This is a genomic window from Erwinia wuhanensis, from assembly GCF_030484085.1.
Classification (GTDB): domain Bacteria; phylum Pseudomonadota; class Gammaproteobacteria; order Enterobacterales; family Enterobacteriaceae; genus Erwinia; species Erwinia aeris.
The window spans coordinates 468,244-583,586 of sequence record NZ_JAUJUH010000003.1; the positions used below are offsets into that span (position 1 = coordinate 468,244).

Genomic DNA, 115,343 nt, shown 5'->3' on the forward strand with positions numbered 1-115,343 from the left:
CGTGCGGCCTGTGCTATGATGCGCGCCTCTGCGCGGCGCCGCACGCGCGCTTTATTCATTCCGTCACCTGAAATCAGGGACTATTAATAATGGTGAAAGATGACTAACGGCTATCTGGCTTTCCCCCAATTTGATCCGGTAATTTTCTCCGTCGGGCCGATCGCCCTGCACTGGTATGGCCTGATGTATCTGGTCGGCTTTATCTTTGCCATGTGGCTGGCCGTACGCCGCGCCAACAAGCCGGGCAGCGGCTGGAAAAAAGAAGAGGTTGAGAATCTGCTCTATGCGGGGTTCCTCGGCGTCTTCCTGGGCGGCCGCATCGGCTACGTGCTGTTTTATAATATGCCGCTGTTTCTGGATAATCCGCTCTATCTGTTCAAGGTCTGGGATGGCGGCATGTCGTTCCACGGCGGCCTGCTGGGCGTTATCTGCGTGATGCTGTGGTTCGCCCACCGTACCAAACGCAACTTTTTCCAGGTGGCGGATTTTATCGCGCCGCTGATCCCTTTCGGGCTGGGCGCCGGCCGTCTGGGCAACTTTATCAATGGTGAACTCTGGGGACGCGTAGCGCCCGATCTGCCATGGGCGATGCTGTTTCCCGGCTCGCGCGGCGAAGACGTAGCGCTGGCCGCCACCCATCCTGAATGGCAGTCGCTGCTGGCTACTTACGGCGTGCTGCCGCGCCATCCTTCTCAGCTCTATGAACTGCTGCTGGAAGGCGTGGTGCTGTTTATCATTTTGAACGTTTTTATCCGTAAAAATCGTCCGATGGGCGCGGTATCAGGCTTGTTCCTGATCGGCTACGGCGTATTCCGCTTTATCGTGGAGTATTTCCGTCAGCCAGACGCCCAGCTGGGCCTGTTCGACAATTTTATCAGCATGGGGCAAATCCTTTCGACGCCGATGATTATCGCCGGCGCGATTATGATGATTTGGGCGTATCGCCGCCGTACCGTGCAACACGTTCGTGAGGAAAAATGAAACAGTATCTGGAATTAATGCAGAAAGTGCTCAACGAGGGCACGCCGAAAAATGACCGTACCGGTACCGGCACGCTGTCGATTTTTGGTCATCAGATGCGTTTCAACCTGCAGGAAGGCTTTCCGCTGGTGACCACCAAGAAGTGCCATTTGCGTTCGATTATCCATGAGCTGCTGTGGTTTCTGAAGGGCGACACCAATATCGCCTATCTGAAAGAAAATAAAGTGACCATCTGGGACGAGTGGGCCGATAAAAACGGCGACCTTGGCCCGGTATACGGCAAGCAATGGCGCAGCTGGGGCGCGCCGGACGGCCGCCAGATTGATCAGCTGGCAAAAGTGATGGAGCAGCTGAAAAACGATCCGGACTCGCGCCGCATCATCGTCTCCGCGTGGAACGTGGGCGAGCTTGACGAGATGGCGCTGGCGCCGTGCCATGCCTTCTTCCAGTTCTACGTGGCGGACGGCAAGCTTTCCTGCCAGCTCTATCAGCGCTCTTGCGATGTGTTCCTTGGCCTGCCGTTTAATATCGCCAGCTATGCGCTGCTGGTGCATATGGTGGCGCAGCAGTGCGATCTGGAACCGGGCGACTTTGTCTGGACGGGCGGCGACACGCACCTCTACAGCAACCATCTGGAGCAGGCGAATCTGCAGCTGACCCGCGAGCCGCGTGAGATGCCGAAGCTGGTGATCAAACGTAAACCCGCTTCGCTGTTTGATTATCGTTTTGAAGATTTCGATATCGAAGGTTACGATCCGCATCCTGCCATTAAGGCGCCGGTCGCCATCTGACCGACTAAGGGAGCGAGCTTTCGCTCCCTTTTTTACGACCCGACAAAGCTGCTGCCGTTCTCTCTGCTGTACTAAATTTAAGTATCCCCGTGTTGCCACCGTTATTTCTGCCTTTTTCTTTCCTGCCCAGAGCTTAAGCGCCGCTATCTTGCCGCTGCCGTTCTCTTAACCGCTTTCTTTTCTGCCCGGAGCTTAAGCGCCCACCTGTCTGAACTTTATTTTTGCCGACAGGATGGCGCGGTAAAACCGCAGCGGAAAAGGTTGTTTTTCCAATACAGGCCGCAAAAAAACAGGTAATGAAACATCCAAAGCGTAAACGGCCGGAAAGCCGCTCGCATGATGGCTTTTTGTGGCTGGCAACTTTGCTCGCCAACGGCACAATAGAGCACATGAACAGAGCAGGCTTTACCTTACCGGAATTGCTGATCGTCATGACTATCGCCAGCATGCTGATGGCCGGCGCGGTCGGTGGCTGGCAGCAGTGGCAGCAGACGCAGCGGCTAAACGCGAGCGCGCGGCAAATCCAGCATTTTTTACTGCGGCTGCGCAGCGAGACAAACTGGCATAACCGGCAGGCGCTGCTGTGGAAAACGGATGGCGCTTCGTGGTGCCTGGGCAGCGGCCCGGTGCAGGCGTCCTGCCATGGCCGCCAGCGCCGAACGTTAACTGCGCCCTGGCCTGCGATAAAAATAGCCTCGCTCACGGAGGGGATGGGATTTTATGGCCGCCGCAACGTGGCCAAACCGGGCCGGATCGTGATCGTCGGCGCGGCGGGCGAACGTCATATTATCCTGTCGTCGAGGGCAAGGGTGCGCATTTGTCAGGATGCCTGTCCGTGAAGCGCGGTGGTTTTACCCTGCCGGAAATGTTAGTGGCGTTGGCGATTAGCGGCGTACTGATGCTGGGCGCGGCAAAATTTCTGCCGCTGTTGCAGATCGGCAATCTGCGGATCCTGCTGACCTTTCAGCTTCACGAAGAGCTACAGCTGATGATGAGCACGCTGGAAAAAAGCGTGCGGCGCGCGGGCTACTGTCACGGCAAATGCCAGGGCGAAGGGCTGCAGACGATCGGCGAAAAAAACGCATGCCTGCTGGTGCGCTGGGACGAGAACAGCAACGGCCGCTGGGAAGGGCCGGGCAATGACAACAGCGACTACTATGGCTTCCGGCTGCGCGACGGCAATCTGGAGGCGCAGCGCGGCGTACAGAGCTGCGACAGCGGCGGATGGGAAAAAATGAACGACCCGGACAGCATAGTAATCAGCGATTTTCGCGTGCTTAAGCACGCGAGACAGATCCGACTGCTGCTTGGCGGCTATGCCAGACGTTTTCCGCAGCTGCCGCTAACCGTCGAGCGCTGGATCACGGCGGAAAACTTGTGAATACGCAGCAGGGAAGCGGTGCGCTGCTGATGGCGATCCTGCTGTTGCTGATGTCGACGGCGCTGCTCAACGCCACCCGACAGCAGCTGGATGCATCGTTAAGCCTTGTGGCGGACGAGCGGCTTTATCTGCGGCAGGCCAGCCTGGCCGCTTCGGCGCTGGAGGCGGGGAAAAGGGAAAAATGGGCGTCGACGGTGGTTTGGCGCTGCCTTACGGCACGGCAGCAGCCTGACTGGCGGGCCTGTTTTAAAGTGACAACGAAAGGCGAAGCCTTATTACGTGGTGACGGCGGCAAAGACACTATCGCCTTTTATCAATGGGTAACCCACGATGAACAAAATGGCCGCGTACATCCACAGCCGCACGGCTGGCTTGATTTTTGTCCGTTGGCGCAGGAAGAAGACTGCCTGCCGGACAGGGAAACCGCAGGGCTTTAGCCTGCCGGAAACGCTGGTGGCGCTGCTGCTGTTTAGCCTGAGCTCGCTGGCGCTGGTTCAGTATCAGCTGGCGCTGGGAAGAAGCTTTCAGCTGCAGCTACAGCAGCGGGAAGCGGTCAGGCTGGCCCGGCAGCGGTTCGAAGGCTATCAGGCGCCCGGCTGGCAGACGATGCTGGAACAGCAAACGCTGACCGAAGGCTGCATGCTGTTAACGGCGCGGGTTATCAGTCCTGCCGGGGCTAAAGCTGCATTATCGCAGCTGAGCTGTAAAAGCGAAGACCAACAGGAAAGTGCAGAGCTGCACAGGTAGTTTATGCTGTCGTCGTTTTGAAAAAGCCTGAAAGCAGCCAGCGGCCGATTATCTCTTTATGAGAGATAACAGCCGGAAATCTTTTTTCTGCTGCCACAGAAAAAAACAAGCTGGCAAAATAGCGAAGGTTCGGGACGTAACTATCCATTACTTTCCCTGTCATAATATTTTTGTTTTTATCAAGTGACTTTGCTTTTCAGGCGGTTTTGAAAGTTTTTATAAAAATATCTTTTCCCGTGTCAGTATTAACACAGAACGGCAGCGGCTTTTTGTATTAAGGAGGTATACCAGGACGGTTAACTATCCCGACTGAATCTGCCTGGCAATTAATGCAGTCAGTAACAGGCTCTTTTAATAAACCTTCACGGATGAAACAAGATGAAAATAGCAACGAAACTTTTACTCTCCCTCTCTTTATCCGCGGTATTTCTTCCCCCGGCGGGCGCAGATGCCGTCAAAGATGTGACCGTGGATTATCGACACGGCTACCGCCTGCGCGACCGCACCCACTACGATAAGCTGGCGCTGGGTGCCAGCCTGCCTGATAATTACGTTTTTAGCGTCGAAACCAAATTTAAAACCGGCGGCCCGGACCCGAAAGATAAATATTATAACGACATAGTTTTGAACGTAGTCGAAATGACGCTGATGAAAAACTTTTTTTATGGCGACTGGACTTTTACCCCTTTTATTCAGCCAGAGTTCAGTTCGGTGAGAACGGAATGGAAATTTGGCGTCGTGCCCTGGTATAAAATTAATGACAGCTGGTCTGTTGGCGGCATGTATCGCCTGGAGCTAAGCGACTATGCGCATGACGGCCAGTGTGGTGAAGCCGGTCACGACTATTGCAGCCTGGACAAGCACCGTACCGTTAACCGCTTTGATGCCTATTTCCGCTACCGCTGGAAAGATTTAACCACCACCTATAAATACATTTATATGCACGGTGACGATTTACTGTTCGCCAATAAGAAAAATAACTACGAGCAGGAGCTACAGTTTGATTATGTAGTTGGCGCGAACAGAGAGTGGCGGCCTTATGTCACCTTCGCCGATATCGGCCGCAGCGCTTATTCCAGCGAGCGCCAGCTCCGCTTAAGGCTGGGGGTCGCTTACACCTTTAAATAACTTTCGGCTACATAAACGGTAAACGGCCTGACAGCCGCATTTGCAACAGCCTCCGGACGGGGTAGAGTGTGCACGCAGAGCGCAACACCGTACCAGGAGCAGGCATGTTTACCGTTTATCACTCGAATCAGCTGGATCTTTTAAAAACGCTGGCGGCTTTTCATATTGAAAACCAGCCGCTGCGCGATCCTTTCCAGTCCGAAGTGGTGCTGGTGCAGAGTCCCGGTATGGCGCAGTGGCTGCAAATGTCGCTGGCCGAGCAGTTCGGCATTGCGGCTAATATCGCCTTTCCGCTGCCCGCGTCCTTTATCTGGGATATGTTTGTCCGCGTTCTGCCGGGCATTCCTAAAGAGAGCGCCTTCAGCAAAGCCAGCATGAGCTGGAAGCTGATGACTATCCTGCCAAAGCTGCTGTCGCGGCCGGAATTCGTTATGCTGAGCCACTACCTTTCCGATGATGAAGACAAGCGCAAATTGTTTCAGCTCGCGTCGCGGGTAGCCGATCTTTACGACCAGTATCTGGTTTACCGCTCGGAGTGGCTTAACAGCTGGGAAAAAGGGCAGCAGATCGAAGGGCTGGGCGAAGCGCAGCAGTGGCAGGCGCCGCTGTGGGCGGAGCTGGTTGCCTGGAACCGCGAGCTGGGCCATCCGGAATGGCACCGCGCCAATCTTTACGCGCGGTTTATCGCCACGCTGGAACAAAGCAGTACCCGGCCGCCAAACCTGCCGGATCGCGTATTTATCTGCGGCATCTCCGCGCTGCCGCCGGTGTACCTCCAGGCGCTTCAGGCGCTCGGCAAGCATATCGATATCCACCTGCTGTTTACCAACCCGTGCCGCCATTATTGGGGTGACATTCAGGATTACGCTTTTCTGGCTAAGCTGCAAAGCCGCCGCCGCGAGCACTACAAACAGCAGCGGGAAAGCGCGCTGTTTCGTGAAGAAGACGCCGCCAGCCTGTTTAACGAGGCGGGCGAGCAGCAGCTGAGCAATCCGCTGCTGGCTTCCTGGGGTAAGCTGGGGCGCGACAACCTGTTTTTGCTGGCGCAGATGGAGTGTCGGGAAATCGACGCCTTTGTCGATATTGAACCGACCACGCTGCTGCAAACGCTACAGCACGATCTGCTGGAGCTGGAAGACAATGCCGTGATCGGCCTGAAGCGGGAAGAGTGGGAATCCAGCCTGGGCAAGCGGGTGCTGGATCCCGACGACCAGTCGGTGACTTTTCACCTCTGCCACAGCCCGCAGCGCGAAGTGGAAGTGTTGCAGGACAGGCTATTGGCGATTATGGCGGAAGATCCGCAGCTTTCGCCGCGCGACATTATCGTGATGGTGGCGGATATCGACGCCTACACGCCGTTTATCCAGGCGGTTTTCGGCAATGCGCCTGCGGAACGCTGGCTGCCTTTTTCCATCTCCGACCGTCGCGCCAGCCAGGCGCATCCTGCTTTGCAGGCCTTTATTGCGCTGCTGAGCCTGCCGGACAGCCGCTTTACCTCCGAAAGCGTACTGGCACTGTTGGAAGTGCCGGCGGTTGCCAGCCGTTTCTCTGTTGATGAAGAAGGGCTGCGGCGGCTGCGGCACTGGGTCGGCGAGTGCGGCATTCGTTGGGGGCTGGATGACGACACGGTGCGCGAGCTGGATCTGCCGCCAACCGGACAGCATACCTGGCAGTTCGGCCTGACGAGAATGCTATTGGGCTACGCCATGCACAGCGATATCGGCCACTGGCAGGGCGTGCTGCCCTATGATGAATCCAGCGGCCTGATTGCCGAGCTGGTGGGGCACCTGGCCGAGCTGTTAATGCAGCTGCGTCGCTGGCGCGAGCGGCTGAGCGAGCCAAGAGCACTGGAGGCGTGGCTGCCGCTCTGTCGCGAGCTGCTTGGCGATTTCTTTGAAGGCGATGCCGAGGCGGAAGCGGCGCTGGCGCTGATTGAAGAGCAGTGGCAGCAGGCCATCAGCTACGGTATTCAGGCCGAATATCAGCAGGCTATCCCGCTGTCGCTGCTGCGCGACGAACTGCGCGCCAGGCTGGATCAGGAGCGGATCAGCCAGCGCTTTCTTGCGGGCCCGGTTAACTTCTGTACGCTGATGCCGATGCGATCCATTCCCTTTAAGGTGGTTTGCCTGCTGGGCATGAACGACGGCGTCTACCCGCGCACGCTGCCGCCGCCGGGTTTCGATCTGATGAGCCAGCAGCCGAAAAAAGGCGACCGTAGCCGTCGCGACGACGACCGCTATCTGTTTCTGGAAGCCATTAACTCCGCTCAGCATCAGCTCTATATCAGCTATATCGGCCGCACCATACAGGACAATTCGGAACGATTCCCTTCGGTGCTGGTCAGCGAGCTGGTGGATTATATCGGGCAAAGCTTCTGTCTGCCGGAAGACCGTCAGAGCGATGTGGATACCAGCGCGGCGCGGGTTATCGCGCATCTGCATCACCTACACAGCAGGATGCCGTTTGCGGCGGAAAACTTTCTGCCGCAGGCGCGTTATCAGAGCTATGCGGCGGAGTGGCTACCGGCAGCGAAGGCGAGCGGCGTGCCGCATCCGCCATTTATGCAGCCGCTGCCGGAGGAAAATATTGCCGAGCTTAACTTCGACCAGCTGCTGCGTTTCTGGCGTCATCCGGTACGCGCCTTTTTCAGCCTGCGGTTGGGCGTCAGCTTCAGCGCGGAAGACATGGAACTGCCGGATGCGGAACCTTTTATTCTGGATAACCTTAGCCGTTACCAGCTCAATACCCAGCTGCTGAATACCCTGATTGAAGGCCAGCCGGGCGAACCGCTGTTCGATCGTCATCGCGCGGCGGGCAATCTGCCGTATGGCGCCTGGGGCGAACTGTTCTGGCAGGATCAGCTGGCGGATATGGCCGAACTGGCCGGCGTGGTGCGCGAGCAGCGCAAGGATGCCGTCAGCCAGGAAATCAATCTTCAGGTTGGCGGGCTTCAGCTGAGCGGCTGGCTGCCTGCCGTACAGGACGATGGCCTGCTGCGCTGGCGGCCAGGCCACCTTAACTTTACCGACGGGCTGGCGCTGTGGCTGGAACATCTGGTCTACTGCGTGCTGGGCGGCAGCGGCGCCAGCCGCATGTACGGACGTAAAGAGAGCCGCTGGTGGTTCCCGCCGCTTTCCGCCATTGAGGCCAGCGGCTGGCTTGAACGCTATATCGAAGGCTATAAAGCAGGCATGTGCGCGCCGCTGCTGCTGCTGCCCAAAACCGGCGGTGCCTGGCTGGAGGCCTGCTATGACGAAAAGGCGGCGGCGGTCTCTTACGATGAGGCGACGCAGGCAAAAGCGCGCAATAAGCTGCTGCAGGCCTGGCAGGGCAATATGCAAATAGAAGGCGAGGGCAGCGATCCCTATCTGGCCCGGCTGTTCCGCACGCTGGATGAAGCAACGCTACAGCAAATCACGCACAACGCCGAAGTCTGGCTGCTGCCGCTGCTGCGGATGAATGACATTAACTGAGACATCCTGTAGTGTTACTTTATAACCCCATTTCGCTTTTTTTTCTGTCCGCTCCTGGCCAGCGGAGTCTTTAGGGTCGTCGTTTAGCTGTCGCCGCTTCGGGGGCGCAGAAAGCACGTTAGATTGTCGAGGAGTTTGAATGCGTCGTTATGCAGTCTGGTTCACCACGCTGTTTCTGCTTTTTACCTTCTGGAGTCCGCTGAGCCAGGCACAGTCAGGCTGGCAGCCGATCCCTGAAGCTATCCGCAAAAGTGAAAAAGATCCGCGCCAGTATCAGGCGATCAAACTCGACAACGGCATGACGGTACTGCTGGTTTCCGATCCGCAGGCGACAAAATCCCTGTCGGCGCTGACGCTGCCCATCGGCTCGCTGGACAACCCGCGTAACCAGCAGGGTCTGGCGCACTATCTTGAGCATATGCTGCTGATGGGGTCAAAACGCTATCCGCAGCCGGATAATCTGGCGGAGTTCCTGAAAAAGCACGGCGGCAGCCACAATGCCAGCACGGCGTCCTACCGCACGGCTTTCTACCTGGAAGTGGAAAACGATGCGCTGGCCCCGGCGGTGGATCGGCTGGCGGATGCCATCGCCGAGCCGCTGCTGGATCCGGTTAATGCCGATCGCGAGCGCCACGCGGTGAATGCCGAGCTGACGATGGCGCGCTCGCGCGATGGCTTGCGCATGGCGCAGGTCGGCGCGGAAACGCTGAATCCTGACCATCCCAGCTCGCTTTTTTCCGGCGGCAACCTGGACACGCTGAAAGACAAACCGGACAGCAAGCTGCACGATGCGCTGAAGGATTTTTATCAGCGCTACTATTCGGCCAACCTTATGAAAGCGGTGATTTACAGCAATAAGCCGCTGGCGGAACTGCAAAAAATCGCGGCCACTACCTTTGGCAGAGTGGCGAACCACAATGCCGCAGTGCCTGCGATTACCGTGCCGGTGGTGACGGACCAGCAGAAAGGCATTGTGATCCACTACGTGCCGGCCCAGCCGCGCAAGCAGGTCAGGATCGAGTTTCGCATCGACAATAACAGCGACCAGTTTCGCAGCAAGACCGATACGTTAATCGCCTATCTGATCGGCAATCGCAGCAAAAATACGCTTTCCGACTGGCTGCAAAGCCAGGGCCTGGCCGATTCTATTGATGCCGGCGCCGATCCGGTTATCGATCGCAACGGCGGCGTCTTTTCCATCTCTATTTCGCTGACCGATCGGGGGCAGGCAAACCGCGATCGGGTGGTGGCCGCCGTGTTCAGCTATCTGAACAAGCTGCGTAACGAAGGCATCGACAAACGCTATTTTGATGAAATGGCGCACGTGCTGGATCTGGACTTCCGCTATCCGTCGATCACGCGTGACATGGACTATATCGAATGGCTGGTGGATACCATGCTGCGCGTGCCGGTTACCGACACGCTGGTCGCGTCCTATATCGCCGATCGCTACGATCCGCAGGCGATTAAAGCGCGTCTGGACGGCATGACGCCGCAGAACGCCCGGATCTGGTTTATCAGCCCGAACGAGCCGCACAATAAGACCGCCTATTTCGTTAATGCGCCTTATCAGGTCGATCGCATCACGCCGGAGCGTTTTGCCGCCTGGCAGAAGGAAAGCGCGGCTATTTCGCTGGATTTGCCCGTGCTGAATCCCTATATCCCGTCTGATTTCACGCTGATTAAACCGGCGCAGCAGGTTGACCGTCCGCAGACGCTGGTTAACCAGCCGGGCCTGCGCGTGTTTTATATGCCAAGCCGCTTTTACGCGGACGATCCCAAAGCCAACATCACGCTGGCGCTGCGGAATAAAGAGGCGATGAGCACCGCCAAAAATCAGGTACTGTTCGGCATGAATGACTACCTGGCAGGCCAGGCGCTGGACGAGCTGAACTCGCAGGCTTCGGTTGGCGGCATCAGCTTCTCCACCAGCGAAAACGACGGCGTAACCTTTAACGCCAGCGGCTTTACTCAGCACCTGCCGGAGCTGATGCAGACGCTGCTGAAACAGTACGCCAGCTATCAGCCAACGCAGCAGCAGCTGGATCAGGCGAAGTCCTGGTATCTGGAGCGTCTGGACGCCGCCGAAAAAGGGAAGGCCTTCGAGCTGGCTATTCAGCCCGTGCAAATGCTGTCGCAGCTGCCCTATACCCAACGCAGCGAGCGCCGTAAGCTGGTGGCCGGTATTACGCTGGCCGATCTGAAGAATTACCGCAGTATGCTGTTGGAAAAAGCGACGCCGGAGCTGATGGTGGTCGGCAATATGACGCCGGAAAGCGTCAAGGCGCTGGCGACCACGCTGAAAGCGCAGCTTAACTGCGAAGGGCAGAGCAGCTGGCACAGCGATTATCTGACGGTGGATAAAACGGCAAACGCCAATTTACAACAGGCCGGCAGCAGCACCGATTCCGCGCTGGCCGCGCTGTACGTGCCGCTCGGCTATGAAGAGTTCGACAGCATCGCCAGCAGCGCCATGCTCAGCCAGATTGTGCAGCCGTGGTTCTATAACCAACTGCGTACTGAGGAGCAGCTTGGCTATGCGGTATTCGCCTTCCAGATGCCGGTTGGTCGCCAGTGGGGCATCGGCTTCCTGCTGCAAAGCAACGTTAAGCAGCCCGCTTATCTGCTGCAGCGCTTTGAGGCGTTCTATCCGACGGCGGAAAAGCGCCTGCGCGAGATGAGCAAAGAGGATTTCGCCCAGTATCAGGCGGCAATGATCAACGAGCTGAAGCAGCGTCCGCAAACGCTGGATGAAGAAGCGGGCCGCTACAGTAAAGATTTCAACCGGCAGAACTACCGTTTCGACACCCGTGAAAAAGTGGTTGCCCGTATTCAGGCGCTGACGCCAGAGAAGCTGGCGGCCTTTTTCCACGATGCGGTCAGCAAACCGCAGGGCCTGACGCTGCTGTCGCAGATCTCCGGCAGCCAGCACGACAAGGCCGACTATGCGAAGCTGGCGGGCTTTACCACCTGGCAGGAAGTGTCGAAGCTACAGCAATCTTTTCCGGTGCAAAGCGATAAATGAAGGTCCAGCGTCTCGATCCCCTGACGCTGCCGCTGAAAGGCGAAAGGCTGATAGAAGCCTCGGCGGGCACGGGGAAAACCTTTACCATCGGCCTGCTCTACCTGCGTCTGCTGCTGGGGCTGGGCGGCGAAGCGTCGTTCGGGCGGCCGCTGTCGGTTGAAGAGATCCTGGTGGTGACCTTTACCGAAGCGGCCACCGCAGAGCTGCGCGGCCGCATCCGTGAAAACATCCACCGGCTGCGTATCGCCTGCGTGCGCGGATATACGGCTGACGGCGTGCTGGCCCAGCTGCTGACGGAAATCGACGACCTGCCGCAGGCGGCCGCGCAGCTGCTGGCCGCAGAACGGCAGATGGACGACGCCGGGATTTTTACCATCCACGGCTTCTGCCAGCGCATGCTGAACCTGAACGCCTTTGAGTCAGGCATGCTGTTTGAGCAGCAGCTGATTGAGGATGAGTTTCCGCTGCGCCGTCAGGCCGCCGCCGACTTCTGGCGCCGCTACTGCTATCCGCTGCCGCTGCCGATAGCGCGGGTAATGACCCAGATGTGGCAGGGGCCGGAGCAGCTGCTGACCACGCTGCTGCCCTGGCTGAACGGTGAAGCGCCGGTGCTGAAATATCCGCTTGATTTGCAGGAAACCTTTAGCGAACGTCACGACAAAATTATCGCGCAGATCGACGGCCTGAAAGCGGCCTGGCTGGCGGCCGGTAATTTGCACGATCTGATCGCGCAATCGGGCGTGGATAAGCGAAGCTACAGCAGTAAGCACTTACCTAACTGGCTGGACAAGCTGAACCAGTGGGCGATGGCGGAGACGCTGGACTATCTGTTTCCCAAAGAGCTGGAACGCTTTGGCCAGCGCGTGCTGCATGAAAAAACCAAAAAGGGCGAGCCGCCGCAGCATCCGCTGTTCGAAGAGATCGACCGTTTTCTGGCCGAGCCGCTGTCGCTGCGCGATTTAGTGATCGCCACCGCGCTGGAGGAAATCCGCCAGGCAACCCAGAAAGAGAAGCGCCAGAACGCGCTGCTGGGGTTTGACGATTTGCTACAGCGCCTCGACAGCGCGCTGCGGCAGCCGGGCGGCGAGGCGCTGGCGCAGGCGATCAGAACCCGCTATCCGGTCGCGCTGATTGATGAATTTCAGGATACCGACCCGCAGCAGTACCGTATTTTCCGCGGTATCTACGGCCAGCAGCCCGACAACGCGCTGCTGCTGATTGGCGATCCCAAACAGGCGATTTACGCTTTTCGCGGCGCGGATATTTTTACCTACATGAAAGCGCGTGGGGAAGTCAGCGCTCACTACACGCTGGAAACTAACTGGCGCTCGTCGCCGATGATGGTTAACAGCGTTAACCAGCTCTTTTCCCGCATGCAGGATCCCTTTCTGTTCAGCGAAATTCCCTTTATTCGCGTTGAGCCAGCCGCGCCCAACGCCGCGCTGAGCTTTACCGTTGAGGGCAAGGAGCAGCCCGCGCTGCGCTTCTGGCTACAGCCGGGCGACGGCGTGGGCGTGACGGAATATCAGCAGTTTATGGCGCGCCAGTGCGCGGCGGATATCTGCCGCTGGCTGAGCGCGGGACAGCAAGGCACGGCGCAGATCGGCAAGGGCAACGAGCTGCGGCCGGTGCAGGCTTCGGACGTCACCGTGCTGGTGCGCAGCCGCAGCGAAGCCGCGCTGGTACGGGAAGCGCTCAACGCCCTGAATATTCCCTCGGTCTACCTTTCCAACCGCGACAGCGTGTTCGCCACCCAGGAAGCGCGTGAAATGCTGTGGCTGCTTCAGGCGGTGCTGGCGCCGGAGCAGGAACGTATTCTGCGCAGCGCGCTCGCTACCAGCATCTTCGGGCTGGATGCGCCGACCTTGCAGGATCTGAGCGAGGACGAGCGCAAATGGGATGCGCTGGTGGATGAGTTCGACCACTATCGTCAGCGCTGGCTGAAGCGGGGCGTGCTGCCGATGCTGCGCGAGCTGATGGTCAACCGGCAGATTGCGGAAAACCTGCTGGCTTCGGAAAGCGGCGAGCGCCGCCTGACCGATCTGCTGCATCTGGGCGAGCTGTTGCAGGAAGCTTCCGCGTCGCTCGACAGCGAGCACGCATTGGTGCGCTGGCTGGCGCAGGAAGTGGCGCAGCCCAACGGGCAGTCGGCCAGTCAGCAGCTGCGGCTGGAGAGCGATCGCCACCTGGTGCAGATCGTCACTATCCATAAATCGAAAGGTCTGCAATATCCGCTGGTGTGGCTGCCGTTTGTTGCCAACTATCGCGAAGCGGCCACGGGCATCTATCACGATCGACAGAATTATCAGGCGCTGCTGGATCTGCGCGAGGACGAGGAAAGCCTTGAGCTGGCCGAACAGGAGCGGCTGGCCGAGGATCTGCGCCTGCTCTATGTGGCGCTGACGCGCTCCGTTCATCACTGTAGCGTGGGCGTTGCGCCGCTGATCAAAGGCAACCGTAAAAAAGAAGGCAACAGCGATCTGCACCGCAGCGCGCTGGGCTGGCTGTTGCAGCAGGGCGAACCGGCTGACGCCACCGCGCTACGCGAGCAGCTGCTTACAATGCAAAACGAGGCGGTAGAAACCGTGCTGGCGGAGACGCCGGAAAGCGCTCCCTGGCAGCCGCAGCGGCACGCCTTACACGCGCTCAGCAGCAAAGCGATGGCGCGCAAGCTGCGCGACGAGTGGCGGGTGACCAGCTATTCCGGGCTACAGCAGCACGGCCATTCCGTCACGCTGGATCTGCTGCCGCGCCTGGACGTTGACGCGGCGGGCGAGGCGCAAAGCCAGCAGGCTGCGCAATTGACGCCGCATACTTTTCCTCGCGGCGCGGCGCCGGGCACTTTTCTGCACGGCCTGTTTGAAAACCTCGACTTTACCCAGCCGGTGGATGAAGCCTGGCTGAGCGAACAGCTTGCCGGACAGGGGCACGACCTTGCCTGGCTGCCGGTGATGAAACAGTGGCTGGAAAACGTGCTGACCACGCCGCTGAATGAAACCGGCGTCAGCCTGAGCCAGCTACCGGCGGAAAGCCGTCAGGTGGAGCTGCAATTTTATCTGCCCATCAAACAAATGCTGATGGCGGAAAAGCTGGATCGGCTGGTGCGCCATTACGATCCGCTGTCGGCCGGCTGCCCGCCGCTTAACTTTCAGCAGGTGCAGGGAATGCTGAAAGGTTTTATCGATCTGGTGTTTTGCTGGCAGGGAAAATATTATCTGCTGGATTATAAATCCAACTGGCTGGGCGAGTCGGGCGAGCACTACACGCCGGAAGCGATGGCGGAAGCGATGCGCGCGCACCGTTACGATCTGCAATATCAGCTTTATACGCTGGCGCTGCATCGCTATTTGCGTCATCGTCTGGCTGACTACGATTATCAGCGCCACTTCGGCGGCGTTATCTATCTTTTCCTGCGCGGCGTGGACGGTACGGCGCGTGTAAACGGCATCTTCCGCACCTGCCCGGAAGCGGCTTTTGTGCAGTCGCTCGACGCGCTGTTTGCCGGGGAATTTCAGGAGGAACTATGGCCATAGCGCAACTGCTGCTCTCCGCCTGTGAGGCGCGACTGCTGCGTCCGTTGGACGTGCAGTTCGCCCGCATGGTGGCGGGCGACGATCATCCCGCGCTGATGCTGGCTGCGGCCTGCGTCAGCGCCGAAGCGGGCGAGGGGCACGTGTGCCTGCCGCTGACGCATCTCAGCGAAGCGCTGCTGTTCGGCGGACGCCATCCTGAGCTGGCCGGTCAGCTGTGGCAGGCCGTTGGCGAGCCGGACTGGCATCACCTGCTGTCATCGGCGCAGGCCGTGGGCGACGGCACGACGGCAACGCCGCTGGTACTGCATCAGCAGCGGCTCTATCTGCATCGCATGTGGCAGTCGGAAGGGCAGGTGGCGCAGTTTATCGTGCGTGAAGCCCATACGCCCTTTGACGAACAGCGGCTGCGCAGCGCGCTCGACAGGCATTTTGGCGAGCAGCCGGATAACTGGCAGAAAATCGCCGCAGCGGTGGCGATCACGCGGCAAATTGCGGTGATCTCCGGCGGACCGGGAACGGGCAAAACCACCACGGTAGCCAAACTGCTGGCGACGCTGCTGGAGCTTTCTTCCGGCTCGCTGCGTATTCGCCTGGCCGCCCCGACGGGTAAAGCGGCGGCGCGGCTGACCGAATCCCTGGGCAAAGCGTTGCAGCGGCTTGAAGTCAGCGAAGCGGAAAAACAGCGTTTTCCTGCCGAGGCCACCACGCTGCATCGCCTGCTGGGCGCGGTGCCCGGCAGCCAGCGGATGCGCTATCACGCGGGCAATCCGCTGCATCTGGATCTGTTAGTGGTGGATGAAGCTTCTATGGTGGATTTGCCGATGATGGCGAGCCTGATCGCCGCGCTGCCGCCGCACGCCAGGGTGATCTTTCTGGGCGATCGCGACCAGCTTGCCTCGGTGGAAGCGGGCGCGGTGCTCGGCGATATCTGCCGCTGCGCGGAGTCCGGCTACAGCAGCCAGCGCGCGGAAATGCTGATGCGCCTGACCGGCTGCGAGATTGCAGGCCAGGAGGACAAGCTGGCGCCAGCGGTGCGCGACAGCATTTGCCTGCTGCGTAAAAGCTACCGTTTCGACGCCTCATCGGGCATCGGGCAGCTGGCGCTGGCGGTCAACGCGGGCGATATCCATCAGGTTGAAAAAGTATTTAACGCGGATTTTGCTGATATTACCCGCTTTACGCTGAGCAGCAGCGCAGAGTATCAGCATCTGCTGGACACCAGCGTGGCAGGCTATCGCGACTATCTTGAGCAGATTGCCGACCAGGCGGAACCTCGCCGGGTGATTGAGGCGTTTGGCCGCTTTCAGCTGCTGTGTGCGCTGAGGGAGGGGCCGTTTGGCGTGTTCGGACTTAATGAGCGTATTGAGGCCGCCTTGCACAAAAAACGGCTGATCCAGCGCCAGCCGGGCAGCAAATGGTATATCGGCAGGCCGGTAATGATCGCCCGCAACGACAGCGCGCTGGGGCTGTTTAACGGTGATATCGGCATTGCGATGAACGATGCGGAAGGCGCGCTGAAGGTGTTCTTCCCGCTGCCCGACGGCAGCATTCGGGCCGTGCAGCCCAGCCGCCTGCCGCCGCATGAAACCGCCTATGCGATGACCGTGCATAAATCACAGGGCTCGGAGTTTGATCATACGCTGCTGGTGCTGCCGAATCAGTTCGCGCCGGTACTGACGCGCGAGCTGGTTTACACCGCCATCACCCGCGCCAGAGAACGCCTGACGCTGTATGCGGATAATCAGGTGCTGAACAGCGCGGTGAAGATGCGCACGCGCCGCCGCAGCGGCCTGGTGGAACGGCTGGCGGGGTAAAGTGAGAAAATAGCTGACTTGCTTAATCTGACATTACAACGTTATGCCTGTCAGACATCTTCTTTCTGCAACTAAACAGCTCGGTAATGCTAACCTGATGTTCGGCTAACTTTTTGTAATCGTTCAAACAAAGCCCGGGTTTCACGGGCTTTTTTGCAGAGTTCACGATCGATAAATTTGTCGTCAAGCTCATAATCTTTTCTGTTCGCACTAAGAAATATATAAAGCTGTTCGAGGATTTTATAGAGAGGGATATTCTGACGTGTCTGGATACGTCGCCAGGCACTGTGCTGCGTAAGTTGGATGAAACTGTCTAAAAAGCGTCTGGCGTGACGAAAGTGCTCAAACTCGAACTTATCCAGTAAAAAATAGAATACGGGAAGCATCAGGCTCTTAATCCGAAGGCTTTCAGTTTCTGTATCGGGCTTGATTTTTTCGGCAATATTAGCGAAACGCGATCTCATACAGGCAACAGGATTAAGCACTCTGACCAGATCATGGCTTTCCGGCACGCCGGATTTTATATGACGCGTTATAAATGGTTCTGTGTTTAACAGCAGCTTTTCACCGGTGAACTCGTCATGCTGAAAGCCGGAAGGCCTGTCTATAATATCGATAATATTTTCACGATATTGAATATCAGCATTAGAAAACAGGCGTCCGCCAAACTCTTTTATCTTTGCCGTGTCTCGATCAATCAGTGAAAAAATTGCGATAGACGGAGGGGTAAAAGGTTCCTGAAATTTCGGTTCGATATTAAGCGCTTTACCTATACCGATCACATTTCTTTTTCTGGAAACATAATCGATATCCACAGAGCGAAGTGCGCGTTCGTCTGGTTGCTCGGTTACGGGGTAAAGTTCCTGATAATAAGATGCCCAATAAAAAACAGCCTGACCGCCGACCGTAATTACCGGATCCTGTAGTTCATTCGCATGTGCTATCAGCTCATGATTCAGTAGGTAAACCTGCTCAGAAGTGGGAATGTGTAGTTCTGCCATAGCGTTAACCAACAAAAATTAAAAAAGATGTCGATAGCGGATGGGCTCAGTAAAATAAAGTCAGTGAGGCAAATCAGGCAGTTGAGTTAATCATTATTAATACAAAAATAACCATCCCGAGGAGGGTTTATTTTCACTATGCAAAGCTAACGTTAGCCCGACGAGAAGACTTACGACTGGCGCTATAGCAGGGCTTTTCACTCAAAGGTTGAGGAGCAAGCTGGCCTTTGTTAAGCGCTTTCATACGCTCTGCATAGACCTGATGTTGTTTTTCTTTAAGCTCACGCGGCGACATAGCTAAATCCTGCTCTGGAATATTGACGGGGTCGTCAATGCATAACTGGTTAAATATTACGCCACACCTGCGATGAGTTCAACTGCCTCCACGGCTGATTTAATCGTCCCCTGGAGGCAGGTACATAGCTTTTTCGCTACGCCATCCGCGCATGGCTCAGATCGGCCATCAGCACCTTTGAGCGGCGCTGGTAGTTATACATCTGCTTTTTGCTTTCCGGCAGCTCTTCGATATCGACCGGCGTAAAGCCGCGCTCCTGGAACCAGTGAATGCTGCGTGTGGTCAGCACAAACAGCTTTTTCAGCCCCATCTGCCGCGCCTGCAGCGCCACTCTTTCCAGCAGCGCTTCGCCGCGCGACGAGCTGCGGTAGTCCGGGTGTACCGCGACGCAGGCCATCTCGCCGATTTTCTCTTCCGGGAAAGGGTAGAGCGCCGCGCAGCCGATGGTGAGGTTATCCCGCTCGATAATCGTAAATTTGTCGATTTCGATCTCTAACTGCTCGCGCGAGCGACGCACCAGAATGCCCTGCTGCTCCAGCGGGCGGATCAGCTCAAGGATGCCGCCGATGTCGTTGATGGTGGCGCGGCGGATCTGCTCGGCGCTTTCCATCACAATCTGCGTACCGATACCGTCACGCGAGAACAGTTCCTGCAACAGCGTGCCGTCCTCCTGATAGCTAATCAGGTGGCTGCGGCGCACGCCGCTGCGGCAGGCCTTCACCGCGCCGCGTAAAAAGCGCACAGTCGCAGACAGATAGTCATGGCCTTCTTCCAGCTCGATAATGCGCTGCTGCGCTTCGTTCGGGAACAGCTCGGAGATAATTGCGCCTTCGCTGTCGGTCACGCCCTGTTCCGCGCAGAAGCCGATCATTTTTTCCGCCTTCAGCTTGATCGCCAGCTGGGTGGCGACTTCTTCCGAGGTCAGGTTAAAGCTCTCGCCGGTCACGGAAACGGCAACCGGCCCCAGCAGCACGATAGCGCCGCTGTCGAGCTGGCGGTGAATAGCCTCTTCATCGATGCGGCGGATACGGCCGCTGTGGCAGTAATCCACGCCGTCATCCACGCCCAGCGGCTGCGCGATAATAAAGTTGCCGCTGACGACGTTGATATGCGCGCCCTGGAGCGGCGTGTTGTTCAGGCTCATCGACAGGCGCGCGGTGATATCCAGCTGTAAACGGCCTGCCGCCTGCTTGACCAGCTCCAGCGACTGCGCGTCGGTGACGCGGGTATGCTTGTGATAAACCGGCTCCAGCTGATGCTCCGCCAGATTGGCGTCAATCTGCGGCCTCGCACCGTATACCACCACCAGGCGAATGCCGAGGCTGTGCAGAAGGCCAATATCATTAACGATGCTTGAGAAGTTATCATGCTCAATGGCTTCGCCGCCCAGCATAATGACAAACGTCTTACCACGATGGGCATTGATATAGGGCACGGTATGGCGAAACCCCTGAACCAGCTCGGTACTCCGTTCCTTCACGGCAAACCCTCTATGAATTATTATTCGCTAAAAATGTATTTTTATTCTTTTATCGCGCGGGCGCAAGTGCCAATTTTCAACCTTCTCTTTAACGTAGCTTAACGCTGCGGCCCGTGAAGGGCTTTTGGGGGTGACACCGGCAGCAGGATTCGCTACAGTTTTGCGCCTGGTGGTTTTTTGGTTTTATTTTTCTTTACAAAACAGCAATTTCTTACTGGAGTGGCATGTCTGATTTACCTTCGCCCGGCCGACGTCGCTGGCTACAGGGCGCTGGCGCAGCGCTGCTGCTGAGCGTCAGCAAAGCGGGACTGGCGGCAAGCAGCCATATTGTGGCCGTGCGCATCTGGCCGTCTTCAACCTATTCCCGCGTCACGCTGGAATCCAATACTCCGCTGAAATATAAACAGTTTGCGTTAAGTCATCCTGAACGCATAGTGGTGGATATCTCCGGCGTGCACCTGAATCAGACCCTGCATCAGGTCGGGCATCTGGTGCGCAGCGACGATCCCTATATTAAAAGCGCGCGCGTCGGCCAGTTCGATCGCCATACGGTGCGGCTGGTGCTGGAGCTGAAGCAGAGCGTGACGCCAAAAGTCTTTACTCTCGATCCGGTCGCCGGCATCAAAAACCGCCTGGTGCTGGATCTCTATCCGGCCAGAAACCGCAGCCATAACCATGAAGACGATCCGCTGCTGGCGCTGTTGCAGGATTACAATAAAGGCGAGCTGGAAAGCGGCCAGCCCGCTTCCGCGCCGTTGCCCGGCAAAGCGGGGCGGGATCGTCCGATTATTATCATGATCGATCCCGGTCACGGCGGCGAAGATACCGGTGCTATCGGCAAGCATAAAACCAAAGAAAAGGACGTGGTGCTGAAAATCGCCCGTCGGTTGAAAGCGCTAATCGATAAGCAGCCCAATATGCGCGCGCATATGACACGCAGCGACGACGTATTTATTCCGTTGAAGGTGCGGGTGGCAAAAGCGCGCAGATTACGCGCCGATCTGTTTGTTTCTATTCATGCCGATGCCTTTACCAGCCGGGCGGCGCGAGGCTCTTCCGTGTTCGCGCTGTCGACTAAAGGCGCAACCAGCACCGCCGCGCGCTATCTGGCGCAAACGCAGAACGAATCGGATCTGATCGGCGGCGTCAGCATGAGCGGCGATCGCTACCTTGATCACACTATGTTCGATATGGTACAGAGCCTGACCGTTAACGACAGCCTGAAGTTCGGCAAGGAAGTGCTGGGACATATGGGCAAAATTAATCATCTGCACAAGAAGAAGGTGGAGCAGGCGGCTTTTGCGGTGTTGAAAGCACCGGATATTCCTTCCATTCTGGTGGAAACGGCTTTTATCAGTAATCTGGAGGAGGAGCGCAAACTGCGTACGGCAGCGTTCCAGCGTCAGGTGGCGGAGTCGATTCTGGCAGGGATTAAAGGCTATTTTGCCCACGGCGCACCGTTAGCACCAAGATAGGAAAGCGGGCGGCGACAGGTCGTCCGATAAAATAAGAAAGTTGGAACGCCAGAAACAAAAAAACACCCGAAAGGGTGTTTAGTTGGTTGCGGGAGCCGGATTCGAACCGACGACCTTCGGGTTATGAGCCCGACGAGCTACCAGGCTGCTCCATCCCGCGTCCGATGCTGACGCTTCCATCACGGCAGGCTTTTTTACTACTACATTTTCCTGAGAAAATGGTTGCGGGAGCCGGATTTGAACCGACGACCTTCGGGTTATGAGCCCGACGAGCTACCAGGCTGCTCCATCCCGCGTCCGAACTTCCTGGCGCTTCCATCACGACAGGTTTACTGCTTTTCCCCGGAGGGAATTGGTTGCGGGAGCCGGATTTGAACCGACGACCTTCGGGTTATGAGCCCGACGAGCTACCAGGCTGCTCCATCCCGCGTCCGTGGATGCGCACTATACTCTCCGGCGATTTTGTTGCAACCCCTTTTTGCAAATTAACGCCTGAAATCGCCCTTACTGCTTAATTTGTCAGCCGATTGTTGTATTGTTGTGCAAAACCGACGCTTCTTTTTGGCGAGGACGTTTTAATCTGTGGGGCGCTTTGCTATCTTCGCCTGCAATTGCGTATAAAGGTAGAGAATAATGAAAGGACGTTGGGCAAAGTATATGGTCACCGGGGCGTTAATCGCCCTGCTTGCGGGATGTTCCTCCAAACCTACCGATCGCGGCCAGCAGTATAAGGACGGCAAGCTGCAGCAGCCGCTGGGGCTGGTTAATCAACCTAACGCCAAAGGGCGCCCCGTTAACGGCAAAGATTTTGCCGATCAGCTGCTGGAAATCCAGGCCGCTTCGCCAGCCATGTTTTCCCGCCAGCTCTCCACCTACAGCGCGCTAAAAAGCTGGCTGATGGCGGGCGGTGATACGCGGCAGCTGCGCCAGTACGGCGTGGATGCGTATCAGATGGAAGGCACCGACAATTATGGCAACGTGCAGTTTACCGGTTACTACACGCCGGTTATCCATGCCCGCTACACCCGCCAGGGCGAATTTCAGTATCCTTTATACCGCATGCCGCCGCGCGGCAAGCGCCGTTTGCCAAGCCGAGCGGAAATCTACAGCGGCGGCCTGGATGAACGCTACGTTATCGGTTACAGCAATTCGCTGATGGATAACTTTATTATGGACGTGCAGGGCAGCGGCTACGTTGACTACGGCGACGGCCGTCCTTTGACCTTCTTCGGCTACGGCGGCAAGAACGGCCATGCTTATCGTAGCATCGGTAAGGTGCTGATCGATCGCGGCGAAGTGAAGCGCGAAGATATGTCGATGCAGGCTATCCGCCAATGGGGCGAAAACCACAGCCCGGCCGAGGTGCGCGAGCTGCTGGAGCAGAACCCGTCCTTTGTCTTCTTTAAGCCGGAAGAGTTTGCGCCGGTACGCGGCGCGAGCGCGGTACCGCTGATCGCCAAAGCCTCGGTGGCCGCCGATCGTTCGCTGATCCCGCCGGGCACGGTACTGCTGGCGGAGGTGCCTTTGCTGAACGATAAAGGCAAGTTCAACGGCAAATATGAAATGCGCGTGATGGTGGCGCTCGACGTGGGCGGCGCTATTAAGGGCCAGCACTTTGATATCTATCAGGGTATCGGCGAGCAGGCGGGCCATATGGCAGGCTGGTATAACCACTACGGTCGCGTCTGGGTGCTGAAAGCGGCGCCGGGCGCGGGCGTTTCTCCTTTCTCTATGGCACAAAATGGCAATGCCGGTGCGGCGCTGGTCAGTCGATAATTAAGGTCAACGGGCCGGCGTTTCCGGCCCGTTTCCGACGTTGAGGTAAATCATGAGGGTTCTTTCCGACGCCTGGCTACAGCGCTTTGGCGGCACGGCACGCTTATATGGTCAGTCTGCTCTGCAACTTTTCGCCGACGCGCATATCTGCGTGATCGGCATTGGCGGCGTAGGCTCCTGGGCCGCTGAAGCGCTGGCGCGCACCGGTATCGGCGCCATCACGCTGATCGATATGGACGATGTCTGCGTGACCAATACCAACAGGCAGATCCACGCGCTGAAAGGCACAGTAGGGCAGGCGAAAACCGAGGTAATGGCGCAACGCATCCTGGCCATCAACCCGGAATGCAAAGTGACCTGCGTGGATGACTTTATCACTGCGGAAAATACGGCTGAGCTGATGAGCGGCGGCTTTACCTATGTGATTGACGCCATCGACAGCGTGCGGCCAAAAGCGGCGCTGCTGGCCTGGTGCCGCCGTAATAAAATCCCGCTGGTTACCACCGGCGGCGCAGGCGGTCAGATCGATCCCACGCAGGTCCAGGTGGCGGATCTGGCGAAAACGATTCAGGATCCGCTGGCGGCTAAGTTGCGCGAACGGTTAAAAAGCGATTTCAATATCGTTAAAAACAGCAAGGGCAAGCTGGGTATTGACTGCGTGTTTTCCACCGAGGCGCTGATGTATCCGCAGCCGGACGGTTCCGTTTGCGCTTCACGCAGTACGGCGGAAGGGCCAAAGCGGATGGACTGCGCTTCCGGCTTCGGCGCGGCCACGATGGTCACCGCCACTTTCGGCTTCGTGGCCGTTTCCCACGTGCTGAAAAAAATGATGGCGAAAGCGGCGCGCGGCTGACGCCGCTTCTGATTTGCTTAACCCGCTTCGCTCGCCGCCTTCACTACCGCTGTCGCCAGTGCCGCCAGTCCGGCGCTGCGCGAGGCGCTGAGCTGATCGCGCAGCCCCAGGTCATCAAACAGCGCCAGCGGATCGCTCTGCAATATCTCTTCGGGCAGCTTTCCTTCCACGCTGACCAGCAGCACCGCCAGCAGTCCGCGCACGATGCGGCCTTCGCTGTCGCCGTAAAAGTGCAGGCTGCCGTCGGGCGACTGTCGATGTCCAAGCCAGACGCGGTTTTCACAGCCGCTGAGTTCGATTTCCGCCGTTTTCCACTCCTCCGCCAGTGCGGGCAGCTGTTTTCCCAGCAAAATCAGCTGGCGATAGCGTTCTTCCCACTGCGTAAAGGCGGAAAAAGTCTGTTTTAAGCCGTCGGCGGTAATCAGCGTGCCGAACGGGTGCGGAGCCGGTAAAGTCGTCATAGTTAATCTGCCAAAAGTTCCAGTGCGGTGGTCATGGCGCTGACCAGCGCTTCAACATCGTTAAGCGTATTATAGGGCGCAAAAGAGGCGCGCAGGGTGCCGTTGACGCCAAGTGTCTGTAGCAGCGGCTGGGCGCAGTGCTGGCCGGCGCGCAGCGCGATGCCGCTTTCCGCCAGCAGCGTAACAATATCACTGTGGTGTACGCCCGCGATATCAAAGGCGAGCAGGCTGGAGCCGCTGGCTCGGAAGCTGCGAAAGCCGGGCAGATCCGCCAGCCGCTCTTCCGCCACGTCGGCCAGCCCGCAGCTCCAGCTTTCTGCCGCCGCCATATCCACTGTTTCCAGCCAGCTCAGCGCCGCGCTCAGCCCGATGACGCCCGCTACGTTGGGCGTGCCTGCCTCAAAGCGCCAGGGCACCGCCTGCGGCGTAAAGCCGTCAAAGCTGACGGTGGTCAGCATTTTTCCGCCGCCCTGCCAGGGCTGCATCGCTTCCAGCAGCGCCGTTTTGCTATAGAGCACGCCTGTCCCCATTGGCCCATAAAGCTTATGGGCGGAAAAAGCATAAAAGTCGATATCCAGCGCTGCTACGTCGGGCGGCCGATGCGCCACGCCTTGCGCGCCGTCTATAACCACCTTTGCGCCCGCGCGATGCGCCAGTGCGACGGCCTTGCTTAAATCCGGGCAGCCACCGGTGACGTTGGACATTTGTCCAAGCGCCAGCACCCGCGTACGCGCATTCAGTAAGGTTTCCAGCGTCGCGATGCCGGGCAGCAAATCTTTGCCGATCGGCCACTTCACCACTTTGGCGCCGGTCTGCTCAGCCACCATCAGCCATGGCACCAGATTGGCGTGATGCTCGGCTTCGCTGACGACGATCTCATCGCCTGGCCGCAGGCGTGGTCGAAAATAGCCCTGGGCGATCAGGTTGATCGCTTCCGTGGTGCCTTTGGTCCAGACAATATTGCTGGCGAGCGGGGCATTCAGCAGTCGCGCCACCTGACCACGGGCATTTTCATAGCGGTCGGTTAGCGCACGCGCGGCGGCAAACTGGCTGCGATGCACGGTTCCGGCCCCCTGACTGTAGAACGCCTGGGTGGCTTCAATCACCGCCGCTGGCTTCAGCGTGGTGGCCGCGCTGTCAAGATAGATGCCGGCTTCGTCCAACGCGGGAAACTGCTGGCGAAAATGAACAGGCGAAAATATGCTCATGTTCTCCTCGAATAAGGGTGGATTGATGCGGTTTTTACCGAATCCAACTGAATTACAGGCGCTTTCCTGGCAATGTCTGAAAAGCGAGTTATCCTGATTTATGCAAGGTTTAAACTATTACCCGCAAATAAGCTTTCTCAGGACAGGCAATTTACTCGCTTTTTGCCTCGGGATCGCGCATTGCGGGTGGTTTATCGCATTACTATCTGCAAGGAGATATAAAGATGAAAAAATTTGCTGCTATTATGGCCGCCTGCGCCATGACTTTTGCCCTGGCTGCCTGCTCAAGCAATTATGTTATGCATACCAATGATGGCCGTACCATCGTCGCCGACGGCAAACCCGTAGTAGATGACGATACCGGTATGATCAGCTACAAAGATGCTAACGGCAACAAGCAGCAGATCAACCGTTCAGACGTAAAAGAAATGGTTGAAATGGGCCAGTAAGTTTCAGGCAAAAAAAAGCACCGCAATTTGCGGTGCTATTAAATCTCTATGGACAGACAGGGTAAATCTAAAAGCGGTAGTCGGACTACCCGATCTGCAAAAGGCAGATCAATTGCAAACACAACATCACGACCACAAGCCAAAAGCCTTCTAAAATCCCCGCGCAAGCGCTTCAATTTCAAACTGCTTTTCGTTCCGGCTCAGGAAGTGCGGCAACTATAGGTATTTGCTGGTGCATCCTCAACGGACAAATTATAATGGCTCGGATAAAAAAAACTAATACGTAAAGCTGCGTCAGCGGCCTTATGTCCGAAGCCAACATTCTGTAACCGGTAATCATGTCGAAACGTCTTCCTCCTTTAAATGCCCTGCGCGTATTTGATGCTGCCGCACGTCATCTCAGTTTTACCCGGGCCGCAGAAGAGCTTTTTGTGACCCAGGCGGCGGTAAGCCATCAGATCAAGTCACTGGAGGATTTTCTGGGCCTTAAGCTGTTCCGGCGGCGCAACCGCTCTTTATTGCTTACCGAGGAAGGCCAGAGCTACTACCTGGATATCAAAGAGATTTTCACCGCGCTGAACGACGCTACCCGCAAGCTTCAGGCACGGAGCGCGAAGGGCGCGCTGACCGTCAGCCTGCTGCCCAGCTTTGCGATCCAATGGCTGGTGCCGCGCCTGTCCAGCTTTAACTCAGCTTATCCGGGGATAGACGTGCGTATCCAGGCCGTCGACCGGGAAGAAGAGAAGCTGGCCGATGACGTAGACGTGGCTATTTTCTATGGGCGCGGCAACTGGCCGGGCCTGCGGGTGGAAAAACTTTATGCCGAATATTTGCTGCCTGTCTGTTCACCTTTGCTGCTAACCGGCGATAATCCTCTTAAAACGCCTGCTGATCTGACGCGCTTTACGCTGCTGCATGACGCTTCCCGTCGCGACTGGCAGGCCTATACGCGCCAGCTGGGCGTAAATATCAACGTGCAGCACGGCCCTATTTTCAGCCACAGCGCGATGGTTTTACAGGCGGCTATCCACGGCCAGGGCGTGGCGCTGGCGAACAACGTGATGGCGCAAACGGAGATAGAAGCGGGCAGGCTGGCCTGTCCCTTTAACGACGTGCTGGTAAGTAAAAACGCTTTTTATCTGGTTTGTCATGACAGTCAGGCAGAACTGGGTAAAATAGCCGCCTTTCGTCAGTGGATCCTGGCAAAAGCGGCCAGCGAACAGGAAAAATTCCGCTTCCGCTACGAAAGCTGAACCCTTAATCATGCGTTGCCAGGGCGGCGGCGCGTGCTGTCTCAGAGGATGATAAGAATGTCGAGTCGTGCAATGCTGATTTTTACGGCCATCAGCGGGTTTGTTTTTGTCATGCTGGGCGCATTTGGCGCTCATGTATTAAGCCGGTCACTGGGGCCGGGCGAAATGGCCTGGTTGAAAACCGGCCTGGAGTATCAGGGTTTCCACACGCTGGCGATCCTGGGCCTGGCGGCAGCGATGCGCAGCCGCGCCAATATCTGGTTTTACTGGAGCAGCGCGCTGCTGGCGCTGGGCACCGTACTGTTTAGCGGCAGCCTTTACTGTCTGGCGCTGTCCCATCTTAAGCTTTGGGTTTACGTTACGCCGGTAGGAGGCTTCTGCTTCCTGATTGGCTGGGTTTTAATGTTGATTGGCGCGCTGCGTCTGAAGAAAAGGGCAGAACGCCATGAATAAAGTTTTACTCTATTGCCGTCAGGGCTTTGAAAAAGAGTGCGCGGCGGAGATCACCGCAAAAGCCGCAGCCAGAGAAGTATTTGGCTTTGCGCGCGTAAAGGAAGATTCCGCTTACGTGCTGTTTGAATGCTATCAGCCTGAAGACGCCGAAAAACTGCTGCGCGAGCTGCCTTTCAGCGAGCTGATTTTTTCGCGTCAGATGATCGTTGTGGGCGAGTTGCTGCGCGATTTGCCTCCTGAGGATCGCGTCACGCCGGTGACGGGGATGCTGACCGGCGTAGTGGAAAAGGGCGGCGAGCTGCGGGTTGAAGTGCCGGACACTAACGAGAGCAAAGAGCTGCTGAAATTCTGCCGCAAGTTCACCGTGCCGCTGCGTTCCAGCCTGCGTTCGGCGGGCATCCTGCTGAATTACGAAAGCGACAAGCGTCCCGTGGTGCACGTCTTTTTTATCGCGCCGGGCTACTGCTACGTCGGCTACTCGCTGCCGCAGAACAACTCCCCGTTCTTTATGGGCATTCCACGGCTGAAGTTCCCGTCCGACGCGCCAAGCCGCTCGACGTTAAAGCTGGAAGAAGCGTTTCACGTTTTTGTACCGGCCGACGAATGGGAAGAACGCCTGGGCAGCGGCCTTTATGCGGTCGATTTGGGCGCCTGTCCCGGCGGCTGGACTTATCAGCTGGTGAAGCGCAGCATGATGGTGCACGCCGTTGATAACGGCCCGATGGCGCCGAGCCTGATGGATACCGGGCAGGTTTTCCACCATCGCGAGGACGGCTTTAAATATCGCCCGACGCGCAGCAACATCTACTGGCTGGTATGCGATATGGTGGAAAAACCGGTACGCGTGGCTAACCTGATGGCCGACTGGCTGGTGAACGGCTGGTGCCGTGAAACCATTTTCAACCTCAAGCTGCCGATGAAAAAGCGCTATGAAGAAGTCTCACAAAACCTGGCGATGATCGACGAAAAGCTGAAGGCCAACGGCATCAACGCGCAAATTCAGGCGCGCCAGCTTTATCACGATCGCGAAGAAGTTACCGTGCATATTCGCCGCATCTGGGGCGCGACGCCAGGACGCCGCGACGAGCGCTAAAGAGAGTCCGGGCCGCAGACCGCTGGCAAAAGACAGGCGGCAATGAAGTTGCCGCTATGTCCGTTATCAACGTCAGGCCCGGGACGCGCGCTTGCCTTTACGGCAGCCGCAGATCCTTCAGGTTGCCGGCCAGATGCAGATCGGTTTTCAGTGTCGCCACCTCGCGGCAGAGATGCGCCATCTCCTGCTGCTGCTCCAGCTTCTTGCGCCATTTATCCGCCACTTCCGGCAGCCGCTCGTAAATCGCCGCCAGCGAGCCGTAGGTTTGCAGCAGCTCTGCCGCGCTTTTCGCGCCAATGCCCGCCACGCCTGGGATCTTACTGCTGCTGATACCGGCCAGCCCCCAGTAATCCGTCAGCTGCGCGGGCGCTACGCCAAACTCCTTTTCAATAAACGGCAAATCCAGCCAGCGCTTCTGAAAGTAGTCGCGGATTTGAATATTTGGCGCCAGCAGCTGGCAGTAGCCCTTATCGGTCGACACTATGGTTGCCTGATGGCCGCTGTCGGCAACCTTTACCGCCAGAGTGGCGGCCAGATCGTCCGCCTCTTCGCCCGGCGCGTGCCAGCAGGCCACGCCCGCCGCCTCAAACGCCGCCCGGATCTGCGGCATCTCTGTTTTTAACGTGTCCGGCATGGGCGCGCGTCCGGCTTTATAGTCCGGCAGGCGCTGATGACGCCAGCCTTCGTGGCGATCGTCGTCGTCAAACACCGCCACCGCATGGGTCGGCTTGCTGTGCAGGATAAGCTGTTGCACAGCATGGATACAGGTTTCCTGGCAGGGAGAATCCTGCACGGCGTGGATGCGACGAATCAGATTCAGCGCATCAATAATCAACAGATGAATAGTCATAGTGGATACTGAGCGGCACGGCTGCCGCTCCGCTGAGGGTTACTTAATGATTTCGTAGCAGGGGATGTAGGCCGTTCCCGGCAGCTTCATGCGGTGCTGGGCAACAAATCCCTGTAACAAATCGTCCATGCGGCGCATGATTTCTGCATCGCCGTGTATCTTATACGGGCCTTGTTCCTTAATCGCTTTGATCCCAGGCTCCTTGACGTTGCCCGCCACAATGCCGGAGAACGCGCGGCGCAGCGAGGCCGCCAGCTGTTCGGCAGGCTGATTGGGATAAAGATTAAGATTGGCCATATTTTCGTGCGTGGGCATAAACGGCACCTGCAAATTCGGCGCGATGCGGATTGACCAGTTAAAGCTATAGGCGTCGCCCGTCTCGCGCCGATGCTCTTTCACCTTCGGCATAGCGTTTTTCATCAGGCGCGCCACTTCCGCCGCGTCATCGATAATAATGGTGTAGTGCTGACGCGCGGCTTCGCCCAGCGTGCTGACGATAAACTCATCCAGCACGCGGAAGTAATCGGCGCTCTCTTTCGGGCCGGTGAGGATCAGCGGCAGCACCTGATCGCGGTTCTGCGGATTCATCAGGATGCCCAGCAGATAGAGCAGCTCTTCCGCCGTACCCACGCCGCCCGGGAAAATAATGATGCCGTGGGCGATACGCACAAAGGCTTCCAGACGTTTTTCAATGTCCGGCATGATAATCAGTTCGTTGACCAGCGGATTCGGCGGCTCGGCGGCAATGATCGACGGTTCGGTCAGGCCGATAAAACGGCTCTCTTTGTAACGCTGCTGCGCGTGGCCCACGGCGGCGCCTTTCATCGGCGCTTCCATGACGCCCGGCCCGCAGCCGGTACAGATATTCAGCTCGCGCAGGCCCAGCTGCGAACCGACGTTGCGGCAGTACTGATATTCCACGGCGTTGATCGAGTGGCCGCCCCAGCAAACCACGGTATTCGGCAGCTCGCCGACGTGCAGCGCCCTGGCGTTACGCAGCAGCGAAAACACCAGGTTGGTGATGCGCACCGAGTCATCCACGTCCTGCTGCTGAAAGCCGCTGTCAAACTGACCATTTACAAACAGAATGTCGCGCAGCACGGCAAACAGGTTGGCCTGTAGCGAGCGAATGATGCGACCGTCGACAAAGGCTTCCTCCGGCGGATTAATCAGCTCCAGCTTGACGCCGCGCTCGCGCCGCAGCACGTTGATGTCAAAGTTTTCAAAACGCGACAGCAGTTCATGGCTGCTGTCCGTCTGGCTGCCGGAGTTAAGTACGGCAAGGGAACAGTTGCGGAAGAGTTGGTAAAGGTCGCTGCTGGCGGTGCGCTTCAGCATATCGACTTCCAGTTGAGACAACAGATCCATGGAGCCTAATGGGCTGATATGTGTGATCAAATTAACTCCTTTACACCCGTCCGGGCGGTGGTCGCTCCCCATCAAAAGCCCGCCGGATAAACGGCGAGCGTGACGGCGAAAAAATGTTCCCGGGCACCCGATGCCCGCTTCAGATTAGCCTTCTTCTCAAACAGTTAACAACGTTATCGTGCGTTTATGCGCGACGGTACGCAAAGTGCTACTGGCGTACCAGCCTGGACAGGCCGGGTTTAAATGCGCCGTTGCTGCGCCAGGGATTGATATCCAGGCCGCCGCGACGGGTATAGCGGGCATAAACGCTCAGGCTTTCCGGCTGGCAGAAGCGCAAGATATCATTGAAAATGCGCTCAACGCACTGCTCATGAAATTCGTTATGGTGCCGGAACGACACCAGGTAGCGCAGCAGCGCCTCACGCTGGATACGCGGGCCGCGATAGCTGATTTGCACTGAACCCCAGTCCGGCTGGTTGGTGATCAGACAATTGGACTTCAGCAGATGGCTCACCAGTTTTTCTTCCACTACTTCCGGCTGCGTGGCTTGCTGGAGATAGTCGGTGCTGAAGGTATAGCTGTCGATCTCAATATCCTGCTCGTCAATGCAGTGGCCGCTGAAGTGGCCTATCGGCTGGCCTTCAATTTCCCGCAGCCGGAACAGCGCAACGCTGACCTCACCCTGCGCGCAGGCGCTGAGGTCGCGCTCCAGCGTCGCCCGGACTTCGCCCCAGTCACCAAAGCGGGTCTGATTAAAGCTGTTAAGATAGAGCTTAAAGCTCTTGGACTCGATCAGGTTAACGCTGTGGGCATCCAGGCTGACTTCGCCAATCGCCACCTGCGGCAGGCCTTTGGCATTCAGCCAGGAGAGTTCGTACAGCGTCCAGATATCGGCGCCGTGGAAGGGCAAACTGTCAGGATAGAGCCCCAGCGGCTCACGGTTCATGCTTCTTGGCACCGCCTGGAGCAAAGAAGGCTGATACTGGTCGTGGTACTCTGTGGGTTTTCCTAACGTCAGGCCGCTCAGCGCCTGATGTGTATCTGAAGACATTGCATTACCTTATAGCCTGATATGACAGGTGAAGTGGTCAATCGTCTGCGGCCGGGAAGGCCCGGGCGACGCAACTAAAAACGTATAGCCTTAGTGTAACTCAGGCACCAGAGAGTGAAAAAAGAATGATTGATGAAACCTCCCGCGCCCTGGCTGATTTTACCCGCAACTATTGCGACCGGTGGGTCAGCGAATGCGGTCATCCGCCCGCCAGCAGCGAGCTGTATGGCGTTCCCTCGCCCTGCGTGCAGCAAACCGTTGGCGATGAGGTCTGGTGGCTACCGCAGCCCTTTACCCTCGCCAAAAACCTGGAAAACGTAGAGCGCGCGCTCGATTTACAAATTCAGCCTGCCGTCGTTGCCTGGTACACCTCGCAGTTTGCAGGCGATATGAAGACGCTGGTCAACGGCCAGCCCTGCACGCTGCTGCAAATATGGAGCGAAGACGATTTCGAGCGTATGCAGGAAAACTTGATCGGCCATCTGGTTATGAAGCGCCGTCTTAAACATTCGCCTACGTTTTTTATTGCTACCACACCATCCGAGCTGGAAATCATTTCCGTATGTAATTTGAGCGGGGAAGTGATTCTGGAAAAGCTGGGTACTAAAAAGCAGACGGTACTGGCCGCGAACCTGGAGCAATTCCTTGTTTCTTTACCGATTATTGATCCCTTAAGGTAAAGCGTCATTTATCTTGTGAGAGATCTCTTACAGAGTCTGTAAGAGATCGCTTTTATATCTTAAGAAAAAAAGGCGTTTTCTCCGGTAAAAGCAAAGCAAATCATAAAGTTGTTATAACGCTTTTCGTAAAAAAACCTGCCGGGGTCAAAAAAAAGTTTTCAGCCTATTGTTTGTCAGGTTCATTAAGGCAAACTTGATCCTGTCGCAAGGGATGGTGGCTTAAGGAACAAGCCGGTCGGTAGACTGAAAGCACCTGTTAAGGACTTCAGATCTGCGCAAGATATCTCAGGAGTGAGAAAAAGGGACACCTCCGGGAAGGAGAAACGTACTGCCGGAGAGCGGTAAGCCAGGATGCTCAGGGACATCGCCATTGACGGTGAAAGTGTAGGGAAAACTGCAGGACAAAGTTATCAGGGATGAGCAGGGAGCACTAAAAGTAGCTGGATTGCTGCGAACGAACCGGGAGCACTGTTTTTACAGTGCTCCCTTTTTTTCGTCCATACTTATCCCGTTGTCGGCGGTAATGCTATGCTTGCGACCCTTTAAAACTGACCAGGAGAGCTTAGATGAGCCGGGAACTTGAAATCCGCAATCGCCTGCAGGCTATTGAGCAGGCCTTACATGACGCCGGGCTGTGGCAAAACTGCGCGCCAAACGCCGAGGCGTTTGAAAGCACCGAGCCTTTTTGCGTAGATACCATGATGCCGATCCAGTGGCTACAGTGGGTTTTCCTGCCGCGTATGCAGGCGCTGCTGGATGCGCAGTCTGCTTTGCCGGTAAAGCTGGCTATCGCCCCTTATTATGAAGTGGCGCTGGAAGGTGCTATTCCGGGCCGCGCCAATCTGCTGCACATGCTGAACCAGCTTGATCAACTGTTCGAGCACGACGCCTGATGCTGGAGATCCTTTATCAGGACGAGTGGCTGGTCGCGGTGAATAAACCCTCAGGCTGGCTGGTGCACCGCAGCTGGCTCGACAGGCATGAAAGCGTTTTCGTGATGCAAACCGTGCGCGATCAGATAGGCCAGCACGTATTTACCGTTCATCGGCTCGATCGCCCCACGTCGGGCGTGCTGTTGATGGGCTTATCCAGCGAGGTCGCCCGCCTGCTTTCGCAGCAGTTTGAGCAGCACCAGCTGCAAAAAACCTATCATGCCGTGGTCAGAGGCTGGCTGGATGGCGAAGAAACGCTGGATTACGCATTAACTGAAGAGCTGGATAAGATCGCTGACAAGTTCAGCGAGCAGAATAAGGAACCGCAGCCTGCCGTGACCCACTGGCGCGCGCTGGATAAAGCGGAGCTGCCGGTGCCGGTCAGCCGGTACGATACCTCGCGCTATACGCTGATGGAGCTGAAGCCGCAGACGGGCCGCAAGCACCAGCTGCGTCGGCATATGACCCATCTGCGCCATCCGATTATCGGCGACAGCGCGCACGGCGATCTGCGGCAGAATCGCAGCGCGGCACAGCACTTCGGCATGACGCGGCTGATGCTGCACGCCAGCGAACTGCGGCTGACGCATCCGGTAACGGGCGAGCCTTTGCTGCTGCGCGCGGGTCTGGACTCGGTCTGGCAGGGAATGATGGCGCAGTTTGGCTGGGAAGACGCTCTCCCCAATCTTCCCAGGGTTGAGTTTGCGGCATCTTGCCTGCAGGATAGCGGTTCAGACCAGGCAACGAGGAGATAAGCATGGCGCAAATAGGCATTTTTGTAGGAACGGTTTACGGTAACGCGCTGCTGGTGGCGGAAGAGGCGGAGCCTTTATTGACGGATGCCGGTCATCAGGTGGAAATTTTTGAAGATCCCACGCTTGAACAGTGGCAGCGTTACGCCGACGGCGTGGCATTGGTGATCACCTCGACCACGGCTCAGGGTGATCTGCCGGACAGCATCACGCCGCTGTTTTATGCTATCAAAGACAAGCTGGGCCATCAGCCCACTCTGCGCTACGGCGTGATTGCGCTGGGCGACAGCAACTACGATGATTTCTGCGGCGCGGGGAAAAAGTTCGATGCGCTGTTGCAGGAGCACTCGGCGAAGCGGGTCGGCGATGTACTGCTGATCGATGCTAACGACTATCCGGAGCCTGAAACGCTTTCTTCGCCGTGGGTTGAAGCCTGGCTGAAGCAGCTGGATTAATAGCCGGGCCTTCGCCTTAAAGGGAAGGCCCGCAGCATCAGGTAACCGGTGCCGGATTGAATACCGCCAGCGAGTTACGGATCCCCCAGCGGTCGGACCAGGTTTGTTTCCGGCCGCTGGCGATATCCAGGATCAGCTCAAACAGCCGCCAGCCTACCTGTTCTATGGTTTCCTCGCCCGTCGCAATCGTCCCCGCATTGATATCCATTAAGTCATGCCATCTTTCCGCCAGCGCGTTGCGCGTCGCCATTTTGATTACGGGGATAGCCGCCAGGCCGTAAGGCGTGCCGCGTCCTGTAGTAAACACCTGCAAAGTAATGCCGGAAGCCATCTGCTGCGTGCCGCAGACAAAATCACTGGCGGGTGTGGCGGCATAGATCAGGCCGCGTTTGGTGGGGCGCTGGCCTGGCGACAGCACCTCAACGATAGCGCTGCGGCCCGATTTGGCGATAGAACCCAGCGCCTTTTCCACCACGTTCGCCAGCCCGCCTTTTTTGTTGCCGGGCGAAGGGTTAGCGCTGCGATCGGTTTTGCCCATATTCAGATAGTCATCGTACCAGGCCATCTCTTCCAGCAGCCGCTGGCCGACTTCCTGTGTCGCCACGCGCGGCGTCAGCAGATGCACCGCATCGCGCACTTCGGTCACCTCGGAGAACATCACCGTCGCGCCGCAGCGCACCAGCAGATCGGAAGCGAAACCTACCGCCGGGTTGGCGGTTACGCCGGAAAAGGCATCGCTGCCGCCGCACTGCATACCGACGATCAGTTCCGCTGCCGGTACCGTTTCACGCTGGCGCTGGTTCAGGCGTTGCAGATGGCGTTCGGCAACCTGCAAAATATCGGCAACCATAGATTCAAAGCCAACATGCTTCTCATCCTGTAGGCGCACCACGTCATTATCATCCAGCGAAATCGCCTGTACGTCGGGCGTGCCTTCCAGCAGGCGCTCGGGCTGAAGTTTCTCACAGCCCAGGCCGACAATCATTACTTCGCCGCCGAAGTTGGCGTTCAGCGCCAGGTTGTGAATGGTACGGATCGGCACCACGGCGGCCGGCGCGTTGATCGCCACGCCGCAGCCGTAAAGGTGATTCAGCGCCACCACGCCATCGACGTTAGGATATTTTGGCAGCAATTCACGCTCAATAATCTGCACCACGTAATCGACCACGCCCGCCACGCAGTGCACGCTGGTAGTAATCCCCAGCAGGTTGCGCGTGCCCACGCTGCCGTCGGCGTTGCGATAGCCTTCAAAGGTGTAGCCTTCAAGCGGCGGCAGGGCGGGCGGCACATTGTTGGCCAGCGGCAGGCTGGCGAGATCCGGCGCTTCCGGCAACACCACCAGCGACTCGTCAATCCAGCCGCCGCGAGGAATATCGCGCACCGCATAACCAATCACTTCGCCATAGCGAATAATATCGCCGCCTTGCGCAATATCGTTTAATGCAACTTTATGTCCCTGGGGAATATGTTCTTTTAGTACCAGTCCGCATGAAAAAGTCGTACCAGCCTTTAATCCATTATTATTTACAACAATGGCGACGTTATCGTTTTCATGCACCTTTATATAAAGGGGAAGATCGTTTCTGGAAATGTTCATTGCTCGACAAGTCCTGAGATAAATGAATCGGCACGTTCTTTATTTTAAAGGTGGGTGAGAAGCGTTTTCGGGTGGAATTATTCTGCTGTTGGACAGTATAGAGAGGCTTCAGGCCGAAAACATTATGCAAATGTCCGACATGGCGCGGTAACAATCAGCGTATTTTCAGGCAAGAGTACAGGCGACAGTGAGGAGGCTCACAAAGAAAAAGGGAACGTGACCGCGCCCGCAGAACCCGCTGTTTCCGTGAGCCACTCCGCAACGAATTGGGCATATGCAAGAACATCTCTGGGTTTTTCCCGTTTTAATAGTGCTTTTTACCGGTGCTTTACCTGAGTGGCCTCCCTATACTTTTTAACAAACGGGACGAGAGCTTTGAACGTTGTGATTATTCTGCCACTTAATCGCTGTGTTTAACCTGACATCATTCTGATACCCAACGCGATGTGTATGCAGTCCAGAGTGAGTTTGCCTGACCGCTATATTTCAGGAGTGCATCATGGATTCAATCAGCAGTGCTGCGAGCACCGTGCAAAAAAGAACTAATGCTCGCTACTGGATAGTGGTGATGCTATTTATCGTCACCTCATTTAATTATGGCGACCGCGCCACTATCGCTATCGCCGGTTCGGCAATGTCAAAAGACATCGGGCTGGATCCGGTCGGGCTGGGCTATATCTTCTCCGCTTTCTCATGGGCTTACGTAATAGGGCAGATCCCCGGCGGCTGGCTGCTGGACCGGTTCGGCTCAAAGCGCGTCTATTTCTGGAGCATCTTCCTGTGGTCGCTGTTCACGCTGTTGCAGGGCTTTGTCGATCTGCTCAGCGGCTTCAGCATTATCGTCACGCTGTTTATGCTCAGGTTTATGGTCGGCCTGGCGGAAGCGCCTTCTTTTCCCGGCAACAGCCGCATCGTCGCCGCCTGGTTCCCCGCGCAGGAACGCGGCACCGCCGTCGCTATTTTTAACTCGGCGCAGTACTTCGCCACGGTGATCTTCGCGCCGATCATGGGCTGGCTTACCTCCGAAGTCGGCTGGGCGCACGTGTTCTGGTTTATGGGCGGGCTGGGCATCATCATCAGCTTTATCTGGCTCAAAGTGATCCACGATCCGAACGACCATCCGGGCGTCAATAAAGCCGAGCTGGAATATATGGAGCAGGGCGGCGCGCTGATTAATATGGATATGAAAAAAGCCGAGCGTAAGGTCAGCTGGGCGGAGAAAAAAGCGCAGATAAAGCAGCTGATTACCTCAAGAATGATGATAGGTATCTACCTGGGTCAGTACTGCATTAACGCCTTAACCTACTTCTTTATCACCTGGTTCCCGGTTTATCTGGTGCAGGCGCGCGGCATGTCCATTCTGAAGGCCGGCATGGTGGCGTCGATTCCGGCCATCTGCGGTTTCCTGGGCGGCGTGCTGGGCGGCATTATTTCCGACTGGCTGATGCGTAAAACCGGCTCGCTGAATATCGCCCGTAAAACCCCAATCGTTCTCGGCATGCTGCTCTCTATCACCATGGTGGTCTGTAACTACGTCGATACGGAATGGGTGGTGGTGTTCTTTATGGCGCTGGCTTTCTTCGGCAAAGGGATTGGCGCGCTGGGCTGGGCGGTGATGGCGGATACCGCGCCGAAAGAGATCAGCGGGCTTAGCGGCGGGCTGTTCAATATGTTCGGCAACATTTCCGGCATCGTCACGCCGGTGGTGATCGGTTACATCATCGCCACGACCGGCTCCTATAACGGCGCGCTGATTTACGTTTGTATTCATGCGTTTGTCGCGGTGATGAGCTACCTGGTGCTGGTACGCGATATCAAGCGTATTGAACTGAAACCTTTGTAAGGACGAGTTATGACGACGCAAAGCAGCCCGGTGATCACCGATATGAAAGTGATCCCGGTAGCGGGACACGACAGCATGTTGCTGAATATCGGCGGCGCGCACGGCGCTTACTTTACCCGCAATATCGTGGTGCTGACCGACAGCGCCGGACACACCGGCGTGGGAGAAGCGCCGGGCGGCGAGACGATTTACCAGACGCTGCTGGATGCCGTCCCCCAGGTCAAAGGGCGGGAAGTCGCCAGGATGAACCGGCTGGTGCAGGAGGTGCATCTGGGCAACCAGTCGGCGGATTTTGATACCTTCGGCAAAGGCGCGTGGACGTTTGAACTGCGCGTCAACGCGGTGGCCGCGCTGGAAGCGGCGCTGCTGGATCTGCTGGGACAGTGCCTGAACGTACCGGTCGCGGAACTGCTGGGGCCGGGCAAACAGCGTGATGAAGTGACGGTGCTGGGGTATCTGTTCTATATCGGCGACCGGGAAAAAACCGATCTTCCTTACCTGAACGGCGAGAACGCCCCGCACGACTGGTATCGCCTGCGTCATCAGAAGGCGATGGACAGCGAGGCCGTGGTGCGGCTGGCGGAAGCCGCGCAGGATAAATATGGCTTCAAGGATTTCAAGCTCAAAGGCGGCGTACTGCCGGGCGAGCAGGAGATCGACGCGGTGAAAGCGATGAAAAAACGTTTTCCCGAAGCGCGTATCACCGTCGATCCCAACGGTGCCTGGCTGCTTGATGAAGCTATCGCGCTGTGTAAAGACATGCAGGGCATTCTGACCTATGCGGAAGATCCGTGCGGCGCGGAGCAGGGCTTTTCGGGCCGTGAGGTAATGGCGGAATTCCGCCGCGCGACCGGCCTGCCGGTTGCCACCAATATGATCGCCACTAACTGGCGGGAAATGAACCATGCCGTAATGCTGAACGCCGTCGATATTCCGCTGGCCGATCCGCACTTCTGGACGCTGAGCGGTGCGGTGCGTGTCGCCCAGCTGTGCGACGACTGGGGGCTGACCTGGGGCTGCCATTCCAATAACCACTTCGATATTTCGCTGGCGATGTTTACGCACGTGGGCGCCGCTGCGCCGGGCAAGCCGACGGCCATTGATACCCACTGGATCTGGCAGGAAGGCGATCAGCGCTTGACCAAAGAACCTTTGCAGATCCGCAACGGCAAGATCGCCGTGCCGGATGCGCCGGGGCTGGGCATTGAGCTGGACTGGGCGCAAATTGAAAAAGCCCACGCGCTTTATAAAACGCTGCCCGGCGGCGCGCGCAACGATGCCGCCGCCATGCAATACCTGATCCCCGGCTGGACATTCGATCGCAAACGCCCGGCCTTTGGGCGCTGAACCTTACAGAAGGAATACGTTATGAGTCAGGCTACTCCACTGATCACAGAAATGCAGGTCATCCCGGTCGCCGGTCACGACAGCATGTTGCTGAACCTCAGCGGCGCCCACGCGCCATTCTTTACCCGCAATATCGTTATCATTAAAGATAATTCCGGCCACACGGGCGTCGGTGAAATTCCCGGCGGCGAAAAAATTCGCAAGACGCTGGAAGAAGCGGCGGCGCTGCTGGTCGGCCACGGCATTGGCGAATATAAAAATCTGCTGAGCCACGTGCGCAACACCTTTGCCGATCGCGATGCGAGCGGGCGCGGCAACCAGACTTTCGATTTGCGTACCACTATCCACGTGGTGACCGGCATCGAAGCGGCGCTGCTGGACCTGCTGGGCCAGCACCTTGGCGTCAACGTTGCCTCTCTGCTGGGCGATGGGCAGCAGCGCGATCGCGTGGAAATGCTGGGCTATCTCTTTTACGTCGGCGATCGCCGAAAAACCTCGCTGCCTTATCAGAGCCAGCCGGACGACAGCTGCGACTGGTATCGCCTGCGTCATGAAGAGGCGCTGACGCCTGAAACCGTGGTGCGCCTGGCGGAAGCCGCCTATGAAAAATATGGCTTCAACGATTTCAAACTGAAAGGCGGCGTGCTGGCCGGGAGCGAAGAGGCCGAAGCGGTGACCGCGCTGGCGAAGCGTTTTCCCGAGGCGCGCATTACGCTCGATCCTAACGGCGCCTGGTCGCTCAACGAAGCGATCGAGCTGGGCAAGCAGCTGAAAGACGTGCTGGCCTACGCCGAAGATCCTTGCGGCGCGGAGCAGGGCTATTCCGGTCGCGAAGTGATGGCCGAGTTCCGTCGCGCGACGGGCATGCCAACGGCCACCAATATGATTGCCACCGACTGGCGTCAGATGGGGCACACGCTCTCTTTGCAGTCCGTCGACATTCCGCTGGCGGATCCGCACTTCTGGACGATGCAGGGTTCCGTACGCGTTGCGCAGATGTGTCATGACTTCGGCCTGACCTGGGGCTCCCACTCCAATAACCATTTTGACGTTTCGCTGGCGATGTTTACCCACGTTGCGGCGGCGGCACCCGGCAAAATCACCGCTATCGATACCCACTGGATCTGGCAGGAAGGCAACCAGCGCCTGACGCAGCAGCCTTTGCAAATCAAGGGCGGCATGGTACAGGTGCCGGACAGGCCGGGCCTGGGCGTAGAGCTGGATATGGATCGCGTTATGAAAGCGCACGAGCTTTACCTGAAACACGGTCTGGGCGCGCGCGACGACGCGCAGGCTATGCAATTCCTGGTGCCGGACTGGACGTTTGACAACAAACGCCCATGCCTGGTGCGCTAACCCAATTTCTGGAGAAACCGATGAGCTACGTAAATACGCCGAACAGCTTTCGTCAGCGCCTGCTGGCAGGCGAAACCTTAATCGGCAGCTGGTGCGCGCTGGCTAACCCGCTGACCACGGAAGTGTTAGGACTGGCAGGCTTCGACTGGCTGGTGCTGGATGGCGAACATGCGCCGAACGACATCACCACTTTTATTCCGCAGCTGATGGCGCTGAAGGGCAGCGTCAGCGCGCCGGTGGTGCGGCCGCCGACCAACGAGCCGGTCATCATCAAGCGCCTGCTGGATATCGGTTTTTCCAACTTCCTGATCCCGTTTGTCGAAACGGAAGAGGAAGCGGTGCGCGCGGTGGCCTCCACCCGCTATCCGCCGATGGGCATTCGCGGCGTATCGGTTTCGCACCGCAGCAATATGTACGGCACCGTGCCGCAGTACAACACCATCATCAACGACAACATCACCGTGCTGGTGCAGATCGAAACGCAGCAGGGCGTGGATAACATTGACGCTATCGCGGCGGTAGAAGGCGTGGACGGCATTTTCGTCGGGCCGGGCGATCTCTCGGCCGCGCTGGGCTACCTGGGGCAGCCCGCCCATCCGGAAGTGCTGAAGGTGATCAAATATATCTTTGAGCGCGCCAAAGCGGCCGGCAAGCCGAGCGGCATTCTGGCCCCGGTGGAGGCCGATGCCCGCCGCTATCTGGAATGGGGCGCCGGTTTTGTTGCGGTAGGCAGCGATTTAGGCGTATTCCGTGGCGCCACGCAGGCCCTGTGCGATCGCTTTAAAAAATAACCCACTGTTCAGGAGACAAAGATGAAAATCGGATTTATAGGTCTGGGTATCATGGGCAAGCCCATGAGCAAAAACTTAATTAAGGCCGGCTACTCGCTGGTGGTGCGCGATCACAATGCGGAAAGCGTGGCGGAGCTGGTTGCGCTGGGCGCGACGTCCGGCGATTCGGCAAAAGCGGTGGCGGAGCAGAGCGACGTGATTATCACCATGCTGCCCAACTCGCCGCACGTGAAAGAAGTGCTGCTGGGCGAAGGTGGCGTAATCGAAGGCGCGAAGGCGGGCACTATCGTGATCGATATGAGCTCCATCGCGCCGCTGGCGAGCCGTGAAATTCATGAAGCGCTGGCGAAAAAAAGCGTCGCGCTGCTGGATGCGCCGGTCAGCGGCGGCGAACCTAAAGCCATCGACGGCACGCTTTCGGTGATGGTCGGCGGCGACAAAGAGCTGTTCGATAAGTGCTACGATATTATGAAAGCGATGGCAGGCTCGGTGGTTCACACCGGTGAGATTGGCGCGGGCAACGTGACCAAGCTGGCTAACCAGGTGATTGTTGCGTTGAATATCGCGGCAATGGCGGAAGCGCTGACGCTGGCGACCAAAGCGGGCGTCAACCCGGATCTGGTCTACCAGGCGATACGCGGCGGCCTGGCGGGCAGCACGGTGCTGGATGCCAAAGCGCCAATGGTGATGAGCCGCAACTTCAAGCCGGGTTTTCGTATCGATCTGCATATTAAAGATCTGGCTAACGCCCTGGATACGTCGCACGGCGTAGGCGCGCAGCTGCCGCTCACGGCGGCGGTAATGGAAATGATGCAGGCGCTGAAAGCTGACGGGCTGGGCACGGCCGATCACAGCGCGCTGGCCTGCTATTACGAAAAACTGGCGAAAGTCGAAATCAAATAGTCCCGTGGTCCGGCCTGCTGAACCAGGCCGGAACCTTCCCGGCCCCGCGCACGGATTAACGTATGAAAATAGTAATCGCACCGGATTCGTATAAAGAAAGCCTGTCGGCTCAGCAGGTCGCCACGCAAATCGAGCAGGGATTCAGGGAAATATTCCCCGAAGCTCAGTATGTCAAACTGCCCGTCGCGGACGGCGGCGAAGGCACGGTCGAGGCGATGGTGGCGGCGACGGGCGGCAAAACCGTACGCCTGCGCGTCACCGGCCCGCTGGGCGAAGAGGTCGACGCCTTTTACGGTCTTTCCGGTGACGACAGCTGCGCCTATATCGAAATGGCGGCGGCCAGCGGGCTGGAACTGGTGCCTGCGGCGCGGCGCGATCCGCTGATCACCACCTCTTTTGGCACCGGCGAACTGATCCGCAGCGCGCTGGATAAGGGCGTACAGCGTTTTATTATCGGCATCGGCGGCAGCGCAACCAATGACGGCGGCGCGGGTATGGTGCAGGCGCTGGGCGCAAAACTGCTCGACAGCCAGGGCAGACAAATCGGTTTAGGCGGCGGCAGGCTTAACGATCTGGCGACGATAGACATCAGCGAACTGGATGCGCGGATCAAAAACTGCCGTTTTGAGGTTGCCTGCGACGTCACCAATCCGCTGCTGGGCGAAGAGGGCGCTTCCGCCGTGTTCGGCCCGCAGAAAGGGGCTACGCCGGAGCTGGTGGAACAGCTGGATAACGCGCTGGCGCACTATGCCCGGATTATCCGGCGGGATCTGGATATCGACGTGCTGTCGATCCCTGGCGGCGGCGCGGCAGGCGGGATGGGCGTGGCGCTGCACGCTTTTTGCGGTGCGGAACTGCGGCGCGGCATTGAAATCGTGACCGAGGCGCTGGGGCTGGACGAGCTGGTGCGGGACGCCACGCTGGTGATCACCGGCGAAGGGCGCATTGACAGCCAGACCATTCACGGCAAAGTGCCGATCGGGGTAGCGAAAGTCGCCAAGCGCTATAACAAGCCGGTTATCGGCATCGCGGGCAGCCTGACCAAAGATGTCGCGGTCGTGCATCAGCACGGTCTGGATGCGGTATTCAGCGTTATTTACAGCATTTGTACGCTGGACGACGCGCTGGAAAATGCGGCGGATAACGTGCGCATGACGGCACGGAATATCGCCGCCGCGCTGGCGATTGGCCAGAAACTTTCCTGACTCGTTCACTACGTTTTGTTTGCCGTGGCCGGATGGGCAAGCGCGCCCGGTACAGTCTGAGAGCAAACAGGGCTTCTGTAACAACAAGCCTTTTGCATCGGCCTGCTGCTCCGCTGGTTTTCTCTCAGGCCGGGCCGTTGTGTTTTCCTTGCTGGCGCAACGCCTGGCCTCAGCGTCCCTTGCCCGCTACCCTCGTCAGCTTTTCCTGCGCCAGCCGGGCGACGTTTTGCATCTCGTCCAGTAGTTCAAACAGCTCCGGCTCGACGTCTTCAACGGGCATGCCGCCGCGCAGGCTTTGCTCCAGCTGCTGGCACAGCTGCTTCATGCGGGGAACGCCGCTGTAGCTGGCGCTGCCGTGCAGTTTATGAATGATATCGCGCAGCGCCCCGACGTCGCCTTCCGCCATATGGCTTTCAACCTGTTTCTGCACTTCAGGCAGGAAATCCACCAGCATTTGCAGCAGATCGCGCGCCAGATCGGGCTTGTTGGCCGCCTGACGCAGCGCCAGATCCCAGTCCAGAGAGGCAGAAAGCGCGCCCGGCGCGGCAAGAGGCTGCGCTTTGTGCGGCGCATAGCGCAGCAGCAGGTTTTCCAGCCTGGCCTCGTCGATAGGCTTGGCCAGATAATCGTTCATGCCCGCCTTAATCAGCTGCGCTCTTTCGCCATCCAGCGTATGCGCCGTCACGGCGACAATTGGCGTGGAGGCGTGCGCAGGCAGCTCGCGGATCAGCTCGCTGGCACGAATGCCGTCAATTTCCGGCATCTGAATATCCATCAGGATAACGTCCAGCGGCTGGGTTTTCGCCTGCTGGATCGCCATCATCGCGCTGTCGCACAGCACCACCCGTTCAACCTGTTCCTCCAGCAGAGCGCCGATCAGCTTCAGGTTCGCCGGATTGTCATCGACGGCCATCACCGTCAGCGGCAGCTTGTGGCGGCGGGGCAGATCGTTTTCTTCGCGGGTATGGTGATCGAGCAGCACCGGCAGCAGCCGTGACAGCGAAACCGGCTTCAGCAGGCAGGCACTGACGCCTTTATCTTTCAGCTCTTCCGCCCAGGTCTGCATCTGGCAGGGCAGAGCCATAATCACATTATCCGCACGCTCGAGCGCGGGCAGCGCCTGCCAGGGCAGCTGCCGCGAAGGTTCCTGGCTGACCGGCAAACCAATCAGCAGCGTGTCGTAATGCGCCTGCGGCAGCCCGGCAAGCGTTGGGCTATAGCTGACGGCCAGCGGCGTGCTGGCCAGCAGCGCCAGCGTGGCCTGCGCGGCGGCTGGATTCGCCTCTATATAAGCCAGCGTTTTGCCTTCCAGACAGGCTACGGCGCGCGGATCCTGAGCGGCATTCGGGTTCAGCGCCAGGTTGACGTGAAACCAGAAGGTGGAGCCCTGATTCAACCGGCTATGAAAAGAGATCTCGCCGCCCATTTCGTTAACCAGCTTTTGCGTAATCACCAGCCCCAGCCCGGTGCCGCCATGGCGTCGGGAAATGCTGGCGTCGGCCTGGCGGAAAGCCTGGAACAGCTGCGACTGCTGCTTTTCAGCGATGCCGATGCCGGTATCGTGGATCTGCACCTCAAGGTCAACGCGGTTGTTGCTCTGGGAGCGCTTCTCAATGCAGATATCGATGTTGCCGTGTTCGGTAAACTTAATCGCGTTGCCCAACAGGTTGACGATGATTTGCTGTAGGCGTAGCGGATCGCCGATGGTGTTGTCGGGCACGTCGGACTGAATGCTCAGCGTCAGCTCCAGCCCTTTTTCATGTGCGGACGGCGCCAGCAGGACGACGACTTCATCCAGGGTGGCGCGCAGCGGGAACGGGATGGTTTCCAGCACCAGCTTGCCCGCCTCCAGCTTGGAGAAATCCAGCACGTCGTTAATGATGCTCAGCAGGTTGTTGGCCGAACGCTCAATGGTATGCAGATAGTCGCGCTGTGTAATATTCAGCGGTGTTTTCAGCGTCTGGCGGGTAAAGCCAATTACGCCGTTAAGCGGCGTGCGCAGCTCGTGCGACATATTCGCCAGGAACTCCGACTTAATTCGCGCGGCCTCCTGGGCGCGTTTTTTAGCCAGATCCAGCTCGACGTTCTGGATCTCCATCTGTTCCAGGGTTTCGCGCAGATCGGACGTCGCCTGATCGATATTTTGCTGCATCTCTTCGTGATAGGCGGTCAGCGACATCGCCATTGAGTTAATGCCGTTTTTCAGCATATCCAGCTCGCCGAGCATATGGCCCGTGACGCGGCTGTCCAGCTGGCCGCGTCGAATACGATCGACGGTATTGACCATATCGCGGATCGGGCCGGTGACGTCGCGCATCAGACGATAGGCGAACAGCATGGCCAGGCAAAGGCAGAGCAGCAGCAGCAGGGTGGAAACAAAAACTTCTTTATACTGCTGCAGCCGCACCGACTGCAGATCCAGTTCAATGGCGACATAGCCCAGCGGATTGCCGTTGGGTTTGGCGTCCTCGACCGGCGACTCGTCGGGATAATAGCTTTCCGATAAAATGGGCGTGCGCAGAATGACCGAATTGCCCAGCCGCTGATAGCTGAAGGGGGTAGAGAAGGTCGCGTCTGCCGGCAGACGCAGCTTGTCGGCGCTGGCGTGATAGTTGGACGTGACAAAAAGCTGATTCTGCGCGTCGAAAACGGTAATGGCGCGCACGATATCGGAATGGCGACGGTGGAGCAGGCTGACCAGCTGCCGCACCGCCTCTTTGCTGTGGAACGTCATGCCGTATTCGCTGGAAACCGCCAGCGGTTCGATAATATTGATGCCGGCATCCACCAGCTGGCGCTGCAGTTCGTTATAGCGATGCACGATAAAAAACGTGCTCAGCAGCAGCCCAATCATCAGCGTAGGCGCCAGAATCAAGATCATCATTCGTGCCCGCAGGCTGTATTTGGTCATAATTATCCTGTGGCGCCGTCGCCAGTCGAATTAATCCTGATGCTGGTGTAGGCTACGCGGGTTTAACCACTGTCGAGACAAAAGTAATGGCGCAATTCTACTCTGCAAAACGGCGCGTGACGACCCGCCAGATCATGACCGTGACGGTTACTGACCTTGACGGCTCCGGCCAGGGCGTGGCGCACTATCATGGCAAAACGCTGTTTGTCAGCGGCGCGCTGCCCGGCGAGCAGGCGGAAGTAGAAATCGTGGAAGAGAAACGCAGCTGGGCGCGGGCCAGGACAAAACGGCTTCTGTCGACCAGCCCGGAACGGGTTGCGCCAGCCTGTCCTTACTTTGGCCGCTGCGGCGGCTGCCAGCAGCAGCACGCTTCGCCCGAGCTCCAGCAGCGCAGCAAGGCCAAAGCGCTGTCGCGCCTGCTGAGCCAGCAAATTGGCGAGCCGGTGGCGGTGGAGAATATTATCGCTGGCAGCGCGTACGGCTACCGCCGCCGCGCTCGTCTGGGCCTGCACTATCATGCGCGCAGCCAGACGCTGCAAATGGGCTTTCGCCAGGCCGCCTCCAGCGAGCTGGTCGCCATTACGCAATGCCCCGTTTTGAAGCCCGAACTTGATGCACTGCTGCAGCCGTTGCACCAGGTACTAAGCAGCCTGCAGGCCGTAAGAAGGCTGGGCCATGCCGAGCTGGTACTGGCGGACAACGGCCCGCTGCTGGTGCTGCGCCATCTCGATCCGCTCAGCGCGGCAGACAGAGAGAAACTGGAACGGTTTTCGCATAGCCAGCAGGTCGCGCTTTTTCTGGCGCCGGACAGCGAAACGCTGGAGCAGATCGCTGGCGAGATGCCGTTCTATCAGCTCGACGGCCTGACGCTGACGTTCAGCCCGCGCGACTTTATTCAGGTCAACGGCGAGCTGAATCAGCAGATGGTGGCTCAGGCGATGGCGTGGCTGGATTTGCAGCCCACCGACCGCCTGCTGGATCTGTTCTGCGGCATGGGAAACTTTACGCTTCCTTCAGGAAAGCGGGTGGAAAATGTCACCGGTGTGGAGGGGGTTGCAGCATTAGTGGCAAAGGGTGCGTATAATGCGGGCCTGAATAATCTGAATAACATTGCATTTTATCAGCATAACCTGGAAGAAGAAGTGACGGCGCAGCCCTGGGCGGCGGAAGGTTTTAATAAGGTACTGCTGGATCCGGCCCGCGCTGGCGCGGCAGAAGCGATCCCTCACATTATTAAACTTGCGCCGGAAAGCGTGGTCTATGTTTCCTGTAATCCGACTACACTTGCCCGGGACAGCCAGATTTTCCTGGCTGCCGGCTATCGACCAGAAAGGATTACCCTGCTTGATATGTTTCCGCATACCGGGCACGTCGAATCCATGGTGTTATTCAGCCGAAAATAGCTTCCCGGAAGGAAGTTTGGAGAGGATATGGTTGCGGTAAGAAGTGCACATCTGAATACGGCCGGTGAGTTTGCGCTCGACCAGTGGATCACCAGTTTGGGGATCGCGAATCCCCAGTCATGCGAACGACTGGCCGATACCTGGCGCTATTGCGAAGAAACCACCCGCCATCATCCCGATGCGGCGCTCCTGCTCTGGCGCGGCGTCGAAATGGTGGAGATCCTCTCCATGCTCAGCATGGACAGCGAAAGCCTGCGCGCCGCGCTGCTTTTTCCTCTGGCGGACGCGGGCGTGGTGTCCGAAGAGGTGCTGGAAGAAAAGTACGGCAAAGCCATCGTCTCGCTGGTGCACGGCGTACGGGATATGGACGCCATCCGCCAGCTGAAAGCGACCCACAACGACTCTATGGCTTCGGAGCAGGTCGATAACGTCAGGCGCATGCTGCTGGCGATGGTGGAAGATTTCCGCTGCGTGGTAATCAAGCTGGCCGAGCGTATCGCCCATCTGCGCGAGGTGAAGGACGCGCCGGAAGACGAGCGCGTGCTTGCCGCCAAAGAGTGCACCAATATCTATGCGCCGCTTGCTAACCGTTTAGGGATAGGCCAGCTGAAATGGGAGCTGGAGGATTTCTGCTTCCGCTATCTGCACCCGGATGAATACAAACGCATCGCCAAACTGCTGCACGAGCGCCGCATCGACCGCGAGCAGTATATCGACACTTTCGTGCAGTCGCTGCGTGACGAGATCGTCAGGCAGGGCGTCAAAGCGGAAGTGTACGGCCGCCCGAAACATATCTACAGCATCTGGCGCAAGATGCAGAAAAAATCGCTGGCGTTCGACGAGCTGTTTGACGTGCGCGCCGTGCGTATCGTCGCCGAACGTTTGCAGGACTGCTACGGCGCATTGGGGATAGTGCATACGCTCTATCGCCACCTGCCCAGCGAATTTGACGACTACGTCGCCAATCCCAAGCCGAACGGCTATCAGTCGATTCATACCGTGGTGCTGGGGCCGAAGGGCAAAACCGTTGAGATCCAGATCCGCACGCGGCAGATGCATGAAGACGCCGAGCTGGGCGTGGCCGCACACTGGAAGTACAAAGAGGGCGGCACGACCGGCAGCGCGCGCGGCGCGTCGGGGCACGAAGAGCGTATCGCCTGGCTGCGTAAGCTGATTGCCTGGCAGGAAGAGATGGCGGACTCCGGCGAAATGCTGGACGAGGTGCGTAGCCAGGTCTTTGACGATCGCGTCTATGTGTTTACGCCTAAAGGCGACGTGGTGGATCTGCCCGCCGGCTCCACGCCGCTGGACTTTGCTTACCATATCCACAGCGATATCGGCCACCGCTGCATCGGCGCAAAAATCGGTGGCCGCATCGTGCCCTTTACCTATCAGCTGCAGATGGGCGATCAAATCGACATCATCACCCAAAAGCAGCCGAACCCAAGCCGCGACTGGCTGAATCCCAACCTGGGCTACGTCACCACCAGCCGTGGGCGATCAAAAATTCACGCCTGGTTCCGTAAGCAGGATCGCGATAAAAATATCGTCGCGGGCAAGCAGATCCTCGATAACGAGCTGGATCACCTGGATATCAGCCTGAAAGAGGCGGAAAAGCTGCTGCTGCCGCGCTATAACGTCAACTCGCTGGACGAGCTGCTGGCCGCTATCGGCGGCGGCGATATTCGTCTGAACCAGATGAGCAACTTCCTGCAATCGAAGCTGAACAAGCCGAGCGCGGAAGAAGAAGATCGCGAGGCGCTGCGCCAGCTGACGCTGAAATCCTCCGTGCCGCGCAGCAAGGAGAGCGGCCGCGTGGTGGTCGAGGGCGTCGGCAACCTGATGCACCATATCGCCCGCTGCTGCCAGCCGATCCCCGGCGACGATATCACCGGCTTTATCACCCAGGGACGCGGCATCTCTATCCACCGCGCCGACTGCGATCAGCTGACCGAGCTGATGTCGCACGCGCCGGAAAGAATTGTCGATGCGGTGTGGGGCGAAAGCTACTCCAGCGGCTACTCGCTGGTGGTGCGCGTCACCGCCAACGATCGCAGCGGCCTGCTGCGCGACATCACGACTATCCTCGCCAACGAGAAGGTCAACGTGCTGGGCGTCTCCAGCAGGAGCGATACCAAAAAGCAGCTGGCGACTATCGATATGGATATCGAAATTTACAATCAGCAGGTGCTGGGCCGCGTGCTGGCCAGGCTGAACCAGGTGCCGGATATCATTGACGCCAGAAGGCTGCATTAATGCCTTCCCCCTGCCCGGACAGGCCTGCTTAGGCGACGACCCTGCAAGCCTGCTGCCTGGTTGCCGTTTTGCGCGCCGGCCGCGTTTATCCCTGTCAGGGGATAGCGCGCTGGCCGGGCGCAGGTGGCCTGCTGATGACCGAAGCTTTATTCCTTTCCCTGCATGAATTTTGCCTTGCCATGCCGTATAGTCGTTTTTTTCTTCCTTACAAATGGACTCCGTTATGAACGCTATCGATCGCCTGCTGGGCATCATGAAAACCCTGCGCGATCCGCTAGCTGGCTGCCCGTGGGATCGTGAGCAGACCTTTGCCAGCATCGCGCCTTACACCCTTGAAGAAACCTATGAAGTGCTGGACGCCATCAGCCGCGAAGATTTTGACGACCTGCAGGGCGAGCTGGGCGATCTGCTGTTTCAGGTGGTGTTCTATGCGCAGATGGCGCAGGAAGAAGGGCGCTTTGACTTTAATGCCGTTTGCCAGACCATCAGCGACAAGCTGGAGCGTCGCCATCCGCATATCTTTGGCGACGCGCAGGTTCGCGACAGCAAAGAGGTGCTGGCGAACTGGGAAGCGATTAAAACGCAGGAACGTGCCGGTAAAGCGCAGCACTCGGCGCTGGACGATATTCCTCGCGCGCTGCCCGCGCTGATGCGCGCGCACAAAATCCAGAAGCGTTGCAGCAACGTCGGCTTTGACTGGCATACGCTTGGCCCGGTGCTGGACAAAGTTTACGAAGAAATTGATGAAGTGATGCACGAAGCCAAACAGGCGGTCATCGACCAGCAAAAGCTGGAAGAGGAGATTGGCGATCTGCTGTTTGCCACGGTTAATCTCTCGCGGCATCTGGGCAGCAAAGCGGAAACGGCGCTGCAAAAAGCCAACGATAAATTCGAGCGTCGCTTCCGTCAGGTAGAAGAAATTATCGTCGCACAGGGATTGCCAATGCAGGAGGCCACGCTGGAACAAATGGAGGCCGCCTGGCAGCAGGTGAAGGCGAAGGAATAACAGGGCCTGAAAAGGGAAAATCTGTTTCTCCCGTCCGTGAGCCCGTCCTTCGCGGCGGGCCAGCGCGCCCCTTTTGTTTTTTCCGCTTTGCTATCCTGGCAGCGGTCGGATTATTCCCTCGTGGCGAATAACTCGCTGACTCGATTCAACAAAAGTGTGATCGCAATCAACTTCAGCACGCAGAGAATCGGGTACTCTCGTGACGGTCAATACGATGGCTGGCACATAACCGGAAACGATTAATTGTGGCATGCAGGGGAATCCCGTATACTGTTTTCCCGTCCTGGTTATTCCATCGTCTTTAAACCTACTTTCTCAGGTTCAGCATGACAACGAACTATATTTTTGTGACCGGCGGGGTCGTATCCTCTCTGGGTAAAGGCATTGCCGCAGCCTCCCTGGCCGCCATTCTTGAAGCACGTGGTCTTAATGTGACCATCATGAAGCTGGACCCATATATCAACGTGGATCCGGGTACCATGAGCCCTACTCAGCACGGCGAAGTCTTCGTCACCGATGACGGTGCGGAAACGGATCTCGATCTGGGCCACTATGAGCGCTTCATTCGCACCAAAATGAGCCGCCGCAATAACTTCACCACTGGCCGTATCTACTCGGAAGTGCTGCGCAAAGAGCGTCGCGGCGACTATCTGGGCGCGACCATTCAGGTGATCCCGCACATTACCAACGCCATTAAAGAACGCATCATCGAAGGTGGCGAAGGTCACGACGTGGTACTGGTGGAAATCGGCGGCACCGTCGGCGACATCGAATCCCTGCCGTTCCTTGAAGCGATCCGCCAGATGGCGGTTGACGTTGGCCGTGAGCACACCATGTACATGCACCTGACGCTGGTGCCTTATATGGCGGCGGCGGGTGAAGTCAAAACCAAGCCAACCCAGCACTCGGTGAAAGAGCTGCTCTCTATCGGCATCCAGCCTGACGTGCTGATCTGCCGTTCAGACCGCGCCGTGCCGGCCAACGAGCGGGCGAAAATCGCGCTGTTCTGTAACGTGCCGGAAAAAGCGGTTATTTCGCTGAAAGACGTTGATTCTATCTATAAAATTCCGGGTATGCTCAAATCGCAGGGCCTGGATGACTATATCTGCAAGCGCTTCAACCTGAACGCGCCGGAAGCGAACCTGGCCGAATGGGAACAGGTTATCTATGAAGAAGCCAATCCGGGCGGCGAAGTCACCATCGGCATGGTCGGCAAATATGTTGAGCTGCCGGATGCCTATAAGTCGGTGATTGAAGCGCTGAAGCACGGCGGCCTGAAAAACCGCGTAACGGTCAACATCAAGCTGATCGATTCGCAGGATGTGGAAAGCCGTGGCGTAGAAATTCTGAAAGATTTGGATGCTATCCTGATCCCTGGCGGCTTCGGCTACCGTGGCGTGGAAGGCAAGCTGATGACCGCTCGCTACGCGCGTGAAAACAATATTCCTTACCTGGGCATCTGCCTGGGGATGCAGGTCGCGCTGATGGAGTTCGCGCGTAACGTAGCCGGTATGGCGGATGCGAACTCAACGGAATTTGTGCCAGACTGTAAGTACCCGGTCGTGGCGCTGATCACCGAATGGCGCGACGAAGAGGGCAACGTTGAAGTGCGTTCTGAGAAGAGCGATCTGGGCGGCACCATGCGCCTGGGCAGCCAGCAGTGTCAGCTGACGCCGGACAGCCTGGTGCGCCAGCTGTATGGCTCTGACACCATCGTTGAGCGCCATCGCCACCGCTATGAAGTCAACAATATGCTGTTAAAGCAGATTGAAGCGGCCGGATTACGCGTTGCCGGGCGTTCTGGTGACGATCAGCTGGTCGAGATCATTGAGATCCCGAACCATCCGTGGTTTGTTGCGTGTCAGTTCCACCCGGAATTCACCTCAACGCCGCGTGACGGTCATCCACTCTTCGCCGGCTTCGTTAAGGCAGCCAGCGAGCACCAGAAGCGTTTGGCGAAATAAGTAGTTTTCATGGCAGCGCGCGAATTTATACTTGCCAGGTTTTGAGCTGAAGCAAGGCGGCTATCGAGTGGATCCCCGGCGCTTACTTTAGTAAGTGACCGGGGTGAGCCAGCCAGCACCGCTCCGGCTCGAAAGATAAGAACTATTTTCGCGCGTTGTTTGTCTGAGTTTTAAGTTAACTTGTACTGAGGAAAAACTAATGTCCAAAATCGTTAAAGTCATCGGTCGCGAAATCATCGACTCTCGTGGCAACCCGACCGTTGAAGCAGAAGTGCATCTGGAAGGCGGTTTTGTCGGTATGGCGGCCGCACCATCAGGCGCTTCTACCGGTTCCCGTGAAGCGCTGGAACTGCGTGACGGTGACAAATCTCGTTTCCTGGGTAAAGGCGTGACCAAAGCCGTTGCAGCCGTTAACGGCCCAATCGCTGACGCGGTAACCGGCAAAGATGCCAAAGACCAGGCAAACATCGACAAAATCATGATCGATCTTGACGGCACCGAAAACAAATCCAAATTTGGCGCTAACGCCATTCTGGCCGTTTCTCTGGCTGCGGCTAAAGCTGCTGCTGCCGCTAAAGGCATGCCGCTGTATGAGCACATCGCCGAGCTGAACGGCACCCCGGGCAAATTCTCTATGCCGCTGCCAATGATGAACATCATCAACGGCGGTGAGCACGCCGACAACAACGTCGACATTCAGGAATTCATGATCCAGCCAGTAGGCGCGAAAACGCTGAAAGAAGCGATCCGCATGGGTTCTGAAGTGTTCCACACCCTGGCAAAAGTGCTGAAGTCTAAAGGCATGGGCACCGCTGTAGGCGACGAAGGCGGCTATGCGCCAAACCTGGGCTCCAACGCCGAAGCGCTGGCCGTTATCGCGGAAGCGGTAAAAGCAGCAGGCTACGAGCTGGGCAAAGACATCACGCTGGCGATGGACTGTGCGGCTTCTGAATTCTACAAAGACGGCAAATATGTACTGGCTGGCGAAGGCAACAAAGCCTTCACTTCCGAAGAGTTCACTCACTTCCTGGAAGATCTGACCAAACAGTACCCAATCGTCTCTATCGAAGACGGCCTGGACGAATCCGACTGGGACGGCTTTGCCTATCAGACCAAAGTGCTGGGCGACAAAATCCAGCTGGTGGGCGACGACCTGTTCGTGACCAACACCAAAATCCTGAAAGAAGGTATCGAGAAAGGCATCGCTAACTCCATTCTGATCAAATTCAACCAGATCGGTTCTCTGACCGAAACCCTGGCTGCAATCAAAATGGCGAAAGACGCGGGCTATACCGCAGTGATTTCTCACCGTTCAGGCGAAACCGAAGACGCAACTATTGCCGACCTGGCAGTAGGTACCGCAGCGGGCCAGATCAAAACCGGTTCTATGAGCCGTTCTGACCGTGTTGCCAAGTACAACCAGCTGATCCGTATCGAAGAATCGCTGGGCAGCCGTGCGCCGTTCAACGGTCTGAAAGAAGTTAAAGGTCAGTAAGCTGACGTTTTCCCGGCCTTAAAGGTCGGGATGATCTGAAAGCCCCGTCTCTGGACGGGGCTTTTTTATTGGCTATTTACCGGCCGTCACGCTTAGCCTTTCAGTTCAACCTTCAGGTTTTTCGTGCTGCTGCCCAGGGTGCTCGCATCATCGGAAGGGATAACATAGCCCTTGTCGGCGGCCACATGCTGCCGGTAATAATCCACTACCGCCGCGTCCTGCTGGTTTGAAGTCGTGGATTTTTTCAGGCCATAAACGTTGCCGTCCGCGTCTTTCGCTTTAATGCCGTCGGGCGCGTTTGAAACCAGATCGTCCAGCGTCCCGGAAACCCTGCCGTCGCCCTTCGCGGGGCCAATGGTCATGGCCGCGTTATTGCCTTCGATATAGCTGACGTCGTAATAAGTCTGTCCGCTGCCGCCGTCAAATTTCACCTCGCCCAGCGTCGCGTTGGCGCCGTCGCCTGCGGTGCTGCGGAAATTACCCGACCAGTTGGCATCAAAGTTCTGCGTTTTGGTTTCGCCCGGTTGCAAGGTGAGATCGTCAGGTCTGGCGCTGCCGTCGGCGTTGGGCGTAAAGGCGATGGTCATGGGCTTGTCGCCTTTGTTTTCAAACGTCAGGCTGTTTTTGGCAGGATCGAGCGCTGTATTGCTGTTTACCGCCTGGCTGCTGCTGGTGGATGAGGCGGCCGTAACGTCAGCGTTTGCGGCCGTTGTGGTCTGCGACGGCGCGGCGGTTCCGTTGGCTAAGGGCGTGGTCGAAGGGCCATTAGCGACCGCTGGCGAGGCGGCGTTGATGCGTTCGGGCGAAGCGTGTGCCTTATTCACCTGCTGCGCCAGCGAATCGATAGCGGACAGCGCCGTCTGTAACAGTTTGCCAATCTGCTGCATAAACTGATTAAACGAAGAGCTGCCCGCGTCATCCTGCCCATTTTTACTCAGCTCCGGCAGATTACTGGTCGCGGGCGAGCCAAAGCTGATGCTGCCCGTGCGCGCGGCCTGCGCGCCGGACTGCTGCTGAGGCGGCTGGAACGCGCTCGACGCCTCGCTGCTGGCATTCAGCAGTACGCGATTCAGTAAACTGCTGATGGGCATGTTCATAGGATTACCTCAGAAAAGAGTGATGAGGTTAGGTGGGATAAAAAGTTGCCGGGTTCCCCCGCACAATGTGATTTGGTTAAAAAGCCGCTATCTGTCATACTTTGCGCCCTTATTTTTACAGTCAATTGAGAGCGTGATGCAGTACCCGATTAATGAAATGTTCCAGACGTTGCAGGGCGAAGGGTTTTATACCGGCGTTCCGGCAATTTTTATCCGCCTGCAGGGATGCCCGGTGGGCTGCAGCTGGTGTGATACCAAACACACCTGGGATAAGCTGGCCGATCGGGAAACCTCGCTGGGCGATATCTTGCTGAAGACGGTGGAAACCGATGCATGGGGCGCGGCGGACGCGGAGGCGTTACTGGCGGTAATTGCGCAGCGCGGCTGGACGGCCCGGCACGTGGTGATTACCGGCGGCGAGCCCTGCATTCACGATCTGACGCCGCTGACCGAAGCGCTGGAGCAGCAGGGCTTCAGCTGCCAGATTGAAACCAGCGGCACGCATCGGGTGCAGTGCAGCGAAAAAACCTGGGTTACCGTTTCGCCTAAGGTCAATATGCGCGGCGGCTATGATGTGCTGAACCAGGCGCTGGTTCGCGCTGATGAAGTGAAGCATCCGGTGGCCCGTCAGCGCGACGTAGAGGCGCTGGACGCCCTGTTGGCGACGCTGAGCGACAGCAAGCCGCGTATCATTGCCCTACAGCCGATCAGCCAGAAAGACGACGCGACCAAACTTTGCATTGAAACCTGCATCGCGCGCAACTGGCGCCTGTCGATGCAGACACACAAATACCTGAATATCGCCTGATAAAAAAAGGCGGCACCGAGGCCGCCTTTTTAGTTAATCCCTGTCATTGTTATCCATAGGCTTCGGCGACCTCTGCCGCCAGAGCATCAGCCTTTGTAAACGCAGCCCGCCGTGCAGGTCTCTTTGATCATCACGGCGCTGAGCAGAGGCAGCGTCGGCTTCATCCGATCCCAGATCCATTTTGCCAGCACTTCGCTGGTCGGGTTTTCCAGCCCTGGGATCTCGTTCAGATAATAGTGATCCAGCCTGTCGTAAAGCGGCCTGAAGGCCGCCTTCAGTTCGGCAAAATCCATGACCCAGCCGGTATGCGCGTCCACTTCGCCGGTGATTTCGAGCCGCACCAGGAAAGAGTGCCCGTGCAGGCGGCCGCATTTATGGCCTTCCGGCACGTTGGGCAGGTGGTGAGCCGCCTCGAATTGGAAATCTTTAAACAGCGTGGTAGCCATATGACAGTCTCGGTTATTTCTCAAAAAAACGGGCGAAGTCTACCTGAAAAAGCCTTTTTTCGCACCCGTTTCCCGGCCAATCCGCACATCCTGGCCCGTAGCAAAAGCGCCTTCTGACTAAGTTCATAATAAACAATAAGTTAATTAACCGGTTTCGCCGCTATCGCTTACTTGTAAAACCGTTTAGTCATTTTGGTTATTTTATATTACCAACCCTTCTTTAAGGGTTATTATGCCAGTCGTTACCCTAACGTTATCTTGCTGTCTTTACGGCCCTGACCACCGATACTGGAACTTTCAACGCAATGACGACTCAGGCACCTCCTGCTTCTCTGCTTCCGCTTAACCCGGAACAGCTTTCCCGCCTTCAGGCGGCAACCGGCGATTTCTCTACCACGCAGCTGGCCTGGCTCTCCGGCTACTTCTGGGGCATGGTCAATCAGGCGCCGGGCGCGGTAACCGCCAGCGCGCCAGCGCCGGTCGAGACACCAACCATTACGCTGCTTTCCGCCTCGCAGACCGGCAACGCCCGTCGCGTCGCCGAGCAGCTGCGCGACGATCTGCTGGCGGCTAAGCTGAACGTGAACCTGGTCAACGCGGGCGACTACAAGTTCAAGCAGATCGCACAGGAGAAGCTGCTGGTCGTGGTTACCTCCACGCAGGGCGAGGGCGAGCCGCCGGAAGAAGCCGTGGCGCTGCATAAGTTTCTGATGTCAAAGAAAGCGCCGAAGCTGGCCGACACCGCTTTCGCGGTCTTTGGTCTGGGCGATACCTCTTATGAGTTCTTCAGCCAGGCCGGCAAAGATTTCGATAACAAGCTGGGCGAGCTGGGCGGCGAACGCCTGCTGGATCGCGTGGATGCCGATGTCGAATACGCGGCCGAAGCGGAACAGTGGCGGAAAAAGATTGTAGAGATCCTGAAGGCGCGCGTGCCGAGCGAATCGCCGGCCGCAGCGGCAGTCACCGCTACCGGCACGGTTAACGAAGTGCTTAGCAGCCCTTACACCAAAGAAGAGCCGCTGACCGCCAGCCTGGCCGTGAATCAGAAGATCACCGGCCGTAACTCGGATAAAGACGTGCGCCATATCGAAATCGACCTGGGCGATTCCGGGCTGCGCTATCAGCCGGGCGACGCGCTGGGCGTCTGGTATGAAAACGATCCTGCGCTGGTGCAGGAGCTGGTCGGGCTACTGTGGCTGAAAGGCAGTGAGCCCGTAGAGGTCAACGGCGCTACGCTGCCGCTCAGCGAAGCGCTGCAAAAGCATTTCGAGCTGACGGTCAATACCACGCAGATCGTCGAGCAGTACGGCAAGCTTAGCCGCGATGAAAATCTGCTGGCCCTGGTCGGCGATAAGAGCCGTTTGCAGCACTATGCGCAGACGACGCCGATCGTGGATATGGTGCGTCAGGCGCCAATCGAGCTGCGCGCCGAACAGCTGACGGCGCTGCTGCGTCCGCTGACGCCGCGTCTTTATTCTATCGCCTCTTCGCAGGCGGAGAGCGAAAGCGAAGTGCACATTACCGTCGGTGCGGTGCGCTATGACATCGATGGCCGCGCGCGCGCGGGCGGCGCTTCCAGCTTCCTGGCGGATCGGCTGGAAGAAGACGGCGAAGTCCGCGTCTTTATTGAACATAACGATAACTTCCGCCTGCCAGCCAATCCCGAAACGCCGGTCATTATGATTGGGCCGGGCACCGGCATCGCGCCGTTCCGCGCCTTTATGCAGCAGCGCGATAACGACGGCGCAGAAGGCAAAAACTGGCTCTTCTTCGGCAATCCGCACTTTACCGAAGACTTCCTGTACCAGGTCGAATGGCAGCGCTACGTGAAAGACGGCCTGCTGACCAATATCGATCTGGCGTGGTCGCGCGATCAGCAGCAAAAAGTTTACGTGCAGGACAAAATTCGCGCCAAAGGGGCGGAAGTGTGGCGCTGGATCCAGCAAGGCGCGCATATTTACGTGTGCGGCGACGCCAACCGTATGGCGAAGGATGTGGAGCAGGCCCTGCTGGAAGTGGTGGCGGAGCATGGCGGTATGGATACGGAAAGCGCCGACGAATTCTTAAGCGAGCTGCGTATCGAGCGCCGCTATCAGCGCGACGTCTACTAGCCGGCCCCGCCGGATATCCGGCGGCACTAACGAATATTAAAGAGAAAGCCTTATGAGCAATGAAAAACATCCTGGCCCGTTGGTGGTTGAAGGCAAGCTGACCGACGCCGAGCGCCTGAAAAAAGAGAGCAACTATCTGCGCGGCACCATCGCGGAAGATTTAGATAACGGCCTGACCGGCGGTTTCACCGGCGACAACTTTCTGCTGATCCGCTTCCACGGCATGTACCAGCAGGACGACCGCGATATTCGCGCCGAGCGCGCCGAGCAGAAGCTGGAGCCGCGTCACGCAATGATGCTGCGCTGCCGTCTGCCGGGCGGCATCATTACGCCGACGCAGTGGCTGGCTATCGATAAGTTCGCGGCGGACAACACGATTTACGGCAGCATTCGTCTGACCAACCGCCAGACCTTCCAGTTTCACGGCATCCTGAAGGGCAACGTCAAGCCTGCTCACCAGATGCTGAGTGAAGTCGGACTGGACGCGCTGGCAACGGCGAACGACGTGAACCGTAACGTGCTGTGCACCTCGAACCCGATAGAATCCGAGCTGCATCAGGAAGCCTACGAGTGGGCGAAAAAACTCTCCGAGCACCTGCTGCCGCAGACCCGCGCCTATGCGGAAATCTGGCTGGATCAGGAAAAGGTCGCCACCACGGATAAAGAACCGATCCTGGGCGAAACCTATCTGCCGCGTAAGTTTAAAACCACCGTAGTGGTGCCGCCGCATAACGATGTGGATCTGCACGCTAACGATCTGAACTTTATTGCCATTGCCGAGAACGGCAGGCTGGTCGGCTTTAACCTGCTGGTGGGCGGCGGATTGTCTATCGATCACGGCAACAAAGCGACTTACGCGCGCACCGCCAGCGAGTTTGGCTATCTGCCGGTCGAAAAAATCCTCGACGTCGCGGAAGCGGTCGTCACCACGCAGCGCGACTGGGGCAACCGTACCGATCGTAAAAACGCCAAAACCAAGTACACGCTGGAGCGCGTGGGCGTGGAAACCTTTAAGCAGGAAGTGGAGCGCCGCGCCGGCCTGACCTTCGAGCCGATCCGCCCTTATGAATTCACCACGCGCGGCGACCGTTTCGGCTGGGTGAAAGGGATTGATAACAACTGGCATCTGACGCTGTTTATTGAAAATGGCCGCCTGCTGGACTATCCGGGCCGTCCGCTGAAAACCGGCCTGGCCGAAATTGCGAAGGTGCACAAAGGCGACTTCCGCCTGACCGCCAATCAGAACCTGATTGTGGCGGGCGTGCCGGAAGCGCACAAGCCGGCGATCGAAGCGCTGGCCCGCGAGCACGGCCTGATGGAAAACGTCACCGCGCAGCGCGAAAACTCGATGGCCTGCGTGGCGTTCCCGACCTGTCCGCTGGCGATGGCGGAAGCCGAACGTTTTCTGCCGTCGTTCGTGACCCGCGTGGAAGAGCTGATGACGGCGCACGGCGTGCGCGGTGAGCATATCGTCCTGCGCGTGACCGGCTGTCCTAACGGCTGCGGCCGCGCGCTGCTGGCCGAGGTCGGCCTGGTCGGCAAAGCGCCGGGGCGCTATAACCTGCATCTGGGCGGCAACCGCATCGGCACGCGCATCCCGCGTATGTACCGTGAAAACATTACCGAAGATGAAATTTTAACTACCCTCGATCATCTGTTGGGTCGCTGGTCAAAAGAACGCGAAGCGGACGAAGGCTTTGGCGATTTCACTATCCGCGCTGGCGTGGTGGAACCTGTTCTCGATCCGGCTCGCGATTTTTGGGCATAACGGAGGCGCGAAATGGCTGTACTCGATCTCTCGGCACTGAATGCACTACCCAAAGTCGAACGCGTAATGGCGCTGGCGGAAATCAACACCAGGCTGGAAAAGCTGTCGGCACAGGATCGCGTTATTTGGGCGCTCGAAAATCTGCCCGGCGAGGCGGTGCTTTCTTCCAGCTTTGGCATCCAGGCGGCGGTGAGTCTGCATCTGGTGACCCAGGCGAAGCCGGATATTCCGGTGATCCTGACCGATACCGGCTATCTGTTCCCGGAAACCTATCAGTTTATTGACGAGCTGACCGATAAGCTCGGTCTGAACCTGAAGGTATTCCGCGCCGAACAGAGCGCGGCGTGGCAGGAAGCGCGCTACGGCAAGCTGTGGGAGCAGGGCGTGGAAGGTATCGAACGCTACAACGAGATCAACAAAGTTGAGCCGATGAACCGCGCGCTGGAAACGCTGCATGCGCAGACGTGGTTTGCCGGTCTGCGTCGCGATCAGTCCAGCAGCCGCGCCCATCTGCCGGTGCTGGCTATTCAGCGCGGCGTGTTCAAGGTGCTGCCGATTATCGACTGGGACAACCGCCAGGTTTATCAGTATCTGAAGGAGCACGGCCTGGGCTATCATCCGCTGTGGGATCAGGGCTATCTGTCGGTTGGCGATACGCACACCACGCGGAAGTGGGAGCCGGGCATGGCGGAAGAAGAAACGCGCTTCTTCGGCCTGAAGCGCGAGTGCGGCCTGCACGAATAACGTTAAAGGGCGGAGGTTATCTTCCGCCCTCATTACAAACAAATTATTAAAACCCGCCAATCCTTGTCTTTATTACACATCCATACCCAGCGATAGTTTTCTTTGGCGCCGCTGAAGCAGATATCCAGCAGTTTTCTATAGGTTTGGTACTGCAAGAGCTTACGTAGGTTTATCACTGCTGCGGCTATACTGATACTGTCTGACGCACGCTGAACCAGATAAGGTAGTTCGCCGCATAACATGACTTTTTGCTCAGAGGGGAGCAAGGATCCTTGAGGTAAGATTATTTCCCGGCTCTGATGCCCGGAAGTATGGCGTATGCCTTTTGCTATAAGCCAGGATCCGTACTCGCTTATCGTTATTTTCCCAGGCAAAATGAATGCAAGGCCCGCTGGTCATGCCTAACGGGTTGGGCTGTAGATCTTTTACTTTTGTATGACCACTATCGGTAGGAATATAAACAGAACGACCCTGTGCCGCATCCCAATCTCCGCTATGGTAATGCCATACGTCATAAAGCGCATAGATGTCGGCGCCTGCGTAACGCATTCCGTTGGTCTTACACCATGAAGGTTTGTTTCTGCCTTCTTGATCCAGCTCTTCAGCCAGCTGTTGGATAAGATAATCAAACGATGCACGGCTGTTATCATCCATTTGAGGCAAATCCGTTAAAAATATATCGTTGGCTGCTTCACCTGGTATACCTAAAATTTGCTTGCGGTCGCCGTGTTCAAACTGTGGCGCTAATACGATTTCAATTTTCGATGTTGGGGTTATTGCTACCCTTGTTGCAACCATTTTTCTGACTTTCCCTTTCAGAATTTTTTATTATTCTTGCTGGCCACAAGAGCGGCATGAACAGCAATTGAAGCTTTTTTATTGCGAGTGTGAACACGAACGGACTGGTTAAATCCTTTACTGGCGGAATCTGGATCCAGAATGTCTGAATACTCAACGCTCGCATCAATGGCATGATGGCCAGAAGCTACGCTCTGGTTGACCTTCGAGGCGGGCAGTAAAAATTTGGGCTGGGCACGCTCTTCAACCATACGTTCCAGCTCTCTGTGATAGGCCTCTGCCTGTTTCAGCAAGACAGGATCGGACGCATAACGTTTCTCTTCAGCATTTTCTTCAGCCTGAATTTTAAGATATAGCTTGCGCTGCTCCGGCGTTAGCTGTTTCGTTTCAGGTGGATGATATTTCATAGATCCCTCCTTAATTGGCGATTTAATCACCACGATGAGGGTATCGTAGGCTAATTTATTTATGCTAACAATACCTCGCTAAGCAAAGCCTCCATCAGGGATGACGAAAGCTTTATTATGCGAGTCAGCCCTGATTTATTCCCGAAAACCTACAGTCCCACCAGCGCAGAAAAGTCCGCCGAACCGCGCGTGACGTTCACTTTAGTGACCTCGTAATCCGCCACCTTCTGAAAAGCATCCTCTGCCAGAATACGATCCAGCCGAGCGCGATCGATATCCTTTATCAGGATCACGCCGCCAGTACGGGGATCTTTACGTCCGGCGGCAATAAAGGTGCCGTCGGCAAAGTAAGTATCCAGCCAGGCGATATGCGCATCCAGCGCCGCTTCCACTTCCGGCATCGGGCGGTTATAGGTCAGACTGACAATGTACATAGGCTTCCTTAAGCTTCAGGTTGAGGATTGGCTAACTCGCGGATCAGCGGCAGCAGGATTTTCACGCTGTCGCGCGTGCGGTGCGTGATGCGGCCAGGCAGCCAGCGATCGATCCAGGCAAGGTTATCGCAGCTGGCCTGCTGCTGACAGCTTCCCTGCGGAAAATGCGCGTTACTGGTATGCACCCGATGGCCTTTTTTATCCCAGTTGGCGGCGCGAACGCTCAGCAACGGAATGCCTGCCTTATCAAACGTCTCTACCGCCGGTTCATTTTTCACCGCTTTGCCCAGCGTGGCGGCAGGAATATGCGCCGAGCGCGCCAGCGCCAGCGCCCGATCGCGCGTCTGCCGCGCCACCGGTTCAGGCGTGTTGGTGCCGCTGTTGAACCAGAGCCGGTTGCCCACGAGCAGATCGTTTAGTTTTATCACTAGCAGCGTGTTCTTTTTCTCTTCCGGCTTCATGCGGGCGAGATAATCCTCTTCGCCATGCAGCGCCGAGGCGCTTAGCGCCACAAAGCGCAGGCTGTAGTGCAGCGGCATCGACTGTAAACGCTCCGCCAGCTCCAGCATCACCGCCACCCCGGAAGCGTTATCGTCCGCGCCCTGTAAAGTCAGGCCGCCGCGATTTTTTTGCCGATCGCTGTCGCTTAGCGGCAGCCAGGTATCGGCCTGCGCCAGAATAACTATCTGCTGCGGCACCTCGCCTGCGCGGGCGGCGATAACCGATGTCGCGATAACGCTGCGATCGCTAACGCGGCCATCCTGTGATTTATAGTGATAGTGAGCCGTAAAATCTCTTTTATTGCTCTCATAGCCCCACTGCTGAAACTGCTGTTGCAGATAGTCGGCGTTTAACATCTCGGCAGGACTGCCAGCCATACGCCCTGGAAAGTAAGTCGCGATATGGCGCAGCTGCTGTTCGGCAAGCTGACCTTCATTGGTCGCGGCGTGAAGCGGGGAAAGCACGCCCAGCGCCAGCAGGGCGCTCAGGCAAAGTCGGGAAAACATGTCACGTCCTTAATCGTCATCCTGTAACGAAACAGCGAAAATATTTTGCTGTCCCAGTATGAAAGTGTGACGGGCTCCGCACAATTACAATCCTTCTGAAAGCCCCTGAAATCGCTCCGCTAAGCACATTTTGTGCGTAGCTTTATCGTAACGTTATTCCATTCGGTAACTACTCATTCCAATTAGTAATTTCATAAGCCTCCGCCGCCGCCCTATAGTCGCGTTAACTTTTTGTTATTTAGCAAGGCTGACGTGGATTATCTTCCCCTTTTTGCAGACATCCGAAACAAACCGGTGCTGGTGGTTGGCGGCGGCGACGTAGCCGCGCGCAAAATCGAACTGCTGCGTCGCGCAGGCGCGCGGGTGCAGATTGCCGCACGCGAACTGTGTGAAGAGCTGATGGCGCTGCAGGAGAGCGGTGAAGTCGAGTGGATTGCTCGCGACTATCAGAGCGCCCAGCTCGACCTGGTCTATTTCGTGATTGCCGCCACCGACGACGGCGAACTGAACAGCCGCGTCTTTGACGATGCCAGCGAGCGCAGGCTGCTGGCTAACGTGGTCGATGACCAGCCTAAATGCTCCTTTATTTTCCCTTCTATTGTCGACCGGTCGCCGCTGGTCGTGGCTATTTCCTCCAGCGGCACGGCGCCCGTACTGGCGCGCCTGCTGCGTGAAAAGCTTGAGTCTCTGTTGCCCGCCCATCTGGGGCAGATGGCCGCGCTGGCCGGCAGCTGGCGCGACAGAGTTAAGCAGCGGCTGAGCAAAATGTCAGAGCGCCGCCGCTTCTGGGAAAAGGCGTTTAACGGTCTTTTCGCCAGCCAGGTCGCTTCCGGCAATCTGACGGGCGCGGAACAGACGCTGGCTCGCCAGCTGGACGATCCGGAGGCGAGCCAGGGCGAAATTATCCTGGTCGGCGCGGGGCCTGGCGATGCCGGCCTGCTGACGCTGCGCGGGCTGCAGGTGATGCAGCAGGCGGACGTGGTGCTGTACGACCATCTGGTCAGCGACGAGGTGCTGGATTTAGTCCGACGCGACGCCGACCGCATCTGCGTGGGCAAGCGCGCCAGCGCGCACAGCGTGCCGCAGGAAGAGACTAACCGGATGCTGGTCGAGCTGGCGAAGAAGGGCAAGCGGGTTGTGCGCCTGAAGGGCGGCGATCCCTTTATTTTTGGTCGCGGCGGCGAAGAGCTTCAGGCGGCGGTTGAGGCGGGCATTCCTTTTCAGGTGGTGCCGGGCGTGACCGCAGCGGCAGGCGCGACGGCCTATGCCGGCATTCCGCTGACGCATCGCGACCATGCGCAAAGCGTGCTGTTTATCACCGGCCATTGCCGGGCCGACGGCGAAGAGATGGACTGGCCATCGCTTGCTCGCGCGCGGCAGACGCTGGCTATTTATATGGGCACGGTAAAAGCCGCCGAAATCTCGGCGCAGCTTATTGCCCATGGCCGCGACGCGCAAACGCCGGTAGCGGTGATCGGGCGCGGCACGCGTCAGGATCAGCAGGTGCTGACCGGCACGCTACAGGAATTAGAACAACTGGCACAACGTGCGCCAACGCCCGCCCTGTTAGTGATAGGGGAAGTGGTCAACCTGCATCAGCAGCTGGCGTGGTTTCAACATTCAGCGCAGCGGGCGTCCGCCGTTGTGAATTTGGCTTGAGGAAAAGTTATGGATCAAAAACGACTCACCCACCTGCGTCAACTGGAAGCGGAAAGTATCCATATCATCCGTGAAGTGGCGGCAGAGTTCGGCAATCCGGTCATGATGTACTCTATCGGCAAAGACTCTTCGGTGATGCTGCACCTGGCGCGTAAAGCGTTCTATCCGGGCACGCTGCCTTTCCCGCTGCTGCACGTGGATACCGGCTGGAAATTTCGTGAAATGTACGAATTCCGCGACCGTACGGTAAAAGAGATTGGCGCCGAGCTGCTGGTGCATAAAAACCCGGAAGGCGTGGCGATGGGCATCAATCCCTTCGTGCACGGCAGCGCCAAGCACACCGACATTATGAAAACCGAAGGGCTGAAGCAGGCGCTGAACAAATACGGCTTTGATGCCGCGTTCGGCGGCGCGCGTCGCGACGAGGAAAAATCCCGCGCGAAAGAGCGTATCTACTCCTTCCGTGACCGTTTCCACCGCTGGGATCCGAAAAACCAGCGTCCTGAGCTGTGGCACAACTACAACGGCCAGATCAATAAAGGCGAAAGCATTCGCGTTTTCCCGCTCTCTAACTGGACCGAGCTGGATATCTGGCAGTATATCTTCCTGGAAAATATCGACATTGTTCCACTGTATCTGGCCGCTAAGCGTCCGGTACTGGAACGCGACGGCATGTTGATGATGATTGACGACGACCGGATCGATTTACAGCCTGGCGAGAAGATTGAGGAGCGGATGGTGCGTTTCCGTACGCTGGGCTGCTGGCCGCTAACCGGCGCGGTGGAATCCGAAGCGCAGACGCTGCCTTCGATCATCGAAGAGATGCTGGTTTCAACCACCAGCGAACGTCAGGGGCGCGTGATCGACCGCGATCAGTCCGGCTCGATGGAGCTGAAGAAACGCCAGGGTTATTTCTAAGGAGCCGAGATGAACAACGTCATTGCACAACAAATTGCCGACCAGGGCGGCGTGGAAGCCTGGCTGCACGCTCAGCAGCACAAAAGCCTGCTGCGTTTTCTGACCTGCGGCAGCGTCGACGACGGCAAAAGCACGCTGATTGGCCGCCTGCTGCACGACACGCGCCAGATTTATGAAGATCAGCTCTCTTCGCTGCACAACGACAGCAAGCGTCACGGCACCCAGGGCGAGAAACTGGATCTGGCACTGCTGGTGGACGGCCTGCAGGCCGAGCGGGAACAGGGCATCACCATCGACGTGGCCTATCGCTATTTCTCCACTGAAAAGCGCAAATTTATTATTGCCGACACGCCGGGGCACGAGCAGTACACCCGCAATATGGCGACAGGCGCATCAACCTGCGACCTGGCCATTCTGCTGATCGACGCCCGTAAAGGCGTGCTGGATCAGACGCGTCGTCACAGCTTTATCTCCACGCTGCTGGGCATCAAGCACCTGGTGGTGGCTATTAATAAGATGGATCTGGTCGAGTACAGCGAAGAGAAGTTCGAGCAAATCAAACAGGACTATCTGGATTTTGCCGAACAGCTGCCGAACGATCTGGATATCCGCTTTGTGCCGCTGTCGGCGCTGGAAGGGGAAAACGTCGCTTCCGCGAGCGAGGCGATGGGCTGGTACACCGGTCCGACGCTGCTGGACGTGTTGGAAACCGTCGAGGTCAAGCGCGTGGTGGAACAGCAGCCGATGCGCTTCCCGGTGCAGTACGTCAACCGACCTAACCTGGATTTCCGCGGCTATGCGGGCACCCTGGCGTCGGGAACGGTACAGGTCGGCCAGCGCGTGAAGGTGCTGCCATCCGGCGTGGAATCTTCCATCGCCCGCATCGTGACCTTTGACGGCGATTTGCAGGCAGCGCAGGCCGGCGAAGCGATTACGCTGGTGCTGAAGGACGAAATCGATATCAGCCGCGGCGATCTGCTGGTAGATGCCAGTACAGAGCTGAAGCCCGTGCAGGCCGCCAGCGTGGACGTGGTATGGATGGCGGAACAGCCGCTGGCGCCGGGTCAGAGCTTCGATATTAAAATCGCCGGCAAGAAAACCCGCGCGCGCGTCGAAAAAATTCAGTATCAGGTGGAAATCAACAGCCTGGCCCAGCGTCAGGTGGAAAACCTGCCGCTGAACGGCATCGGTCTGGTGGATCTGACCTTTGACGAGCCGATGGTGCTGGATAAATACCAGCAGAATCCGGTTACCGGCGGCATGATCTTTATTGACCGTCTGAGCAACGTTACCGTCGGCGCAGGCATGATCCGCGAACCGAACGAGGAAGCGGCGCAGGCGACCGGTGATTTCAGCGCTTTTGAACTGGAATTTAATGCGCTGGTGCGTCGCCACTTCCCGCACTGGGGCGCTCGCGATATTTCAGGCGGTCAATAATGGCCGCTCACGATGAAAACGTCGTCTGGCATGCGCACGCGGTAACGCGTGCGGAGCGCGAGCAGCTGCACGGTCATCAGGGCGCGGTGCTGTGGTTTACGGGGCTTTCCGGCTCCGGTAAATCCACCGTGGCGGGCGCGCTGGAGCAGGCGCTGCATCAGCTTGGCGTCAGCACCTATCTGCTGGATGGCGACAACGTGCGTCACGGCCTCTGCCGCGATCTGGGCTTCAGCGACGCCGATCGTAAAGAGAATATCCGGCGCGTCGGCGAAGTCGCAAAGCTGATGGTCGATGCGGGCCTGATCGTTCTGAGCGCCTTTATCTCTCCGCATCGGGAAGAGCGGCAGATGGTGCGCGACATGGTTGGGGAAGGGCGCTTTATTGAAGTCTTTGTCGACACGCCGCTGGCTATCTGCGAAGCGCGCGATCCCAAAGGCCTGTATAAAAAAGCGCGGGCCGGCGAGCTGCGTAATTTCACCGGCATTGACGCCGTTTATGAAGCGCCGGAACGTCCGGAAATCCGCCTGGATGGCGAACAATTGGTAACAAATTTACGGGTTCAAGTGTTAGATCTGCTGCGTGACCGCGATATTATCAAAGCCTGAGATAGCCGCGGCAAAACGCCTCAGAGCGGGCCGTATTACGCGTCAACAGGATACTTATGCATAACGTTACGCCCATGCTGGCCCGCAAAGATGACGGTCAGGAAGAGTCTTCCTGGTCGTTTCCCGGTGGAGTGGCAGGCTTTGCCTGCTACTGGTTCGCGCTCGCGATCCCTTTTATGCTTTACGGCTCTAACACGCTGTTCTTCTTCCTCTATACCTGGCCCTTCTTTCTCGCGCTGCTGCCCGTTTCCGTTCTGGTCGGTATTATCGCCAGCGTGCTGCTGCGCGGCCATCTGATTTGGACGCTCCTGCTCACCGTCGTGGTGGTTATAGGCCTTTTCTGGCTGCTGTTTACGCTGCTGAGCGGTTGGTAATCGCCCTCATTGTGGTAAGGTTTGCCCGCCCGTGGGCAAAATCTGATGTCTGAATGCGCCCGGTGGTAACAGAAGGTTGCCTGACGACGCTGTTTAGCCCCGTGGAACGCTCACCGATTCGCCAAACGGCGGCTATTTCAAGGCCGCAGTGGAGTCGGGAGAAAAGTTATGGGATGATTGAGCCGTTTTTCAGGGGGCGGGGATGGGAAAACTTACGCTGCTGTTACTTGTACTACTCGGCTGGCTGCAATATTCGCTCTGGCTGGGCAAGAACGGCCTACATGACTATACGCGCGTTAACGACGATGTTGCGGTGCAGCAGAGCAGTAACGCCAAATTAAAAGCGCGCAACGATCGGCTGTTTGCGGAAATCGATGACCTGAATGGCGGTTCCGAAGCTATCGAAGAACGCGCGCGCAATGAGCTGGGCATGATCAAGCCCGGTGAGACCTTCTATCGCCTTGTGCCGGATCGCAGTAAAAACGCGCAGGCCAATCAACAACGATAAAACATGACTATCGCAGGTACTGAGGTGATTGCCGTTGTGCCCGCTGCCGGTGTCGGCAGCCGGATGCAGGCGGCCTGTCCTAAGCAATATCTTCGCATTAACGGCAAGAGCGTGCTTGAGCACGCCATTGACGGCCTGCTGGCGCATCCGCAGGTCAATCAGATTATCGTGGCTATCACGCCAGAAGATCCCTGGTTCTTTACGCTGCCGGTCGCTAAGGATCCTCGCGTGCGCTGGGTCGCCGGCGGCAAAGAACGAGCCGACTCGGTGCTGGCCGGTCTGCAAGCCGCGCCAGAGGCCCGTTGGGTGCTGGTGCACGACGCGGCGCGTCCCTGTCTGCATCCCGACGATTTACACCGCCTGCTGGCGATCACCGCGACCAGCCGCATCGGCGGCATTTTGGCCGCGCCCGTGCGTGACACCATGAAGCGCGCGGAACCCGGCTCGCCGGCAATTGCCCATACGGTGGAGCGGGAGGCGCTCTGGCACGCGCTGACGCCGCAGCTGTTTCCGCTGGAGCTGCTGCGTAGCTGTCTGCAGCGGGCGCTGCAGGAAGGTGCGTCCATCACGGACGAGGCCTCCGCGCTGGAATATTGCGGCTATCATCCCGAACTGATCGTCGGCCGCAGCGACAATATCAAGGTGACGCGACCGGAAGATCTGGCGCTGGCCGCTTTTTACCTGACTCAATTACATAATAAGGAGAGCGCATAATGCGTATCGGCCACGGTTTTGATGTACACGCGTTTGGCGGCGAAGGCCCGCTGATTATTGGCGGCGTGCGAATTCCTTATGAGAAAGGGCTGCTGGCCCATTCCGACGGCGACGTGGCGCTTCATGCGCTGACCGATGCGCTGCTGGGCGCGGCGGCGCTGGGCGATATCGGCAAGCTTTTCCCCGATACCGACGCGGCTTATAAAGGGGCAGACAGCCGCGAGCTGCTGCGTGAAGCCTGGCGCCAGATTGAGAAAAAAGGCTATCGCGTTGGTAACGTCGACGTGACTATTATCGCCCAGGCACCGAAAATGCTGCCGCACGTGCCGCAGATGCGCATTCATATCGCGGAAGATCTGGGCATCCATATGGACTGCGTCAATGTGAAAGCGACCACCACTGAAAAGCTGGGCTTTACCGGCCGTGGCGAGGGCATCGCCTGTGAAGCCGTTGCGCTGCTGATCAAGGCTGACGCTTAATGACCGCCTGGCTTTATGGGCAGCCCGCCGCCAGCGGCGTGGTCAAAGCGAACCCGGAAGATTTCGTGGTGATCGAAGATCTGGGCTACCGTCCGGACGGTGACGGTGAGCAGGTGCTGGTGCGCATTCGTAAAAACGGCTGCAATACCCGCTTTGTGGCCGAGGCGCTGGCAAAGTTCGCTAAAATTCATCCGCGCGACGTCAGCTTTGCCGGCATGAAAGATCGTCACGCCGTGACCGAGCAGTGGTTCTGCCTGCGCGTGCCCGGCAAAGAGACGCCGGATTTTACCGCTTTTCAGCTGGAAGGCTGTGAAGTGCTGGAGAGCGCGCGGCATCGTCGTAAGCTGCGTACCGGCGCGCTACAGGGCAATGCCTTTACGCTTATCCTGCGTCAGATTTCCGACCGGGCGTCCGTTGAGCAGCGTCTGCAGCAGATAGCGCAGGGCGGTTTCCCGAACTATTTTGGCGAGCAGCGCTTTGGCCATGCCAACAACAACCTGATTATGGCGCAGCGCTGGGCGGCGGATGAGATCCGCGTGCGCGAGCGCAACAAGCGCAGCTTTTTACTTTCCGCCGCGCGCAGCGCGCTGTTTAATCAGGTCGTCAGCGATCGCCTGAGTAAAATGGGATCGCTGACCCGCGTGATGCCGGGCGATGCATTGCAGCTTACCGGACGCGGCAGCTGGTTTGTGGCCGCCGAAGAAGAGCTGCCTGGGCTGCAGGCGCGCACGGAGAATAACGAGCTGCGCGTGACGGCACCGCTGCCGGGCAGCGGCGATCCGGGCACCCAGGGCGAGGCGCTGGCGTTTGAGCAGCAAAGCCTGACGCACGAAACGGCGCTGATTGCGCTGCTGGCGCGCGAGCGCGTAGAGGCGGCTCGCCGCGCCGCGCTGGTGGTGCCGCGTGATTTGCGCTGGAGCTGGTGGGATGATGTCACCGTCGAGCTTTCCTTCTGGCTGCCGGCGGGCAGTTTTGCCACCAGCCTGGTGCGCGAACTGCTTAACCAGCCGAACGGCGAGGCGGACGTAGCGGAATAGGCGCAAAAGGCGCGCCCCGGCGGCGGTCGGGGATGATATGATACCCAACAGATTGAAAAGAAGGGGTTAAATTCCAGATGCGAATATTGCTGAGTAATGATGACGGTATCCACGCGCCGGGTATTCAGACGCTGGCGGCCGCGCTGCGCGAGTTTGCAGAGGTGCAGGTGGTGGCGCCGGATCGCAACCGCAGCGGCGCATCTAACTCGCTGACGCTGGAAACGCCGCTCCGTACCTTCAGCTATCCCAACGGCGATATTGCGGTACAGATGGGCACGCCAACCGACTGCGTCTATTTGGGCGTGAACGCGCTGATGCGCCCCAAACCGGATATCGTCGTTTCCGGCATTAATGCGGGAGCGAACCTGGGCGACGACGTCATCTATTCCGGCACCGTGGCGGCGGCGATGGAAGGGCGCCATCTGGGCCTGCCCGCGCTGGCCGTCTCGCTGGACGGGCATCAGCATTACGACACCGCCGCCGCCGTAACCTGTTCTCTGCTGCGGGCGCTGCAGCGCGAGCCGTTGCGCACCGGCCGGATCCTGAACATCAACGTGCCGGATTTACCGCTCAGCGAAATTAAAGGTATCCGCATGACCCGCTGCGGCAGCCGTCATCCCAGCGATCAGGCTATCCCGCTACAGGATCCGCGCGGCCATACGCTGTACTGGATTGGCCCGCCGGGTGAAAAGTTCGACGCCGGTCCCGATACGGACTTTGCCGCCGTCGAAGAAGGTTACGTGTCGGTAACCGCGCTGCATGTCGATCTCACCGCGCATGGCGCGCAGGAGGTCGTTGCTTCATGGTTAGCCAGTTCGGGAGTTGAAAACGAATGGTAAACCGCCGCATTGAAACGCTGCTGGACCAGCTGCGCCAGCAGGGCATTACGGATGAAGCCTTGCTGAAGGCGATTGAAGCGGTGCCGCGCGAGCGTTTCGTTGATGAAGCTTTCGAGCATAAAGCCTGGGATAATACGGCGCTGCCGATTGGCTCCGGGCAAACCATTTCCCAACCCTATATCGTGGCGAAAATGACCTCGCTGCTGGCGTTGAAACCCGAGTCGCGCGTGCTGGAGATCGGCACCGGTTCGGGCTATCAAACCGCTATCCTCGCGCATCTTGTCGGGCATGTTTGCTCTGTCGAACGTATCAAAGGCCTGCAATGGCAGGCGAAACGGCGGCTGAAGCAGCTCGATCTGCACAATGTTTCCACCCGTCACGGCGATGGCTGGCAGGGCTGGCCGGCGCGCGGCCCTTTCGATGCGATTATCGTTACCGCTGCGCCGCCGGAGATCCCGGTCGAGCTGATGAACCAGCTTGATGAGGGCGGCATCATGGTGCTGCCGGTCGGCGACGAACAGCAGCAGCTCAAGCGCATCACCCGTAAAAACGGCGAATTTCTGGTGGAAACCATTGAGCCGGTGCGATTTGTGCCGCTGGTGCAGGGCGATCTGGCCTGAGCGCCCGGCCAATTGTACGCATCTGTTAATGGCTTCTATCTGTTAATGGCACGCGACGGCCGATATTGTTACTATTCAATCTATTCAGAATTTAATGCTGCTGGCGCAGGTTTAGCCGAGCGCGGCCGCACAGTTTTGCCGTAGCGGGGGATATAAATGAGCACGGGAAGCCCGGTAGTAAAATTACGCCGTATTGCGGCGGTTTCACTCGTTGGTTTTTGGTTAGCTGGCTGTTCCAGCGATAACGCACAGGCGCCAATCAGCTCGGTAGGCGGCAACGGCAGCGCCAACAGCGGCGGGGGATTAATCACCCAGCCACCGCCGATAGCCTCCGGCTCCGGCCGCGCCGCGCCCGTCGCGAGCGGCGGCAGAAGTGAAAATGTTGTTACGCAAAATGGGCGTATCATTTATAACCGTTCGTATGGGAATATTCCGAAAGGTAGCTACAGCGGCGAAACTTACACCGTTAAACGCGGCGATACGCTGTTCTATATTGCCTGGATTACCGGCAACGATTTCCGTGATTTAGCCGAACGAAATAACGTCTCTGCGCCTTACAGCCTCAATGTGGGCCAGCAGTTGCAGGTTAGTAACGGCTCCGGCGGCACCCTGACCGGCGGCAATGCCATCACCGCAGCGGATGCAACGGCGGGCGGCGTGCCCACTCAGCCGACCACTGCGCAAATGAAGAGCACAACGGTTGCACGTCAGCCGGTTATTACGTATTCTGAGGATTCAGGTAAACCAAGTGAGGGTAAAATGTTACCTTCAGCCGGTACAAATACTGTCGCAACGACGACAGCGCCGGTAAGTGCTCCGACCGTCAGCAGCACAACGAACAGCTCTACTCCGGTAGGCAGCTGGCGTTGGCCGACCGACGGGAAGATTATCGATAACTTTTCTGCTTCCGAAGGCGGCAATAAAGGTATCGATATCGCGGGATCGCGAGGACAGCCCGTTGTATCAACCGCCTCAGGGCGCGTTGTGTATGCCGGGAATGCGCTGCGCGGTTATGGCAACTTGATTATCATCAAACATAATGATGACTACCTGAGTGCATATGCCCATAACGACACGATGCTGGTCCGCGAGCAGCAGGAAGTAAAAGCGGGTCAGAAGATTGCGACAATGGGCAGTACCGGCACCAGTTCGGTTAGATTGCATTTTGAAATTCGTTACAAGGGGAAATCCGTAAACCCGTTGCGCTATTTGCCGCAGCGATAAACCGGCAGAACCCTGGTTGTTCTGCCCTGGGATCACGGGTAGGAGCCGCTTATGAGCCAGAATACGCTGAAAGTTAATGAGTTACATGAAGACGCGGAATTCGACGAAAACGGAGCTGAGATTTTTGATGAGAAGGCTCTTGTCGGAAATGAACCTGCTGATAACGATATAGCTGAAGAAGAGCTGTTGTCACAAGGCGCTACACAACGTGTTTTGGATGCGACGCAGCTCTACCTGGGGGAGATCGGTTATTCACCACTCCTTACGGCAGAGGAAGAAGTTTTCTTCGCTCGTCGTGCTCTGCGTGGTGACATTCCGTCTCGTCGCCGCATGATTGAAAGTAACTTACGTCTGGTAGTGAAGATCGCCCGTCGTTACAGCAATCGTGGTCTGGCTTTGCTGGATCTGATTGAGGAAGGTAACCTGGGCCTGATCCGCGCGGTAGAGAAATTTGACCCTGAACGTGGGTTCCGTTTCTCTACTTACGCTACCTGGTGGATCCGTCAGACGATTGAACGGGCGATCATGAATCAAACCCGTACCATCCGTCTGCCAATCCACATTGTTAAAGAGCTGAACGTCTATCTGCGTACCGCCCGCGAACTGGCCCACAAGCTGGATCACGAGCCAAGCGCGGAAGAAATTGCCGAACAGCTGGACAAACCCGTTGATGACGTCAGCCGTATGCTGCGCCTCAACGAACGCATCACGTCAGTTGACACGCCGTTAGGCGGAGATTCTGAGAAAGCGCTGCTGGATATCCTGGCCGACGAGAAAGACAACGGTCCGGAAGATACCACCCAGGACGATGACATGAAGCAGAGCATCGTCAAATGGCTGTTCGAACTGAACGCCAAACAGCGTGAAGTGCTGGCGCGTCGTTTCGGCCTGTTAGGCTACGAAGCGGCAACGTTAGAAGATGTGGGTCGCGAAATCGGTCTGACCCGTGAACGTGTTCGCCAGATTCAGGTTGAAGGTCTTCGTCGTCTGCGGGAAATTCTGCAGGCTCAGGGACTGAACATTGAAGCCTTGTTTCGCGAATAATGCGGGCGCTTAAAGAGTGAAAGCGAAAAGCGGTGGTGCAAACCACCGCTTTTTTATTGCCTGTAAATCAGACAACTTCCTTAACTTTCTCTTTTGCGTCGGATTTCACATCCTGCATCGCATAGGTATCCATCACCGCGCCTTTATAAGCGCTCATCAACATCTGCATCGGCGTAACTTTGCCGGTCAACAGCCCTTGCGCCATGCCTTTTAGCGCGTCAAACGCGGTTTTCACGCCGCCCACGATGCCGCCTTTGATCACATCCCACGGATTGGTACTTTCTGCGCGACCCATCCCGGTCAGCACGTTGCTGAGTCCAGGAATAAAGGCCAGCGCCTTGCCCAGCTTCAGGCAAATGCCCTGAAAACCGCTTTTATTGGTGCCGTTCAGGTTGACCATTTCGTCGTTGGTGGTGGTTAAACGGCCGTCTTTGGGAAAGGCTTTGTCCAGTCCCTGTTCCGCCACGTCTTTGACGATCGCCGCTTCCGTCCCGTGACGGGCATCGCCGCTTTTGGTAAGGCCTTCGATTTTGCCGTTAGTGGAGATTTTACCGCGATCGCCGCCTTCCCGGTTATCCAGCGCCTTAACGTTATTTAAAAAGTATGACATGTTTTTGGCGGCCAGCGCCCGGCTTTTCTCGTCCGGGTTATTGGCCGTCCAGTCGCCGAACTGCTTTTTCAGCTCGCTCTGCTTGATATCTTTCTGATTGCCCAGATTTTTCAACACCGGGTTCTCGTTGATGATTTGATCGGCGGTGCGGTTGTCGCCATCCATGTTTTTAAACAGCGTGCTGCTGGAAGGCGGAACGCTGGTGTCCTTTTCGCTGGCTGGCATCGTCTGCCCGCCGGCGTTCGCATCGGCAGTGCCGGTTGCGCCTGTGGCCGTCGCACCCAGCGAAGAGAGCAGCTCCTTAAGCTGAGACAGCGCGCTGCTGAGTTGCGTATCGGTTGTGCTGCTGTTGCCGGACGACTGCTGGCTCTCCTGGCTTTGTTTAAGCAGTTTGGTAATGCTGTCGAGCAGCATTTGCAGCTGCGACATCACGTTCTGCGTGTTGTTGGCCGAAGGGGAGCCGTTTTGCGCGCCGGTGCCTGAAGATTGCTGCTGCGCCAGCTGCTCCTTGAGCTTGCTCAGCTCCTCCTTGCCCTGCTTTAACAGCGAATCGATCAGCGTTTTATAATCGGCACTGAGCGAGGCCGTAGAGCTTTTCTGCGTAGTGGTGCCCTGCGCGCCGCCGTATTGCAACAGACTGGACTTTTCCGGTGCTGCGGCGAGGCTGCCGTTCTGCGCTTTACCCGGGCGCGCGGAGAACTGTCCCGCGTTAATCGCCTCGCTGTTTATCCCAACGGGATTCACTCTTAAATTCATGACACTCTCCACTGGATTAGATGAAATGACGCGGACAAAACGGCGCGATGCAGACCGCTAACGCTTTATCACTGTCATTACGTGGGAGAGAGGAGGGGGATAGTTCCATTGCAAAGAAAAGGCCCGCGTGAGGCGGGCCTGCGCTTAAACCATCAGCCTGCAACTAAACCAGCGATTTCAGACGATAGATCCATTCCAGCGCCTGGCGCGGCGACAGCGTGTCGGGATCTAACGCTTCCAGCGCCTCAACGGCCGGGGACGTCTCTTCAACCAGCAGCGGCAGCTGTGGGCCTTCCGCGCTGCCTGCGGCCGCGCTGGCCGAGCTGGCTTCCAGCTCTTTCAGCTTCTGCCGCGCGCGCTTGATCACTTCTTTCGGCACGCCTGCCAGCGCGGCAACGGCCAGTCCGTAACTTTTGCTGGCCGCGCCGTCCTGCACGCTGTGCATAAAGGCGATAGTGTCACCGTGCTCCACGGCATCCAGATGCACGTTGGCGACGCCTTCCATCTTCTCTTCCAGCGTGGTCAGCTCGAAATAGTGCGTGGCGAACAGCGTCATCGCTTTGATGCGGTTCGCCAGGCTTTCCGCGCAGGCCCAGGCAAGAGAAAGACCGTCGTAGGTCGAGGTGCCGCGGCCGATCTCGTCCATCAATACCAGGCTGTATTCCGTCGCGTTATGCAGAATATTGGCGGTTTCGGTCATTTCGACCATAAAGGTTGAGCGACCGGAGGCGAGATCGTCCGCCGCGCCAACGCGGGTGAAGATGCGGTCGATGGGGCCAATTACCGCTTCTTCCGCCGGAACGTAGCTGCCGATAAAGGCCATCAGCGCTATCAGCGCGGCCTGGCGCATATAGGTGCTTTTACCGCCCATGTTCGGCCCGGTGATCACCAACATGCGGCGCTGCGGTGACAGCGTTAGCGGGTTGGCGATAAACGGCTCTTTCAGCACCTGCTCGACCACCGGATGACGGCCGCCGGTCAGTCTGATGCCTGGCTTATCGGTAAAGGTCGGACAGTTGAAGTTCAGGGTCCAGGCGCGCTCGGCAAGGTTGCTCAATACGTCCAGCTCCGCCAGCGCGGCGGCGCTGATCTGCAGCGCTTCCAGATGCGGCAGCAGCAGATCGAACAGCCCGTCGTAAAGGGCCTTTTCCAGCGCCAGCGCCTTGCCTTTCGAGGTCAGAACCTTGTCTTCATACTCTTTCAGCTCGGGGATAATATAGCGCTCGGCGTTTTTCAGCGTCTGGCGGCGCACGTAGTTGATCGGCACCAGATGGCTTTGCCCACGGCTGACCTGAATATAGTAGCCGTGCACGGCGTTAAAACCGACCTTGAGCGTATCCAGCCCCAGCTTTTCACGCTCGCGGATTTCCAGCTTGTCCAGATAGTCGGTGGCGCCGTCCGCCAGCGCGCGCCACTCGTCCAGCTCTTCGTTATAGCCTGGCGCAATCACGCCGCCGTCGCGCACCAGCACCGGCGGTGCATCGATAATGGCGTTTTCCAGCAGTTCGCGCAGCTCGTCGAACTGGCCCATCTGCTGGCGCAGCGTTTGCAGATGCGGCACGTCGCTGTCAACCAGCAGCGCGTCCAGCCCGGGCAGCTGCTGAAAAGCGTGACGCATCCTGGCCAGATCGCGCGGGCGCGCCGTGCGCAGCGCCAGCCTGGCGAGGATACGCTCCAGATCGCCGACCTGCCGCAGCAGCGGCGCCAGCTCGGCGGTAAAATCCTGTAGCGCGCCGATGCTTTGCTGCCGGTTGATAAGCGTTGCGGTGTCGCGGATCGGCATATGCAGCCAGCGTTTCAGCATGCGGCTGCCCATCGGCGTGACGGTTCTGTCCAGCACCGAAGCCAGCGTGTTATCGATGCCGCCCGCCAGGTTCTGGGTGATTTCCAGATTGCGGCGCGTGGCGGCGTCCATGATGATGCCGTCCTGCTGACGCTCCATCGTCAGCGAGCGGATATGCGGCAGCGAGGTGCGCTGGGTATCTTTTACATATTGCAGCAGGCAGCCTGCCGCACGCAGCGCAAACTGCGCCTGCTCGACGCCGAAACCGTTCAGATCGCGGGTGCCGAACTGCATGTTCAGCTGCTGGCGCGCGGTATCCACCTCGAACTCCCACAGCGGACGACGACGTAAGCCACGACGATTTTCAATCAGCGACATGGCGGCAAAATCTTCGGGATAGAGCAGCTCCGCCGGATTGGTGCGCTGTAGCTCTGCCGCCATCGTTTCCAGATCGCTCGGCTCCGCCAGGCGGAAGCGGCCGGAGCTGATATCCAGCGTGGCGTAGCCGAAGCCGCGCGAACCCTGCCAGATGGCCGCCAGCAAATTGTCCTGACGCTCCTGCAGCAGCGCTTCGTCGCTGATGGTGCCGGGCGTGACGATGCGTACCACTTTACGCTCGACCGGGCCTTTGCTCAGCGCCGGATCGCCGATCTGTTCGCAGATCGCCACCGACTCGCCCAGCTGCACCAGTTTCGCGAGGTAGTTTTCCACGGCATGATGCGGGACGCCAGCCATCGGGATCGGTTCGCCAGCGGAAGCGCCGCGTTTGGTCAGCGAGATTTCCAACAGCTGAGAGGCGCGTTTAGCATCGTCATAAAACAGCTCGTAAAAATCGCCCATGCGGTAGAACAGCAGGATCTCCGGATGCTCGGCTTTCAGACGCAGGTACTGCTGCATCATGGGCGTATGGGAAGAAAGATTGTCAGTGGTCATTATCAGGTCTTCTTTTCCAGTCCATTGAATATAAAGTCGGCGCGGGACGCTGAGTTTTACTTCAAAACGGTGATTGGGCAGGCGCGCCAGCGAGGTCAGCGCAGGTGACGGGCACGAGAGCGGCGCCTTTTTCTGAGGGCTATAGTAACGCAGCGCGATCGATGCTGTCACAGGTAAAAGCCAGAGACGGGCCGCAAAGCGTAAAAATAGAGGGGGTAAAATGCGATAGCGTTGGCGTACCGCTATCGCTTAGTGGTTTTCTTAAGCCGCGCCCAGGCGATTTTCGATCAATCGGCAAACATCCTCGACGTTGTCGTCATTTGGCCAGCTGAATGCGGGAGTGGTATTAACTTCGATTACGCTGAAACCGTCCTCTGTTTCGATTAAATCAACTCCGCAAACGGGCGCCTGCATCAGTCGGGCACAGCGTTCAGCCACAGCTTTCATTTCTCCGGTCAGTTCGCAGGCCTGCCAGGCGCCGCCAGTAGAAAGATTGGTGGTAAAGCCGTCAGGCGAAAGATAGCGATAAAAAGCGAAGTCCGCCTCGTAATCAAATACCCTGACGCGAATATCTCTGTCAGGTTTGGCCAGCTCTCGCTGCAGGTAAACCGCGTCACCGCGCGCGAACTGTAGGCGTGCGTGGCGCCAGAGTTCCTCGGCGTTCTTGATAAGCCTAACGTCCATGCCTTTAGCGCCGATCAGCGGTTTTACTACGCACGGCAAGCCGACTTCAGGCAGCAGCTTATTCAGCGCTGCCTCGTTGGTGACTACGATCGTATCGGCATGGCGACAGCCATGATGATGCAGAACGATGCTGTTAATCATTTTGCTCTGGCCTGCGCTGAGCACGGCCGCGCTATTGATCACCGGCACGCCGGCTTTTTCAAATGCCTGAAGCAGAGCCAATCCCATTTCGCGGGCCTGCAGCGAAACCCAGCCGAACACCAGAACGGGCCGGATCGGCTCACTTCCCACGTAGACCTTCAGCGCCTTTCCGCTCTGCATGCTGAATGAAACTTCGGCGGGCGAGGCCGCGCAGGCGGTGATGCCTTTTGCCGCCAGTCCGCCCAGCAGTTTCACCACGTCTTCCGTTCGCTCACGGCAAAGTATCAACACCGTCATACCGAAGCGCCCCGTAACATCACGTTGCCCGCAAGCGCGCCCTGGCTTGTATTAATAATATCGGAGCGTTCTGGCCGCCCAGCCCGCCACCATCCGCCGCCCAGCTCGTTATTCATAATGTAAACTCCCAGCAAACATTTAGCCTGCATCGCGTACTCTTCCTGCTGCGCCACGCTGAAAGCGGTGACTGAATAGCTGGCGATAGGCACCCTGCGCTGGACAACATAGGGCAGTTTCTGCGCCAGAATGGCCGTCAGCTGACGCTCCCATGTTTCCTGCTCCAGCTCCCAGCCGCACAGAATGTCGTTGCCGCCATAGCCATGGGCGGGTTTGACAATCCATTCTTCCCGCTGTTGCCTTAAGCTATCCAGCTTCACCTCGTCGAAGCGCCACGTATAAGGAATAAAAGCCTGCAGCTTTTCATAAAGCGCCTCATTGAAGAACGGGCGAAAGCGTTCATCATGCACAAGCGTCATACATAGTTTATTGCCGATTAAACGACCTTCGAACCCCGCCGGTAAAATAACTTGCTGTTTTTGCAGCGCCTGGCACAGCGGCTGATACTCTTCAGGCGCGTTAACCACATCCACCAGATCGAACAGGCAATAAAGATGCGTTACCTGCTTCCCGGCAAGAAAAAGGCCCTGTTCCTGTAGGATCAGATCGCGATGGGAAACCAGCTCGGCATCGATGCCCCAACGTTGCAGCTCGGCAACCATCAACGTAGCGACCGGCGTGATTTGCGGCAGTACGCGGCTCTCCTCCACCACGGCGACAAACGGGCGGCTGTGGGTCTGCTGCGCCTGCACGAGTTGATGAAGCCAGGCTGCCCACTGATAAAGCGGATCGGTATTGCCACCGGGACGGCAGATGCGATGAGCGACGGAGTAAGCCAGACCGCCAACATTCGGCCCCGCATTCAGCTCGACCATGCGTGGGTTATCTATTTCCCCGGCGATATCCACGCGCATATAGGAAGCTGGCGAGGTGAAGCATGAAAACCAGTCGATGACCTCAATATGCTCTGCGGAAAAGCCCAGCCAGCGAGCGAACTCGATCCAGTCGCCGTTAAAGTAGCCCTTGACGGCCTGCAGAATGCCCTCCGTGTAGGCGACTGAAAGCGCCCTGATTTCTTCCGCGACCGCGCGATCTAATTTAGGCGCGTCGCAGATAAAATCGAGCGTGGTGAATAGGGTGTGATTCTTCAGCTGTAAGGCTTTTTCATTGGTTACGAAGCGACTCATTTTTTCCCCGCGTCAGACAAGCTTAAAAGAGTGGAAGGCGATTTTCTTTTAGCCAGAGCGGTGACCGCGAGCCATATAAACATCAGCAGGACGACCAGCGCGCAAAGGCCGGAGTAAAGCGGCAGATAGCCGAATTTATCCGCCAGGTAGCCAAAAGCCAGGCCGGCAATAAAAACGGTGCAATAGTGCATATTTAAAATAACGGCCTGAAGGCGCCCAGCCTGCGAGGAGGTCACATGCCGCATCAGCAGGGCGTTGGCTGTGACCCTGGCCCAAACGATGGTGGCGCCGATCAGCAAAGTGGCGGCAATACCTTCGCCGAGCGAATCGCTCAGCGGCAAAAGCATATTAAAGAGCGCCACGCTCAGGCCTGATATAAAGAGTAAAAAGGAAGAGCGCGCATGAAGGCGGCGGCTGAGCGCGAGGCTCATCGCCATGGCACCGACAGAATAGGCCGCATTCAGATAGCCAAAGCCTTCTGCGGTCACCTGCATGCTTTCTTTACCGATCGGCCCCAGCAAGATATTGAACATTTGCAGGAAGGTCATGGGGATAAGCATCACCAGCAGAGCAGGCAGCACGCCCGCCTGCCGGAAAAGTGACCGTTCGGCACAGTGCTTAGAGGCGCTATCATTGTCGGTGGATGCAGGGAGCGCAGCGGGCAGGCGCACGGCCTGCATGGCTACGACTGTCAGGATAACGCCTGCCAGCCCGAACGTGAGGCCGGGCGAAGCTAAAGCCGTCAGTGCGCCACCAGCCGCCGTGCCGATAATATTGCCAAGCTGGATGGACATCTCAAATCTGCTGTTCGCCATGCCCAGATTTTGGGTTTGTGTCACGACATGCAGATAAGAACGAATGGCGGCGAGGAAAATCGTATTGGACAGGCTGGCGACCGCGATAACGGCATACAGGCCAGCTACGTTCATTAATGCTGACTGGAAAATAATAAACAGCCCCATAAACAACGCGCTGAGCAGACAGGCGAAAGCCACCATCCTGCGCTTGTCCAGCCTGTCTACCAGTTTCCCGGTCAGCGAGCCGATCAGCAATCCCGGCAGCGCCCTGATGCATAGCATGGCGCCGATCGCGGTCGCGGCGCCCGTCAGCTCCAGCAGCTTCCAGGGGATATAAACCCCCAGAATGCCGATATTAAGATAATAGCCCAGCGCGCAAAGGTAATATTTCCGGTTAACCATCAGGCCTCCCATTCCATATTGTCATTTAACCAGCGACTAAAGGTGGCCATTCGCTCCTCTACTTCCTGGCTGGAGCGGCCGGAAATTACCCCGGCAGCGATATGACTGACGCTGGAATCTGCGCCCCGATAGCGGCCTGCCGACGCGTTAAAACGATAGTGGCTGAGCCAGTCGAAAGGCGGCTCCGTGGCTGGCAGACGGTGCAGAAGGCCGTTGCGGGGCGGCAGTAAAAACCAGCCGCTCTGCTGTAAAGCGGCGTCGGGAAGACGTAGCGCCTGCTTTTCTCCCTGCTGTTGGCGCAGCCAACGCTCGTTGATATTGATACCCCAGGCCTTTTCAATTGTCTGCGGCACCAACGCTCCGCCGGAGCGGGCCGCGATTTCGCACAGCACGATTTTGTCAGCTGGCGTAAGGAAAAACTCGGCGTGAAAAGCCATCTGTGCCACGAAAGGCAGCGCAGCAATCGCCCGACGGACCTGCTCTTTCATCCGGGTATCTATTGCTGAGCCGGCTTCGATCATCACGCTGCCCAGCGGCATGCCCTGCTGCCAGGCAAGACAGCTGGTGGTATAGAAAGAGACGGTGGCGAAAGCTATCTCGCCTTGCTCGACCAGGCCATCAACGTGATACATTCTTCCCTCGATAAACTGTTCAACCAGTAAAGGGAAGCACAGGGCGGCTTCGTCGATCTCGCTGGCGTGGCGAAGAACGCTGGTATTACGCGAGCCGCCGCCGTCGACCGGTTTGATCACACAGGGGAAACCGATCTGGCCTAGCGCCGCGTCCAGATCTGCGCGGTCGACCACGGTATGCCAGTCAGCGACCCTGATGCCCTGTCGGCGGCAGTACGCTTTCATCAGCGCTTTATCACGATAGGCGAGCGCCGATTCAGGCCGCTGGCCCTCGATCCCCAACCTTTCTCTGAGCTGCGCGCTGCGGATCAGATCGTACTCTGAATGACAAACGACATAATCGACAGGCTGAGCGGCGATCAGCTTTTCAATCCAGACTGCGACTTCACTGTCGCGATCGATGTCTTCCGTGCGGTAAAAAGAGGCGAAGCGCGAAGTTTCAGGTAAATCACACTGCGCAATAACGTGCAGATGAATAGCATGGCTGACCCGCCATTGATAAATATCGAAAAGCGGGCTGCGAATAAAAACGATAGCGTGCATGTCTTGCCTCGGTGTCAGATATTTTCGGCGATCCTTTCTACCCAGTTTCCCGAGTGGTTTGCTAACGCATTTTGATAAATAGCGTCACCTTCTTCGACCGTCATATTTTTCATTGCCAGATATGACTGGAATAAATTCCCGCCTTTGTTAACCTGTCTGAGTTGGTATTTACTGACATAGCTGGCCGCTTCGATTAACGAGTCGATATCTAAATCAAGTTTCAGACTGGCATCATTTTTTAACAGATGCGCTATCACTTCGGTTCGTAAATTGCCGCCGCCTTTGCCCATGCCGAGCAAAGAGCCGTCAATGATGCTGGCGCCGGCTTTTATCGCCGTCAGGGCGTTAATACCGGCCAGCCCCAGGTTATCGTGAGGATGAAATCCCGTGTTCGTGTTCAGTAGGGCCTTCATACCCGCCATTAGCGCGGTCACATCCTTCGGCTGCATATTACCCAGCGAATCGGCAGCGTAGATAACGTCCGCGCCGCTTTCTTCACACCGGCGCATATTGTCGATCACTTCTTTCAGTTGGAAACGGCTCATGCGAACAAAGTTGGCGCAAACTTTCAGGTTCTGTTTTTTGCTCCATGTAATAAGCGTCAGCGCCTGTTCGATATTTTGCGGTGTGATACAGATACGGATTAAATCCAGACCAACGTCGACCAGCCGGGAAATATCCTCACTGACAACGTTTTTGGGATGTGCCATCACTCCCAGCTTCGCCTGTTTCGGCAGCGTTTTTAACCGTTGAAAAAGGTCGGGCGTAATATTTGAAGTTAAACCACAGTTTTTAATATTAAACGGCGAACCTTTAAGGTAGCCCAGCTCGATATAGTTAATATGCGCTTTATCCAGATGATAAACTATGCTCTGTACATCATCTTCAGAAAAGTGAAAGTTATTAACGTAACCGCCGTCCCGCAGCGTGACATCGATAATTTCCAGCGAGTTTTGCATTTTCACTTTAGCTCCTTATTTATGAGGGGATCTTAAGACCGTAGCGGTTATAATTAAGTTTTTCGCGAGCCTCTTTAAGCGCCATGCCTTGCTCAACTAAAGCTTCAACCTCTGTTTCCATCGTAATAATTTCGCTGACCAGCTTTTCTACCTGAGCCAGTTTATCCTGCGGAATAACCACCACGCCGGAGCTGTCGGCACAAACGATATCACCCGGCGCTACCGTAGTTTCGCCTATTTTTACCGGCACGTTGATGGCTTTCAGCATGGTTCGGCCTTTGCCTGATTTCATATAGGCCGCGCGCGCAAACACCGGATGACCGGAGGTGGCAATGCCGTCAGCATCACGGCAGGCGCCGTCAATCACGGTTCCCGCGATGCCTTTGCGTACGGCCAGCCGGGACAGAATATCGCCCCAGACGGTACTTTCGGTAACGCCGCGGTTAGCTATAACAATAACTTCGCCGGCGGCGACGTCGTCGATATAATCTGCGGCTTTTCCCGACTCTCCCGGCTGCACGGCTTCCACCTGTATGGTAAACGCCGGGCCGACGCACTGCATGCCGAATCGCAATGGATTAATAGCGCTGCCTAAGCCGTTATTAATATTCAGCATATCCAGGGCGTCGGAAACCGTGGCAGTACCTGCCTTTAATAATAATTCTTTGTTCATTGGTTACTCCAGTTTTAAATCAAAGGATAGGGAGGATGATATTTTTACTTCCGCCCTGGAAAATATTAACCTTCAGGTTTTTACTTATTTTTGAACCGAAGCCGGCAAACTTCCCGTTATACATAAAAAAGTCCAGGCTCATATTATAATTGGCGAGATTCTGCGTATTGGGCGAATAGACAGGGCACTGCTGAATAGCGATATACTCCTGTAAAATACTTCTGTTTTTACGCGCGTTTTCTACAGCCTGTCGCCATACTTCGTCGGTCGAGTCTTTGCCCAGAATGACGCCTTCACCGCGAATGTCGTAGGGCATTTTCAGCACGAAAGCGTCTTTATTCGCCAGGGCGTGCGCGACGGCACTCAGCCTACTGCCCCGGTAGCTTACTTCGGCCTCGCTGATGGCGCAGGCCCACGGCAGCAGCTTTTCAATCAGGGCATTTTCTTCCGCGGTAAACAGATGACGAAAACGAGCGTCCTTCATTAAAGCCAGCGAGCGTTTGCTTTCAGTTACATAACGGCTGGCGAAAGAGTTAACGTGGGTAACTTTATTTTCGCAAATGGCCCGAATCAGGGCAGCAGTTCTGCCGGGCTGCGTCAGCATTTCATCGAAATAGCAGGTATTGATCTTATTCCAGATAACCTCTATCGCCGTCTGTTCGTGATAAAGCTGCCCGTTTTTATAGGTCAGGCTTCCCGGATCGGCAATCACGCAGACAATGCCCATTCCTTCAAGCACCTGCTGCATCAGCTTAACTTCCGCGCTGATTTTTCCTTCAGGTTGAAGGATGCAAAAAGCCTTGCTGATTTGCCGTCCGGTCCGGTTTTCATGCGCCTGCAGCAGAGCATGGAAAAACGCTTCGTCTGACTGATTCAGCGTGCCCGCCACCTGCACATTGTCGCGCAAAAAGGACGAAATCAGCGGTAGTTCGGTAATCGCCTGACGATGATGATGAGTAAACAATACACCGGCCGGGCAGTCGGTATTATTTTCCAGTATTTTAAAGCCATCCTCCGTCGGGTAGCTGTCGAAGCGGCAGATAACGATCTCATTGTCGTAGCCTGGATCCAGCATACAGAGTGATTCTACCAGCGGGGGAAAGCTGAACCAGGAACGGACTTCAGGTCTTTCGCGGTAAAGCACCAGTAGTTTTCTTAGTAGCTGGTGATACTCTTCGGCCAGGCGAGCATATTTTTGATGCAGGCCGCTATCTATAAACGTCACGGCAGGCAAAAGATCGAAAGCTTTATTCCAGATGCTGATTTGGCCTTCGCGCAGGCTCTCTTCCAACAGGGAAATTTGTTGGCCAATAGCTTGTGGATTAAGCGCAATATATTGCTGAAGCTGATTATTTAGCGGATTGTTGGTCAGCATAGTATTTTCTCAGAGGCTGGTCAGATGGTAATAATCGGTAAAGCCGGCGTCTTCGGCGCAGGAAACCGTAAAATAGCCCTGATGAATTTGATGATAAATTTCATTCGTCAGGGTGGCGATAGTGAAGCCGTCAACGGAGCCGACCGGCAGAATTTCCGCGCCGGTGCCGGCGAAGAACAGTCCTTCGGCAAGATAAAGTTCCGTGCGATCGATTGAACGCTCGATAACTGTGTAGCCGAGGCGCTGCGCGAGACGGATAACAATATCGCGGGTGATGCTTTCAAGGATCCCATCGGTAACGGCTGGTGTAATTAATTTGCCGCCGCGGATTAGAAAAAAGGTCGCCGTCGGCGCCTCGCATACTTTTCCCCGGCTGTCCGTCAGCAGAACGTTATCGTAGCCGTCTTCTTTCGCCTGTAGCATCGCCAAACGGCCGTTTTGGTAATTCGCTACGCACTTTATTCTGGGCGGCATCTGCGCGTCGCTGATACGCTGCCAGCCGTTGATGCACACTTTTTGCCCCTCGGGGAAAGTTTTGCGCCCCTGAGCGAAAGCGGCTATCGACACCAGGATATCGCCGGTGCTGGTAATCGGCCCGTCTTCGCCTACTGAGCAGGCCAGTCGGATATAGCTATCGGCGGTCAGATTATTCGCTTTCAGCGTGGCGATAATCTGTGCCTTGATTTCTTCGGCGGTAAAAGGAATGGGCATGCGCATAATACGGGCAGAATCGAACAGCCGTTGAATATGCTGTTCCATTGCCAACACGTTATAAGCACCGTTACGCATTTTATAGCAGCGTATGCCTTCAAAAATTTGCGCACCATATTTAAGCGCCACGGCGCCGATACCTATGGTGGCGTTTTTATAGGGAACGATTTCCCCTGCCATGCAAATAAAACGACTATTTTTATCACTCATAGCATAAACTCATAAAATTGATGTGATTGACAGGGATTGCCAGCTACCGCGGCGACTTTGCCCTGACGTGGCATAAGCGCTATGCCCGCTATCGTATGTGCGTCGGAAGGCAGCAAGCCGTGACAGCAAATTGCGCCATCTCTGCCTTCATGATCGGATAAGGCCGCCAGCATATCGGCCTGTGTACAAAGCCCTACCTGGCGCGTCAGATCGCTCAGGCGGAAGAGCCTTTCCTCCGTCGAAGCCGTCTTCAGCCGCGCGTCCACCTCCCGAAAATCAGGATGCAGGTAATGATTGGTGTGGACGCAGCGCTCCTGCTGCCAATGACGAAGCTGTGTCGCCGTCAGCTCTACCGTTGTCAGCCTGTTTTCCTGCAACAGCGTCAGGCAGCGAGAGGAGGCGCGGGGAAGCCTCTCCAGCTCGGCAAGGCAGGCATCCATCGTCTTCAGCGATAGCAAATGACGCACCAGCAAATAAGGCGGGATCCCGGGCTGCCAGTCGTCAGATCGCACCATATTGATACCAACCGCCAGACCATGACAATTGATGCCAGCATAGCCAGCTAGTCCGGTCAGGGTATACATCAGAGAAAGCGGGTTTTGCTTTTCGTCCGACTCATGCAGCAGACAGCCGTAAGGCTCATTATATTTTGCAAGATCGATGGTTTGCGCTATAAAGCCGTTGTCAGCGTTATGTTGAGCGATCAGACTACAGTCATCTCCCGGCGCTGATAATTCGCGGCGGCATTGCAGCGCAATAATATCCTGCATACTACAGCCTGCGCCTTCGGCTATGCCGCGCAGAAAATCGCTTGTTTCCGGCAGATAGCTGGCGATAATGTCGCTGTAGCGCTGCCACTCGTTATCTCTGCGTTTTCTTGCCTTCGGAGTAGTGAAAATATGAGTTTTATCCTGCTCAATTAGCGCTTTAATCGCATTCCCCGCCAGCTCTCCCCATTTTTTGCCACGCAGATGCGGCGTGCCCGCTAGCGAGTAGTAATTCGGGCGCATAAATTTATTCCCTGGCCGTTAAGGGGCGAAAAAAATCGCTGATAGCGGGCCGGTATTTAGGCGAAACCGTATGCGTGTTTTTCCCCAGATAAAGTACGCCCGCTACCTGCTCATGCGGCGCCAGCGCCAGCGCGTTTTTAAAACCGGCGCTATAAACAATATTGCCAGTAGCCCAAAATGCATTGCCGCCCAGCAGGCTGGAAGCTACGATCATATTCTGGATAGCCGCGCCCGTACTTAACCATTGTTCGCTCTCGGGTACTTTGGTATGCGCTTTTGGCGAAAAAATACAGATAACAATATTCGGCGCCCGATTTAATTTGGCTCTGATGTTTTTTTTGGCCGCGTCATCGACAGTCATGCCTTCAGCCTGCTGCGCCTGAAAATAGCATTCCGCCAGTTTTTCTTTATGATCCTGCGCTACAGTAATAAAACGCCAGGGCGTCAATCCCTGATGATCGGGAGCGGTCAGGGCGCTTTGAAAAATCATTTCCAGCTCTGCCGGCTGACAGGCGAGAGGAAGAGAAGCGACGGAGCGTCGCTGCAATAATATGTTAATAGCCTTTTCCATATAAAGTCCTGGCTGATTATCTTTAAAACAGAAGCTGATTCAGAGAAGCTTTATTTCCATAGCGGTAAAAGCTTTGCCGGTCAGCACAATTTCTTTTCCTTTGACTTCCACGCCAATGCTGCCGCCGCGTCGAGAAAGCTGGGAAGCCGTCAGTTTATTTTTCAGATGCTCCGCGGCGAACAGCGGAGCAATGGTACAGTGCGCTGTGCCCGTTACCGGATCTTCATCTATTCCTTTTTGCGGCGCAAAATAACGGCAAACATAATCTTTATCGTTGCCGGGAGCGGCAATAATAACGCCGGGCAACGCCAGCTGGCGTAATTTTCCAACGTCAGGAGCAAAATCCGCGACCTCTTTTTCGCTTTTTAACCAGAGTAAATAAGAGCGGCCCTTATAGATTTTTTCCGCTGGTATTACCGCCTCTGTAACCGTTGCTATTTCTTGCGGATCGGTACAGGGTTCGCAGGTGATGGCCGGTAACGTCATTAAATAGTAGTCGTCCGCTTTGCGTACGCGTAGCTGCTGGTTCACCGTCTCAAATACTACCTCGTCGCAGTGCGGCTGGTAGATGCTGAAGACGATATGCGCGGCGCCCAGCGTACCATGGCCGCACATATCCAGCTCAACCTGCGAGGTAAACCAGCGTATCTTGTAGACGTTCGCACCCGCAGCCCTGCTGATAAAGCTTATTTCTGGCAGACGTGATTCGGCGACAATCTGCTTCAGGCTATCGCTTTCCATCTCTTGTTCCAGCAGGACTACGCCCGCCGGATTTCCAGTAAAAGCCCGATCGGAAAAAGCGTTCACGACATAAATTTTCAGGGACATGGCTACCTCGTTAAGGCAGGGCCAGGCGACCCTGCGAAAAATTGACTTATCAGAGATAGTAGCCCGCTGCGTCAGAAGGTTTCCAGCGATAAACAGGTTCGGACGAATCGTAGTGCTTGTCATAAATAGCCTGGAAATGGCGATGCCTTAATTCAATCGTATTTTCCAGCGCCATAATGGCTTTTTCCTGCAGCTCCGGCGTATTGCAATATTTCTCCAGAAGATTAACTACGTTTGCAGTATGCTCATCTTCTAATTCGCTGACCGCTTCATCTTCTTCGCCACCGGAAGCATGGTGAGTAAAGAAGTCATAGCCTTCCGCCGGCAGGCCGTAAACCTCTTTCATCACCACTTCCATACTGGTTTTGTTGCTGTTGATAATAGGCGGTTGGCCTTCCATTAAAAACAGTACAGATGCCAGTCCCTGAGTAAAATGCACGTCGGTATCATTACAGTCGCGCAAATTAGTTTCTACCAGCGCTTTTGTTTCCGGCATTAAAGGACTGGCGCTGACCTCTTCCGGCGTAACGCCGAGCGCAAGGCCAACATTCAGGAAAGAGTTTAAATGACGGCCGCCCCCAGAAAAATGGCCGGTTTCTTCTTCAAATGCATTTTCCACCAGCCCTGCGCGAAGTTTATAATCGCCTACGCGATGCGCAATGCCCATTAAATGACGTGGCCAGATTTCTTTAATTGGTACACGGTTAATTATAAATTCTTTCAGCAGACGATGAGTTGCTTTTCCCTCAACAATAACCTGATATAACGGGCTGGTCATTTTTTTACGCGCATTAATTCTGTTGCGCAGGCTTTCGATAAATTCAGACATCATCACTCCTTTTAAGAAAAAAACATTATCAGTAAACACGCCGCCAAAAGCGGATTAATAGAGGGTTAATTGGTAATTATTTTTAAGGTTTATTTCTGTGGGTTGGATAATAACACCGCATTTTTAAAAACCTCAATGTATTAATGGGTGAAATAGTGAAAACGATCGATTGTGCTAAATATAAAATAATTACATGAACGAAGTTTAAATATTGCTAAAGGCTATTTTATCGGATTAAACAGGTGTCTATATAATATATATTAGATGTTTGTTCTTTGAACTAATTATTTTGCAGTTTTTTATATTTTTAGTTAACCTATTGTTAAGGAGTAAGTAAATCTGCTTAACGAGGAGGGAAGATGATTTTATGCTGTATAAGCAGGATAGTTGCTGTGCTGAATTGTTAGTTTTTTTATTATAAGATGCTGTATTAAAAAAGAGATTTCAGTATTAATTAAAGGCCAGGAATTAATGGGTTTATTTGCGCGTTAAGCGCATGCGGCAGGTTATTTGCCGCAGTTTTTATTTTATTGATTGGTTGCATGGCGAGGCGCGCTAAACCGGCCTTTGTCTTTAAAGAAGGTGTATAATGGATGTTTCGTCAGTCATTACAGAGAATTATAGAGCGATGGGTCAGCTGGCGACGGGAAGAGATGGTATTTTATGCTGACCAGGAAGAAACGGTTGCAGGCGCTGATACAAATGTCGACAGCGATCGCAATCTTGCTGCCAGGCTACATTGAATCCGGCTTTACCCGTGGCCGTTTTGCAGCGCCCAGACGGCCGCTTCCACCCGGGATTTCAGCTTCATTTTTTTCAGCAGATGTTTAACGTGCACTTTTACCGTGCTTTCCGTAATCGACAGCTTGCGGGCAATGGCCTTATTGGTCATCCCCAGCGTGATTAGCTTCAGAATATCGCGTTCGCGGCGCGTCAGCTGTTCCACATCGCGCGCTTCTGTCGGGCGTGATTCACGCAGGCTGGCCACCAGCACGTTGGTCAGCTTTTCGCTTAACACCATCTGGCCGGCGGCGGCCTGATGCAGCGCTTTCAGCAACGCTTCCGGCTCCATATCCTTCAGCAGATAACCATCCGCGCCGTGTTTTAACGCGTTTACCACGTCATCTTCATGATCGGAAACGCTGAATACCACGATGCGCCCGGAAAGCTCGATGGTGCGCAGCTGCACCAGCGTATCCAGCCCGTTCATGCCTGGCATATTCAGATCCAAAAGGATCAGGTCGGGGTCATGCTGTTCCGCCAGTACGACGCCCTGCGCGCCGTCGCTGGCTTCTGCGATAACCTGCAAACTTTCTTCCATTTCAATCAACTGTTTAACGCCGTTCCGCAGCAGCGGATGATCGTCAATCAGCAGGATAGTGGCGGCTTCTTCTTTCACGCTTGGATTTTCCACAGTCAGAGGGCGGCGAATGATTCCCGGTTAGCTTCTTAATCTTACCGATTAAAAACGTTAACCCTATACCACTAAGGGAGTAACCATAAATTTCTTCCTTCCGCAGTCTAACTGAAAAAAGCGCCCGCTGTGCGTAGTAATTACATGAATTTTATAAATATGTTTCCGATATGTCTCTACTCATCCAGGCGCAGCGGCAGCACGGAGGCAAAAGATCACCTGCATCCACGTTGATTTGCGTCAACCCGGCGTCAGAAGCGGTTAAGCAGAATGCGCTCCATTCAAACCGGAGATGACTATGACGCAACTTGCCCCTCTTCAACCCGAAGAAAACGGTGCCGTTATCCAGGACTGGCAGCCGGAAAACGAGCGGTTCTGGCAGCAGCGTGGAAAACGCATCGCCAACCGTAACCTGTGGATTTCCGTTTTCTGTTTGCTGCTCGCTTTCTGCGTCTGGATGCTGTTCAGCGCCGTTGCAGTGAACCTGAACAAAGTTGGCTTCACCTTTACCACCGAGCAGCTTTTTCTGCTGACGGCGCTGCCTTCCATTTCAGGCGCGCTGCTGCGGATCCCTTACTCTTTTGTGATCCCCGTGTTCGGCGGACGGCGCTGGACGGCTTTCAGCACCGGTATCCTGCTGGTCCCTTGCCTGTGGCTTGGGTTTGCCGTGCAGGACACCAGCACCGCTTTCAGCATTTTTGTGCTGATCGCGCTGCTGTGCGGCTTTGCGGGCGCGAACTTTGCCTCCAGCATGGGCAATATCAGCTTCTTTTTTCCTAAAGCGCAGCAGGGCGGGGCGCTGGGCATCAACGGCGGTCTGGGCAACCTGGGCGTCAGCGTAATGCAGTTCGCCGCCCCGCTGGCCGTTTCCATTGCCGTTTTCGGCGCCTTCGGCGGCGGCGCGCAGCACACCAGCAGCGGCGAAACGATCTGGCTGCAAAACGCCGCGTGGATCTGGGTGCCGTTCCTGCTTGTCGCGACGCTGGCGGCCTGGTTCGGCATGAACGACCTGGCGGCGGCGAAATCTTCTCTGCGCGAGCAGCTGCCGGTGTTGAAACGCGGCCACCTGTGGGTGATGGCGCTGCTTTACCTGGCGACTTTTGGCTCTTTTATCGGCTTTTCCGCCGGTTTCGCCATGCTCGCCAAAACGCAGTTTCCGGATATCAGCATTCTTCACTACGCCTTTTTCGGCCCGCTGCTGGGCGCGCTGGCGCGGTCGGCGGGCGGCATTATTTCCGACAGGCTGGGCGGCGTACGCGTGACGCTGGCTAACTTTGTGCTGATGGCGCTGTTTGCCGCGCTGCTGTTCCTGACGCTGCCGGGGGAAGGAACCAGCGGATCCTTTAGCGCCTTTTTCGCCGTGTTTATGGGATTGTTTTTAACCGCCGGCCTGGGTAGCGGCTCGACCTATCAGATGATCGCCGTGATTTTCCGCAAGCTCACCCTGGAGAAGGCGAGCGCGGAAGGGAAAGGCATAGAGACTGCGCAGCGGGAAGCAGTGACCGAAACCTCCGCCGCGCTCGGTTTTATCTCCGCTATCGGCGCGCTGGGCGGCTTTTTCATTCCGCAGACGTTTGGCCTTTCGCTGTCCATGCTGGGTACGCCGACGGGCGCGATGAAAATCTTCCTCGCCTTCTATCTGCTTTGCGTTGGCGTCACCTGGCTGGTTTACGGCCGCAAAAATAAATTTTGATAACGTGCGGAGGCAATGTCCCTCCGCCGCCTGAGCAATATCACCTAAGCCTTCAGGAGTTTTCCGGATGAGCAAATTTCTCGACAGGTTTCGCTACTTTAAACAGCTGGCGGAACCCTTTGCTGGTCAACATGGCCAGACACTCAACACCAATCGCGACTGGGAAGAGGGCTACCGTAGCCGCTGGCAGCACGATAAAATCGTGCGCTCCACGCATGGCGTAAACTGCACCGGCTCCTGCAGCTGGAAAATTTACGTCAAAAATGGCCTCGTCACGTGGGAAACACAGCAAACCGACTATCCGCGCACCCGACCGGATTTGCCGAATCACGAGCCGCGCGGCTGTCCTCGCGGCGCCAGCTACTCCTGGTATCTCTACAGCGCCAACCGCCTGAAATATCCGCTGATGCGCAAAAAGCTGCTCAAGCTGTGGCGCGAAGCCAAAGCGGATCATCAGGATCCGGTCGCGGCCTGGGGATCGATCGTCAGCGATCCGCAAAAAGCGCAGAGCTATAAGATCGCTCGCGGTCGCGGCGGCTTCGTCCGGTCAAGCTGGCAGGAGGTCAACGAGCTGATCGCGGCATCCAATATCTATACGGCGAAAACCTTCGGCCCGGATCGCATTATCGGCTTTTCACCGATCCCGGCGATGTCGATGGTTTCCTATGCCGCAGGCGCGCGCTATCTGTCGCTGATCGGCGGCGTCTGCCTGAGTTTTTATGACTGGTATTGCGATTTGCCGCCCGCTTCGCCCATGACCTGGGGCGAGCAGACCGACGTGCCGGAATCGGCCGACTGGTATAACTCTTCTTATATTATCGCCTGGGGCTCTAACGTGCCGCAGACGCGCACGCCGGATGCTCATTTCTTTACCGAGGTGCGCTACAAGGGCACCAAAACCGTGGCGATCACGCCTGACTATGCCGAGGTCGCCAAGCTGTGCGATCAGTGGCTGAATCCTAAGCAGGGCACCGACAGCGCGCTGGCGCTGGCTTTAGGACACGTGATGCTGAAGGAGTTTCACCTTGAGCGCGAGGTGCCTTATTTCCGTGACTACGTGCGCCGCTATACCGATATGCCGATGCTGGTGCTGCTGGAGCCGCGCGAGGGCGGCTACTACGCCGCCGGACGCCAGCTCCGCGCCAGCGATCTGATTGATAACCTGGGGCAGGAAAACAACCCGCAGTGGAAAACCATCGCCATAGACCAGGAGAGCGGTGAGCTGGTGGCGCCGCAGGGATCCATCGGCTATCGCTGGGGAGAAAAAGGCAAGTGGAACCTGGAGTCGCGTGAAGGTGGCTCGCAGCGGGAAGTCACGCTTCAGCTTAGCCTGCTGGGCAGCCATGACGAGATCGCCGAGGTCGGCTTTCCCTATTTCGGCGGCCTGGAAAGCGAAAACTTCAGCAGCGTGCCGCTGGAGGAGATCCTGCTGCACAAGCTGCCGGTGAAGCGTTTGCAGCTGGCCGACGGCAGCGCTGCGCTGGTCGCCAGCGTGTATGATCTGACGCTGGCGAACTACGGGCTGGATCGTGGTCTGCACGACGAAAACTGCGCAGGCAGCTATGACGAGATCAAAGCCTACAGCCCGGCCTGGGCCGAGCAGATCACCGGCGTGTCGCGGCAGAATATCATTCGGCTGGCGCGCGAGTTTGCCGACAACGCGGAAAAAACGCGCGGCCGCTCGATGATTATCGTTGGCGCCGGGATGAACCACTGGTATCACATGGATATGAACTACCGTGGGCTGATCAATATGCTGATCTTCTGCGGCTGCGTGGGGCAGAGCGGCGGCGGCTGGGCGCACTATGTCGGTCAGGAAAAACTGCGGCCGCAGACCGGCTGGACGCCGCTGGCTTTCGCGCTCGACTGGCAGCGTCCGCCGCGCCATATGAACAGCACCTCGTTCTTCTATAACCATTCCAGCCAGTGGCGCTACGAAACCGTGCAGACCAGCGAGCTGCTCTCGCCGCTGGCCGATAAAAAGCGCTACGGCGGCAGTTTAATCGACTTTAACGTGCGTTCCGAGCGCATGGGCTGGCTGCCTTCCGCGCCGCAGCTGAACGGCAATCCGCTGAACATCGCCGCGCAGGCGAAAGCGGCCGGGATGCCGCCGGTGGATTTCACCGTGGAAAGCCTGAAAACCGGCACGCTGCGCTTTGCCGCCGAGCAGCCGGACAATCCGCAGAACTTCCCGCGTAACCTGTTTGTCTGGCGCTCCAACCTGCTGGGATCGTCCGGCAAAGGCCATGAGTACATGCTCAAATATCTGCTGGGCACGGAAAACAGCATTCAGGGTAAAGATTTAGGCGTGCAGGGCGGCGTGAAGCCGGAAGAAGTGGAATGGCAGGAGAAAGGCGGCGAGGGCAAGCTGGATCTGGTGGTAACGCTGGATTTCCGCCTGTCCAGTACCTGTCTCTATTCCGATATCGTGCTGCCTACCGCCACCTGGTATGAAAAGGACGATATGAATACTTCGGATATGCATCCGTTTATTCATCCGCTGTCGGCGGCGGTCGATCCGGCCTGGGAAGCGAAAAGCGACTGGGAGATCTATAAAGGCATCGCCAAACGCTTCTCGGAGCTTTGTCCGGGGCATCTCGGTGTGGAAACCGATATCGTCACGCTGCCGGTGCAGCACGATTCGCCGGCGGAGCTGGCGCAGCCTTTTGACGTTAAAGAGTGGAAAAAAGGCGAGTGCGACCTGATCCCCGGCAAAACCGCGCCGCACATTATTGCCGTAGAGCGCGACTATCCGGCCACCTGGGAACGCTTTACCTCGCTTGGCCCGCTGCTGGACAAGCTGGGCAACGGCGGTAAGGGCATCAGCTGGAACACGCAAAAAGAGGTCGATTTCCTTAAAGAGCTGAACTACGTCAAGACGGATGGCCCGGCCGTCGGTCGGCCGAATATCGACAGCGCCATCGATGCGGCCGAGGTCATTTTATCCCTCGCGCCGGAAACCAACGGTCAGGTAGCGGTAAAAGCCTGGCAGGCGCTGAGCGACATTACCGGCCGCGACCACACCCATCTGGCGCTGAACAAAGAAGACGAAAAAATTCGCTTCCGCGATATCCAGGCGCAGCCGCGCAAAATTATCTCCAGCCCCACCTGGTCGGGACTGGAAGACGAGCACGTCTCCTACAACGCCTGTTATACCAACGTGCATGAGCTGATCCCGTGGCGCACGCTCAGCGGACGCCAGCAGCTTTATCAGGATCACGAGTGGATGCGCGCCTTTGGCGAAAGCCTGCTGGTTTATCGTCCCCCTATTGATACCAGGGCGGCCAAACCGTTGCTGAACAAAAAGCCGAACGGCAATCCGGAAAAGGCGCTGAACTTCCTGACGCCGCACCAGAAATGGGGCATTCACTCTACCTACAGCGACAACCTGCTAATGCTGACGCTGTCGCGCGGCGGGCCAATCGTCTGGATGAGCGAAGAGGATGCGCAGGAACTGGGGATTGCGGACAACGACTGGATTGAAGCCTTTAACGCCAACGGATCGCTGACCGCTCGCGCAGTGGTCAGCCAGCGCGTACCGGCGGGCATGACCATGATGTACCACGCGCAGGAACGCATTGTGAACATTCCCGGTTCGGAAATTACCGGCCAGCGCGGCGGCATTCATAACTCCGTGACCCGCGCCTGTCCTAAACCAACTCATATGATCGGCGGCTACGCGCAGCTTTCCTACGGCTTTAACTATTACGGCACCGTAGGGTCCAATCGCGATGAGTTCGTGGTGGTGCGCAAAATGAATCACGTTCACTGGCTGGACGGTGAAGGTAACGACGACTGCCAGGGCGGCAAGGGGAGAAAATCATGAAAATTCGCTCGCAGGTCGGCATGGTGCTGAATCTGGATAAATGTATCGGCTGCCACACCTGTTCCGTGACCTGTAAAAACGTCTGGACCAGCCGTGAAGGGATGGAATACGCCTGGTTTAACAACGTTGAAAGCAAGCCGGGCGTCGGCTATCCGCAGGCATGGGAAGATCAGGAAAAATGGAAGGGCGGCTGGATCCGTAAAATCAACGGCAGGCTGGTGCCGCGAATGGGCAACCGCGTCGGGCTGCTGTCGAAAATTTTCGCTAACCCGGATGTGCCCGCGCTGGACGATTACTATGAGCCGTTCGACTACGACTATCAGCATTTACACAATGCGCCCGCTGGTAAACATCAGCCGATAGCGCGGCCGCGCTCGCTGATCACCGGCAAGCGGATGAAAAAAATCGAAAATGGCCCGAACTGGGAAGAGATCCTTGGCGGCGAGTTTTCCAAACGCTCGCAGGATAAAAATTTCGATAACATCCAGAAAGAGATGTACGGCCAGTTTGAACACACCTTTATGGCCTATCTGCCGCGCCTGTGCGAGCACTGCCTGAACCCGGCGTGCGTGGCGACCTGCCCAAGCGGTGCCATCTATAAGCGCGGCGAAGACGGTATCGTGCTGATCGATCAGGACAAGTGTCGCGGCTGGCGCATGTGCCTGACCGGCTGTCCCTATAAAAAAATCTACTTCAACTGGAAAAGCGGCAAATCGGAGAAGTGTATTTTCTGCTATCCGCGTATTGAAGCGGGCCAGCCCACGGTCTGTTCCGAAACCTGCGTAGGGCGCATCCGCTATCTTGGCGTGCTTTTGTACGACGCGGATCGTATTGAAGAAGCGGCAGCGAGCGAGCATGAACAGGATCTTTATGAAAGCCAGAGGGCGATCTTCCTCGATCCCCACGATCCCGATGTGATTGCCGAAGCGTTAAAAGAAGGTATCCCGCAAAGCGTGATTGACGCAGCGCAACGCTCGCCGGTTTATAAAATGGCGATGGAGTGGAAGCTGGCGCTGCCGCTGCATCCGGAATACCGCACGCTGCCGATGGTCTGGTACGTGCCGCCGCTGTCGCCCATTCAGAGCGCGGCGGACGCGGGCGACCTGCCGCACAACGGTATTCTGCCGGACGTGGAAAGCCTGCGCATTCCCGTGCAGTACCTGGCGAACCTGCTGACGGCGGGCGATACCGCGCCGGTTTTGCTGGCGCTAAAGAGAATGCTGGCCATGCGTCATTATAAACGCGCGGAAACCGTCGATAACCTTGTCGACACGCGGGCGCTGAAACAGGTCGGCTTAAGCGAAGCGCAGGCGCAGGAGATGTACCGCTATCTGGCCATCGCCAATTATGAAGATCGTTTCGTGGTGCCTTCCAGCCATCGTGAACTGGCGCGGGAAGCTTTCCCTGAAAGCAAAGGCTGCGGCTTCAGCTTCGGCGATGGCTGCCACGGCAGCGACGGTCGCTTCAACCTGTTTAACAGCCGCCGTATCGACGCGATTGATATTGGCAAAAAAACGCAGGAGGAGCAGCCATGATCACGCTACGTATCGTCGCCCGGCTGCTGGATTATCCCGATGAAGCGCTCTTTACGCATCAGGCTGAAATGCTGGCGGCGCTGAAAGCGGGCAGCGAGCTTGATGCCGCGCAGCGCGCGCAGCTCACCGATTTTATTACGGAATTCTGCGCAGGCTCGCTGCTGGACAGGCAGGCCGACTATTGCGAGCTGTTCGATCGCGGTCGGGCCACCTCTTTGCTGCTGTTCGAGCATGTTCACGGCGAGTCGCGCGATCGCGGCCAGGCAATGGTCGATCTGCTGGAGCAATATCGCGCCGACGGCCTGGAGCTGAGCGCGAAAGAGCTGCCCGATTTTCTGCCGCTCTATCTGGAGTATCTGGCCAGCCTTGACGTCACCCGCGCCCGCGCTGGCCTGGCCGACGTGGCGCCAATCCTCGCGCTGCTGGCCGCCAGGCTAAAACAGCGTCAAAGCCGCTATAGCGAGCTGTTCACCGTGCTGCTGGCGCTCTCCGGGGCCGGGCTGGCGGTAGATGACCTGACGCCGAAAATCCATAAAGAGGCCCGCGACGATACGCCAGCGGCGCTGGATGCGGTCTGGGAAGAGGAGCAGATCAAATTTCTCGGCGAGCAGGGTTGTGCTTCCGCCCAGCAGGCCGCGCATCAGCGCCGCTTTGCCGACGCCGTCGCGCCGCAGTATCTGGACGTGGCGGCAATGACAACATCCACGGGGCGTTCATCATGAATTTTCTCTCAGGTTTCTTTTTCGATATTTATCCTTATATCGCAGGCAGCGTTTTCCTGATTGGCAGCTGGCTGCGCTACGACTATGGCCAGTACAGCTGGCGCGCCGGCTCCAGCCAGATGCTGGATAAAAAAGGGATGCGGCTCGCCTCCAACCTGTTTCATATCGGCATCATTGGTATTCTCTTCGGCCATTTCGTCGGCCTGCTGACGCCGCACTGGATGTACGAGGCTTTTCTGCCGATCGCCGCCAAGCAGAAGCTGGCGATGGTGGCCGGCGGCGTTTGCGGTTTGCTGACGCTGGCGGGCGGCGGGCTGCTGCTTAAGCGTCGCCTGCTCAATCCGCGCGTCAGGGCCACCAGCAGCGCCGGCGATATCCTGATCCTGACGCTGCTGGTAGCGCAGGCCACGCTGGGGCTGCTGACCATTCCTTTCTCCGCGCAGCATATGGATGGCAGCGAAATGATGAAGCTGGTCGGCTGGGCGCAGGCGATCGTGACCTTCCATGCGGGCGCGTCGCAGCATCTGGAAGGCGTGGCGCTGATTTACCGCGTGCATATGGTACTGGGCATGACGCTGTTCCTGCTGTTTCCGTTCTGCCGCCTGGTGCATATCTGGAGCGTGCCGCTGGAATATTTGACGCGGCGCTATCAGCTGGTACGCAATCGCCGTTAGTTGTGCGGCGTTACCTTGTGCAAAAAAGGCGATCGTCTGGTTTGTTGCCAAAATGTTGAGATGTGGGTCAGCGTATCCGTTTTCCGTCTCGACTACACTGCCTGTTCTTCCGGGCCGCTCTCGCGGCTCGTTTACTTTGCTTCGCGATGAAGCCGAGCGTTTTAACAAGGCAGGAAACCAGATGATCATTTCCGCATCAACGGATTACCGGGCAGCGGCACGGCGCAGGCTGCCGCCTTTCCTTTTCCACTATATCGACGGCGGTGCCTATAGCGAGCACACCCTCAGGCGCAATACGGCCGATCTGGCCGATATCGCGCTACGCCAGCGCATCCTGAAAAATATGGCCGAGCTGAGCCTGGAAACCACGCTGTTCGACGAGAAGCTGGCGATGCCGGTCATTCTCGCGCCGGTAGGACTGACGGGCATGTATGCACGGCGTGGCGAAGTGCAGGCGGCGCGCGCGGCGGCAAAAATGGGCATTCCCTTTACGCTTTCCACCGTTTCCGTCTGTCCCATCGAAGAGGTCGCGCCGGCGATTTCACGGCCTATGTGGTTCCAGCTTTACGTCTTAAAAGACCGTGGCTTTATGCGAAACGCGCTGGAGCGGGCCAAAGCCGCAGGGGTAAAAACGCTGGTCTTTACCGTGGATATGCCGGTGCCTGGCGCGCGCTACCGCGATGCGCATTCCGGCATGAGCGGGCCGAACGCGGCTTTCCGCCGGATGGTGCAGGCCATGCTGCATCCGCAGTGGGCGTGGGATGTGGGCCTGAACGGCAAGCCGCACGATCTGGGCAATGTCTCGGCCTATCGCGGCCATCCGACCACGCTGGAAGACTACATTGGCTGGCTGGGCGCCAACTTCGATCCCTCTATCTGCTGGAAAGATTTGGAGTGGATCCGTGAGTTCTGGCAAGGGCCAATGATCATTAAGGGCATTCTCGATCCGCAGGATGCGAAGGATGCCGTGAGCTTCGGCGCCGATGGCATTGTGGTGTCTAACCACGGCGGCCGTCAGCTGGACGGCGTGCTTTCTACCGCGCGTGCGCTGCCCGCCATTGCCGATGCGGTAAAAGGCGACATTAAGATCCTGGCGGATTCAGGGATACGAACCGGGCTGGACGTGGTGCGGATGCTGGCGCTGGGCGCGGACAGCGTGCTGCTGGGCCGAGCCTTTGTCTATGCGCTGGCCGCAGCGGGCGAAGCTGGCGTGGTGAATCTGCTCTCGCTGATGGAAAAAGAGATGCGCGTGGCGATGACGCTGACCGGCGCGAAATCGGTAGCCGACATCAGCCGCGAGTCGCTGACGCTGTAAAGGTTGGCGGGCGAGGATGCTGACCGGGGCGAAATCGGTAGCCGCTATCAGCCGCGAGTCGCTGACGCTGTAGAGGTTGGCGGGCGAGGATGCTGACCGGGGCGAAATCGGTAGCCGCTATCAGCCGCGAGTTGCTGACGCTGTAAAGGTCGGCGGGCGAGGGCGCCTGCCGACAGCACAGACTAGCTGGCGTTTAGCCCGCTGTAAGAGCGCCAGTGGTCAAAATAGATGTGGTCAGCCTGGAAATCGGCCGTTTCGGTATCGTCGGTCAGGCGCCAGGCCAGCTGAAAGGCGAACTCAAAACTTTTGCCCAGCCCTTTGCCGCTCAGCAGGTTGCCGTCTTCCACCACCTCCTCCGCACTATAAACGCCATCGGTAACGCCCTTATACAAATCACCTGAGCAGGTATAGCGACGGCCCTTCAACAGATGATTGCCGCCCAGCACGCGCGCGGCAGCGGAACAGATCGGCGCAATCCATTTTCCCGCTTCGTCATGACGGCGAATAAACGCCGTGACCAGCGGGTTGGCCGCCAGGTTAACGGTGCCTTCCGGCCCGCCAGGGATAACCACGGCGTCAAACTCTTTATCCAGGCCCGCCAGCAGAACATCCGCTACCACCGGCACGGCATGGTAGCTGGGCACCTCACGCGTATCATGGCAGGCGACAGTCGTTACCTTAACGTGCAGACGGTTTAATATATCAATAATAATAAAGGCCTCCGCCTCTTCGAATCCCGGCGCCAGCAGCACCGCAGCCTGTTTGCTCATTACTCCTCCTGATTTGATAAAATGCTATTTTCTATTAAATGAAATGGCGTTTTATTTTAATGGCAGCAGCGAGTTTACGCCGTCTGGCCGCGCAGGAAAAGAGAAAGGAAAAAAGCGGCAGATTTACATAACATCTGTTTTCAGAATGGCTGGCGATGTTCTAACATGAATGCTACTTTTCCGTTTTGCACTCTGGATATTCAATGCGTTATCTGGCCTCATTTTTGCCCGCGCTGCTGCTGCTTTCCGCCTGCAGCAGTAAAGCCCCTGCGCCTGAGCCTCACGGCAATCCTTTTCGGGGCAACAACAGCTTTTTACTGGATCCCGAGCATAACGTAGCGCCGCTGGACGGCGATTTCGCCAACAGCCCGACGGCCGAAGCCTTTATCGATAAAATGGTGCGCGAACACGGTTTTAACCGTCAGCAGCTGCATAACGTGCTGGCGCAGGCGAAGCGGCTGGATTGGGTGCTGCGGCTGATGGATCGGCAGGCGCCTTCTTATCAGGCACCCTCCGGCCCGAACGGCGCCTGGATCCGCTATCGCAAAAAATTTATCGTGCCGGATAACGTGCAGAACGGCGTCCAGTTCTGGAATCAATATCAGGACGCGCTCAATCGCGCCTCGGAAGTTTACGGCGTGCCGCCGGAAATCATCGTCGGCATTATCGGCGTCGAAACCCGCTGGGGACGCGTAATGGGTAAAACGCGTATTATCGATGCGCTGGCGACGCTGGCGTTCGCCTATCCTCGTCGCGCCGAGTACTTTAGCGGCGAGCTGGAAACCTTCCTGCTGATGGCGAAAGAAGAGAACGACGATCCGCTTGATTTACGCGGCTCGTTCGCTGGCGCCATGGGCTACGGCCAGTTTATGCCTTCTGCCTTTAAGCAATACGCCGTTGATTTCAATGGCGACGGCCATATCAATCTTTGGGATCCTGTAGATGCAATAGGCAGCGTGGCCCACTATTTCAGCGCGCACGGCTGGATAAAAGGCGGCACCGTAGCCGTACCGGCTAACGGCGAAGCGTCGCAGCTGGAAACGGGCTTCAAAACCCGCTATACGGCCGCGCAGCTCTCTGCCGCCGGTTTGTCGCCGCAGGTGCCGCTACAGGACAATCAGCAGGTCAGCCTGCTGCGTTTTGATATGGGCACTTACTATCAATACTGGTACGGGTTGCCGAATTTTTACGTTATTACCCGCTATAACCACAGCAATCACTATGCGATGGCCGTGTGGCAGCTGGGCCAGGCCGTACGCGACGCCCGTCAGTAACGCCAGTTTTACCTCCCGATCGCCCGGCGGCGCGTTGCCGGGCAATCGCCTGTTTCTACAACGCTTTTCCTGACTGACTTTATGAAAGCGGTTCGCAAATCCCGCCTTTGTCTCTTCGCGCCTGGCTAAAAAGTGCTAATCTTCATTCTTACGATAAGCAAGCAGGGAACAAGAATGACGGACAGCGAATTGCGCCTGTTAAGCCAGGAAATCGGTCAGCATTTACAGCGCCTTAATGCCACGGTTACCGCGGCGGAATCCTGTACGGGCGGTTGGATAGCAAAAGTGATTACCGACGTCGCCGGCAGTTCACAATGGTTTGAGCGGGGCTTTGTCACCTACAGCAATGAGGCCAAGCAGACGCTGGTGGGCGTGACGGCCGCCTCGCTGGAAAGCTTTGGCGCGGTCAGCGAACAGGTGGTGACAGAGATGGCGGAAGGGGCGCTTAAACAGGCCTGCGCGCAGTATGCCGTAGCCGTCAGCGGCATCGCTGGCCCCGATGGCGGAACGGCAGGAAAACCGGTGGGAACGGTGTGGTTCGGCTTCGCAGCGGAAGGCGCTAACTCGCTGGCGCAGCGCAAAATTTTTGCGGGCGACAGAGAGGCCGTTCGACGTCAGGCCACGGCTTATGCGCTGTTGACGCTACGTGACCATTTTCTTAAAAATTAAGCTTGATACTGTATGACTATACAGTATAATTGCACCCATATTGATTGAGACACGAAGCCGCGAAAGCGTGCTTTACCCCCGCGTGATTAGGAGTGGAAATGGCTATTGACGAAAACAAGCAAAAAGCACTGGCAGCAGCGCTGGGCCAGATTGAAAAGCAATTTGGTAAAGGCTCCATCATGCGCCTGGGTGAAGACCGCACTATGGATGTGGAAACCATCTCTACCGGTTCGCTTTCGCTGGATATCGCGCTGGGCGCGGGCGGCCTGCCAATGGGCCGTATCGTCGAAATTTACGGGCCGGAATCTTCCGGTAAAACCACGCTGACGTTACAGGTTATCGCGTCTGCACAGCGCAAGGGCAAAACCTGCGCCTTTATCGATGCCGAGCATGCGCTCGATCCGGTTTACGCTAAAAAGCTGGGCGTGGACATTGATAATCTGCTCTGCTCGCAGCCGGACACCGGTGAGCAGGCGCTGGAAATCTGTGATGCGCTGGCGCGTTCCGGCGCGGTTGACGTAATCATCGTTGACTCCGTGGCGGCGCTGACGCCGAAAGCGGAAATCGAAGGCGAAATCGGCGACTCGCATATGGGTCTGGCGGCTCGTATGATGAGCCAGGCTATGCGTAAGCTGGCCGGTAACCTGAAGAACTCCAACACGCTGCTGATCTTCATCAACCAGATCCGTATGAAAATCGGCGTGATGTTCGGTAACCCGGAAACCACTACCGGCGGTAACGCGCTGAAATTCTACGCCTCTGTCCGTCTGGATATCCGCCGTATCGGCGCGATTAAAGAGGGTGACGAAGTCGTCGGTAGCGAAACCCGCGTGAAAGTGGTGAAAAACAAAATCGCCGCGCCGTTCAAGCAGGCTGAGTTCCAGATTATGTACGGCGAAGGCATCAATATCTACGGCGAGCTGGTAGACCTTGGCGTGAAGCACAAGCTGATTGAAAAAGCGGGTGCCTGGTACAGCTACAACGGCGATAAAATCGGTCAGGGTAAGGCAAACGCCGGCAACTTCCTGAAAGAGAACCCGGCTGTGGCTACCGAGATCGAAAACAAGCTGCGCGCTACGCTGATGAACAATCCGGACACGACGCCAGACTTCGTGGCTGACAAAGATGATGCCAACGAAGCCAGCGAAACTAACGAAAACTTCTGATTAGCAGCCCGCGAGGGCAGATAGTCGGAAAGCGCTGAAAAGGAGTGGCCCTGTGCCGCTCCTTTTTTATTTTCGACTTACGCTTTCTGAACCAGCTTGTTACGGCAGCAGCCAGGTTCGTTCTATAGCGCACGCGCGTAAAAGAGCATTGTTTTCAGCGCTATGAACCGCCCAGGCGAGTTTTTTCCAGCGAACGAGCTGCCTTGTACTGATTTTTCCAGGGTACGAGTCGCCAGGCGCTACCTGTTTTAGCGTTACGAAACGCCTTGTATCACCTGTTTCCCGCTTACAAATCGCCTTTGCCGCCTTTCTCCACACATTAGCCAAAGCGCTTTGTTTCTTTTGCGGTTCCTCGCTACCCTTACCATGAGTTAATTTTTTGCATAACCGGAGCAAGATGTCTGACGCCACCGAACGAAGCCAGTTTACCCGCCTGTTAGATCGGGCCATGCGCATTCTGGCCATGCGCGATCACAGCGAGGCGGAATTTCGCCGCAAGCTTTCGCTCTCTGCAGAGCGGGCCGCGATGTATGCTAAAACGCAGGCGCAGCAGCCTGAACCCGTTACGCCAGAGCAAATCGATCGGGTCGTCGCCTGGTGTTATGAAAGCAATTACCTGGACGATGCCCGCTTTGCGGAGCGCTTTGTCGCCAGCCGCAGCCGTAAGGGCTACGGCCCGCAGCGTATCCGTATGGAGCTGGGGCAGAAGGGCGTGGCGAAGCCGCTGATCGATGAAACGCTGGCCAAAACGGAAATTGACTGGCAGCAAATGGCGTTCGACTCGGCGGAGCGGAAGTTTGGCCTGCCGCTGCCGACCGAATGGAAGGAAAAAGCCAAAGTGCAGCGCTATTTAATGACTAAAGGCTTCTTTTCCGAAGATATCCGCAGCGTTTTTTCAAATTTTGAAGATTGAGCGCCAATGGGATTTTACTTCGCACCGAAGAAAATTTATCTTATTCACCACTTTTTGTTCGTGTGTTGCTTAGCCTTACGGCAGGTTTAAACCCACGAAACGTTCGTTAGCGTGATTCCAGGACAATTATGAGCAAGAGCACTGCGGAGATTCGCCAGGCGTTTCTCGACTTTTTCCATAGCAAGGGACATCAGGTTGTAGCCAGTAGCTCCCTCGTCCCGACTAATGACCCGACGCTGCTGTTTACCAACGCCGGGATGAACCAGTTCAAAGACGTTTTCCTGGGCCAGGACAAGCGCAGCTACTCGCGCGCAACCACCTCGCAGCGCTGCGTGCGCGCAGGCGGTAAACATAATGACCTGGAAAACGTTGGCTATACCGCCCGTCACCATACCTTCTTTGAAATGCTGGGCAACTTCAGCTTCGGCGACTATTTCAAACGCGAAGCTATCGGTTTTGCGTGGGAGCTGCTGACCAGCGCGCAGTGGTTTAACCTGCCGAAAGAGAAGCTGTGGGTTACCGTCTACGAAACCGATGATGAAGCCTTCAATATCTGGGCAGATGAAATCGGCGTGCCGCGTGAGCGTATTATCCGCATTGGCGATAACAAGGGCGGTGCTTACGCCTCTGATAACTTCTGGCAGATGGGCGACACCGGCCCGTGCGGCCCGTGCAGCGAAATCTTCTTTGACCACGGCGACCATATCTGGGGCGGCCCGCCGGGCAGTCCGGAGGAAGACGGCGATCGCTTTATTGAGATCTGGAACATCGTCTTTATGCAGTTCAACCGTCAGCCTGACGGCACCATGCTGCCGCTGCCGAAGCCTTCCGTCGATACCGGTATGGGCCTGGAGCGTATCTCCGCCGTGTTGCAGCACGTTAACTCCAACTACGAAATCGATCTGTTCCAGAAGCTGATCAAGGCTGTTGCAGAAGCGACTGGTGCCACCGATCTGAGCAGCAAATCACTGCGCGTCATTGCCGACCATATCCGTTCCTGCGCTTTCCTGATTTGCGATGGCGTGATCCCATCCAACGAAAACCGCGGCTACGTGCTGCGCCGCATTATTCGCCGCGCTATTCGTCACGGCAACATGCTGGGCGCGCAGGGGTCCTTCTTCTGGAAACTGGTAGCGCCGCTGATTGACGTTATGGGCGCAGCGGGCGAAGAGCTGGCGAAGCAGCAGGCTCAGGTTGAGCAGGTGCTGAAAACCGAAGAAGAGCAGTTTGCGAAAACGCTGGAGCGCGGTCTGGCGCTGCTGGACGAAGAGCTGGAGAAGCTGCAGGGCGACACGCTGGACGGTGAAACCGTTTTCCGCCTGTATGACACCTTTGGCTTCCCGGTCGATTTAACCGCCGACGTCTGTCGCGAGCGTAATCTGAAAATTGACGAAGCGGGCTTCGAGAAAGCGATGGAGCAGCAGCGTCAGCGTGCTCGTGAAGCCAGTGGCTTTGGCGCGGACTACAGCAACGTTATCCGCATTGATGAAGCCTCGACCTTCAAAGGTTATGACCAGCTTGAGCTGAGCGCGACCGTTACCGCTATCTTTGTGGACGGTCAGCCTGCAAATGCGATTGCCGCCGGTCAGGAAGGCGTTATCGTGCTGGATGAAACGCCATTCTACGGCGAATCAGGCGGCCAGGTAGGCGATACCGGCGAGCTGCGTAACAACGACGCGGTGTTCACCGTTACCGACACGCAAAAATATGCGCAGGCGATTGGTCATATCGGCAAGCTGGCTTCCGGTCAGCTGCGGGTCGGCGATCGTCTGGCCGCGCACGTGGACGAAGAGCGTCGCGCGCGTATTCGTCTGAATCACTCAGCGACGCACCTGTTACACGCTGCGCTACGTCAGGTTCTGGGCCATCATGTGGCACAGAAAGGCTCACTGGTGAACGATAAATATCTGCGCTTCGACTTCTCCCATTCTGAAGCGATGAAGCCGCAGGAAATCCGTCAGGTTGAGGAAATCGTCAACGCACAGATCCGCCGTAACCTGGCGGTCGACACCAACGTGATGGAGCTGGAAAAAGCGAAAGCGCTGGGCGCGATGGCGCTGTTTGGCGAAAAATATGACGATCGCGTCCGCGTGCTGACGATGGGCGATTTCTCTACCGAACTTTGCGGCGGCACGCACGCCAGCCGCACGGGCGATATCGGCCTGTTCCGCATCACCTCTGAAGCCGGTACGGCGGCAGGTATTCGCCGTATTGAAGCGGTGACGGGCGAAGGCGCGTTAAAGCAGATGTATGCCCAGAGCGAGCAGCTGCAGGAGATCGCTCACCTGGTGAAAGCCAACAGCAGCAATCTGAATGAAAAAGTGCGTGGCCTGATGGATAACGTCCGCGCGCTGGAAAAAGAACTGCAGCAGCTGAAAGATCAGCAGGCCGCGCAGGAGAGCGCTTCTCTCAGCAGTAAAGCTATCGACGTCAAGGGCGTTAAGCTGCTGGTAAGCGAGTTGACCAACGTCGAGCCGAAAATGCTGCGTACGATGGTGGACGATCTGAAGAACCAGCTGAAGTCAGCCGTTATCGTGCTGGCTACCGTTGCGGAAGGAAAGGTTTCGCTGATTGCCGGCGTAACCAAAGATGTAACCGATCGCGTGAAAGCCGGCGAGCTGGTGGGCGAGCTGGCTCAGCAGGTTGGCGGTAAGGGCGGCGGCCGCCCGGATATGGCTCAGGCCGGCGGCACCGATGCCGGAGCACTACCAGGGGCTCTGGCCGGTGTTGAAAGCTGGGTGGCGGCAAAACTGTAACACTATAAAAAGGCATCCCGGAAAGCGCGGTGGGGCAGGGCTTCACCGCGTCATTCTGTCAGATGTTATCGCAAAAAACACAAAGTCAGGTTGATGGTGTGTATTTCGGCTAAACTAAGTATCAGCAGAATGTATTACCGTGATGATGCACTTGTTGTGCATTTGTCATAGTCTATATTTAGCGTTATATGATGGATAATGCCGGGCGACAGTTAACCCGACTCTTTTAATCTTTCAAGGAGCAAAGAATGCTTATTCTAACTCGTCGAGTTGGTGAAACCCTCATGATCGGTGATGAGGTGACTGTAACGGTGCTGGGAGTAAAAGGGAATCAGGTTCGCATCGGTGTGAATGCCCCTAAAGAAGTTTCGGTTCATCGCGAAGAGATTTATCAGCGTATTCAGGCCGAAAAAACTCAGCAAACGAGTTACTAACGGATCCAGCGCCTTGCCGTCCAGGCGAGGCGCTACCGGTTTTGTCCTTCTTTCCCGCCTTTCTTTGTTTTTCTTTCGCTGTATCTCTTCGGGCCTGTACACACTTCCTTGCTGTGAAAGGGCCGATTATTGTTGATAAATCACTCTTTTTGCTTTCCAAATACCCATTTTGGCTGGGAAATGCGCAATCAAACGCGAGAGTGAAAAAATATGTTTGACTTATAAGGCCCAGAAAGTAATATGTGCGCCACGCAGTGCCGATGAGCAGAAACAAGTTCAGAAGCACAGCTCGATAAGAGCGCGTATGGTGAGGTGGCCGAGAGGCTGAAGGCGCTCCCCTGCTAAGGGAGTATGCGGTCAAAAGCTGCATCCGGGGTTCGAATCCCCGCCTCACCGCCATTTGCATCCGTAGCTCAGCTGGATAGAGTACTCGGCTACGAACCGAGCGGTCGGAGGTTCGAATCCTCCCGGATGCACCATATTTAAGAAGTGTTGCAGCCATTGTGTTCTGGCAAAGCAGTAAGTATTAGCCGCCAGCACAAGGGATGATAACGTTGCTTTAGCAACGGCCCGTAAGGGTAAGGCGTAAGCCGAATCATCCTCCTGGATGCACCATATTTTATAAAGTGGCTTAGCAAGTCGCCGCTTTGTTTAAGTAGTACCGATACAGCGTTAGCAGCCTGTATCAAGGTGAGTCGTCAGCACCCCTGCGTTATACCAGAATTTGTTATGCATCCGTAGCTCAGCTGGATAGAGTACTCGGCTACGAACCGAGCGGTCGGAGGTTCGAATCCTCCCGGATGCACCATATTTTGTAGAAGTCGGCAGTAGCCTCTTCTGAGAAATGAAAAGATTTAAACGTCTGTCAGTTTCTTCTGTATCTCCTCAGGTTTGTCGCGTTATCTCCCCACTGTTTCTCAATGCATCCGTAGCTCAGCTGGATAGAGTACTCGGCTACGAACCGAGCGGTCGGAGGTTCGAATCCTCCCGGATGCACCATATTTTAGTAATGTGGCAGCAATATCTTAACTGACATACTGTGAAAAGCTTGCAGCGTGTACAGGGAGGATAACATCGCTAAGCGATGGCCCGAAGGGTGAGGCGTAAGCCGAATCATCCTCCCGGATGCACCCTATTCAGTTGTACCAGGCAGTATCTTTAGCTTTCCTCAATGCATCCGTAGCTCAGCTGGATAGAGTACTCGGCTACGAACCGAGCGGTCGGAGGTTCGAATCCTCCCGGATGCACCATATTTTAGTAATGCGGCAGCAATATCTTAACTGACATACTGTGAAAAGGTTGCAGCGTGTACAGGGAGGATAACATCGCTAAGCGATGGCCCGAAGGGTGAGGCGTAAGCCGAATCATCCTCCCGGATGCACCATATTTTGCAAATCTGGTCGCAATAACGTACTGGCATAGCGCAAGCAGTTACCGCCAGCACAAGGGATGATAACGTTGCTTTAGCAACGGCCCGTAAGGGTGAGGCGCCAGCCGAATCATCCTCCCGGATGCACCATCTTCTGAATATCTCGTCGTAACACCTTTACTGACATACTGTGAAAAGCTTGCAGCTTGTACAGGAAGAGTAAAAACGCTTAGCAATGACCCGAAGCGCAAGCGCATTATCCTCATCTTCTGTTATTCCAACTCATAGCCATTCTGAACAGCCATACCGTATAAAGCTTATAGCGCTGATGCTACAGCAATCCTTTACGATCGAATTGTAAAAAACCTGCCTGATGCTTTTCCAATACCCTTTCCGTATCCTCATACTTGCTGCCTTAACAAGGCGAAATTATCACGCCGCTTTATAATATACATTTCCTCACTTTCTGCTTTTGCCGTTATATACCCCGTTAATTGCCGGTCCAGAGTCGGTTCCATAGTTACACTTTTGTGCTTTTTGGCCTCAATTAAGGCCATCTGTTAACAAGGATATAATCTGATAATAAAAAACCCTATATGTTTCAAGGCATTTGCGGATCCAAGCTGACAGCGACAAGTTCGGTGCTTTACGCTAAAGTAAACGTTCGTTGATTCAGGGACGGAGGCTTCCGTGTACGACAGTTATGACGGCTTGATATTTGATATGGACGGCACGATTCTGGATACGGAACCTACGCATCGTAAAGCCTGGCGAACCGTTCTGGCGCGCTACGATATGCGCTTTGACGACCTGTCGCTGATTAAGCTGAACGGCTCGCCAACGTGGCGGATAGCGGAAGCTATCATCAACAGCTATCAGAGCAGCCTGGATCCCCATCAGCTGGCCGCAGAAAAAACCGCGGCGCTGAAAGAGATGCTTTTCGATAGCGTCCAGCCGCTGCCGCTGGTTGACGTCGTTAAAGCTTACCGCGGTAAACGGCCTATGGCGGTCGGTACCGGCAGCGAGCACGCCGTAGCCGAAGCGCTGCTGCAACATTTAGGGCTTCGCGACTATTTTGACGCGGTTGTCGGCGCTGATGACGTTAAGCGTCATAAGCCGGAACCGGATACGTTTCTGCGCTGCGCCGAATTAATCGGTGTTGCGCCTGAGCGCTGTATCGTGTTTGAAGACGCCGATTTCGGTATTCAGGCCGCGCAGGCGGCAGGCATGGCTTTTGTCGACGTCAGGCGTCTGTGAGCGACTGGCTATACGGTTCAATGTTTGTCAGCGGTTTCCTGAGCGCCACGCTGCTGCCAGGAAACTCAGAAGTGCTGCTGGTTTCGCTGCTGCTGTCGGGAAAAGCTTCCGCGCTCGGCGTGACCGGCATTGCTGCCCTGGGGAATACCCTCGGCGGTTTAACCAACGTTATCATCGGCCGCTGTCTGCCGCTAAAACAGCAGGGGCGATGGCATAACACAGCAACAGCGTGGCTGCACCGCTGGGGGCCTGCTGCGTTACTTCTTAGCTGGTTGCCGGTTATTGGCGATCTGCTTTGCGTTCTCGCGGGGTGGCTTCGCTTCGCCTGGCTTCCGGTTGCGCTCTGGCTCGCCGTGGGCAAGACGTTGCGCTATGGCGTGCTGGCTTTCGCAACATTACAGGGCATGGAATGGTGGCAGTGATTCGCTAAGCGTCGCTATCATGATTAACATTATGCTGAACAATAATAAATTTTTCCCCAAGCGGGAGGTCAATTTGATCCCGGACGTATCACAGGCGCTTTCCTGGCTGGAAGCTCACCCTGAGGCAATGAAAGGTATTGGTCGCGGCATTGAACGCGAAACGCTGCGTGTTAAACCTGATGGCCATCTGGCCACCAGCGGACACCCTAAATCGCTGGGTTCAGCCTTGACCCATAAGTGGATTACCACTGATTTTGCTGAAACGCTGCTGGAATTTATTACGCCGGTAGATCGTGACATCGATCATCTGCTGGCTTTTCTGCGCGATATTCATCGTCACGTCTCACGCGATCTCGGCGCGGAGCGGATGTGGCCAATGAGTATGCCGTGCCTGATCGACGACAGCGATAAAATAGAGCTGGCGCAGTACGGGCGCTCCAATATCGGGCAGATGAAAACGCTCTATCGGCAGGGCCTGAAGAACCGCTATGGCGCGCTGATGCAGGTCATTTCCGGCGTGCACTATAACTTCTCGCTGCCGCTCTCTTTCTGGCAGGCCTGGACGGATGGCAAAGAAGGGCAGAGCAGCACCGATGCGATCTCGGAAGGCTATCTGCGCCTGATCCGTAACTACTATCGCTTTGGCTGGATCATTCCCTATCTGTTTGGCGCTTCGCCGGCCGTTTGTTCTTCTTTCCTGCAGGGGAAAGAGACGGACTTACCGTTTGAGCGTACCGAAAATGGTCTGCTCTATCTGCCTTACGCTACCTCTTTGCGCCTGAGTGACCTGGGTTATACCAATAAATCGCAGAGCGGACTGGGCATCACCTTCAATAATCTTCCTGACTATGTCAAAGCGCTGAAGGCGGCGATTAAAACGCCTTCGGAAGAGTACGCGCGCATGGGCGTGAAGGATGAGCAGGGCAACTGGCTGCAGCTCAACACTAACGTGTTGCAGATTGAAAACGAGCTGTATGCGCCGATCCGCCCGAAACGCGTTACGCGCTCCGGCGAAAATCCCTCCGATGCGCTGCTGCGCGGCGGCATCGAGTACATTGAAGTGCGCTCGCTGGATATTAACCCGTTCTCGCCGACAGGCGTGGATGAAAATCAGGTGCGCTTCCTCGATCTGTTCCTGATCTGGTGTACGCTGGCCGACGCGCCGGAAATGAGCAGCGAAGAGCTGCTCTGCACGCGCGCCAACTGGAACCGGGTCATTCTGGAAGGGCGCAA

98 protein-coding genes and 8 tRNA genes (1 of these 106 running past the window's edge) are annotated in these 115,343 nt (G+C 56.8%); 70 read left to right on the top strand and 36 right to left on the bottom strand.

Annotated features, from left to right (window positions below; translation table 11 throughout):
• Nucleotides 1-99: 99 nt before the first annotated feature.
• The 6 genes from lgt to QZH36_RS09885 all read left to right on the top strand — a co-directional run bounded on the left by lgt (nucleotide 100) and on the right by QZH36_RS09885 (nucleotide 3,900).
• Nucleotides 100-981, top strand: coding sequence for a prolipoprotein diacylglyceryl transferase (gene lgt / locus QZH36_RS09860; protein ID WP_253458750.1), 882 nt, complete (start codon nucleotides 100-102; stop codon nucleotides 979-981).
• On the top strand, nucleotides 978-1,772 hold the full coding sequence (gene thyA, locus QZH36_RS09865; protein WP_253458753.1) for a thymidylate synthase: 795 nt from the start codon (nucleotides 978-980) through the stop codon (nucleotides 1,770-1,772). Before lgt ends, thyA begins: the two co-directional genes overlap by 4 nt.
• Nucleotides 1,773-2,068: 296 nt before the next feature.
• Nucleotides 2,069-2,611, top strand: coding sequence for a prepilin-type N-terminal cleavage/methylation domain-containing protein (locus QZH36_RS09870; RefSeq protein WP_370734695.1), 543 nt, complete (start codon nucleotides 2,069-2,071; stop codon nucleotides 2,609-2,611).
• Nucleotides 2,602-3,153 (top strand): prepilin peptidase-dependent protein, encoded by a 552-nt coding sequence (locus tag QZH36_RS09875; protein WP_301730163.1) that lies wholly within the window; start codon nucleotides 2,602-2,604, stop codon nucleotides 3,151-3,153. The genes QZH36_RS09870 and QZH36_RS09875 overlap by 10 nt, the downstream gene beginning before the upstream one ends.
• Nucleotides 3,150-3,590, top strand: coding sequence for a DUF2509 family protein (locus QZH36_RS09880; protein ID WP_253458756.1), 441 nt, complete (start codon nucleotides 3,150-3,152; stop codon nucleotides 3,588-3,590). Before QZH36_RS09875 ends, QZH36_RS09880 begins: the two co-directional genes overlap by 4 nt.
• Before the next feature lie 16 nt (nucleotides 3,591-3,606).
• A complete protein-coding gene (locus QZH36_RS09885; protein WP_253458758.1) occupies nucleotides 3,607-3,900 on the top strand; it encodes a prepilin-type N-terminal cleavage/methylation domain-containing protein in 294 nt (97 codons plus the stop codon).
• A gap of 1 nt (nucleotide 3,901) precedes the next feature.
• Here the strand turns inward: QZH36_RS09885 and QZH36_RS09890 are convergent, their stop codons facing one another.
• The gene (locus QZH36_RS09890; protein ID WP_253458761.1) at nucleotides 3,902-4,048 is read right to left on the bottom strand and encodes a hypothetical protein; all 147 of its coding nucleotides are present in this window, start codon (nucleotides 4,046-4,048) and stop codon (nucleotides 3,902-3,904) included.
• 230 nt (nucleotides 4,049-4,278) lie between these two features.
• Between QZH36_RS09890 and QZH36_RS09895 the strand changes: the two genes are divergently transcribed.
• From QZH36_RS09895 to recD, 5 genes are all read left to right on the top strand, one after another.
• Nucleotides 4,279-5,028 carry an oligogalacturonate-specific porin KdgM family protein gene (locus tag QZH36_RS09895; RefSeq protein WP_253458764.1) on the top strand — a complete coding sequence of 250 codons (750 nt, stop codon included), beginning with the start codon at nucleotides 4,279-4,281 and terminating at the stop codon, nucleotides 5,026-5,028.
• 104 nt (nucleotides 5,029-5,132) lie between these two features.
• Nucleotides 5,133-8,501: an exodeoxyribonuclease V subunit gamma gene (recC, locus tag QZH36_RS09900; protein WP_301730091.1), complete on the top strand. Its 3,369-nt coding sequence runs from the start codon at nucleotides 5,133-5,135 to the stop codon at nucleotides 8,499-8,501.
• A gap of 139 nt (nucleotides 8,502-8,640) precedes the next feature.
• Nucleotides 8,641-11,526, top strand: coding sequence for a pitrilysin (ptrA, locus tag QZH36_RS09905; RefSeq protein WP_301730092.1), 2,886 nt, complete (start codon nucleotides 8,641-8,643; stop codon nucleotides 11,524-11,526).
• Entirely contained in the window at nucleotides 11,523-15,059 is a 3,537-nt protein-coding gene (recB, locus tag QZH36_RS09910) for an exodeoxyribonuclease V subunit beta (protein WP_301730093.1), read from the top strand. The genes ptrA and recB overlap by 4 nt, the downstream gene beginning before the upstream one ends.
• Complete coding sequence (gene recD, locus QZH36_RS09915; protein ID WP_301730094.1) at nucleotides 15,050-16,873, top strand: exodeoxyribonuclease V subunit alpha; 1,824 nt, start codon at nucleotides 15,050-15,052, stop codon at nucleotides 16,871-16,873. Before recB ends, recD begins: the two co-directional genes overlap by 10 nt.
• Nucleotides 16,874-16,962: 89 nt before the next feature.
• On the opposite strand, the gene QZH36_RS09920 is transcribed toward recD, so the two are convergent.
• The 3 genes from QZH36_RS09920 to argA form a co-directional block, all read right to left on the bottom strand.
• Nucleotides 16,963-17,874: a hypothetical protein gene (locus QZH36_RS09920; protein WP_301730095.1), complete on the bottom strand. Its 912-nt coding sequence runs from the start codon at nucleotides 17,872-17,874 to the stop codon at nucleotides 16,963-16,965.
• A gap of 136 nt (nucleotides 17,875-18,010) precedes the next feature.
• Nucleotides 18,011-18,169: a hypothetical protein gene (locus QZH36_RS09925; protein WP_301252550.1), complete on the bottom strand. Its 159-nt coding sequence runs from the start codon at nucleotides 18,167-18,169 to the stop codon at nucleotides 18,011-18,013.
• A gap of 136 nt (nucleotides 18,170-18,305) precedes the next feature.
• Entirely contained in the window at nucleotides 18,306-19,649 is a 1,344-nt protein-coding gene (gene argA / locus QZH36_RS09930) for an amino-acid N-acetyltransferase (RefSeq protein ID WP_253458786.1), read from the bottom strand.
• Between the two features lie 224 nt (nucleotides 19,650-19,873).
• On the opposite strand from argA, the gene amiC reads away from it, so the two are divergent.
• Nucleotides 19,874-21,124 (top strand): N-acetylmuramoyl-L-alanine amidase AmiC, encoded by a 1,251-nt coding sequence (gene amiC, locus QZH36_RS09935; RefSeq protein ID WP_253458789.1) that lies wholly within the window; start codon nucleotides 19,874-19,876, stop codon nucleotides 21,122-21,124.
• A gap of 83 nt (nucleotides 21,125-21,207) precedes the next feature.
• Here the strand turns inward: amiC and QZH36_RS09940 are convergent.
• From QZH36_RS09940 to QZH36_RS09950, 3 genes are all read right to left on the bottom strand, one after another.
• Nucleotides 21,208-21,284, bottom strand: a tRNA-Met gene (locus tag QZH36_RS09940).
• Nucleotides 21,285-21,343: 59 nt separating this feature from the next.
• A tRNA-Met gene (locus QZH36_RS09945) sits at nucleotides 21,344-21,420 on the bottom strand.
• A 57-nt stretch (nucleotides 21,421-21,477) separates the two neighbouring features.
• Nucleotides 21,478-21,554 (bottom strand) — tRNA-Met (locus tag QZH36_RS09950).
• A gap of 203 nt (nucleotides 21,555-21,757) precedes the next feature.
• Here QZH36_RS09950 and mltA point away from each other — a divergent pair.
• Both mltA and tcdA read left to right on the top strand, forming a co-directional pair.
• The gene (gene mltA, locus QZH36_RS09955; protein ID WP_253458791.1) at nucleotides 21,758-22,900 is read left to right on the top strand and encodes a murein transglycosylase A; all 1,143 of its coding nucleotides are present in this window, start codon (nucleotides 21,758-21,760) and stop codon (nucleotides 22,898-22,900) included.
• A gap of 52 nt (nucleotides 22,901-22,952) precedes the next feature.
• Nucleotides 22,953-23,753 (top strand): tRNA cyclic N6-threonylcarbamoyladenosine(37) synthase TcdA, encoded by an 801-nt coding sequence (gene tcdA, locus QZH36_RS09960; protein WP_301730097.1) that lies wholly within the window; start codon nucleotides 22,953-22,955, stop codon nucleotides 23,751-23,753.
• Nucleotides 23,754-23,770: 17 nt separating this feature from the next.
• Here the strand turns inward: tcdA and csdE are convergent, their stop codons facing one another.
• Together csdE and csdA are read right to left on the bottom strand one after the other, a co-directional pair.
• The gene (csdE, locus tag QZH36_RS09965) at nucleotides 23,771-24,214 is read right to left on the bottom strand and encodes a cysteine desulfurase sulfur acceptor subunit CsdE (protein WP_301730098.1); all 444 of its coding nucleotides are present in this window, start codon (nucleotides 24,212-24,214) and stop codon (nucleotides 23,771-23,773) included.
• A 2-nt stretch (nucleotides 24,215-24,216) separates the two neighbouring features.
• The gene (gene csdA / locus QZH36_RS09970) at nucleotides 24,217-25,422 is read right to left on the bottom strand and encodes a cysteine desulfurase CsdA (RefSeq protein WP_301730099.1); all 1,206 of its coding nucleotides are present in this window, start codon (nucleotides 25,420-25,422) and stop codon (nucleotides 24,217-24,219) included.
• A gap of 224 nt (nucleotides 25,423-25,646) precedes the next feature.
• On the opposite strand from csdA, the gene QZH36_RS09975 reads away from it, so the two are divergent.
• The 4 genes from QZH36_RS09975 to rlmM all read left to right on the top strand — a co-directional run bounded on the left by QZH36_RS09975 (nucleotide 25,647) and on the right by rlmM (nucleotide 28,670).
• Entirely contained in the window at nucleotides 25,647-25,871 is a 225-nt protein-coding gene (locus QZH36_RS09975; protein WP_253458800.1) for a YgdI/YgdR family lipoprotein, read from the top strand.
• A 338-nt stretch (nucleotides 25,872-26,209) separates the two neighbouring features.
• Nucleotides 26,210-27,124, top strand: a complete 915-nt coding sequence (locus QZH36_RS09980; RefSeq protein ID WP_125287404.1) for a transcriptional regulator GcvA — start codon at nucleotides 26,210-26,212, stop codon at nucleotides 27,122-27,124.
• 57 nt (nucleotides 27,125-27,181) lie between these two features.
• Nucleotides 27,182-27,577: a DUF423 domain-containing protein gene (locus tag QZH36_RS09985; RefSeq protein WP_253458802.1), complete on the top strand. Its 396-nt coding sequence runs from the start codon at nucleotides 27,182-27,184 to the stop codon at nucleotides 27,575-27,577.
• Nucleotides 27,570-28,670, top strand: coding sequence for a 23S rRNA (cytidine(2498)-2'-O)-methyltransferase RlmM (rlmM, locus tag QZH36_RS09990; protein ID WP_301730100.1), 1,101 nt, complete (start codon nucleotides 27,570-27,572; stop codon nucleotides 28,668-28,670). Before QZH36_RS09985 ends, rlmM begins: the two co-directional genes overlap by 8 nt.
• Nucleotides 28,671-28,767: 97 nt before the next feature.
• Here the strand turns inward: rlmM and xni are convergent, their stop codons facing one another.
• The 3 genes from xni to queF form a co-directional block, all read right to left on the bottom strand.
• Nucleotides 28,768-29,520, bottom strand: coding sequence for a flap endonuclease Xni (xni, locus tag QZH36_RS09995; RefSeq protein WP_301252645.1), 753 nt, complete (start codon nucleotides 29,518-29,520; stop codon nucleotides 28,768-28,770).
• Between the two features lie 39 nt (nucleotides 29,521-29,559).
• On the bottom strand, nucleotides 29,560-30,918 hold the full coding sequence (gene ppnN / locus QZH36_RS10000) for a nucleotide 5'-monophosphate nucleosidase PpnN (RefSeq protein WP_253458809.1): 1,359 nt from the start codon (nucleotides 30,916-30,918) through the stop codon (nucleotides 29,560-29,562).
• A gap of 178 nt (nucleotides 30,919-31,096) precedes the next feature.
• Nucleotides 31,097-31,939 carry an NADPH-dependent 7-cyano-7-deazaguanine reductase QueF gene (queF, locus tag QZH36_RS10005; protein ID WP_253458812.1) on the bottom strand — a complete coding sequence of 281 codons (843 nt, stop codon included), beginning with the start codon at nucleotides 31,937-31,939 and terminating at the stop codon, nucleotides 31,097-31,099.
• A 125-nt stretch (nucleotides 31,940-32,064) separates the two neighbouring features.
• Here queF and syd point away from each other — a divergent pair, with 125 nt between their 5' ends.
• The 4 genes from syd to QZH36_RS10025 all read left to right on the top strand — a co-directional run bounded on the left by syd (nucleotide 32,065) and on the right by QZH36_RS10025 (nucleotide 34,758).
• A complete protein-coding gene (gene syd / locus QZH36_RS10010; protein WP_253458814.1) occupies nucleotides 32,065-32,619 on the top strand; it encodes a SecY-interacting protein in 555 nt (184 codons plus the stop codon).
• A 566-nt stretch (nucleotides 32,620-33,185) separates the two neighbouring features.
• Nucleotides 33,186-33,512 (top strand): YqcC family protein, encoded by a 327-nt coding sequence (locus QZH36_RS10015; protein ID WP_253458816.1) that lies wholly within the window; start codon nucleotides 33,186-33,188, stop codon nucleotides 33,510-33,512.
• Nucleotides 33,512-34,306 (top strand): tRNA pseudouridine(65) synthase TruC, encoded by a 795-nt coding sequence (gene truC / locus QZH36_RS10020; protein ID WP_301730101.1) that lies wholly within the window; start codon nucleotides 33,512-33,514, stop codon nucleotides 34,304-34,306. Before QZH36_RS10015 ends, truC begins: the two co-directional genes overlap by 1 nt.
• Nucleotides 34,307-34,308: 2 nt before the next feature.
• Complete coding sequence (locus QZH36_RS10025; RefSeq protein WP_301730103.1) at nucleotides 34,309-34,758, top strand: flavodoxin; 450 nt, start codon at nucleotides 34,309-34,311, stop codon at nucleotides 34,756-34,758.
• A 37-nt stretch (nucleotides 34,759-34,795) separates the two neighbouring features.
• Here the strand turns inward: QZH36_RS10025 and garD are convergent, their stop codons facing one another.
• On the bottom strand, nucleotides 34,796-36,355 hold the full coding sequence (gene garD, locus QZH36_RS10030) for a galactarate dehydratase (RefSeq protein ID WP_301252643.1): 1,560 nt from the start codon (nucleotides 36,353-36,355) through the stop codon (nucleotides 34,796-34,798).
• Nucleotides 36,356-36,854: 499 nt separating this feature from the next.
• Here garD and QZH36_RS10035 point away from each other — a divergent pair, with 499 nt between their 5' ends.
• The 6 genes from QZH36_RS10035 to QZH36_RS10060 all read left to right on the top strand — a co-directional run bounded on the left by QZH36_RS10035 (nucleotide 36,855) and on the right by QZH36_RS10060 (nucleotide 43,800).
• Nucleotides 36,855-38,198, top strand: a complete 1,344-nt coding sequence (locus QZH36_RS10035; protein ID WP_253458824.1) for an MFS transporter — start codon at nucleotides 36,855-36,857, stop codon at nucleotides 38,196-38,198.
• A 9-nt stretch (nucleotides 38,199-38,207) separates the two neighbouring features.
• On the top strand, nucleotides 38,208-39,545 hold the full coding sequence (locus QZH36_RS10040; RefSeq protein ID WP_301730105.1) for an enolase C-terminal domain-like protein: 1,338 nt from the start codon (nucleotides 38,208-38,210) through the stop codon (nucleotides 39,543-39,545).
• A 21-nt stretch (nucleotides 39,546-39,566) separates the two neighbouring features.
• A complete protein-coding gene (gene gudD, locus QZH36_RS10045; RefSeq protein ID WP_301252642.1) occupies nucleotides 39,567-40,901 on the top strand; it encodes a glucarate dehydratase in 1,335 nt (444 codons plus the stop codon).
• A 20-nt stretch (nucleotides 40,902-40,921) separates the two neighbouring features.
• The gene (garL, locus tag QZH36_RS10050) at nucleotides 40,922-41,692 is read left to right on the top strand and encodes a 2-dehydro-3-deoxyglucarate aldolase (protein WP_253458833.1); all 771 of its coding nucleotides are present in this window, start codon (nucleotides 40,922-40,924) and stop codon (nucleotides 41,690-41,692) included.
• A gap of 21 nt (nucleotides 41,693-41,713) precedes the next feature.
• Nucleotides 41,714-42,595, top strand: a complete 882-nt coding sequence (gene garR, locus QZH36_RS10055; RefSeq protein WP_301730111.1) for a 2-hydroxy-3-oxopropionate reductase — start codon at nucleotides 41,714-41,716, stop codon at nucleotides 42,593-42,595.
• Nucleotides 42,596-42,657: 62 nt separating this feature from the next.
• Nucleotides 42,658-43,800, top strand: a complete 1,143-nt coding sequence (locus QZH36_RS10060) for a glycerate kinase (RefSeq protein WP_301730113.1) — start codon at nucleotides 42,658-42,660, stop codon at nucleotides 43,798-43,800.
• 169 nt (nucleotides 43,801-43,969) lie between these two features.
• On the opposite strand, the gene barA is transcribed toward QZH36_RS10060, so the two are convergent.
• A complete protein-coding gene (gene barA / locus QZH36_RS10065; RefSeq protein WP_301252641.1) occupies nucleotides 43,970-46,711 on the bottom strand; it encodes a two-component sensor histidine kinase BarA in 2,742 nt (913 codons plus the stop codon).
• Between the two features lie 86 nt (nucleotides 46,712-46,797).
• Between barA and rlmD the strand changes: the two genes are divergently transcribed.
• From rlmD to eno, 5 genes are all read left to right on the top strand, one after another.
• Nucleotides 46,798-48,114: a 23S rRNA (uracil(1939)-C(5))-methyltransferase RlmD gene (rlmD, locus tag QZH36_RS10070; RefSeq protein ID WP_301730114.1), complete on the top strand. Its 1,317-nt coding sequence runs from the start codon at nucleotides 46,798-46,800 to the stop codon at nucleotides 48,112-48,114.
• Nucleotides 48,115-48,141: 27 nt separating this feature from the next.
• Nucleotides 48,142-50,370, top strand: a complete 2,229-nt coding sequence (gene relA / locus QZH36_RS10075) for a GTP diphosphokinase (RefSeq protein WP_253458847.1) — start codon at nucleotides 48,142-48,144, stop codon at nucleotides 50,368-50,370.
• A 223-nt stretch (nucleotides 50,371-50,593) separates the two neighbouring features.
• A complete protein-coding gene (gene mazG, locus QZH36_RS10080; protein ID WP_301730115.1) occupies nucleotides 50,594-51,376 on the top strand; it encodes a nucleoside triphosphate pyrophosphohydrolase in 783 nt (260 codons plus the stop codon).
• A 326-nt stretch (nucleotides 51,377-51,702) separates the two neighbouring features.
• Nucleotides 51,703-53,340 carry a glutamine hydrolyzing CTP synthase gene (pyrG, locus tag QZH36_RS10085; RefSeq protein ID WP_253458853.1) on the top strand — a complete coding sequence of 546 codons (1,638 nt, stop codon included), beginning with the start codon at nucleotides 51,703-51,705 and terminating at the stop codon, nucleotides 53,338-53,340.
• A gap of 199 nt (nucleotides 53,341-53,539) precedes the next feature.
• On the top strand, nucleotides 53,540-54,835 hold the full coding sequence (gene eno / locus QZH36_RS10090) for a phosphopyruvate hydratase (protein ID WP_253458856.1): 1,296 nt from the start codon (nucleotides 53,540-53,542) through the stop codon (nucleotides 54,833-54,835).
• Nucleotides 54,836-54,927: 92 nt separating this feature from the next.
• Here eno and QZH36_RS10095 read toward each other — a convergent pair whose 3' ends face one another.
• Nucleotides 54,928-55,932, bottom strand: coding sequence for a glycoside hydrolase 64/thaumatin family protein (locus tag QZH36_RS10095; protein WP_253458859.1), 1,005 nt, complete (start codon nucleotides 55,930-55,932; stop codon nucleotides 54,928-54,930).
• Between the two features lie 136 nt (nucleotides 55,933-56,068).
• On the opposite strand from QZH36_RS10095, the gene queE reads away from it, so the two are divergent.
• A complete protein-coding gene (queE, locus tag QZH36_RS10100) occupies nucleotides 56,069-56,740 on the top strand; it encodes a 7-carboxy-7-deazaguanine synthase QueE (protein ID WP_253458861.1) in 672 nt (223 codons plus the stop codon).
• 86 nt (nucleotides 56,741-56,826) lie between these two features.
• On the opposite strand, the gene queD is transcribed toward queE, so the two are convergent.
• Nucleotides 56,827-57,186, bottom strand: coding sequence for a 6-carboxytetrahydropterin synthase QueD (gene queD, locus QZH36_RS10105; RefSeq protein WP_125287429.1), 360 nt, complete (start codon nucleotides 57,184-57,186; stop codon nucleotides 56,827-56,829).
• 305 nt (nucleotides 57,187-57,491) lie between these two features.
• Between queD and cysJ the strand changes: the two genes are divergently transcribed.
• From cysJ to cysH, 3 genes are read left to right on the top strand one after another with little or no spacing between them, the layout of a single operon-like run.
• Entirely contained in the window at nucleotides 57,492-59,297 is a 1,806-nt protein-coding gene (gene cysJ, locus QZH36_RS10110; protein ID WP_301730116.1) for an NADPH-dependent assimilatory sulfite reductase flavoprotein subunit, read from the top strand.
• A 52-nt stretch (nucleotides 59,298-59,349) separates the two neighbouring features.
• Entirely contained in the window at nucleotides 59,350-61,065 is a 1,716-nt protein-coding gene (gene cysI, locus QZH36_RS10115) for an assimilatory sulfite reductase (NADPH) hemoprotein subunit (RefSeq protein WP_301730117.1), read from the top strand.
• 12 nt (nucleotides 61,066-61,077) lie between these two features.
• Nucleotides 61,078-61,809, top strand: coding sequence for a phosphoadenosine phosphosulfate reductase (cysH, locus tag QZH36_RS10120; RefSeq protein ID WP_253458870.1), 732 nt, complete (start codon nucleotides 61,078-61,080; stop codon nucleotides 61,807-61,809).
• A gap of 252 nt (nucleotides 61,810-62,061) precedes the next feature.
• On the opposite strand, the gene QZH36_RS10125 is transcribed toward cysH, so the two are convergent.
• The 4 genes from QZH36_RS10125 to QZH36_RS10140 form a co-directional block, all read right to left on the bottom strand.
• Nucleotides 62,062-62,607, bottom strand: a complete 546-nt coding sequence (locus QZH36_RS10125) for a hypothetical protein (RefSeq protein WP_301730118.1) — start codon at nucleotides 62,605-62,607, stop codon at nucleotides 62,062-62,064.
• A 17-nt stretch (nucleotides 62,608-62,624) separates the two neighbouring features.
• Complete coding sequence (locus QZH36_RS10130; RefSeq protein WP_301252633.1) at nucleotides 62,625-63,014, bottom strand: hypothetical protein; 390 nt, start codon at nucleotides 63,012-63,014, stop codon at nucleotides 62,625-62,627.
• A gap of 149 nt (nucleotides 63,015-63,163) precedes the next feature.
• Nucleotides 63,164-63,448, bottom strand: a complete 285-nt coding sequence (locus QZH36_RS10135; RefSeq protein WP_125287434.1) for a YciI family protein — start codon at nucleotides 63,446-63,448, stop codon at nucleotides 63,164-63,166.
• Nucleotides 63,449-63,456: 8 nt separating this feature from the next.
• Nucleotides 63,457-64,455 (bottom strand): aminopeptidase, encoded by a 999-nt coding sequence (locus QZH36_RS10140; protein ID WP_301252632.1) that lies wholly within the window; start codon nucleotides 64,453-64,455, stop codon nucleotides 63,457-63,459.
• 252 nt (nucleotides 64,456-64,707) lie between these two features.
• Between QZH36_RS10140 and cysG the strand changes: the two genes are divergently transcribed.
• The 13 genes from cysG (at nucleotide 64,708) to rpoS (ending at nucleotide 75,913) form a co-directional block, all read left to right on the top strand.
• Complete coding sequence (gene cysG / locus QZH36_RS10145; protein WP_301730120.1) at nucleotides 64,708-66,114, top strand: siroheme synthase CysG; 1,407 nt, start codon at nucleotides 64,708-64,710, stop codon at nucleotides 66,112-66,114.
• Between the two features lie 9 nt (nucleotides 66,115-66,123).
• The gene (gene cysD, locus QZH36_RS10150; protein WP_253458879.1) at nucleotides 66,124-67,032 is read left to right on the top strand and encodes a sulfate adenylyltransferase subunit CysD; all 909 of its coding nucleotides are present in this window, start codon (nucleotides 66,124-66,126) and stop codon (nucleotides 67,030-67,032) included.
• 9 nt (nucleotides 67,033-67,041) lie between these two features.
• Nucleotides 67,042-68,469: a sulfate adenylyltransferase subunit CysN gene (gene cysN, locus QZH36_RS10155; RefSeq protein ID WP_253458881.1), complete on the top strand. Its 1,428-nt coding sequence runs from the start codon at nucleotides 67,042-67,044 to the stop codon at nucleotides 68,467-68,469.
• A complete protein-coding gene (gene cysC, locus QZH36_RS10160; protein WP_301252628.1) occupies nucleotides 68,469-69,074 on the top strand; it encodes an adenylyl-sulfate kinase in 606 nt (201 codons plus the stop codon). Before cysN ends, cysC begins: the two co-directional genes overlap by 1 nt.
• 56 nt (nucleotides 69,075-69,130) lie before the next feature.
• On the top strand, nucleotides 69,131-69,448 hold the full coding sequence (locus tag QZH36_RS10165; RefSeq protein ID WP_253458885.1) for a DUF3561 family protein: 318 nt from the start codon (nucleotides 69,131-69,133) through the stop codon (nucleotides 69,446-69,448).
• Nucleotides 69,449-69,650: 202 nt separating this feature from the next.
• The gene (gene ftsB / locus QZH36_RS10170) at nucleotides 69,651-69,956 is read left to right on the top strand and encodes a cell division protein FtsB (RefSeq protein WP_125287441.1); all 306 of its coding nucleotides are present in this window, start codon (nucleotides 69,651-69,653) and stop codon (nucleotides 69,954-69,956) included.
• Nucleotides 69,957-69,959: 3 nt separating this feature from the next.
• Complete coding sequence (gene ispD / locus QZH36_RS10175) at nucleotides 69,960-70,670, top strand: 2-C-methyl-D-erythritol 4-phosphate cytidylyltransferase (RefSeq protein WP_253458887.1); 711 nt, start codon at nucleotides 69,960-69,962, stop codon at nucleotides 70,668-70,670.
• Nucleotides 70,670-71,149: a 2-C-methyl-D-erythritol 2,4-cyclodiphosphate synthase gene (gene ispF, locus QZH36_RS10180; protein ID WP_125287443.1), complete on the top strand. Its 480-nt coding sequence runs from the start codon at nucleotides 70,670-70,672 to the stop codon at nucleotides 71,147-71,149. The genes ispD and ispF overlap by 1 nt, the downstream gene beginning before the upstream one ends.
• On the top strand, nucleotides 71,149-72,186 hold the full coding sequence (truD, locus tag QZH36_RS10185) for a tRNA pseudouridine(13) synthase TruD (RefSeq protein ID WP_301730123.1): 1,038 nt from the start codon (nucleotides 71,149-71,151) through the stop codon (nucleotides 72,184-72,186). The genes ispF and truD overlap by 1 nt, the downstream gene beginning before the upstream one ends.
• Nucleotides 72,187-72,263: 77 nt before the next feature.
• On the top strand, nucleotides 72,264-73,025 hold the full coding sequence (gene surE, locus QZH36_RS10190; RefSeq protein ID WP_125287445.1) for a 5'/3'-nucleotidase SurE: 762 nt from the start codon (nucleotides 72,264-72,266) through the stop codon (nucleotides 73,023-73,025).
• Nucleotides 73,019-73,645 carry a protein-L-isoaspartate(D-aspartate) O-methyltransferase gene (locus tag QZH36_RS10195; protein WP_125287446.1) on the top strand — a complete coding sequence of 209 codons (627 nt, stop codon included), beginning with the start codon at nucleotides 73,019-73,021 and terminating at the stop codon, nucleotides 73,643-73,645. The genes surE and QZH36_RS10195 overlap by 7 nt, the downstream gene beginning before the upstream one ends.
• A 156-nt stretch (nucleotides 73,646-73,801) precedes the next feature.
• A complete protein-coding gene (nlpD, locus tag QZH36_RS10200; RefSeq protein ID WP_301730124.1) occupies nucleotides 73,802-74,869 on the top strand; it encodes a murein hydrolase activator NlpD in 1,068 nt (355 codons plus the stop codon).
• 51 nt (nucleotides 74,870-74,920) lie between these two features.
• Nucleotides 74,921-75,913 carry an RNA polymerase sigma factor RpoS gene (gene rpoS, locus QZH36_RS10205; RefSeq protein ID WP_125287448.1) on the top strand — a complete coding sequence of 331 codons (993 nt, stop codon included), beginning with the start codon at nucleotides 74,921-74,923 and terminating at the stop codon, nucleotides 75,911-75,913.
• Nucleotides 75,914-75,980: 67 nt separating this feature from the next.
• Here the strand turns inward: rpoS and QZH36_RS10210 are convergent, their stop codons facing one another.
• The 15 genes from QZH36_RS10210 to narL form a co-directional block, all read right to left on the bottom strand.
• Entirely contained in the window at nucleotides 75,981-77,279 is a 1,299-nt protein-coding gene (locus QZH36_RS10210) for a hypothetical protein (RefSeq protein ID WP_301730125.1), read from the bottom strand.
• Nucleotides 77,280-77,442: 163 nt separating this feature from the next.
• Nucleotides 77,443-79,995 (bottom strand): DNA mismatch repair protein MutS, encoded by a 2,553-nt coding sequence (gene mutS, locus QZH36_RS10215; RefSeq protein WP_301252620.1) that lies wholly within the window; start codon nucleotides 79,993-79,995, stop codon nucleotides 77,443-77,445.
• A gap of 261 nt (nucleotides 79,996-80,256) precedes the next feature.
• The gene (locus QZH36_RS10220) at nucleotides 80,257-81,117 is read right to left on the bottom strand and encodes an ATP-grasp domain-containing protein (protein ID WP_301730127.1); all 861 of its coding nucleotides are present in this window, start codon (nucleotides 81,115-81,117) and stop codon (nucleotides 80,257-80,259) included.
• Complete coding sequence (locus tag QZH36_RS10225) at nucleotides 81,114-82,361, bottom strand: hypothetical protein (RefSeq protein WP_301730128.1); 1,248 nt, start codon at nucleotides 82,359-82,361, stop codon at nucleotides 81,114-81,116. The genes QZH36_RS10220 and QZH36_RS10225 overlap by 4 nt, the downstream gene beginning before the upstream one ends.
• The gene (locus QZH36_RS10230; RefSeq protein WP_301730129.1) at nucleotides 82,358-83,560 is read right to left on the bottom strand and encodes an MFS transporter; all 1,203 of its coding nucleotides are present in this window, start codon (nucleotides 83,558-83,560) and stop codon (nucleotides 82,358-82,360) included. The genes QZH36_RS10225 and QZH36_RS10230 overlap by 4 nt, the downstream gene beginning before the upstream one ends.
• Nucleotides 83,560-84,735: an ATP-grasp domain-containing protein gene (locus QZH36_RS10235; RefSeq protein WP_301730130.1), complete on the bottom strand. Its 1,176-nt coding sequence runs from the start codon at nucleotides 84,733-84,735 to the stop codon at nucleotides 83,560-83,562. The genes QZH36_RS10230 and QZH36_RS10235 overlap by 1 nt, the downstream gene beginning before the upstream one ends.
• 14 nt (nucleotides 84,736-84,749) lie before the next feature.
• Nucleotides 84,750-85,694: a hydroxymethylglutaryl-CoA lyase-like TIM-barrel protein gene (locus tag QZH36_RS10240; RefSeq protein WP_301730164.1), complete on the bottom strand. Its 945-nt coding sequence runs from the start codon at nucleotides 85,692-85,694 to the stop codon at nucleotides 84,750-84,752.
• Between the two features lie 19 nt (nucleotides 85,695-85,713).
• On the bottom strand, nucleotides 85,714-86,367 hold the full coding sequence (locus tag QZH36_RS10245) for an RraA family protein (protein ID WP_301730131.1): 654 nt from the start codon (nucleotides 86,365-86,367) through the stop codon (nucleotides 85,714-85,716).
• Between the two features lie 19 nt (nucleotides 86,368-86,386).
• Nucleotides 86,387-87,742: a circularly permuted type 2 ATP-grasp protein gene (locus QZH36_RS10250; RefSeq protein ID WP_301730132.1), complete on the bottom strand. Its 1,356-nt coding sequence runs from the start codon at nucleotides 87,740-87,742 to the stop codon at nucleotides 86,387-86,389.
• Between the two features lie 9 nt (nucleotides 87,743-87,751).
• On the bottom strand, nucleotides 87,752-88,663 hold the full coding sequence (locus tag QZH36_RS10255; protein WP_301730133.1) for an aminotransferase class IV: 912 nt from the start codon (nucleotides 88,661-88,663) through the stop codon (nucleotides 87,752-87,754).
• Nucleotides 88,660-89,673, bottom strand: a complete 1,014-nt coding sequence (locus tag QZH36_RS10260; RefSeq protein ID WP_301730134.1) for a C45 family autoproteolytic acyltransferase/hydrolase — start codon at nucleotides 89,671-89,673, stop codon at nucleotides 88,660-88,662. The genes QZH36_RS10255 and QZH36_RS10260 overlap by 4 nt, the downstream gene beginning before the upstream one ends.
• Before the next feature lie 4 nt (nucleotides 89,674-89,677).
• The gene (locus QZH36_RS10265) at nucleotides 89,678-90,244 is read right to left on the bottom strand and encodes a nitroreductase family protein (protein ID WP_301730135.1); all 567 of its coding nucleotides are present in this window, start codon (nucleotides 90,242-90,244) and stop codon (nucleotides 89,678-89,680) included.
• 39 nt (nucleotides 90,245-90,283) lie between these two features.
• Nucleotides 90,284-91,072: a PhzF family protein gene (locus tag QZH36_RS10270; RefSeq protein WP_301730136.1), complete on the bottom strand. Its 789-nt coding sequence runs from the start codon at nucleotides 91,070-91,072 to the stop codon at nucleotides 90,284-90,286.
• Between the two features lie 49 nt (nucleotides 91,073-91,121).
• Nucleotides 91,122-91,901 carry an iron-containing redox enzyme family protein gene (locus QZH36_RS10275; protein ID WP_301730137.1) on the bottom strand — a complete coding sequence of 260 codons (780 nt, stop codon included), beginning with the start codon at nucleotides 91,899-91,901 and terminating at the stop codon, nucleotides 91,122-91,124.
• Nucleotides 91,902-92,652: 751 nt separating this feature from the next.
• Nucleotides 92,653-93,300, bottom strand: a complete 648-nt coding sequence (gene narL, locus QZH36_RS10280; protein ID WP_253458950.1) for a two-component system response regulator NarL — start codon at nucleotides 93,298-93,300, stop codon at nucleotides 92,653-92,655.
• Between the two features lie 313 nt (nucleotides 93,301-93,613).
• Here narL and QZH36_RS10285 point away from each other — a divergent pair, with 313 nt between their 5' ends.
• From QZH36_RS10285 to lldD, 6 genes are all read left to right on the top strand, one after another.
• Nucleotides 93,614-95,008, top strand: a complete 1,395-nt coding sequence (locus QZH36_RS10285; protein WP_253458953.1) for a NarK family nitrate/nitrite MFS transporter — start codon at nucleotides 93,614-93,616, stop codon at nucleotides 95,006-95,008.
• Nucleotides 95,009-95,075: 67 nt separating this feature from the next.
• Nucleotides 95,076-98,834, top strand: coding sequence for a nitrate reductase subunit alpha (locus tag QZH36_RS10290; RefSeq protein WP_301730138.1), 3,759 nt, complete (start codon nucleotides 95,076-95,078; stop codon nucleotides 98,832-98,834).
• Complete coding sequence (gene narH, locus QZH36_RS10295; RefSeq protein WP_301730139.1) at nucleotides 98,831-100,369, top strand: nitrate reductase subunit beta; 1,539 nt, start codon at nucleotides 98,831-98,833, stop codon at nucleotides 100,367-100,369. The genes QZH36_RS10290 and narH overlap by 4 nt, the downstream gene beginning before the upstream one ends.
• A complete protein-coding gene (gene narJ, locus QZH36_RS10300) occupies nucleotides 100,366-101,091 on the top strand; it encodes a nitrate reductase molybdenum cofactor assembly chaperone (RefSeq protein ID WP_301252614.1) in 726 nt (241 codons plus the stop codon). The genes narH and narJ overlap by 4 nt, the downstream gene beginning before the upstream one ends.
• A complete protein-coding gene (gene narI, locus QZH36_RS10305; RefSeq protein ID WP_253458965.1) occupies nucleotides 101,088-101,765 on the top strand; it encodes a respiratory nitrate reductase subunit gamma in 678 nt (225 codons plus the stop codon). Before narJ ends, narI begins: the two co-directional genes overlap by 4 nt.
• Before the next feature lie 181 nt (nucleotides 101,766-101,946).
• Nucleotides 101,947-103,080: an FMN-dependent L-lactate dehydrogenase LldD gene (gene lldD / locus QZH36_RS10310; RefSeq protein ID WP_301730140.1), complete on the top strand. Its 1,134-nt coding sequence runs from the start codon at nucleotides 101,947-101,949 to the stop codon at nucleotides 103,078-103,080.
• Between the two features lie 182 nt (nucleotides 103,081-103,262).
• On the opposite strand, the gene QZH36_RS10315 is transcribed toward lldD, so the two are convergent.
• A complete protein-coding gene (locus QZH36_RS10315) occupies nucleotides 103,263-103,850 on the bottom strand; it encodes a DJ-1/PfpI family protein (RefSeq protein ID WP_253458972.1) in 588 nt (195 codons plus the stop codon).
• 203 nt (nucleotides 103,851-104,053) lie between these two features.
• Between QZH36_RS10315 and mltB the strand changes: the two genes are divergently transcribed.
• The 14 genes from mltB to gshA all read left to right on the top strand — a co-directional run.
• Nucleotides 104,054-105,124: a lytic murein transglycosylase B gene (gene mltB / locus QZH36_RS10320; protein ID WP_301730143.1), complete on the top strand. Its 1,071-nt coding sequence runs from the start codon at nucleotides 104,054-104,056 to the stop codon at nucleotides 105,122-105,124.
• Between the two features lie 174 nt (nucleotides 105,125-105,298).
• Nucleotides 105,299-105,793, top strand: a complete 495-nt coding sequence (pncC, locus tag QZH36_RS10325; RefSeq protein ID WP_253458978.1) for a nicotinamide-nucleotide amidase — start codon at nucleotides 105,299-105,301, stop codon at nucleotides 105,791-105,793.
• Between the two features lie 98 nt (nucleotides 105,794-105,891).
• A complete protein-coding gene (gene recA / locus QZH36_RS10330) occupies nucleotides 105,892-106,959 on the top strand; it encodes a recombinase RecA (RefSeq protein WP_253458981.1) in 1,068 nt (355 codons plus the stop codon).
• A 397-nt stretch (nucleotides 106,960-107,356) separates the two neighbouring features.
• Nucleotides 107,357-107,872: a regulatory protein RecX gene (locus QZH36_RS10335; RefSeq protein ID WP_301730144.1), complete on the top strand. Its 516-nt coding sequence runs from the start codon at nucleotides 107,357-107,359 to the stop codon at nucleotides 107,870-107,872.
• Between the two features lie 128 nt (nucleotides 107,873-108,000).
• Nucleotides 108,001-110,628, top strand: a complete 2,628-nt coding sequence (gene alaS, locus QZH36_RS10340) for an alanine--tRNA ligase (protein WP_253458987.1) — start codon at nucleotides 108,001-108,003, stop codon at nucleotides 110,626-110,628.
• A 248-nt stretch (nucleotides 110,629-110,876) separates the two neighbouring features.
• The gene (csrA, locus tag QZH36_RS10345) at nucleotides 110,877-111,062 is read left to right on the top strand and encodes a carbon storage regulator CsrA (protein WP_004155916.1); all 186 of its coding nucleotides are present in this window, start codon (nucleotides 110,877-110,879) and stop codon (nucleotides 111,060-111,062) included.
• Nucleotides 111,063-111,368: 306 nt separating this feature from the next.
• Nucleotides 111,369-111,461, top strand: a tRNA-Ser gene (locus QZH36_RS10350).
• Nucleotides 111,462-111,464: 3 nt separating this feature from the next.
• Nucleotides 111,465-111,541 (top strand) — tRNA-Arg (locus tag QZH36_RS10355).
• Nucleotides 111,542-111,793: 252 nt separating this feature from the next.
• Nucleotides 111,794-111,870, top strand: a tRNA-Arg gene (locus QZH36_RS10360).
• 114 nt (nucleotides 111,871-111,984) lie between these two features.
• Nucleotides 111,985-112,061: transfer RNA gene (locus QZH36_RS10365), tRNA-Arg, on the top strand.
• A 174-nt stretch (nucleotides 112,062-112,235) separates the two neighbouring features.
• Nucleotides 112,236-112,312: transfer RNA gene (locus QZH36_RS10370), tRNA-Arg, on the top strand.
• 809 nt (nucleotides 112,313-113,121) lie between these two features.
• Nucleotides 113,122-113,688, top strand: coding sequence for a fructose-1-phosphate/6-phosphogluconate phosphatase (gene yqaB, locus QZH36_RS10375; RefSeq protein ID WP_253458989.1), 567 nt, complete (start codon nucleotides 113,122-113,124; stop codon nucleotides 113,686-113,688).
• Nucleotides 113,685-114,110, top strand: a complete 426-nt coding sequence (locus QZH36_RS10380; protein WP_125287465.1) for a YqaA family protein — start codon at nucleotides 113,685-113,687, stop codon at nucleotides 114,108-114,110. Before yqaB ends, QZH36_RS10380 begins: the two co-directional genes overlap by 4 nt.
• A gap of 31 nt (nucleotides 114,111-114,141) precedes the next feature.
• Nucleotides 114,142-115,343, top strand: the 5' portion of a protein-coding gene (gshA, locus tag QZH36_RS10385) for a glutamate--cysteine ligase (RefSeq protein ID WP_253458991.1). 400 nt of this gene lie beyond the right edge of the window; 1,202 of the gene's 1,602 nt are visible here — the first part of the coding sequence; it begins with the start codon at nucleotides 114,142-114,144; its stop codon lies off the right edge, out of view.

Bases quoted from the DNA above. Each gene is read 5' to 3' on its own strand.
- lgt (WP_253458750.1), top strand. From the start codon at position 100: ATGACTAACGGCTATCTGGCTTTCCCCCAATTTGATCCGGTAATTTTC.
- thyA (WP_253458753.1), top strand. From the start codon at position 978: ATGAAACAGTATCTGGAATTAATGCAGAAAGTGCTCAACGAGGGCACG.
- QZH36_RS09870 (WP_370734695.1), top strand. From the start codon at position 2,069: ATGAAACATCCAAAGCGTAAACGGCCGGAAAGCCGCTCGCATGATGGC.
- QZH36_RS09890 (WP_253458761.1), bottom strand. From the start codon at position 4,048: ATGGATAGTTACGTCCCGAACCTTCGCTATTTTGCCAGCTTGTTTTTT.
- QZH36_RS09895 (WP_253458764.1), top strand. From the start codon at position 4,279: ATGAAAATAGCAACGAAACTTTTACTCTCCCTCTCTTTATCCGCGGTA.
- recC (WP_301730091.1), top strand. From the start codon at position 5,133: ATGTTTACCGTTTATCACTCGAATCAGCTGGATCTTTTAAAAACGCTG.
- ptrA (WP_301730092.1), top strand. From the start codon at position 8,641: ATGCGTCGTTATGCAGTCTGGTTCACCACGCTGTTTCTGCTTTTTACC.
- recB (WP_301730093.1), top strand. From the start codon at position 11,523: ATGAAGGTCCAGCGTCTCGATCCCCTGACGCTGCCGCTGAAAGGCGAA.
- recD (WP_301730094.1), top strand. From the start codon at position 15,050: ATGGCCATAGCGCAACTGCTGCTCTCCGCCTGTGAGGCGCGACTGCTG.
- QZH36_RS09920 (WP_301730095.1), bottom strand. From the start codon at position 17,874: ATGGCAGAACTACACATTCCCACTTCTGAGCAGGTTTACCTACTGAAT.
- QZH36_RS09925 (WP_301252550.1), bottom strand. From the start codon at position 18,169: ATGTCGCCGCGTGAGCTTAAAGAAAAACAACATCAGGTCTATGCAGAG.
- amiC (WP_253458789.1), top strand. From the start codon at position 19,874: ATGTCTGATTTACCTTCGCCCGGCCGACGTCGCTGGCTACAGGGCGCT.
- mltA (WP_253458791.1), top strand. From the start codon at position 21,758: ATGAAAGGACGTTGGGCAAAGTATATGGTCACCGGGGCGTTAATCGCC.
- tcdA (WP_301730097.1), top strand. From the start codon at position 22,953: ATGAGGGTTCTTTCCGACGCCTGGCTACAGCGCTTTGGCGGCACGGCA.
- csdE (WP_301730098.1), bottom strand. From the start codon at position 24,214: ATGACGACTTTACCGGCTCCGCACCCGTTCGGCACGCTGATTACCGCC.
- csdA (WP_301730099.1), bottom strand. From the start codon at position 25,422: ATGAGCATATTTTCGCCTGTTCATTTTCGCCAGCAGTTTCCCGCGTTG.
- QZH36_RS09975 (WP_253458800.1), top strand. From the start codon at position 25,647: ATGAAAAAATTTGCTGCTATTATGGCCGCCTGCGCCATGACTTTTGCC.
- QZH36_RS09980 (WP_125287404.1), top strand. From the start codon at position 26,210: ATGTCGAAACGTCTTCCTCCTTTAAATGCCCTGCGCGTATTTGATGCT.
- QZH36_RS09985 (WP_253458802.1), top strand. From the start codon at position 27,182: ATGTCGAGTCGTGCAATGCTGATTTTTACGGCCATCAGCGGGTTTGTT.
- rlmM (WP_301730100.1), top strand. From the start codon at position 27,570: ATGAATAAAGTTTTACTCTATTGCCGTCAGGGCTTTGAAAAAGAGTGC.
- xni (WP_301252645.1), bottom strand. From the start codon at position 29,520: ATGACTATTCATCTGTTGATTATTGATGCGCTGAATCTGATTCGTCGC.
- queF (WP_253458812.1), bottom strand. From the start codon at position 31,939: ATGTCTTCAGATACACATCAGGCGCTGAGCGGCCTGACGTTAGGAAAA.
- syd (WP_253458814.1), top strand. From the start codon at position 32,065: ATGATTGATGAAACCTCCCGCGCCCTGGCTGATTTTACCCGCAACTAT.
- QZH36_RS10015 (WP_253458816.1), top strand. From the start codon at position 33,186: ATGAGCCGGGAACTTGAAATCCGCAATCGCCTGCAGGCTATTGAGCAG.
- truC (WP_301730101.1), top strand. From the start codon at position 33,512: ATGCTGGAGATCCTTTATCAGGACGAGTGGCTGGTCGCGGTGAATAAA.
- QZH36_RS10025 (WP_301730103.1), top strand. From the start codon at position 34,309: ATGGCGCAAATAGGCATTTTTGTAGGAACGGTTTACGGTAACGCGCTG.
- garD (WP_301252643.1), bottom strand. From the start codon at position 36,355: ATGAACATTTCCAGAAACGATCTTCCCCTTTATATAAAGGTGCATGAA.
- QZH36_RS10035 (WP_253458824.1), top strand. From the start codon at position 36,855: ATGGATTCAATCAGCAGTGCTGCGAGCACCGTGCAAAAAAGAACTAAT.
- QZH36_RS10040 (WP_301730105.1), top strand. From the start codon at position 38,208: ATGACGACGCAAAGCAGCCCGGTGATCACCGATATGAAAGTGATCCCG.
- gudD (WP_301252642.1), top strand. From the start codon at position 39,567: ATGAGTCAGGCTACTCCACTGATCACAGAAATGCAGGTCATCCCGGTC.
- garL (WP_253458833.1), top strand. From the start codon at position 40,922: ATGAGCTACGTAAATACGCCGAACAGCTTTCGTCAGCGCCTGCTGGCA.
- garR (WP_301730111.1), top strand. From the start codon at position 41,714: ATGAAAATCGGATTTATAGGTCTGGGTATCATGGGCAAGCCCATGAGC.
- QZH36_RS10060 (WP_301730113.1), top strand. From the start codon at position 42,658: ATGAAAATAGTAATCGCACCGGATTCGTATAAAGAAAGCCTGTCGGCT.
- barA (WP_301252641.1), bottom strand. From the start codon at position 46,711: ATGACCAAATACAGCCTGCGGGCACGAATGATGATCTTGATTCTGGCG.
- rlmD (WP_301730114.1), top strand. From the start codon at position 46,798: ATGGCGCAATTCTACTCTGCAAAACGGCGCGTGACGACCCGCCAGATC.
- relA (WP_253458847.1), top strand. From the start codon at position 48,142: ATGGTTGCGGTAAGAAGTGCACATCTGAATACGGCCGGTGAGTTTGCG.
- mazG (WP_301730115.1), top strand. From the start codon at position 50,594: ATGAACGCTATCGATCGCCTGCTGGGCATCATGAAAACCCTGCGCGAT.
- pyrG (WP_253458853.1), top strand. From the start codon at position 51,703: ATGACAACGAACTATATTTTTGTGACCGGCGGGGTCGTATCCTCTCTG.
- eno (WP_253458856.1), top strand. From the start codon at position 53,540: ATGTCCAAAATCGTTAAAGTCATCGGTCGCGAAATCATCGACTCTCGT.
- QZH36_RS10095 (WP_253458859.1), bottom strand. From the start codon at position 55,932: ATGAACATGCCCATCAGCAGTTTACTGAATCGCGTACTGCTGAATGCC.
- queE (WP_253458861.1), top strand. From the start codon at position 56,069: ATGCAGTACCCGATTAATGAAATGTTCCAGACGTTGCAGGGCGAAGGG.
- queD (WP_125287429.1), bottom strand. From the start codon at position 57,186: ATGGCTACCACGCTGTTTAAAGATTTCCAATTCGAGGCGGCTCACCAC.
- cysJ (WP_301730116.1), top strand. From the start codon at position 57,492: ATGACGACTCAGGCACCTCCTGCTTCTCTGCTTCCGCTTAACCCGGAA.
- cysI (WP_301730117.1), top strand. From the start codon at position 59,350: ATGAGCAATGAAAAACATCCTGGCCCGTTGGTGGTTGAAGGCAAGCTG.
- cysH (WP_253458870.1), top strand. From the start codon at position 61,078: ATGGCTGTACTCGATCTCTCGGCACTGAATGCACTACCCAAAGTCGAA.
- QZH36_RS10125 (WP_301730118.1), bottom strand. From the start codon at position 62,607: ATGGTTGCAACAAGGGTAGCAATAACCCCAACATCGAAAATTGAAATC.
- QZH36_RS10130 (WP_301252633.1), bottom strand. From the start codon at position 63,014: ATGAAATATCATCCACCTGAAACGAAACAGCTAACGCCGGAGCAGCGC.
- QZH36_RS10135 (WP_125287434.1), bottom strand. From the start codon at position 63,448: ATGTACATTGTCAGTCTGACCTATAACCGCCCGATGCCGGAAGTGGAA.
- QZH36_RS10140 (WP_301252632.1), bottom strand. From the start codon at position 64,455: ATGTTTTCCCGACTTTGCCTGAGCGCCCTGCTGGCGCTGGGCGTGCTT.
- cysD (WP_253458879.1), top strand. From the start codon at position 66,124: ATGGATCAAAAACGACTCACCCACCTGCGTCAACTGGAAGCGGAAAGT.
- cysN (WP_253458881.1), top strand. From the start codon at position 67,042: ATGAACAACGTCATTGCACAACAAATTGCCGACCAGGGCGGCGTGGAA.
- cysC (WP_301252628.1), top strand. From the start codon at position 68,469: ATGGCCGCTCACGATGAAAACGTCGTCTGGCATGCGCACGCGGTAACG.
- QZH36_RS10165 (WP_253458885.1), top strand. From the start codon at position 69,131: ATGCATAACGTTACGCCCATGCTGGCCCGCAAAGATGACGGTCAGGAA.
- ftsB (WP_125287441.1), top strand. From the start codon at position 69,651: ATGGGAAAACTTACGCTGCTGTTACTTGTACTACTCGGCTGGCTGCAA.
- ispD (WP_253458887.1), top strand. From the start codon at position 69,960: ATGACTATCGCAGGTACTGAGGTGATTGCCGTTGTGCCCGCTGCCGGT.
- ispF (WP_125287443.1), top strand. From the start codon at position 70,670: ATGCGTATCGGCCACGGTTTTGATGTACACGCGTTTGGCGGCGAAGGC.
- truD (WP_301730123.1), top strand. From the start codon at position 71,149: ATGACCGCCTGGCTTTATGGGCAGCCCGCCGCCAGCGGCGTGGTCAAA.
- surE (WP_125287445.1), top strand. From the start codon at position 72,264: ATGCGAATATTGCTGAGTAATGATGACGGTATCCACGCGCCGGGTATT.
- QZH36_RS10195 (WP_125287446.1), top strand. From the start codon at position 73,019: ATGGTAAACCGCCGCATTGAAACGCTGCTGGACCAGCTGCGCCAGCAG.
- nlpD (WP_301730124.1), top strand. From the start codon at position 73,802: ATGAGCACGGGAAGCCCGGTAGTAAAATTACGCCGTATTGCGGCGGTT.
- rpoS (WP_125287448.1), top strand. From the start codon at position 74,921: ATGAGCCAGAATACGCTGAAAGTTAATGAGTTACATGAAGACGCGGAA.
- QZH36_RS10210 (WP_301730125.1), bottom strand. From the start codon at position 77,279: ATGAATTTAAGAGTGAATCCCGTTGGGATAAACAGCGAGGCGATTAAC.
- mutS (WP_301252620.1), bottom strand. From the start codon at position 79,995: ATGACCACTGACAATCTTTCTTCCCATACGCCCATGATGCAGCAGTAC.
- QZH36_RS10220 (WP_301730127.1), bottom strand. From the start codon at position 81,117: ATGACGGTGTTGATACTTTGCCGTGAGCGAACGGAAGACGTGGTGAAA.
- QZH36_RS10225 (WP_301730128.1), bottom strand. From the start codon at position 82,361: ATGAGTCGCTTCGTAACCAATGAAAAAGCCTTACAGCTGAAGAATCAC.
- QZH36_RS10230 (WP_301730129.1), bottom strand. From the start codon at position 83,560: ATGGTTAACCGGAAATATTACCTTTGCGCGCTGGGCTATTATCTTAAT.
- QZH36_RS10235 (WP_301730130.1), bottom strand. From the start codon at position 84,735: ATGCACGCTATCGTTTTTATTCGCAGCCCGCTTTTCGATATTTATCAA.
- QZH36_RS10240 (WP_301730164.1), bottom strand. From the start codon at position 85,694: ATGCAAAACTCGCTGGAAATTATCGATGTCACGCTGCGGGACGGCGGT.
- QZH36_RS10245 (WP_301730131.1), bottom strand. From the start codon at position 86,367: ATGAACAAAGAATTATTATTAAAGGCAGGTACTGCCACGGTTTCCGAC.
- QZH36_RS10250 (WP_301730132.1), bottom strand. From the start codon at position 87,742: ATGCTGACCAACAATCCGCTAAATAATCAGCTTCAGCAATATATTGCG.
- QZH36_RS10255 (WP_301730133.1), bottom strand. From the start codon at position 88,663: ATGAGTGATAAAAATAGTCGTTTTATTTGCATGGCAGGGGAAATCGTT.
- QZH36_RS10260 (WP_301730134.1), bottom strand. From the start codon at position 89,673: ATGCGCCCGAATTACTACTCGCTAGCGGGCACGCCGCATCTGCGTGGC.
- QZH36_RS10265 (WP_301730135.1), bottom strand. From the start codon at position 90,244: ATGGAAAAGGCTATTAACATATTATTGCAGCGACGCTCCGTCGCTTCT.
- QZH36_RS10270 (WP_301730136.1), bottom strand. From the start codon at position 91,072: ATGTCCCTGAAAATTTATGTCGTGAACGCTTTTTCCGATCGGGCTTTT.
- QZH36_RS10275 (WP_301730137.1), bottom strand. From the start codon at position 91,901: ATGTCTGAATTTATCGAAAGCCTGCGCAACAGAATTAATGCGCGTAAA.
- QZH36_RS10285 (WP_253458953.1), top strand. From the start codon at position 93,614: ATGACGCAACTTGCCCCTCTTCAACCCGAAGAAAACGGTGCCGTTATC.
- QZH36_RS10290 (WP_301730138.1), top strand. From the start codon at position 95,076: ATGAGCAAATTTCTCGACAGGTTTCGCTACTTTAAACAGCTGGCGGAA.
- narH (WP_301730139.1), top strand. From the start codon at position 98,831: ATGAAAATTCGCTCGCAGGTCGGCATGGTGCTGAATCTGGATAAATGT.
- narJ (WP_301252614.1), top strand. From the start codon at position 100,366: ATGATCACGCTACGTATCGTCGCCCGGCTGCTGGATTATCCCGATGAA.
- narI (WP_253458965.1), top strand. From the start codon at position 101,088: ATGAATTTTCTCTCAGGTTTCTTTTTCGATATTTATCCTTATATCGCA.
- lldD (WP_301730140.1), top strand. From the start codon at position 101,947: ATGATCATTTCCGCATCAACGGATTACCGGGCAGCGGCACGGCGCAGG.
- QZH36_RS10315 (WP_253458972.1), bottom strand. From the start codon at position 103,850: ATGAGCAAACAGGCTGCGGTGCTGCTGGCGCCGGGATTCGAAGAGGCG.
- mltB (WP_301730143.1), top strand. From the start codon at position 104,054: ATGCGTTATCTGGCCTCATTTTTGCCCGCGCTGCTGCTGCTTTCCGCC.
- pncC (WP_253458978.1), top strand. From the start codon at position 105,299: ATGACGGACAGCGAATTGCGCCTGTTAAGCCAGGAAATCGGTCAGCAT.
- recA (WP_253458981.1), top strand. From the start codon at position 105,892: ATGGCTATTGACGAAAACAAGCAAAAAGCACTGGCAGCAGCGCTGGGC.
- QZH36_RS10335 (WP_301730144.1), top strand. From the start codon at position 107,357: ATGTCTGACGCCACCGAACGAAGCCAGTTTACCCGCCTGTTAGATCGG.
- alaS (WP_253458987.1), top strand. From the start codon at position 108,001: ATGAGCAAGAGCACTGCGGAGATTCGCCAGGCGTTTCTCGACTTTTTC.
- csrA (WP_004155916.1), top strand. From the start codon at position 110,877: ATGCTTATTCTAACTCGTCGAGTTGGTGAAACCCTCATGATCGGTGAT.